The 112456-nt window shown below is 68.1% G+C and carries 92 protein-coding genes (1 of these 92 only partly in view); 38 read left to right on the top strand and 54 right to left on the bottom strand.

Annotated elements, in window-relative coordinates:
* Positions 1–26: 26 nt before the first annotated feature.
* On the bottom strand, positions 27–995 hold the full coding sequence (locus KEG38_RS14995) for a transposase (RefSeq protein ID WP_272420121.1): 969 nt from the start codon (positions 993–995) through the stop codon (positions 27–29).
* Positions 996–1204: 209 nt separating this feature from the next.
* Between KEG38_RS14995 and KEG38_RS14990 the strand changes: the two genes are divergently transcribed.
* Positions 1205–2017: a hypothetical protein gene (locus KEG38_RS14990; protein ID WP_272420120.1), complete on the top strand. Its 813-nt coding sequence runs from the start codon at positions 1205–1207 to the stop codon at positions 2015–2017.
* A gap of 431 nt (positions 2018–2448) precedes the next feature.
* On the opposite strand, the gene KEG38_RS14985 is transcribed toward KEG38_RS14990, so the two are convergent.
* Together KEG38_RS14985 and KEG38_RS14980 are read right to left on the bottom strand one after the other, a co-directional pair.
* Positions 2449–4023 carry an IS701 family transposase gene (locus KEG38_RS14985; RefSeq protein ID WP_272420119.1) on the bottom strand — a complete coding sequence of 525 codons (1575 nt, stop codon included), beginning with the start codon at positions 4021–4023 and terminating at the stop codon, positions 2449–2451.
* Positions 3993–4298, bottom strand: coding sequence for a transposase (locus KEG38_RS14980; protein WP_272420118.1), 306 nt, complete (start codon positions 4296–4298; stop codon positions 3993–3995). Before KEG38_RS14980 ends, KEG38_RS14985 begins: the two co-directional genes overlap by 31 nt.
* Positions 4299–4450: 152 nt before the next feature.
* Between KEG38_RS14980 and KEG38_RS14975 the strand changes: the two genes are divergently transcribed.
* Both KEG38_RS14975 and KEG38_RS14970 read left to right on the top strand, forming a co-directional pair.
* A complete protein-coding gene (locus tag KEG38_RS14975) occupies positions 4451–4879 on the top strand; it encodes a hypothetical protein (protein ID WP_272420117.1) in 429 nt (142 codons plus the stop codon).
* 64 nt (positions 4880–4943) lie between these two features.
* The gene (locus KEG38_RS14970) at positions 4944–5285 is read left to right on the top strand and encodes a hypothetical protein (RefSeq protein WP_272420116.1); all 342 of its coding nucleotides are present in this window, start codon (positions 4944–4946) and stop codon (positions 5283–5285) included.
* 38 nt (positions 5286–5323) lie between these two features.
* On the opposite strand, the gene glgB is transcribed toward KEG38_RS14970, so the two are convergent.
* Positions 5324–7618, bottom strand: coding sequence for a 1,4-alpha-glucan branching protein GlgB (glgB, locus tag KEG38_RS14965; RefSeq protein ID WP_272420115.1), 2295 nt, complete (start codon positions 7616–7618; stop codon positions 5324–5326).
* An 11-nt stretch (positions 7619–7629) separates the two neighbouring features.
* Positions 7630–11634: a CheR family methyltransferase gene (locus tag KEG38_RS14960; RefSeq protein ID WP_272420114.1), complete on the bottom strand. Its 4005-nt coding sequence runs from the start codon at positions 11632–11634 to the stop codon at positions 7630–7632.
* A gap of 230 nt (positions 11635–11864) precedes the next feature.
* Here KEG38_RS14960 and KEG38_RS14955 point away from each other — a divergent pair, with 230 nt between their 5' ends.
* Positions 11865–13943 (top strand): response regulator, encoded by a 2079-nt coding sequence (locus KEG38_RS14955; RefSeq protein ID WP_272420113.1) that lies wholly within the window; start codon positions 11865–11867, stop codon positions 13941–13943.
* 15 nt (positions 13944–13958) lie between these two features.
* Here the strand turns inward: KEG38_RS14955 and KEG38_RS14950 are convergent, their stop codons facing one another.
* The 3 genes from KEG38_RS14950 to KEG38_RS14940 form a co-directional block, all read right to left on the bottom strand.
* Entirely contained in the window at positions 13959–14828 is an 870-nt protein-coding gene (locus KEG38_RS14950) for a hypothetical protein (RefSeq protein ID WP_272420112.1), read from the bottom strand.
* 197 nt (positions 14829–15025) lie between these two features.
* Positions 15026–15493, bottom strand: coding sequence for a hypothetical protein (locus KEG38_RS14945; protein WP_272420111.1), 468 nt, complete (start codon positions 15491–15493; stop codon positions 15026–15028).
* A 332-nt stretch (positions 15494–15825) separates the two neighbouring features.
* On the bottom strand, positions 15826–16857 hold the full coding sequence (locus KEG38_RS14940; RefSeq protein WP_272420110.1) for a glycoside hydrolase family 18 protein: 1032 nt from the start codon (positions 16855–16857) through the stop codon (positions 15826–15828).
* Between the two features lie 72 nt (positions 16858–16929).
* Here KEG38_RS14940 and KEG38_RS14935 point away from each other — a divergent pair, with 72 nt between their 5' ends.
* Positions 16930–17268: a hypothetical protein gene (locus KEG38_RS14935; protein WP_272420109.1), complete on the top strand. Its 339-nt coding sequence runs from the start codon at positions 16930–16932 to the stop codon at positions 17266–17268.
* An 8-nt stretch (positions 17269–17276) separates the two neighbouring features.
* On the opposite strand, the gene KEG38_RS14930 is transcribed toward KEG38_RS14935, so the two are convergent.
* A complete protein-coding gene (locus tag KEG38_RS14930) occupies positions 17277–18206 on the bottom strand; it encodes a LysR family transcriptional regulator (protein ID WP_272420108.1) in 930 nt (309 codons plus the stop codon).
* Between the two features lie 155 nt (positions 18207–18361).
* Between KEG38_RS14930 and KEG38_RS14925 the strand changes: the two genes are divergently transcribed.
* The 5 genes from KEG38_RS14925 to KEG38_RS14905 are packed head-to-tail and all read left to right on the top strand — an operon-like array spanning position 18362 to position 21441.
* Positions 18362–19207 (top strand): SDR family oxidoreductase, encoded by an 846-nt coding sequence (locus tag KEG38_RS14925; RefSeq protein WP_272420107.1) that lies wholly within the window; start codon positions 18362–18364, stop codon positions 19205–19207.
* 31 nt (positions 19208–19238) lie between these two features.
* Positions 19239–19571 (top strand): hypothetical protein, encoded by a 333-nt coding sequence (locus KEG38_RS14920; RefSeq protein ID WP_272420106.1) that lies wholly within the window; start codon positions 19239–19241, stop codon positions 19569–19571.
* Positions 19568–20245 (top strand): hypothetical protein, encoded by a 678-nt coding sequence (locus KEG38_RS14915; protein WP_272420105.1) that lies wholly within the window; start codon positions 19568–19570, stop codon positions 20243–20245. The genes KEG38_RS14920 and KEG38_RS14915 overlap by 4 nt, the downstream gene beginning before the upstream one ends.
* Positions 20246–20302: 57 nt before the next feature.
* On the top strand, positions 20303–20767 hold the full coding sequence (locus KEG38_RS14910) for a hypothetical protein (protein ID WP_272420104.1): 465 nt from the start codon (positions 20303–20305) through the stop codon (positions 20765–20767).
* 38 nt (positions 20768–20805) lie between these two features.
* The gene (locus tag KEG38_RS14905) at positions 20806–21441 is read left to right on the top strand and encodes a hypothetical protein (protein ID WP_272420103.1); all 636 of its coding nucleotides are present in this window, start codon (positions 20806–20808) and stop codon (positions 21439–21441) included.
* A 398-nt stretch (positions 21442–21839) separates the two neighbouring features.
* Here KEG38_RS14905 and KEG38_RS14900 read toward each other — a convergent pair whose 3' ends face one another.
* Positions 21840–22673 (bottom strand): MBL fold metallo-hydrolase, encoded by an 834-nt coding sequence (locus KEG38_RS14900; RefSeq protein ID WP_272420102.1) that lies wholly within the window; start codon positions 22671–22673, stop codon positions 21840–21842.
* Between the two features lie 133 nt (positions 22674–22806).
* On the opposite strand from KEG38_RS14900, the gene KEG38_RS14895 reads away from it, so the two are divergent.
* Both KEG38_RS14895 and KEG38_RS14890 read left to right on the top strand, forming a co-directional pair.
* Complete coding sequence (locus KEG38_RS14895; protein WP_272420101.1) at positions 22807–23370, top strand: YdcF family protein; 564 nt, start codon at positions 22807–22809, stop codon at positions 23368–23370.
* Positions 23367–25679: a peptidylprolyl isomerase gene (locus tag KEG38_RS14890; protein ID WP_272420100.1), complete on the top strand. Its 2313-nt coding sequence runs from the start codon at positions 23367–23369 to the stop codon at positions 25677–25679. Before KEG38_RS14895 ends, KEG38_RS14890 begins: the two co-directional genes overlap by 4 nt.
* Before the next feature lie 120 nt (positions 25680–25799).
* On the opposite strand, the gene ppk1 is transcribed toward KEG38_RS14890, so the two are convergent.
* Positions 25800–28046 carry a polyphosphate kinase 1 gene (gene ppk1, locus KEG38_RS14885; RefSeq protein WP_272420099.1) on the bottom strand — a complete coding sequence of 749 codons (2247 nt, stop codon included), beginning with the start codon at positions 28044–28046 and terminating at the stop codon, positions 25800–25802.
* A 120-nt stretch (positions 28047–28166) separates the two neighbouring features.
* Here ppk1 and panC point away from each other — a divergent pair, with 120 nt between their 5' ends.
* The 3 genes from panC to KEG38_RS14870 are packed head-to-tail and all read left to right on the top strand — an operon-like array spanning position 28167 to position 31176.
* Positions 28167–29075: a pantoate--beta-alanine ligase gene (gene panC / locus KEG38_RS14880; RefSeq protein ID WP_272420098.1), complete on the top strand. Its 909-nt coding sequence runs from the start codon at positions 28167–28169 to the stop codon at positions 29073–29075.
* Positions 29068–29733, top strand: a complete 666-nt coding sequence (tmk, locus tag KEG38_RS14875; RefSeq protein ID WP_272420097.1) for a dTMP kinase — start codon at positions 29068–29070, stop codon at positions 29731–29733. Before panC ends, tmk begins: the two co-directional genes overlap by 8 nt.
* A gap of 30 nt (positions 29734–29763) precedes the next feature.
* On the top strand, positions 29764–31176 hold the full coding sequence (locus KEG38_RS14870; protein ID WP_272420096.1) for a YecA family protein: 1413 nt from the start codon (positions 29764–29766) through the stop codon (positions 31174–31176).
* A 345-nt stretch (positions 31177–31521) separates the two neighbouring features.
* On the opposite strand, the gene KEG38_RS14865 is transcribed toward KEG38_RS14870, so the two are convergent.
* The 3 genes from KEG38_RS14865 to KEG38_RS14855 all read right to left on the bottom strand — a co-directional run bounded on the left by KEG38_RS14865 (position 31522) and on the right by KEG38_RS14855 (position 34821).
* Complete coding sequence (locus KEG38_RS14865) at positions 31522–32769, bottom strand: hypothetical protein (protein WP_272420095.1); 1248 nt, start codon at positions 32767–32769, stop codon at positions 31522–31524.
* Positions 32770–32781: 12 nt separating this feature from the next.
* Positions 32782–33141 (bottom strand): VOC family protein, encoded by a 360-nt coding sequence (locus KEG38_RS14860; RefSeq protein ID WP_272420094.1) that lies wholly within the window; start codon positions 33139–33141, stop codon positions 32782–32784.
* 78 nt (positions 33142–33219) lie between these two features.
* On the bottom strand, positions 33220–34821 hold the full coding sequence (locus KEG38_RS14855; RefSeq protein WP_272420093.1) for a hypothetical protein: 1602 nt from the start codon (positions 34819–34821) through the stop codon (positions 33220–33222).
* A 415-nt stretch (positions 34822–35236) separates the two neighbouring features.
* Here KEG38_RS14855 and KEG38_RS14850 point away from each other — a divergent pair, with 415 nt between their 5' ends.
* The gene (locus KEG38_RS14850; RefSeq protein ID WP_272420092.1) at positions 35237–36448 is read left to right on the top strand and encodes a vWA domain-containing protein; all 1212 of its coding nucleotides are present in this window, start codon (positions 35237–35239) and stop codon (positions 36446–36448) included.
* A 172-nt stretch (positions 36449–36620) separates the two neighbouring features.
* Here the strand turns inward: KEG38_RS14850 and KEG38_RS14845 are convergent, their stop codons facing one another.
* Entirely contained in the window at positions 36621–37784 is a 1164-nt protein-coding gene (locus tag KEG38_RS14845; RefSeq protein WP_272420091.1) for an outer membrane protein assembly factor BamD, read from the bottom strand.
* Between the two features lie 291 nt (positions 37785–38075).
* Between KEG38_RS14845 and KEG38_RS14840 the strand changes: the two genes are divergently transcribed.
* On the top strand, positions 38076–38282 hold the full coding sequence (locus KEG38_RS14840) for an HP1242/YdcH family protein (protein ID WP_272420090.1): 207 nt from the start codon (positions 38076–38078) through the stop codon (positions 38280–38282).
* Positions 38283–38420: 138 nt separating this feature from the next.
* On the opposite strand, the gene KEG38_RS14835 is transcribed toward KEG38_RS14840, so the two are convergent.
* Together KEG38_RS14835 and KEG38_RS14830 are read right to left on the bottom strand one after the other, a co-directional pair.
* Positions 38421–38966 (bottom strand): outer membrane protein assembly factor BamD, encoded by a 546-nt coding sequence (locus KEG38_RS14835; RefSeq protein WP_272420089.1) that lies wholly within the window; start codon positions 38964–38966, stop codon positions 38421–38423.
* A gap of 32 nt (positions 38967–38998) precedes the next feature.
* Complete coding sequence (locus tag KEG38_RS14830; protein WP_272420088.1) at positions 38999–40357, bottom strand: metallophosphoesterase; 1359 nt, start codon at positions 40355–40357, stop codon at positions 38999–39001.
* A 100-nt stretch (positions 40358–40457) separates the two neighbouring features.
* Between KEG38_RS14830 and KEG38_RS14825 the strand changes: the two genes are divergently transcribed.
* Positions 40458–42494, top strand: a complete 2037-nt coding sequence (locus tag KEG38_RS14825; protein ID WP_272420087.1) for a serine/threonine-protein kinase — start codon at positions 40458–40460, stop codon at positions 42492–42494.
* On the opposite strand, the gene trmB is transcribed toward KEG38_RS14825, so the two are convergent.
* Positions 42495–43133, bottom strand: a complete 639-nt coding sequence (gene trmB / locus KEG38_RS14820) for a tRNA (guanine(46)-N(7))-methyltransferase TrmB (protein WP_272420086.1) — start codon at positions 43131–43133, stop codon at positions 42495–42497.
* Between the two features lie 72 nt (positions 43134–43205).
* Here trmB and KEG38_RS14815 point away from each other — a divergent pair, with 72 nt between their 5' ends.
* Complete coding sequence (locus KEG38_RS14815; RefSeq protein ID WP_272420085.1) at positions 43206–45269, top strand: DUF8728 domain-containing protein; 2064 nt, start codon at positions 43206–43208, stop codon at positions 45267–45269.
* An 18-nt stretch (positions 45270–45287) separates the two neighbouring features.
* Here the strand turns inward: KEG38_RS14815 and KEG38_RS14810 are convergent, their stop codons facing one another.
* Positions 45288–45917: a hypothetical protein gene (locus KEG38_RS14810; protein WP_272420084.1), complete on the bottom strand. Its 630-nt coding sequence runs from the start codon at positions 45915–45917 to the stop codon at positions 45288–45290.
* A gap of 115 nt (positions 45918–46032) precedes the next feature.
* Between KEG38_RS14810 and KEG38_RS14805 the strand changes: the two genes are divergently transcribed.
* The 8 genes from KEG38_RS14805 to KEG38_RS14770 all read left to right on the top strand — a co-directional run bounded on the left by KEG38_RS14805 (position 46033) and on the right by KEG38_RS14770 (position 56666).
* Positions 46033–46974 carry an aldo/keto reductase gene (locus KEG38_RS14805; RefSeq protein ID WP_272420083.1) on the top strand — a complete coding sequence of 314 codons (942 nt, stop codon included), beginning with the start codon at positions 46033–46035 and terminating at the stop codon, positions 46972–46974.
* 21 nt (positions 46975–46995) lie between these two features.
* Positions 46996–47835 carry a 3'(2'),5'-bisphosphate nucleotidase CysQ family protein gene (locus KEG38_RS14800; protein ID WP_272420082.1) on the top strand — a complete coding sequence of 280 codons (840 nt, stop codon included), beginning with the start codon at positions 46996–46998 and terminating at the stop codon, positions 47833–47835.
* Positions 47836–47847: 12 nt separating this feature from the next.
* Positions 47848–48996 carry an NAD(P)/FAD-dependent oxidoreductase gene (locus tag KEG38_RS14795; protein ID WP_272420081.1) on the top strand — a complete coding sequence of 383 codons (1149 nt, stop codon included), beginning with the start codon at positions 47848–47850 and terminating at the stop codon, positions 48994–48996.
* 11 nt (positions 48997–49007) lie between these two features.
* Positions 49008–49850: an SDR family NAD(P)-dependent oxidoreductase gene (locus KEG38_RS14790; RefSeq protein WP_272420080.1), complete on the top strand. Its 843-nt coding sequence runs from the start codon at positions 49008–49010 to the stop codon at positions 49848–49850.
* Positions 49851–50093: 243 nt separating this feature from the next.
* On the top strand, positions 50094–51869 hold the full coding sequence (locus tag KEG38_RS14785; protein ID WP_272420079.1) for a HEAT repeat domain-containing protein: 1776 nt from the start codon (positions 50094–50096) through the stop codon (positions 51867–51869).
* Between the two features lie 137 nt (positions 51870–52006).
* Positions 52007–53947, top strand: coding sequence for a sigma 54-interacting transcriptional regulator (locus KEG38_RS14780; RefSeq protein WP_272420078.1), 1941 nt, complete (start codon positions 52007–52009; stop codon positions 53945–53947).
* Between the two features lie 155 nt (positions 53948–54102).
* On the top strand, positions 54103–54675 hold the full coding sequence (locus tag KEG38_RS14775) for a hypothetical protein (RefSeq protein WP_272420077.1): 573 nt from the start codon (positions 54103–54105) through the stop codon (positions 54673–54675).
* A gap of 17 nt (positions 54676–54692) precedes the next feature.
* Entirely contained in the window at positions 54693–56666 is a 1974-nt protein-coding gene (locus tag KEG38_RS14770; RefSeq protein WP_272420076.1) for a sulfatase, read from the top strand.
* Positions 56667–56678: 12 nt separating this feature from the next.
* On the opposite strand, the gene KEG38_RS14765 is transcribed toward KEG38_RS14770, so the two are convergent.
* Positions 56679–57398 carry a YsnF/AvaK domain-containing protein gene (locus KEG38_RS14765; protein WP_272420075.1) on the bottom strand — a complete coding sequence of 240 codons (720 nt, stop codon included), beginning with the start codon at positions 57396–57398 and terminating at the stop codon, positions 56679–56681.
* 285 nt (positions 57399–57683) lie between these two features.
* Between KEG38_RS14765 and KEG38_RS14760 the strand changes: the two genes are divergently transcribed.
* Positions 57684–59648, top strand: a complete 1965-nt coding sequence (locus KEG38_RS14760; protein WP_272420074.1) for a 3-hydroxyacyl-CoA dehydrogenase/enoyl-CoA hydratase family protein — start codon at positions 57684–57686, stop codon at positions 59646–59648.
* Positions 59649–59662: 14 nt separating this feature from the next.
* Entirely contained in the window at positions 59663–60946 is a 1284-nt protein-coding gene (locus KEG38_RS14755; protein WP_272420073.1) for a thiolase family protein, read from the top strand.
* Between the two features lie 327 nt (positions 60947–61273).
* Here the strand turns inward: KEG38_RS14755 and KEG38_RS14750 are convergent, their stop codons facing one another.
* From KEG38_RS14750 to KEG38_RS14740, 3 genes are read right to left on the bottom strand one after another with little or no spacing between them, the layout of a single operon-like run.
* Positions 61274–62101 (bottom strand): hypothetical protein, encoded by an 828-nt coding sequence (locus KEG38_RS14750; protein ID WP_272420072.1) that lies wholly within the window; start codon positions 62099–62101, stop codon positions 61274–61276.
* Positions 62102–62110: 9 nt separating this feature from the next.
* Positions 62111–63067 (bottom strand): hypothetical protein, encoded by a 957-nt coding sequence (locus KEG38_RS14745; RefSeq protein ID WP_272420071.1) that lies wholly within the window; start codon positions 63065–63067, stop codon positions 62111–62113.
* Between the two features lie 35 nt (positions 63068–63102).
* Entirely contained in the window at positions 63103–64494 is a 1392-nt protein-coding gene (locus KEG38_RS14740) for an alpha/beta fold hydrolase (protein WP_272420070.1), read from the bottom strand.
* Positions 64495–64688: 194 nt separating this feature from the next.
* Here KEG38_RS14740 and KEG38_RS14735 point away from each other — a divergent pair, with 194 nt between their 5' ends.
* A complete protein-coding gene (locus KEG38_RS14735) occupies positions 64689–65567 on the top strand; it encodes a CAP domain-containing protein (protein WP_272420069.1) in 879 nt (292 codons plus the stop codon).
* Positions 65568–65577: 10 nt separating this feature from the next.
* On the opposite strand, the gene KEG38_RS14730 is transcribed toward KEG38_RS14735, so the two are convergent.
* Together KEG38_RS14730 and KEG38_RS14725 are read right to left on the bottom strand one after the other, a co-directional pair.
* Entirely contained in the window at positions 65578–67410 is a 1833-nt protein-coding gene (locus tag KEG38_RS14730; RefSeq protein WP_272420068.1) for a B12-binding domain-containing radical SAM protein, read from the bottom strand.
* A 221-nt stretch (positions 67411–67631) separates the two neighbouring features.
* Positions 67632–68888, bottom strand: a complete 1257-nt coding sequence (locus KEG38_RS14725; protein WP_272420067.1) for an SPL family radical SAM protein — start codon at positions 68886–68888, stop codon at positions 67632–67634.
* A gap of 9 nt (positions 68889–68897) precedes the next feature.
* Between KEG38_RS14725 and KEG38_RS14720 the strand changes: the two genes are divergently transcribed.
* Positions 68898–69332 (top strand): TFIIB-type zinc ribbon-containing protein, encoded by a 435-nt coding sequence (locus tag KEG38_RS14720; RefSeq protein WP_272420066.1) that lies wholly within the window; start codon positions 68898–68900, stop codon positions 69330–69332.
* Here the strand turns inward: KEG38_RS14720 and KEG38_RS14715 are convergent.
* Both KEG38_RS14715 and KEG38_RS14710 read right to left on the bottom strand, forming a co-directional pair.
* Positions 69329–69853: a hypothetical protein gene (locus tag KEG38_RS14715; RefSeq protein ID WP_272420065.1), complete on the bottom strand. Its 525-nt coding sequence runs from the start codon at positions 69851–69853 to the stop codon at positions 69329–69331. The two genes, KEG38_RS14720 and KEG38_RS14715, sit on opposite strands and share 4 nt — an antisense overlap.
* A 106-nt stretch (positions 69854–69959) precedes the next feature.
* A complete protein-coding gene (locus tag KEG38_RS14710; protein ID WP_272420064.1) occupies positions 69960–71036 on the bottom strand; it encodes a vWA domain-containing protein in 1077 nt (358 codons plus the stop codon).
* A gap of 338 nt (positions 71037–71374) precedes the next feature.
* On the opposite strand from KEG38_RS14710, the gene KEG38_RS14705 reads away from it, so the two are divergent.
* The 3 genes from KEG38_RS14705 (at position 71375) to KEG38_RS14695 (ending at position 74931) form a co-directional block, all read left to right on the top strand.
* On the top strand, positions 71375–72352 hold the full coding sequence (locus tag KEG38_RS14705) for an ATP-binding cassette domain-containing protein (RefSeq protein WP_272420063.1): 978 nt from the start codon (positions 71375–71377) through the stop codon (positions 72350–72352).
* Positions 72349–73107 carry an ABC transporter permease gene (locus tag KEG38_RS14700; protein ID WP_272420062.1) on the top strand — a complete coding sequence of 253 codons (759 nt, stop codon included), beginning with the start codon at positions 72349–72351 and terminating at the stop codon, positions 73105–73107. The genes KEG38_RS14705 and KEG38_RS14700 overlap by 4 nt, the downstream gene beginning before the upstream one ends.
* Positions 73108–73242: 135 nt before the next feature.
* Positions 73243–74931, top strand: a complete 1689-nt coding sequence (locus tag KEG38_RS14695) for a tetratricopeptide repeat protein (protein WP_272420061.1) — start codon at positions 73243–73245, stop codon at positions 74929–74931.
* Here KEG38_RS14695 and KEG38_RS14690 read toward each other — a convergent pair.
* The 4 genes from KEG38_RS14690 to KEG38_RS14675 all read right to left on the bottom strand — a co-directional run bounded on the left by KEG38_RS14690 (position 74897) and on the right by KEG38_RS14675 (position 78615).
* Entirely contained in the window at positions 74897–76066 is a 1170-nt protein-coding gene (locus KEG38_RS14690) for a 5-(carboxyamino)imidazole ribonucleotide synthase (RefSeq protein ID WP_272420060.1), read from the bottom strand. The two genes, KEG38_RS14695 and KEG38_RS14690, sit on opposite strands and share 35 nt — an antisense overlap.
* A 4-nt stretch (positions 76067–76070) precedes the next feature.
* Positions 76071–76559, bottom strand: coding sequence for a 5-(carboxyamino)imidazole ribonucleotide mutase (gene purE / locus KEG38_RS14685; RefSeq protein ID WP_272420059.1), 489 nt, complete (start codon positions 76557–76559; stop codon positions 76071–76073).
* Positions 76560–76737: 178 nt separating this feature from the next.
* Positions 76738–77442: a hypothetical protein gene (locus KEG38_RS14680; RefSeq protein ID WP_272420058.1), complete on the bottom strand. Its 705-nt coding sequence runs from the start codon at positions 77440–77442 to the stop codon at positions 76738–76740.
* A gap of 366 nt (positions 77443–77808) precedes the next feature.
* Positions 77809–78615: a cupin domain-containing protein gene (locus KEG38_RS14675; RefSeq protein ID WP_272420057.1), complete on the bottom strand. Its 807-nt coding sequence runs from the start codon at positions 78613–78615 to the stop codon at positions 77809–77811.
* Positions 78616–78872: 257 nt separating this feature from the next.
* Here KEG38_RS14675 and KEG38_RS14670 point away from each other — a divergent pair, with 257 nt between their 5' ends.
* Complete coding sequence (locus KEG38_RS14670) at positions 78873–81101, top strand: hypothetical protein (protein WP_272420056.1); 2229 nt, start codon at positions 78873–78875, stop codon at positions 81099–81101.
* Between the two features lie 57 nt (positions 81102–81158).
* Here KEG38_RS14670 and KEG38_RS14665 read toward each other — a convergent pair whose 3' ends face one another.
* Positions 81159–81734: a peroxiredoxin gene (locus tag KEG38_RS14665; protein WP_272420055.1), complete on the bottom strand. Its 576-nt coding sequence runs from the start codon at positions 81732–81734 to the stop codon at positions 81159–81161.
* 58 nt (positions 81735–81792) lie between these two features.
* The gene (locus KEG38_RS14660) at positions 81793–83133 is read right to left on the bottom strand and encodes a hypothetical protein (RefSeq protein ID WP_272420054.1); all 1341 of its coding nucleotides are present in this window, start codon (positions 83131–83133) and stop codon (positions 81793–81795) included.
* A gap of 78 nt (positions 83134–83211) precedes the next feature.
* On the opposite strand from KEG38_RS14660, the gene KEG38_RS14655 reads away from it, so the two are divergent.
* Positions 83212–85467: a bifunctional salicylyl-CoA 5-hydroxylase/oxidoreductase gene (locus tag KEG38_RS14655; protein ID WP_272420053.1), complete on the top strand. Its 2256-nt coding sequence runs from the start codon at positions 83212–83214 to the stop codon at positions 85465–85467.
* A 3-nt stretch (positions 85468–85470) separates the two neighbouring features.
* Here the strand turns inward: KEG38_RS14655 and KEG38_RS14650 are convergent, their stop codons facing one another.
* Both KEG38_RS14650 and KEG38_RS14645 read right to left on the bottom strand, forming a co-directional pair.
* Positions 85471–86259 carry a class I SAM-dependent methyltransferase gene (locus tag KEG38_RS14650; RefSeq protein ID WP_272420052.1) on the bottom strand — a complete coding sequence of 263 codons (789 nt, stop codon included), beginning with the start codon at positions 86257–86259 and terminating at the stop codon, positions 85471–85473.
* A gap of 35 nt (positions 86260–86294) precedes the next feature.
* Entirely contained in the window at positions 86295–87203 is a 909-nt protein-coding gene (locus KEG38_RS14645; RefSeq protein ID WP_272420051.1) for a LysR family transcriptional regulator, read from the bottom strand.
* A 108-nt stretch (positions 87204–87311) separates the two neighbouring features.
* Here KEG38_RS14645 and KEG38_RS14640 point away from each other — a divergent pair, with 108 nt between their 5' ends.
* Complete coding sequence (locus tag KEG38_RS14640; protein ID WP_272420050.1) at positions 87312–87974, top strand: YceI family protein; 663 nt, start codon at positions 87312–87314, stop codon at positions 87972–87974.
* A 277-nt stretch (positions 87975–88251) separates the two neighbouring features.
* Here the strand turns inward: KEG38_RS14640 and KEG38_RS14635 are convergent, their stop codons facing one another.
* The 17 genes from KEG38_RS14635 to KEG38_RS14555 all read right to left on the bottom strand — a co-directional run bounded on the left by KEG38_RS14635 (position 88252) and on the right by KEG38_RS14555 (position 107823).
* Positions 88252–89571, bottom strand: a complete 1320-nt coding sequence (locus KEG38_RS14635; protein WP_272420049.1) for a DUF58 domain-containing protein — start codon at positions 89569–89571, stop codon at positions 88252–88254.
* Between the two features lie 7 nt (positions 89572–89578).
* Positions 89579–90544: an AAA family ATPase gene (locus tag KEG38_RS14630; protein WP_272420048.1), complete on the bottom strand. Its 966-nt coding sequence runs from the start codon at positions 90542–90544 to the stop codon at positions 89579–89581.
* The gene (locus KEG38_RS14625) at positions 90541–92889 is read right to left on the bottom strand and encodes a DUF4350 domain-containing protein (protein ID WP_272420047.1); all 2349 of its coding nucleotides are present in this window, start codon (positions 92887–92889) and stop codon (positions 90541–90543) included. Before KEG38_RS14625 ends, KEG38_RS14630 begins: the two co-directional genes overlap by 4 nt.
* Positions 92886–93686, bottom strand: coding sequence for a hypothetical protein (locus KEG38_RS14620; RefSeq protein WP_272420046.1), 801 nt, complete (start codon positions 93684–93686; stop codon positions 92886–92888). Before KEG38_RS14620 ends, KEG38_RS14625 begins: the two co-directional genes overlap by 4 nt.
* On the bottom strand, positions 93683–94648 hold the full coding sequence (locus tag KEG38_RS55515) for a stage II sporulation protein M (protein WP_272420045.1): 966 nt from the start codon (positions 94646–94648) through the stop codon (positions 93683–93685). Before KEG38_RS55515 ends, KEG38_RS14620 begins: the two co-directional genes overlap by 4 nt.
* Positions 94645–95421 (bottom strand): RDD family protein, encoded by a 777-nt coding sequence (locus KEG38_RS14610; protein ID WP_272420044.1) that lies wholly within the window; start codon positions 95419–95421, stop codon positions 94645–94647. Before KEG38_RS14610 ends, KEG38_RS55515 begins: the two co-directional genes overlap by 4 nt.
* Positions 95422–95459: 38 nt before the next feature.
* Positions 95460–96065 carry a Uma2 family endonuclease gene (locus KEG38_RS14605; RefSeq protein ID WP_272420043.1) on the bottom strand — a complete coding sequence of 202 codons (606 nt, stop codon included), beginning with the start codon at positions 96063–96065 and terminating at the stop codon, positions 95460–95462.
* Positions 96066–96181: 116 nt separating this feature from the next.
* Positions 96182–97213, bottom strand: a complete 1032-nt coding sequence (locus tag KEG38_RS14600) for a serine/threonine-protein kinase (RefSeq protein ID WP_272420042.1) — start codon at positions 97211–97213, stop codon at positions 96182–96184.
* Positions 97214–97223: 10 nt separating this feature from the next.
* Positions 97224–98285, bottom strand: coding sequence for an ABC transporter ATP-binding protein (locus KEG38_RS14595; protein ID WP_272420041.1), 1062 nt, complete (start codon positions 98283–98285; stop codon positions 97224–97226).
* A 14-nt stretch (positions 98286–98299) separates the two neighbouring features.
* Positions 98300–99142 carry an ABC transporter permease gene (locus KEG38_RS14590; RefSeq protein ID WP_272420040.1) on the bottom strand — a complete coding sequence of 281 codons (843 nt, stop codon included), beginning with the start codon at positions 99140–99142 and terminating at the stop codon, positions 98300–98302.
* Positions 99139–100065 carry an ABC transporter permease gene (locus tag KEG38_RS14585; protein ID WP_272420039.1) on the bottom strand — a complete coding sequence of 309 codons (927 nt, stop codon included), beginning with the start codon at positions 100063–100065 and terminating at the stop codon, positions 99139–99141. Before KEG38_RS14585 ends, KEG38_RS14590 begins: the two co-directional genes overlap by 4 nt.
* Positions 100066–100075: 10 nt before the next feature.
* Positions 100076–101233 (bottom strand): ABC transporter substrate-binding protein, encoded by a 1158-nt coding sequence (locus KEG38_RS14580; protein WP_272420038.1) that lies wholly within the window; start codon positions 101231–101233, stop codon positions 100076–100078.
* Positions 101234–101262: 29 nt separating this feature from the next.
* On the bottom strand, positions 101263–102714 hold the full coding sequence (locus KEG38_RS14575) for an aldehyde dehydrogenase family protein (protein WP_272420037.1): 1452 nt from the start codon (positions 102712–102714) through the stop codon (positions 101263–101265).
* A complete protein-coding gene (gene gabT / locus KEG38_RS14570) occupies positions 102711–104039 on the bottom strand; it encodes a 4-aminobutyrate--2-oxoglutarate transaminase (protein WP_272420036.1) in 1329 nt (442 codons plus the stop codon). The genes KEG38_RS14575 and gabT overlap by 4 nt, the downstream gene beginning before the upstream one ends.
* A 25-nt stretch (positions 104040–104064) precedes the next feature.
* Positions 104065–105531 (bottom strand): aldehyde dehydrogenase family protein, encoded by a 1467-nt coding sequence (locus KEG38_RS14565; RefSeq protein ID WP_272420035.1) that lies wholly within the window; start codon positions 105529–105531, stop codon positions 104065–104067.
* Between the two features lie 281 nt (positions 105532–105812).
* Positions 105813–106484: a hypothetical protein gene (locus tag KEG38_RS14560; protein WP_272420034.1), complete on the bottom strand. Its 672-nt coding sequence runs from the start codon at positions 106482–106484 to the stop codon at positions 105813–105815.
* A 367-nt stretch (positions 106485–106851) separates the two neighbouring features.
* Complete coding sequence (locus tag KEG38_RS14555; protein ID WP_272420033.1) at positions 106852–107823, bottom strand: Uma2 family endonuclease; 972 nt, start codon at positions 107821–107823, stop codon at positions 106852–106854.
* Positions 107824–107866: 43 nt separating this feature from the next.
* Here KEG38_RS14555 and KEG38_RS14550 point away from each other — a divergent pair, with 43 nt between their 5' ends.
* A complete protein-coding gene (locus KEG38_RS14550; RefSeq protein WP_272420032.1) occupies positions 107867–108376 on the top strand; it encodes a hypothetical protein in 510 nt (169 codons plus the stop codon).
* Between the two features lie 15 nt (positions 108377–108391).
* On the opposite strand, the gene KEG38_RS14545 is transcribed toward KEG38_RS14550, so the two are convergent.
* Positions 108392–108700, bottom strand: coding sequence for a hypothetical protein (locus KEG38_RS14545; RefSeq protein WP_272420031.1), 309 nt, complete (start codon positions 108698–108700; stop codon positions 108392–108394).
* Positions 108697–112456: the 3' portion of a sigma 54-interacting transcriptional regulator gene (locus KEG38_RS14540; RefSeq protein WP_272420030.1), read on the bottom strand. 776 nt of this gene lie beyond the right edge of the window; the window shows 3760 of its 4536 coding nt (coding positions 777–4536); its start codon lies beyond the right edge, outside the window; its stop codon occupies positions 108697–108699. The genes KEG38_RS14545 and KEG38_RS14540 overlap by 4 nt, the downstream gene beginning before the upstream one ends.

Below are 112456 nucleotides of genomic sequence, written 5' to 3'. Positions count from 1 at the left end.
CGGCTCTCCCCAACCCAAGCGCTCCCCTACCCGTACCCGGGCCCTTGGGCAACCACCGCGCCGTGAACCAATCTCATGGCCCATGTCCCAAAGGGAAACACCACACCCCGGTCACCGCCGCGCCACGCATCCAGCGCCTCTCGATACCTCACTTGAAACTCCGCATATCGTGCAAGGATCGCCTTGAGCAATGTCCGATTCCTCGCTCGCACCTGGGGTATCGGCCCACGTTTCGGTTCGTAGGATTCCGCCCTTTTTTGAAACGACTGCCCGAGCACCACCTGCCGTCCGAGGAACCTTCCACCTGCCGCAATAACGGCCTCCCGCGCCCGCGCGACCGCACGCTTGATTGCCGCGCCCAACCGGCGCGAGATCGCCTCCCGCGACAACTGCCTCCCCATCATCGGAACCACCCGCAGCATTACCTTTTCGGGAAACACGCTACTGTTCGCGAAATATTTTCCAGGTCGCTGAATTTCCAATGTTTTGCCTTCACCTTCTGGCAACAACATCACGCCCGGCCATTCTTCAGGGGATTCGACCAGCCCCGCCTCCGTTGGATTCGAGGCGATGTATGCAATCTTGTCGATCACATCCTCGTCCGAGCCGAGCTCGAGGCTATGGTATTGCTCGGCAGACCAGAGGTTTTCCCACTGCCCCTGCGCGGCGTTGAGCGCCTTCGCGACTGTTCTGTGCAGCTCCCGGGCGAAGTCGGACAGGGCTCCTCGAACATCGGTGAGCACGATGTGACGATGGTTCGACATCACGCATGCCGCATGGATCAAGACGCCGGTCTTGGCCGCCGCCCAGGCGAGGCTATAAAGGAAGATTTGGTTGCTCTCTGCGGAGGGGCGAAGTCGGAACGTGCGCTGATAGCAACGCCTCGTCAGCATGCACGTCACAAGTGGGCGGATCGATCGAGGGATAGCCACGCGCATGGTCAGGAGCAGCCACCGTGCCGAGGGTGATGTAGCGAGTTTCAGGTACTTGCGCATGCCGCAGAGGTGGCGGAGTCCTGCACGCACCTGGCGGGCGCCACCTTGACCCTCTCCCAGGACTGGTCGGTTCTGGTCAACCTGGTTGCGGTTCTCGCAGGTCGGTTCTGGTCAACCTGGTTGCGGTTCTTGTGGCGATCTGGCAGACGGCACGCGGTGTGCGATGAGTATGGTGCAGGGTAAAGATGTGCTGCGGAGGTTTGTTCGGCATGAAGCCTAGACTGCGCAACGAGTGCGGTGACGCGCCGCGCTTGCCGGCTCGCGAAGAAGGCGGTATTCAATTGCATCCACTTGTATCCCGAGCGCAGGTTTTCGGCTGTGCGGCGACCATCGTGGCAGGGCTTACATGCAGCTGCGGAGCCGACGTGACGCAAGCGGGAAGGCCCCTCGCCGATGCCGCCCTCGCCGACGACAAGCGTTGTCGCGAGGGCGCCGGCCATGTGGCGCGCGTACCAGCCGAGTGCGGCCTGCGCTTTGTCGACGTATGCTCCGGGCCAAGCGACGAAGGGCATGTTTCGCTGTGTGGGGATGGGCACTGGCCTGACATCAACGATCGCTTCGTTTTGTTTGGAGCCAGGCGCCCAATCGTCGTGGAGGGCAGTCTCGTCGTGGTCGATTCTGTAACTCCCCAGGCAGGTGGAGTGGAGTTTCGCACGTCGGGAAAGTTGCTCGGAGCGCCTGAGAAAATAGATTATACGCCGATCGGTGCCATCGGCCCGTGGACCAGTGATATGCGGATCGATGGTGGGAAGTTTACCTGGGGAAGTGAGACGGAATATAGTTTTGACTCATGGCAAACGTTTTCCCTGCTTTCGCTACCTGGCATGCGGGCGCTCGAAGTTCAGCACAGACTTGCGACCTGTGAGTTGCTCATGAGGCGAACTGTGTTCGAAGATAGGGGCCTACGCTGTGTAACAGAGACCAATAAAGGTCAACCTGAAGGAGCAATCAAGTTTCCTTCCCGGTGCACCGAACCCGGTCTCGCCGAGACTGATCGCTCTACTGCTGTGAAAGCGCCGTGAAGAGCGAAGTGAAGCCGACGCCCAACGAAGCGGGCCTGTTGGAAAAGGTGGAAGCGCGCATTTCGTGGCTCGAAAAACCCCCGCCAACCCCAACCAGGTTGACCGCGCCGGGGGGGTTTCACGCCCGCCGCGTGAGTTTGTCCCCGCCAACCCCAACCAGGTTAACCGCGCCGGGGGGTTTCACGCCCGCCGCGTGAGTTTGCCTAGGGGCGCATGATGTTCCGACGGATCGCACCACCACGGCGAAAAGGAAGGGCCTGGAGCTACCACCCTCCGGGCCCTCGGTCGTTCGCGGGGCACGCGTCTCGAATGGCATCTTTGCCAGCAATGCCGTTGCTCAACGCTACGACCGCCCTCGCCGTCTGCGGAACCGCTAAGCTCTCTCGAACCCAACATCCCCCAGCGCGGCTCTCCCCAACCCAAGCGCTCCCCTACCCGTACCCGGGCCCTTGGGCAACCACCGCGCCGTGAACCAATCTCATGGCCCATGTCCCAAAGGGAAACACCACACCCCGGTCACCGCCGCGCCACGCATCCAGCGCCTCTCGATACCTCACTTGAAACTCCGCATATCGTGCAAGGATCGCCTTGAGCAATGTCCGATTCCTCGCTCGCACCTGGGGTATCGGCCCACGTTTCGGTTCGTAGGATTCCGCCCTTTTTTGAAACGACTGCCCGAGCACCACCTGCCGTCCGAGGAACCTTCCACCTGCCGCAATAACGGCCTCCCGCGCCCGCGCGACCGCACGCTTGATTGCCGCGCCCAACCGGCGCGAGATCGCCTCCCGCGACAACTGCCTCCCCATCATCGGAACCACCCGCAGCGTTACCTTTTCGGGAAACACGCTGCTGTTCGCGAAATATTTTCCAGGTCGCTGAATCTCCAATGTCTTGCCTTCACCTTCTGGCAACAACATCACGCCCGGCCATTCTTCAGGGGATTCGACCAGCCCCGCCTCCGTTGGATTCGCGGCGATGTATGCAATCTTGTCGATCGCATCCTCGTCCGAGCCGAGCTCGAGGCTATGGTATTGCTCGGAAGACCAGAGGTTTTCCCACTGCCCCTGCGCGGCGTTGAGCGCCTTCGCGACTGTTCTGTGCAGCTCCCGGGCGAAGTCGGGCAGGGCTCCTCGAACATCGGTGAGCACGATGTGATGATGGTTCGACATCACGCATGCCGCATGGATCAAGACGCCGGTCTTGGCCGCCGCCCAGGCGAGGCTATAAAGGAAGATTTGGTTGATCTCTGCGGAGGGGCGAAGTCGGAACGTGCGCTGATAGCAACGCCTCGTCAGCATGGACGTCACAAGTGGGCGGATCGATCGAGGGATAGCCACGCGCATGGTCAGGAGCAGCCACCGTGCCGAGGGTGATGTAGCGAGTTTCAGGTACTTGCGCATGCCGCAGAGGTGGCGGAGTCCCGCACGCACCTGGCGGGCGCCACCTTGACCCTCTCCCAGGACTGGTCGGTTCTGGTCAACCTGGTTGCGGTTTGCGGTTCTGGGCCGCCGATACCTTCCCGTGCTTGGGCGGCCGCCCGCCTGGTCGCGTTCTCTCACGAGCTGGTTCGAGTTTACGCCGACCGCCCACTTGAGCGTCGATTCTGAAAGCTCACGACCAAACGCGGCGCACGCGCCGTAGCCCGCGTCAGCGAGCACATCGCCGAACTCGACGTCGCTGCGCTTGACGCGCTCGACCTCGTCGAGTGCGATCTGCCATTTCGGTCGGAACACCACGTCTTCGGGTACCTTCGCGCGTCGCCGTCGTGCTGGATCGTGCGCCCACTCTTTCGGGAGGTAAAGCCAGAGCGCCACAGGAACGAGCACCTCGTCAGGCACGAGCGTAATGGATACAAGAGCCTGATAATTGGCGTTCTTGCCAAGTTGCCCGCAATACTGATGCGTGACACCAACCGAGTGCGTCCCCTTCTTCGGGATTGCCGTATCGTCGATGATGAGGTGGGCGTTCTTGCCGCCTACGAGCGCCCCCGCCTTCTCGAGGAGCACGCGCTTGTGCCCAGTCGTGTCCCAGCGAAAGGGCGAGAGGTCGAGACGAAGTAGTGAAGCTGCAGCGTCTCACCCGGGCAAACCCGCGCGGCCATCGGCTCGATGCTCTTGCGGTCGCCAGGCCCGAGGAGCCCACGCATGTAGAGCGGCGCCCACTTCCGCTGTGACGGGTAGCCGAACTCGTGCAGGAACGGCGCGAGCCAGCGCTCGAACTCGCGCTCTCCGTGCTCCTTGGCCAGTTCGTCACTCTTGAACGTGGGTTGGACGGCGGTCACGTGGACAAACCAGCGCACATGGAACCGCTGGGCAAATTCTTGGTTACGGCGGTCCGTGAAGGCCTGGAGATCAAGCTCGTCGAGCGTCAGAGCTCGAGTGCGGTCGGTGAGGATGGCAGAGTAGTGCTATGAGGGTAGGAGCAAAGCAACTGATGAGCAACATAGAATCATTTCATTGGAGAAATGTGCGCAACATGTGCCTCAATCCATCGGCGCGCGACTATGACGTGAGCGCGCTCTCTGACGCAGTGACGCAGGTCATCGATGAAGTCGGCGTTGACATGCTTCCGGACAGCATTGCGAATGCAGTTGAGAAGGGATACTTCTCCTTTGACGAAGGGGCCCTGCTTCTCGGCGTGGCATCTTACTCGACCGACGACGAGGGCGCCCGCATACAGCATGTACTGGAGCATTGGCTGGAGGTAGGTGTCGATGAGATTCGCGTGGACCTCGCTCTTTCGCACGATACATTCCCATTCCGCTCGCGTGCTCAGAGGGTGGCAGTTCTGACCGGGATCGCGAAACGCTTCCCCCAGTTTGCAGATAAATGCAGGCACTTGATCGAAACATCACGCGAGTAAGTGAGGCATGACGCCGATCCTGCATGACGACCCGCTCGGCCGCAAGTTATAGGAGGAACCATGTATGTCCACAAAACCGCTGCGGGATGGTCTCATTACGCTACTTGCGGAGCAAAATGTGACGTTCAAGATGATCGCTGCAGCCGCCGAGTTGATTGCTGCGGATGCAACGTTCAACCTGTGGTTTGCTCGCGTTGCAAAGGTTCAGAAGGGCATGTCTCAGGAGTCCGTGCTTACCTTGCTGGATGAGTACGAACGTATCTGCCAAGCCTGTGTCAAAGCGTGTGAGAGAACAACCACTCTGGGAGCGGCGGAGCGGGAGGCGCCCTTGGTACATACGTTCAGGCAAGGGCTGGAGGAACTGCGGGGTCTGATGGGGCACATCGACATCAGTGCAATTCCGTAGAACAAACAGGGCGACCCTGGGTCAGAACGACCGGACCCCTATCCCGCCTCCGCTTCCGCTCCCGCCTCCGCTTCCACCCCCACCTCCACCGGATCCTCCTCCAACTCCGGCACCAAAAACACCCCCGCCAGCGGCGGCACCGTCAACACGATCGACTGCTCGAACCCGTGCGAAGGCACCTCCTCGCAGTCCACGCTCCCCAGATTCCCCACCCCGCTCCCGCCATACACCCGCGCATCCGTGTTCAGCACCTCGATGTACCGGCACCGCCGCGGCACGCCCACGCGATACCCATATCGCGGCAGCGGCGTGAAATTGCCGACGAACACCACGAAGATCCCCTTCTGGATCCGCTTCGGGCACGGCTCCTCCGATCCGTCCGGCTGCCGCGGAAATCGCACGAACGAGGCCACGCTCTGGATCGCGTCGTTCGCGTCGATCCACGTGAACCCCGCCGGGCTCTCGTCGAGCTCCCAGAGCGCCTCGTACTTCCGGTAAATCCCGTTCAGATCCCTCAAAAGCCGCGACAACCCCGCGTGGTCCTCCTCGCCGAGCAGCTCCCAATCGAGCGCCCGATCGTGGTTCCACTCCCTCCATTGCCCGAGCTCGCCGCCCATGAACACGAGCTTCTTCCCCGGGTGCGCCCACATCATCGCGTAGAGCGCGCGCAGGTTCGCGTGTTGCTTCCAGCGATCGCCCGGCATCTTCGAGAGCAGCGCGCGCTTCAAGTGCACGACCTCGTCGTGCGAGAGCGGCAAGAGGAATCGCTCCGAGAACGCATACATCAGGCCGAACGTGATCTTCGTGTGGTGGAACGCGCGGAAGATCGGGTCGAGCGCGAAGTAATCGAGCGTGTCGTGCATCCACCCCATGTTCCACTTGAAATCGAAGCCCAGGCCGCCCACGTACGTCGGCCTCGTGACCCCCGGCCACGTCGTCGATTCCTCCGCGCAGAGCACCGCCCCCGGAAAATCGTGGTGCACCGCGTCCGAGAGCTCGCGCAAAAACCGCACCGCGTCGAGGTTCTCCCGGCCGCCGAACTCGTTCGGCTCCCATTCGTCCGGGTGTTTCGCGCCGTAATCGAGGTACAACATCGAGGCGACCGCGTCGACGCGGAGCCCGTCCACGTGGAACTCGTCGAGCCAGTAGAGCGCGCTCGCGATCAGGAAATTGCGCACCTCCTTTTTGCCGTAATCGAAGACGAACGTCCTCCACTCGCGGTGCTCGCCCCGGCGCGGGTCCGCGTGCTCGTAGAGCGGCTCGCCGTCGAAGCGGCCGAGCGCGAAGGCGTCCTTCGGGAAATGCGCGGGCGGCCAGTCGAGCAAGACACCGAGCCCGCGCGCATGGCAGCGGTCGACGAAATAACGAAGATCATCCGGATGGCCGAAACGCGAGGTCGCCGCGAAATACCCCGTCACCTGGTAGCCCCACGAGCCGTCGAACGGGTGCTCCATCACGGGCAAGAGCTCGACGTGCGTGAAGCCGAGCGAAACCACGTAATCGACGAGCTCGTCCGCAAGCTCGCGATACGAGAGCCACGCCCCCGGCCCGTCCCCCTTCCCGGGCGCGCGCTTGCGCCGCCACGAGCCGAGGTGGACCTCGTAAATGCTCATCGGCCGCACGTGCGGATCCGCAAGGCGACGCGCCGCGAGCCAGTCTTTATCGGTGAACACGAACGACCGCTCTGCGACCTTCGACGCGTGGCTCGGCCGGAGCTCCGCCGAGAACGCCACGGGATCACTCTTCATCAAAACGAGACCGCTCGCCGTCTTGATCTCGTACTTGTACGTCGCCCCCGCGCGCACGTCGGGCACGAAGATCTCCCAGACGCCGTGCTTCGTACGGCGCATGGCGTGGCGCTTTCCATCCCAGCGATTGAAATCGCCGACGACGCTCACCCGGCGCGCCGCGGGCGCCCACACGGCGAACGCGGTCCCGAGGACGCCCTGCACCTCGCCCACGTGCGCCCCGAGCCGCCGTGGCAGCTCGCGCAGAGCCCCCTCCCCCGCCGGATCGAATTCGCCTTCGACAAGCGACGGCGGAAAGGCATACGCGTCCCGCCCGATCGTCGTCCCGCGCGACGAGCGCACCTCGAGCCGGTACGGAAACGGCCCCTCGACGCCCTCGAACGCGACCTGGAAGATGCCGCCCGGATGCACCCGCGCCATCACGCGCGGCTTCAGGTTCGGATCGTCGGGACGCACGACGATCGAGAGCGCCTCCGGCCGGAACGCACGCACGATGAGCCGCCCGTCCTCCCGATGCGGACCGAGCGACCGGTGCGGATCCGTGGACTCCCCTGCCGTGATTCGATCAAAATCGGTAGCGTCCATCGATGTACCGCTCACCGCCGCCCGGACCGCTCCGAGACGAGCCGCCGGATGGCCTTGAGGTTCAGGGGCTTCACCTCGTGCGCGTCGAAGCCCGCCACCTGCGACAATCGTCGATCCTCGTCCTGCCCGTATCCCGTCATCGCCACGATGAGCGTCTCCGACAGCCCTTGTTCGCGCATCACCCGGCAAGCGTCGTACCCGTTTTGCCCCGGCAAGCCAATATCGAGCAGCACCACGGCCGGCCGCTCGCGCAGCGCGATCTCCACCGCCGCCACGCCGTCGTGGGCCGTCAGCACCTCGTGGCCGTCGAACTCGAGCAGCATCGCCATGCTCTCGGCCGCGTCGCGGTTGTCGTCCACCACGAGCACCCGCACGCCCGGCGTCTCGCTCTCGGCCACGGCCGCCCCCACCTCCGGCTGCACCTTCGGCTCGTCCGGCAGGACGGGCAAACGCACCACGAACTCGCTCCCCATCCCGCGCCCCTGGCTGTACGCCCGCACGGTGCCACCGTGCATGTGGACCAGGGTGCGAACCAGGGACAAACCAATGCCGAGCCCGCCCTCCGATCGGTCGAGGTTCCGATCCACCTGGTAAAACAGGTCGAACACGTGCCGGAGCGCCGCCGGATCGATGCCGCGGCCCGTGTCGCGGACCCGGATGATCACGAATTTCGAATCGCCCGGATCCCGCTCCACGACGAGGCGGATCGTGCCCCCCGCGTCCGTGTACTTCGCCGCGTTGTTGAGCAGGTTGCCCACCACCTGGCCGAGCCGCGTCAGGTCACCCTCCACGCGGGTCGTCACGAGGGGCAGGATCACCTTCATGTCGTGCCGCCGCGCTTCGAGGATCGGCCCACTCGTGTCGAGCGCCTGCCGCACCACGTCCGCCACGTCGATCGGCTGCTTCTGCAGCTGCACCTTGCCGAGCGTGATGCGCGAGACGTCGAGCAGATCGTCGACGAGCCGGACCATGTGCAAGACCTGCCGCTCGATCATCTCGCGCGCGGTCTGCAGCGTGGGCTCCTGCGGCCCGAGCCGCTTGAAGATCTCCACCGCGTTCGAGATGGGCGCGAGCGGGTTTCGGAGCTCGTGGGCCAGCGTGGCGAGGAACTCGTCCTTGCGCCGGTCCGCCTCGCGCAAAGCTTCCTCGGCCCGCTTGCGATCGGTGATGTCCACGCCCGAGGGGACGAGGTGCGTCACGCACCCCTCGGCGTCGCGCATCGGCGCGATCATGAAATCGATGTCGAGCCGCCCGTCCCCCGCGACGCGCACGACGGCGTCGTACCGGAGCGTTTCGCCGGCCGCGGCGCGCTTGACCGCGTCCTTGAGCCGCGCGACCTCGGCCTCGTCGTGCGTCCACCACGGGCACGCCCAGAACTTGCGTCCGATGAGCTCCTCCCGCGGAGAGCCGCCCACGTTCACCGCGGCCTGGTTCACCTCCATCAGCGTGCCGTCGAGGTCGAGCACCGCGACGAACCCGAGCATGTTGTCGATGATCCGCCGCAAGCGCTGCTCGCTCTCGCGCACCGCCGCCTCGGCCTTGTTGCGCGCCGTCACGTCCGTGAACGTCACGACCACGCCGTCGGCCCGGCCCGCCTGATTGCGGTACGGCAGGACGCGCCGGAGGAACGTCGAGCCGCTCGCCGCCTCGATCTCGTCCTCGATCGGCCTCTCCGCGCTCCGCACCTCGTCGGCCTCCGGCAAGATCGGCATCAGCTTCATGCGGTGCGTGAAGTGCGCGAGCGGCCGCCCCACGTCGGCCTGCGTCACGTTGTAGATCTCCCCGATCGCGGGGGTGATGCGCTGGACGCACCCGTCGTCGTCGAGGAAGAGCGTGGCGATCCGCGTGCTCGTGAGGAGGTTCTCGAGGTCGGTGTGGGCGCGCGTCAGGGCCTCGTTCGCGTGCTGCACCTCCTCCTTCGAGGTCTCGAGCTCCTCGTTCGCCGACTGGAGCTCCTCGTTCATCGAGAGCAGCTCCTCGTTGCTCGACTTGAGCTCCTCGTTGGCGACCTCGAGCTCCTGGACGGTCTTTTCGAGGTCCGCGCGTGTCGTGGTGAGCTCCTGTTCGAGCTGCTCGAGGAGCACGGCCGCGTCCTCGACCGCCTTCGTCCGCGCCTCCTCGCGCGTGATGGGCAGGCCGACGTCCTGGAAGACCACGAGGAACAGGCCCGATTCCTCGCCCATCTGGGGCATCGGCTGCACCGTGATCATCACGCGCTGCGTGCCGCTCGTGGTCCGCACCGAGAGCCCCTCGTGGACCACCTTGCGCCGCTCCTTGATCGCCGCCGCGAGCGAAGCCCGAAGGCCGACGGAGAGACCCTCGCGCACGAGGCGCACGAGGTTATTGTGGAACGCGCCGGCCGAGATCGTCAGGTACTTTTCGAGGTTGCCCGACGCCGAGACGATCTGCCCCTCTTCGTCGACGACGACCGATTTCGGCGCGAACTCGTCGAGGACGATCCGCTGCATGAGCAGGTAGATGTCGGTCTCGCCGGCGGACGGCACGTTCGGCGGGCGCACCGTGGCCGGCGGCCCGTCGCGCCCCGGCATGAGCCCCGGGACGTGCACGGCGGTCGGCAATCGCTGCGAGATCCGGTGCCGCGCGTCGATCGAACGGAAGAGCTCGCGGTGCGCCGAGAGGCTCTCCGAGGGCCCGAGGAAGAGATACCCGCCGGGCCGGAGCGCGTAATGGAAGAGCGGGATGAGCTTCTTCTGCAGGTGCGGGCCGAGGTAGATGAGCAGGTTGCGGCAGGAGACGAGGTCGAGCTTCGAGAATGGCGGGTCGTTGATGAGGTTGTGGACCGAAAAAAGGACGAACTCCCGGATCTCCTTGGTGATGTGGTAGTGCTGCCCTTTGCGGACGAAAAAACGCCGCAGCCGCTCGGGCGATACCTCGTCCGCGATACCGAGCGGATAAGCGCCGAGCCGCGCGGTCGCGAGGGCCTGCTCGTCGATGTCCGTGGCGAAGATCTGGATCACGGGCGCCGCGCCCACGGTATCGAGCGCCTCGCGCACGAGCATGGCGATCGAGTACGCCTCTTCGCCCGTCGCGCAGCCGGGGACCCAGATACGCAAGGTTTGATCGGACGAACGATCGCGGACGAGCCGGGCGAGGACCTCCTTGGCGAGGACCTCGAACGCCTCCGGATCCCGAAAAAAGGCGGTCACCCCGATCAAGAGGTCCTTGAAGAGCTCGTCGACCTCGAACCGATCGGCCCGGAGCCGCTGCAAATAGCCGTGGGCCGAGTCGATCCGGAGCACCTGTAGCCTGCGCAGGGTGCGTCGGATGAGGGTGCTCGCCTTGTAGTGCTTGAAATTGTGCCCAGTGCCCTGGACGAGGATCTCGCAGATCGCGGGCAAGGCGTCCGCGATGTCCCGCCGGAGCGTGTCCTCGTCGCCCGAGGTCTCCTTGCGGTGCTCGGCGTAGGCTGCGAGCTCGGCGGCGAGCTCGTCGGGCGGGCGCACGCAATCGACGACGCCGGTCATGAGCGCGCTTTGCGGCATGCTGTCGTGGCGCGCGGAGGCCGGGTCCTGCACCATCGTAAAACCCCCGCCCTCCCCCACGGCCCGAAGCCCGAGCGCCCCGTCGCTGCCATCACCCGAGAGGATCACCGCGACCGCGGATTCGCCGTACTCGCGGGCGAGGCCGTGCAGGAGATGATCGATCGGCGCGTGCCGCTCCGCGGGGTTCTGGGCGGGCACGATGTGCAGGACATCGTCGCGGACGGTGAGCAGGCAACGACTCGGCGCGGCGTAGACGTGACCCAGCTCGAGCGACATGCCGTCCTCCGCCTCGAGGACGGGCAGCGTCGTGGCCTTGGCCAAAAGCTCGGCGAGCACGCCGCTCGTGGAGGGTTTGAGGTGAAGGAGGACGATGATCGAGACCCCCGCGCCTTCCGGAATGCCACGCAGGAACTCCTGCACGGCCGAAAGCCCGCCCGCGGAGGCGCCAACGCCGACGACCAGGGGGCAGCCGGGCGAGGACGAATCACGTGGGCCAGGGGAGGAGCGCGTCATGGTGGCTGGTGTTGTTATCCCCTGGATTCGCGGCGCGGAAGCGAAAAACGAAATCCAGTGCACCACGCGCGGGTGATCGGCGCTGGGTAGCCCACGTACGGTCCGGGCCGGACGGACGAAGGGCGGTGGCTCCCTACACGGAAAGCCGGGACGGTCCGAGTTCGCCCGAGGCGGCGGTCGGCCACGATAGCCTGCTTTTTTTTTCAGGCGGTCGGGGGTAAGGAGCGGCGATGGGCGAGGGACGAGGAGGCGCAGCGGGCCGCGGGGCCGAGGAGGACGGCGCGAAGATCCACCTCCCGACGCCGAAGGTGCTGATCGTGGACGACACGCCCGCGAACCTCCTCGCCTTCGAGGCCGCGCTGGAGCCGCTCGGCTACGAGCTCGTGAAAGCGGCGTCCGGCCGCGAGGCCCTGCGATGTCTGCTCGCGATGGAGTTCTCGCTGGTCCTCATGGACGTGCAGATGCCGGTCATGAACGGCATCGAGACCGTCAAGCTCATCAAGCAGAGCCGGCGGCATCGGTATATCCCGATTCTCTTCATCACCGCCGTGCATCGCAGCATGTCCTTCATCCTCGAGGGATACGAAACCGGCGCCGTCGATTACGTCTTGAAGCCTTGCCAGCCGAGCATCCTCCGTTCGAAGGTGATGGTGCTCGTCGAGCTCTTCCGGCAAAAGGAGATCGTCAAGCGGCAGGCCGCGCTCCTGCGCGAGCGCGAGCGCGAGGCGATGGAGCGGATGCACGCCCTGCGCTACCAGGGCGTCATCGAGGCCATGCCCATCTGCGTGTGGACCGCGAACGGCAAGGGTCACTTCGATTATGCCAATGCCGCCTGGTCGCGCTACGCGGGGCTCGGCAGCCGAAAGGACGTGGGGCGAGGGCTGCTCGAAGCGCTGCACCCGGACGATCGGGCGCACGCGATTTCCCTCTGGCGCAAGGCACTCGGGCGGAGGCTCGGCGTCGACGTGCAGGCGCGCCTCAGGCGGTCGGACGGGACGTACCGCTGGCACATCGCGCGCGCGGTGCCGCAGCGGGACGAGGGCCGGGTGACGGGGTGGATCGTCACGGCGACCGATATCGACGAGCAAAAGCGCGCCGAGGAGGCCGAGCACCGGGCGCGCAAGGAGGCGGAGGCGGCAAACTGCGAGATCATGAAAGACGAGTTCCTCGCCACGGTCTCGCACGAGCTCAACACGCCGCTCACGGCGATCGTCGGCTGGTCGAGCCTGCTCCGCGCGGGCGCGCTCGACGGGCCGAGCGCTGAGCGCGGGCTCGCCACGATTGCGCGGAGCGCCGAGGCGGAGCGGCGGGTCGTCGAGGACATCCTCGACGCCTCGCGCATCGCAACGGGCCGTATGCAGGTCCACCTCGCGCCGATCGACCCGACGGCGATCATCGACGAAGCAGTCGACGCCCTGCGCCCGCTCGCGCGCGCGAAGCGGATCACGTTCGAATGCGAGGTGGAATCCCACGGCGCGGTGATGATGGCGGATCCCGATCGCCTGTGGCAGGTGACGTGGAAGCTCGTCTTCAATGCGATCAAATTCACGCCGTCGGGCGGACGCGTCGATGTGCGGTTCGAGCACCTCGGCAAGCGGTTCTTGCTGACGGTGTCGGACACGGGCGAGGGAATCGCGCCCGGCCTGCTTCCGCAGGTGTTCGGGTATTTCAGCCAGGAGGACGGCTCGACGAGGCGCAAGCACGGCGGGCTCGGGCTGGGCCTCGCGATCGTGCGCAAGCTCGTGGAGCTGCACGGCGGGTCGGTGAGCGTGACGAGCGCCGGCAAGGGAGCGGGCGCGACGTTCACGGTCTCGATCCCGTCGCGGGAGGCGCCGGAGGGCGCGGGGCTTCCGGACGTGACGAATTACGAGCGGCGGATCCTGGAGGGGATCCGGGTGCTTTTGGTCCTGCCGGACGCGGAATCGAAGGGGCTCTTCGCGGACGTGCTGCAAAGGCGAGGCGCGGTGGTGCTCTCGGTGTCGTCGGCGGAGGAGGCGTTGGCGTTCGTGGCGGAGTCGGCGCTGGACGTGGTGGTGAGCGATATGGGGCTCTCCGGGGGCGACAGCGTGACATTCGTGGAGCGATTGCGAGCGCGGGACGGAAGGGCGCTGCCGTCGATTGCGGTGCTGGAGGCGGGGGAAGCGGATCAGACGTGGCAGGCGCTGGCCGCGGGGTTTCGCGGGTACGTGGCGAAGCCGATTCACCCGGCCCATCTCGTGGCGGCCATTGCGAGGATCGTGCGGGGGCGGGGCGAGGCGGCGGGAGCGAGAGCGGGCGCGGGAGCGGGAGCGGGAGCCGAAGCGGAATAGGGGTCCGGGTGGCGCCTACCGGCGTCCGCGCCGCGACCGTGTTGCCACAAGCAAGCCCAGCATCACCCCGAAGATCGCGCCTCCGCCCTCGCCGCTTCCCGGACGCGACACACTGCAACCGACGGAATCGCTCGATTCAGGCTGTGAACAACCGTCAGGGATCTTGCCGGCGGGCGACCAACCATAGGGCCATTCCGAGGGTACGAACGAGATGTCGAGGTCTTCCGCCAGCGTCGCTCCGGAAGCGAATACGAGGCCCTCCTTCAGCTGGACGTGAACCGGCTGCGTCACGCTGGGCTGCGAGGCGAGGGGCTTGTAGGTGATCGAGGCCCCGGTGCCGTCGTGCTCTGCGGTGATGACGCCCGCGGGGTCGAACCCATCGATCGTGACGGAGAAGAACGTCGAACCATCGCCCATATCCGCCGGGTTCATCACGGGCTCCGAGAGGTACAGGTTCAGGGCATGCAACTCGGATCCCTCGTTCGCGACCACGATATCGACGACGCTGGGGTTTGCCCCTGTCGAGAACGTCACCCGGTTCGGCGGACGAACACAATGGGGGGCCTCGTCGAAGGCAACAACCGTGTAAGTGCGGTCTGCGGCGAGGGGCGCCTCCGGGGTGAGCGTGAAATCAGACCCGAGGTGCGTGGGCGTCACGGCGAAATTGGCAGGGACCACCGCGCCGGTGTCATCGGTGAAATGGGGCTTCTTCGCCAGACAGTTCGAGAACCCGGTGATCACGACGTCCGCGGGCGTCGCCGTTTGCCCATTCCGAGGGCTCGTGATGAAGGTTTGGCATGTGAGCGGCGCGTCCGAAGCGGGAACGTCCCTGGTGGTCGAGACGACGGCAACGCTGCTCATCAGCGAGATCAGCGCGACGGTCACGGATCTCCGGCGGTGGACTCTCGAGCTCATGTTCACCTCGACAAAGCAAAAGCAAGATCACGCGGAAGCGTGACACATGGCAGTGTGCGCCATCCCTCGTCGAAGTGCTGAAGAAAGCACGAATCTCGCGATCCTGGCGTGGATGCAATCGCCCATCGTCCGAGGCTCCGCCGGGAGCCTCGGACGATGGGACGCAATCAGTTCGTCGTCTTGCAGATCGTGGTGGTGAAGCGCCCGTTGATCGTGTTTTCCTCCGCTTCGGCGAGCAGACCGATCGTGACCTTCTCGGCCGAGACGGACTCGACGTTCAAGATCCCCTCGGAGGCAATCACGTTTTGTCCGGGCCCGGTGACGAAGGTGATCGTCTGGCTACCGTTGAGGTCGGTGATGTCGAGCTTGAGAGGATACTCGCCGGCCGTCTTCGGCGCGCTGAACAGGATATGCGTGTCGGCGGCAGCGAGGCTATCGCACGCGGGGACCTCGATCGGAAACAAGGCGACCGAGAACCGGTCGCCGTCGTCCGTCACGACGGCCGACTTCATCGTCCAGCTCGCCCCGGCGACCGTTCCCTGCGGCGCCTGGTCTTCGATATCGTCAACGCTGACTCCTCCGCACGCGGCGAGGAGGGTGGTTCCCAAAGCAAGGATTCCAAGGCGGATCTTCATGTTCACGTTATGTGTCCTTTCTCAGCAGTCGAACTGCGACGGGCGCCTTAGCACCAGGCATGCCACATCGATTCCGCCGCTATTTCGAGCTCATGAGCGACAGGCCGTGAAACGCGGTGCCCCTTCATGTAACCGTTTGTTGACGGCGCATGTGGACCACATCTTGGCCCCGTCGATTTCTTGCTTTCGGTGAATACCGACGGACCGAGCTTTTGACCGTACATGCCAAACGACGCGTACGACTTCCTGTGACCCAACGTTCACGCGCTGCCCGGGATCGAGGGGAACTCCAATCGACCATCATTCCCCTCTCCTCGCTTCTTCTCGAAGCTTCAGGGCAGCGGCCCCTCGGGCCGGAGGAACCCCGTCCGAAGGGTCCCCCATTCGTCCTCCGTCATCTCCCATTCCGAATAGAGCGCGATGCCCTGGTAGCTCGCCGGTAAAACGGGATACGTCTGCAAAGCCGCGTGGGCCCCGGCGAGCGCATTCGGCACGTTCTCGACGCTCGCGTCGTGGTAGCCAACGCCCGGATCGTCATAGGCCGGCAGTCCGAGCAGAACGGGCGTGGCCCCCGCCCAATCGAGCACCTCGCGCGTCCACTGCGTCATGAGGCTCTTGTAGAGCTTCACGTTCTTGAGCGCCGTGTCGTACAGCATCACCGCGAGCTGATCCACGCGTTGCGCGACCTCGCGGAAATACGCTTCGTCCCAGTGGATTTCCTTGAATGGATGCAAAAGGGTCGGCGGCGGATACGCCGCGACCGACAGCAGCTTTCCCTTCGGCAATCCCGCGCGGAGCTCCTCGAGCAGCGTCAAAAACGGCGTATGGCCGCTCGGGCAGGGCTCAATGTTGACGTGGATCCCTGCGATGCGCGGGTGGGCGTCGAGGAGCGCGCGAATGGAGCGCGTAAATCCATCGCGCCACGCGGGTTCGTCCGGCCGGGCGGATTCGCCGAGCACACCACCCACCCAGGGCATGACGCGAAATCGCTCGAATGCGTCGAGGAATCGCTCGGTCTGGATCGGGTCGTGGGGCGCGATGGCCCCCCCGGGCTCGGCGGGGCAGAGGTGCGGGAAGACGTCGCGGATGCGGTGGCGGCGGAGCCGATCCGCGGCCTCGGCGAGCTTTCGTGGATCCCGGAAGAGCGGCTTCTTCGCCTCCTTGCCATACCGCGTGAACCAGCCGTCGGCGCCGAGCCAGCCGTGCTGCATCCAGATGCCGTTCGTGCCGAGATCGTGGCGGCCGTCGCCGACCGTCGCGCCGGGCGACCACACGACGTACGCGAGGGTCGATGCTCCCACGACGGCGGCGCCGGCGAGCAGTTGCCGGCGGGAGACCTGGCGCTGGGGTCTGGAAGGGGGCATGGGATGAATCCGCCGTACCACACGAGGCCCCGGAAGTTGCCGCGAAGATGGCCCGAAGGTATCCATCGGGCCATGAAACACATCGGCTGGTTGCTCGCGGCGCTGACCCTCCTCTGCGGCTGTGGCTCGGAGATCGGTCCGAATCAAGCGGACGGGAGCGATTGTAACGTCCTCAAGGACGAGACCGCATGCGGCCCGGCGTCGTACTGCGATCCCGGGGACCGCGTGAACGGCAGATACCCGCGAAGACACACCTACGGGCTGACCGGCGACAAGTCCCACGTGGTCGGCACCTGCAAGCCGAAGGGCGGCCCCGGCGCGGCGTGTATGAGCAGCGATGCATGCATCAGCAAAAAGTGCATGCACGCCGCGGTGGAGCCGGTGCCGGAGAGCAAGGGCGTCTGTGACTAGGTCCCGCGCTACGAAGCCCTGTCGAGCTCTTCCCCTAGCTCGATCAAGAGCCCCCGCAGCCAGCTCACCCCCGAATCTCCCTGCCGCCGCTCGTGCCACGCCGCGCGCACGAAAAATCCCGGTAGCTCCACCGGGGGCGGGAACGCGCGCACGGCGAGGCCGGCCGCGTGTGCGCGCGCGAGCCGCGTGGGCGACGTCAGCACCATGTCCGTCTCGGCGACCACGCGCGGCGCGGCCAGATAGTGCTGCACGCGCAGCGCGACCCGCCGCGAGAGCCCCATTCGCTCGAGCGCGCTGTCCACGAAGCTGCCGGGCCGCCCCCGCGGCGCCACGAGCACGTGAAGGAGCCCCGCGAACGTCTCCGGCGAGAGGGTCTCCCGCTCCGTGAGCGCCGGATGCCCTGCCCTCGCCAGGCATACGAAACTCTCGCCAAAGAGCTTTCGCGTGTACACGCCAGGGCGCTCGTAGAACATCACGCCCACCGCCAGATCCACGGCCCCCTCTTCGAGTTGACGCTCGATGTCGTCCCCGCTCGCCGTCACCTCCAGATCGACGCCCGGCGCCACCTGCGCGAGCCTTTGCGCGAGCACCGGCAAGAGCACGAGCTCCACGTAGTCGGTCATCGCCACCGTGAACGTGCGCCGCGCCCGCGCCGGGTCGAACCTCACCTGCCCCTGCACGACCTCCCGCAGCCGCGACAGCACCTCGCGCACCTCCCGGTGCAGCGCTTCGGCTCGCGGCGTCGGCGCGAGCCCCGCCTTCGTGCGCACGAACAGCGGATCCTCGAACGTCTCCCGCAGCCGCGCCAGGCTGTAGCTCACGGCGGACTGGGCGCGCCCCAGCCTGCGCGCCGCAAGCGTCACGCTCCGCTCGGTCATCAAGAGGTCGAAAATGACGAGCAGGTTCAAATCGAGGTGGGCGAGCTCCAGTCCCTCCATGCCCTCTCATCCAATCCGTCGATGGGCCTCGTCAAGAGGCTCGATTGGATCTCGGAGCCGCGCGCGCTTATTTCTTTCCCACGTCGAGCGGGCGACGCGGCGGGGGGAACGCGCGAGCTCGCCACAGTTTCCTCTTCGAGGACAGGAGCGAGAACATGATTTTCGTCAGCGGCGCGAACGGGAACATCGGTCGTCAGGTGGTGCAGAAGCTCGTGGAGAAGGGCGCGCGGGTGCGCGTCGGGGCCACGAAGTCGGAGGCGGCGACGCCTCGGGCCGACGGGGTCGAGGTCGTGGCCTTCGATTACACCCGTCCCGAGACGTTCAAGCCGGCCCTCGAAGGGGTGACGCGGCTTTTTCTGGTATCGCCGATGAACCCGGATCTCATCCGCGGCGAGGCGGCCGTGGTGCGGGCGGCGAAGGAGGCGGGGGTCCGCCACGTCGTGCGGAGCTCGGTGTTCGCGGCGGGCGGCGGCTGCACCATCAACAAGTGGCACGGAGGCGCCGACGAGGTGGTGCGCGGCGCGGGCATCCCGTTCACGCTGCTGCGCCCGAACAGCTTCATGCAAAACATGATCAATTTCTTCGCGGCGACCATCAAGGGGCAGAATGCGTTTTACTACCCGGCGCAGGGCGCGCGCATCAGCCACATCGATACCCGTGACATCGGCCTCGCCGCGGCGACGGTGCTGACGAGCGAGGGGCACGAGGGCAAGGCGTACGATCTCACCGGCACGGAGGCGCTATCCTTTCACGACGCGGCGGCGACGCTGACGCGGGTGCTCGGGCGGACGATCTCGTATGTCGATCCGGGCCCGGAGGCCTTCCGGTCGTCGCTGCTCGGGTACGGGATGCCCGCGTGGGTCGTGGACGCTCTCGTCGATTACGTGCGCTTCTGCATCGAGGGAGGCGCCGCGCCGGTGACGGACGATTTCAAGAAGCTCACCGGGAAGGCGCCCATCTCGTACGAGCAGTTCGTGCGCGACCACGCCGAGCAGTTTTGACGCTCGTCGTGGAAAGCGGTAAGACGCAGGCATGCACCTGCTTACCGATCTTCCCGTGCTGCAAACGTCATTGCGCCTCGATGGTCTCGGGCTCAGTGAGCGCGATCGAAAGATCCTCGAACGGACGCGCGGCAAGCTCGTGCATGCTTCGGTCGATTTCGGCGAAGCCGTGCGTGCGCTCGGTGAGGCGGTCTGTGAAGTCATTCCCGCGGGGCGCACGTACGTGCTCGGCCAGAGCGCGTCGGGTCCGATCGTCAGCTCGCTCCTTTCGGGCGTCGGCATCGTCCCCGGAGACACGGGCATCCTCGTCGTGCGTGTGACGCGGGAGGGCGTTCAGACGACGCTCGGAAGGCTCGTGCCATGAAGACGTCCTTCGGATTCGATCCGGCGGACTACGAGTATGGCCCGGCGACGCCGTACGTACGGCGCGTCTTGAACGAATTCTCGGCCATCGATTGGTTCGTCCCTCCGAGCTGCGCCTCCCATCGAGAGCGCGCCGTGGCGCTGCTCGGCGAGCACAACGAGCTCGCGAGGAGCTACGAGCCGGGGCTGTTTCCGGCGCCGGAGGACATCACGATCCGCGCGGAGATCGCCGACGCGTCGAGGTTCATCGAGCTATGTGAGCTCGCCAAGGCTGTGCCGTCGGAATGGGACTGGAAATACGGCGCGCTCAAGAAGTTATTGGTGCGCCACAGGAACGGCTGGAGTCGCCTGGAACAAGCGCGGGCGCTCCAGCCGCTCACCCCTGGCGAGCCGCGCCCCGGTGATCTCTTCATGAGCATCGGGGAGACCGTGCTCTGGTACTTGCCCTGCAACCTGGACACGAGTGGACTTCCCAAAGACCACGCGGACGCTGCGTCCTGGTATTTCGGATATGCATTCACCGACATGGTGGAATGCCTCGAATGGCAGTTCGCGCAAAAGAACACCACCCTCGAGGCGAACCCGTTTTACTCCCTTCTCCGCTGCTACGGGACCGGCTTCTATCCGTTCCGCCTGAAGCCGACCTCGTTCGTGCTCTGCGCGCTCGGGGCTTGACGAGCCACGTCCGGCTGGGATTTCCTCTCTCCACCGCTCACCGGTATCGAGGCACTCATGAGATCGTTCCTCCTCGGGTGCGTGTTCGCCACCTGCGTACTCGCCTGCAGCAACAACTCTCCCCAGCAATCGGCCCCAGGTCCCGGCGCTCCCAGCGCTCCCAGCGCGGCCACCGAGGCGCGACCGATCGCGGCCGCCAGCACGCAGGCAGACGCTCGAGCCGCAGCAACCGCGACCGATCTACCGCTGGTCCGAACCGCCGATCGCGCGGTCGTGACCTGGTCTTCCGGCGGCACAACCGAGAAGCGCGGGCAGGAGCTTTCAGCGCTCGTGGACGCCCTGCGCGTGACCGAGCAGCAGCCGAGCAGCGGCAAGCAGTTCGCGCAAATCGCATTCTATCGCGGCGAGGCACTGCTGCGCGAAGTGTGGGTCTTCGCCGATGGCGAATGGGGATTCGTGCGTCCCGGGACCGCCTGGACCGTGGGCGCGTCACCGGCCCTGGGAGATCTGGTCAAACGTTAGGCCGCGATCGGCGCCCCCGATCCGTGGTAGAAGGGCGCATGGAATTCGATACCGCCTCCGGCCGCGCCTTCCTCGAGCTTCCAGAGGGCTACGCGCTCCCAGACGTCGACCACCTGATGCACGACGCACGCGCAATCCTGCTCCACACGGTGAACCTCCGGACCGAAACACGCGCAGCCGGCATCCAGATCTCGCCCATATGGGAACCCCACGACGGACAAGCCGCGCTCCGCGCGACAGTCGTGCCGGCCGAGATCGAACAGCGGCACTTCGAAGGCAAAGGCATGAGGGCCCTCGGCAATCCAGAAGCGCTCACCATGATCGCCGACGTCGTCGAGATCCTCGCAGACGAGCCAGCCATCGCCGCGCAAGCCCTCGCGGCAACCGCGTCGCTCTGGATCAGCAAGGAGGCGCCAATCCGTCCCCTCGGCCTGCCATACAAGGGCCACTTCAAGCTCTTGACGCTGGTCATTGCAGATTTCTTGCGCAAGATCGGCGCCAACTTCGACGATCTCGAGTGGCTCACATCGCTCGGGCTCCTGAGCGCCTACCACAACCCAGACGAAGACCCTCCGATCGAGGAAGTTCGCGCCTCCACGCGCGAAAAAACGTTGCAGCTCGTCGCGGAAGAAGAGGCGTGGATGGCGGCGCTCCTGAGCAAAGTGGAGCGCTGAATGCGCGGGGCTTTGCCCCGCACCCCAGCAGGGGGCTGTCCACCCCCTGCACCCCGGACCAGCGCAAGCGCTGGACTCGAGGTGGAAGAACTGCGCGATGCGCAGTTCTTCCAACGGGCCCGTTGGAAGACCAGGGACAACGTTGCCAGTCGAACGGTCAGCGCGGCTGTCTTGGTTGGCAGGGGTCGTTCCTCGGCCTGTTCGATGAACTGCGCGGAGCGCAGTTCATCGACCCCGGGTCCAGCGCTTGCGCTGGTCCAGGTCCAGGGGCGGACAGCCCCTGGTGGGGCCTGGGGCAACGCCCCAGCGCAGCGCCACCCAGATGAGACCCATGCTCAGCAGAGCTGGGGTGAGAGCGATTGTTCGACCTCCAAGGGAAAACCGTCCCCGGCGCTCCCTCAGATCTCGATCACCATTCCTTCTTTCGCCGCGATCGTGTTCGGGAAGAGCTCCCGCGCGCGGAGCTCCTTCTCGCGGACCATCGCGTCGGTCTGGAGCGGATCGTGGTGGTGCAGGATGAGCTGCTTGACGCCCGCGGCAATCGCGAGCTCGCAGCCTGCGACGAACGTCGCGTGACCCCAGCCCGTCTTCGGGCCGCCGCCGACCTCGCCCGCGTACTCCTCGGGCGTGTACATCGCGTCGAAGATCAGGATGTCCGCGCCTTGGGAGAGCTTGCGGAGCTTCGGATCCACGATCGCGTAGTGCTCCGAGTCCGTGATGTACACGATCGACTTGCCCTCGTGGTCGATGCGGTACGCGTAGACGCCGTTCGGGTGGTTGCCGCGCGCGTTCGAGACGCGCACGTCTTGCTTGCGACCGATCGTCACGACCTCGCCCTCGTAGAGGTCGCGGAAGGTCATGTTCGCGCCCATCTCCGAGAGATGGACGGGGAAGCTCGGGTAGTCCATCTGGCCCGCGAGCGTCTCTTCGAGCGTGCGCGAGACGTTGAGGCCGCCGAAAAGGTGGACCGTGTTCTTGCGGACGAAGGCTGGCGTGAAGAACGGGAAGCCCTGGATGTGATCCCAGTGGACGTGGCTGAAGAACATCCACGCCTCGAAAGGCATCTCCCGGAGAAGGCTCTGCCCGAGGAGGCGCAGACCCGTGCCCCCGTCCAGGATGATCAACGTCTCGCCGGCCCGCACTTCGTAGCAGCTCGTGTTGCCGCCGAACTCGACCGTGTCGGGTCCGGGCGTGGGGATGCTTCCGCGGACACCCCACATCTTGAGTCGCATCCTGATCGCCCTTCCGGCCCCCGCCCTTGGTCCGATTCCCCGTGATAAATGCCTTCCGGGCGCAACGTCAAGCGAGAGGTGGCCCTTACGCGACTTTCTGGCGAGCGGCGTCGGTTCGGCTATCGTCGGCCCGATGTCGGATCGCGCAGATGCCATCGTGGTCCTTGGATGCCGCGTGCTGCCGTCGGGTCGGCTCACGACCGCCGCGGCGCGCCGCGCAGCCAAGGCCGCGGAAGCGTATCTGGCGGGTGTCGCGCCCCACATCGTGACCAGTGGCGGGCGTCGCTGGGGCGCACAGATCGAAGCGGAAGCCTTGCGCCGAGCGCTGGTCCGTGCAGGGGTGCCGGAAGAGGCCGTGACGACCGAGCTCTGGTCGCTCACGACGCACGAAAACGCGGTGTTTTCGGCGGAGATCCTGCGTCGGCGAGAAGCGCGGCGGGTGCTCGTGGTGACGTGCGCGTGGCACGTGGAGCGCGCGATCCAGAATTTTCGCCGCGTGGGCGTCGATGCGTGGCCGCTGCCGTCCGAAGGCGTGCGTGCCGGGGCCCTCCGACGCGTGTACCGACGCGGGCACGAGCTCGTTTGCACGTGGCTCGATCGACGCGCCCTCCGCCGCGCGCACGCGCTCGTTCGCGCCGTGCCGAGGCCCGGTCCCCGTGTGTCCGGCGCGAAAAACGCCGAGGAGAACGCTCGATGAAGTGCGAGGGAACGAGGCGAGGCCTCGTGATCGGCGTCGTCGCCGCGCTCGGCGCGTGCAGCCGAGGCGAGCCCACGACGTCGAGCACGGACGCAGGATCGGACGCGGCGGTCGTGGTGGTGGAGGAAGCGAAGCAGCGGCAAGAAGCGCTGCTCGCCGCGGAACATCGGCGCGCGGCCGCGGAGATCACGAGCTCGGATCAGCAGAACCGTGATGTCGCCGTGCGGCGCGCGGCGGCCCGAGCGCTCGCGCGGATCGGCGGCGCGGACGCGCAGCCGGGGCTCTTGCGCGCGCTCGCCGACGAGGATCCGGAGGTCGTCACGTGGGCGGCCTACGGGCTCGGTTCGTCGTGCACGAAGGGCGACAAGGCGACGGTCACGGCGCTCGTGGCGCGGTCGTTGTCGATCGGCGATGTGAAGGAGGACCCGCCTGCGAAAACCGCGCCGGTCGAGGGACGAGAGAGCGAAACGTTCGAGCCGCGCATCGCGATCGCACGTGCCATCGGCCGCTGCGGGGCCGATCAGAGCGAGCCGACGCTGGTCGCGTGGCTCTCGGGCACGGAGGCGCAAGCGTCGGCCGCGGCGTTCGCGCTGGGAGATCTCGCCGCGGTGAAGGAGCGGCTCCGCGAGGAGACGCTCGCGGCGCTGCTCAACCTCGCGGCGGGGAGCGCGTCGTCGCCGCCCGCGCCCGAGGGGCTCTTCCCCATCGGCCGGCTCGAAAACGTGCCGAACACGGTGACGGCGCGCCTGCGTGAGGTCGCGGGCGCGCGCCTCGCGGAGCCCGGCCCGTACCGGATCTTCGCCGTCCGCGCGCTCGGTCGTGCAGGCCCGGAGGCCGCGGCGGATCTCGGACGTGTGCTCGGCGGGGCGACGCTCTTCACGGCGGCCGAACGCGCGGAGGCCGCGCGCGCGCTCCGTCGGCTCGGTACGGCTGGACAAACCATGCTCGCGTCCACGTTGCCCGCGCTCATCCCGCCGGGTGGAGCCGTCGCGCTCACCGCGCTCGGCGAGGACATCGGCGTGCTTCTCGCCACGCTCGACGCGCTCGAACCGACGACCAAGGCGAAAAAGTGGCTCAAGGATCTGGCCACGATGGAGCCCCCTCCCTCGGCGCCGGTCACGGTGCTGCGGCGGTTGTCCTGGATCCGGTGCAGCGCCGCGACGGCGCTCGCGGGCGCCGACGTGCGGGATCCGCTGCTCACGCGGTGCGACGTGACGGCCGCGCTCGCGACGGGCGACGCCGCGGACGCAGGCGCGAAGGCTCCGGGACAGCCGGGATCGATCGGCGCGCGGGCGATGGTGAAGGTGCTGGATCGCGCGCCGATCGAGGGCTCACGACGCGCGGTGTTCCTCACGCACGCGAAGGGCGGCGATCTGCGCGCGCGCGAAGCCGCGATCGAGCTTCTCCCGACGCACGAAGAGCTCGCGGAGGAGGCAGGGCCGCTGCTCGAAGCCGCGCTCGCAGCGCCGGAGCCGGGCCTCGTGTCGACGGCGGCCGGCGTGATCGCGCGGAAGCCGAACCTCGCGGCCGAGCCCGAGAAACGAAAGAAGAAGGGCAAGAAGAAGAAGGGCGACGAGGAACAGGCCGCGGAGGAAACGGTCACGCGCGCGCCTTCGCCCGCGATCGTAAAAGCCATCGTGGCGGCGCTCGGTCGCGCCGACGTGGAGAACGATCCCGAGCACGTGAACTCGATGATCGAGGCCGCAGGCGCGCTCGGCTTGAAGGAGACGCAGCCGCGGCTCGAAGAGCTCTGCCGATCCTCGTGGCCCGAGCTCCGCAAGCGCGCGGAGAAGGCGATCGAGCTCGTCTCGGGCAAACCGGTGACGTCCTGCAAGGCGCCGCCGGGCGGCGGGCCGAAGCCGCCGGAGCTCGATGCGCGCGCGATGGGCACGGTGACGCTCACCCTGGAGACGGACGTCGGCGAGGCTTCGCTCGTGCTCGACGCCAACGTGGCGCCGGTGGCCGTCACGCGCGTCGTGGATCTCGCGCGCGCCGGTTACTACGACGGGATGGTCGTGCACCGCGTGGTGCCGGGCTTCGTGACGCAGCTCGGCGCGCCCTTCGGCGACGGCTACGGCGGACCGACGGGCAAGGCACCGCTGCGCTGCGAGACCTCGCCGATCGCGTTCGATCCGCTCACCGTGGGCGTCGCGCTCGCGGGCCGCGACACCGGGTCGAGTCAGATCTTCGTGATGCACGCGAGGCACCCGCACCTCGACGGTCAGTACGCGTGGATCGGCCGCGCGACGGGGGCGTGGAGCTCGTTCGTCGACGGAGACCTCGTGCACAAGGTCTCCGTCAAACCCTGAAAAACCCTCGTAGAGCGCCGAACAGGCGCTCTGCTCGATCGCGCAGCGAGCGAGCCTCGGGGGGTGAATCGGCCGGGCTATGCCTGGCCGAGAGGGGGACGCGAGGCGTCCCCCTCGGGACTAAGACGGAGGATGGTGCTTCTTCTTCTTGCCGTTCTTGCGGCGTAGCTCGTCGCCGCCCTCGCCGTGGCCCACCTGGAAGATGTGGAACCGGCCGCCCCGCGAGAGCACGTCAGCCGGCTTCGGCCGCTCGCGCGCGAGCTCCATGAACCGCTGCTGCGAGCGCACCGGGGTCGCGCCCGCGGGCGTCGCGACACGCGTGTAGCTGCCGTCCGCGTTGAGCGTCCACGTCTTCGCCGTGTCGGCCTCGAGCGTCGCGAGCATGTCCTCGGCGCGGGTGCGCGCGGCCGGATCGAGCAGCGGCACGAGCACCTCCACGCGGCGGTGGAAGTTCCGCGGCATCCAGTCCGCGCTCGAGAAGTAAAACTCTTCGCTCCCGCCGTTCGCGAAACGGAAGACGCGCTTGTGCTCGAGGAATCGGTCGATGAGCGCGCGCACCTGGATCCGCTCCGACAGCCCCGGGATCCCGGGACGCAAGCAGCAGATGCCGCGGACGAAGAGCCGGATGTCGACGCCGTGCTGGCTCGCCGAATACAGCGCGTCGATCACGTCCACGTCCACGAGCGCGTTCATCTGCGCCACGATCTCGGCCTTGCGACCGGCGCGCGCGTGCTCGGTCTCGCGCGCGATGAGCCCGAGGATCGCCTCGTGCAGCCCGAGCGGCGCCACCACGAGCCGGTTCCACTTCGGCGGCGCGCTGTAGCCCGTGAGCAGGTTGAAAAGCGAGGTCACGTCCTCGCCGAGCTCGCGGTTCGCCGTGAAGAGCCCGAAGTCCGTGTAGAGACGCGCCGTGTGCGGGTTGTAGTTGCCTGTCGAGAGGTGCACGTAGCGCCGGAGTTTGTCCTTCTCCCGCCGCACCACGAGCAGCGCCTTCACGTGCGTCTTCAGCCCGAGCAGGCCGTAGATCACCTGCGCGCCGCTCTGCTCGAGCGTACGCGCCCACTGGATGTTCGAGGCCTCGTCGAAGCGCGCCTTGAGCTCGACGATCGCCGTCACCTGCTTGCCGTTCTCCGCGGCCCGCGCGAGCGCCTTCACGATCGGCGAGTCGCCGCCGGTGCGGTAGAGCGTCTGCTTGATCGCGAGCACGTTCGGATCGTCGGCCGCGCGTGAGATGAACTCGACCACCGGCTCGAACGAGTCGTACGGGTGGTGCAACAAGACGTCCCGCTCGCGGATCACGGCGAACGGATCCTCGACGTCGCGCAGCGCGACCGGCACCTGCGGCGTGAAGACCTCGTCGCGCAGATCCCGCCGATCCTCCTCGCCCACCACGGAGACGAGATCCGCGATGCTGAGCGGGCCCGAGATACGGTAGACGTCGAGGTTCGGATCGATGCCGAGCGCGCGGCAGAGGCGCTGCACGCTCGCGCCCACGCCGCCGCCGACGCCGATCTCCACGCGCACGGCGTTGCCGCGATCGCGGCGCCGGAGCTCGGCCTGGATCGTCTCGAGGAGGTCCTCGCCTTCTTCCTCGTCGATCTCGAGGTCCCAGTTGCGCGTGACGCGGAACGGGTACGTCCCGCGGAGGCGCGAGACCGGGAAGAACTCTTTTACGTGACGCGCGATCACGTCCTCGAGCAGCACGAACGCCCGGCCGCAGCCGTCGACGCGCACGCGCATGAGGCGGCTCAGCATCGGCGGCACCTGGATCACGCCGAAGCCGGGCTCCTCGCCCTCGTGCTCGCGGCTGAACATGATGCCGAGGTTGATGCTCTTGTTGCGTAGGTGCGGGAACGGATGGCCGGGATCGATCGCCAGCGGCGTGAGGATCGGGAAGATGTCCGTGCGGAACCGCTCGTCGAGCGCCGCGAGCTCGGCCGCGTCGAGCTCCTCGGGTCGCACGATCCGCACGCCGACGCGATGGAGCGCCGGCAGCATCTCCGTGTTCCAGAGCCGGTAGGCGCTGTCGACGAGCGCGTGCGCCCGCGCGCTGATGGCGAGGAGCTGCTCCTGCGGCTTCATGCCGTCCGGCGGGACCTCGGTGATCGTGCGGTGCGTCTGGGCCTGCAGGCCCGCCACGCGCACCATGAAGAACTCGTCGAGGTTCGAGAAGAAGATGCCGAGGAACTTGAGGCGTTCGAAGAGCGGCACCTCCATCGAGCCGGCCTCGGAGAGGACACGGGCGTTGAACTCGAGCCACGAGAGCTCGCGATTGAGGTACTGCAGGGGATCCGAGTCGCCCGCGGCCGGGACCAGGGACGAGTGGCGAGCTGCGACATCGGGCGTGGAAGGTGTCTCGAACGTCACGATGAACTCAGTCTAGCCTACCCGATCGCTTGGGTCAGTCGATCGACCCCGAGAGAAGCGAGCGCCGTGGAGGTCGGTCGGTTCCTTGTGGCGTGCCCTTTCTGCTAGCGTGGGCGCGCCATGGAGATCTGGCGCGCACCTCTCGACTTCCGGCGTGCGTGTGACGAGGCCCGGCAGCGCGGCGCGCGCGTCGGCCTCGTTCCCACGATGGGCGCCTTGCACCGCGGGCATCAGACGCTCATCGAGGAGGCCCGAAAGCACGCCGATTTCATCGTCGTCTCGATCTTCGTGAACCCCACGCAGTTCGGGCCGAACGAAGACTTCGCCCGCTACCCGCGGGACCTCGAAGGCGACGCGAAGAAGTGCGCGGAGGCGGGCGCGCACGGCATCTTCGCGCCGGCCCCCGCCGACATGTACCCGCCCGGCGACGAGACCCGCGTGCACGTCGGCGCCACGGCCGCGGGCCTCTGCGGCGTGCACCGGCCCGGCCACTTCGAAGGCGTGGCCACGGTCGTCACGAAATTGTTTGCGCTCGTAGGACCTTCCATCGCGCTCTTCGGCCGCAAGGACTACCAGCAGCTCAAGGTCATCGAGCGCTTCACGCGGGATCTCTTCCTGCCCGTCGAGGTCGTCGGCGTGCGGACCGTGCGCGAGCCGGACGGGCTCGCGATGTCGTCGCGCAACGCGTATCTCTCGGCAGAAGCGCGCGCGCAGGCGCTCGCCATCCCGCGAGGTCTCTCGGCCGCGGCGCGCGCGTTCGCCGCGGGGGAGCGCCGTGCCGGCATGCTCACGGCGCTCGCGCGTGGACACGTCGCGCCCGTCGCGAGCTCGATCGACTACGTGGACGTGGCCGACGCGGACACGCTCGCCGTGCTCGGCCCCGAGGAACACACGCCGGATCGCGTGCTGCTCGCGCTCGCCATCCGCATCGGCGGCGCGCGTCTCATCGACAACCTGGTGCTCGGCGAGGACCCGATCCCGCTCGACACGACCACTCCGAAGGAAGGAGACGAGGAACGCCATGCGTGAAGGCGAGGACGGAAACGACGGCCTGTTCGTCGTCTTCGAGGGCATCGACGGCGCGGGGACCACGACGCAGGCCGCGCGGTACGGCTCGTTCTTGCGAGGACGCCGGAGGCTCGCGCACGTCACGCGCGAGCCGAGCGGCGGGCCGATGGGCTCGCTGCTCCGGCTCGTGCTCACCCAGCGCGTGAACCTGCCTTCGAGGCACCGCGATACCACGATGGCGCTGCTCTTCGCGGCGGACAGGCTCGATCACATCGAGGCCGAGGTCGCTCCGCACCTGCGCGACGGCTACGTGGTCATCTCGGATCGGTACGAGCTCTCGAGCATCATCTACCAGTCGATCGGCATCGAAGACGAGGCCGCGCGCGCCGACATGATCGCCTGGATTCGCCACTGCAACCGCCACGCGCTCAAGCCCGACGTCACGGTCGTCGTGGACGTCGATCCGGACGTCGCCGCGCAACGCAGGCGTGCTCGTGGCGGCGCGAGCGAGCTCTTCGAGGAGCCGGAGCTCCAGGCCCGCCTCGCCCGCGCTTACCTCGAAGCCGACGCGATCATCGGCGGCGAACGGCTCGTGCACGTCGACGGCAACGGCGACGTCGATTCCGTGACCGCGGCGATCGTTCGCGCGCTCGAACCCTACGTCGGCGAGGGCCCCTGATCGAATCACGAGCTTGACCGCGAGCTTCGCATGACTCTCAGCGGACACGCGCATCACTTCCTTTTGCGGCTCGACCGGCTCTCGGTGCCGCACCTCGACGTCGCCCTCTCGCTCTACCGCGACGATCCTCTCCTGCGGCACATCCTGAACACCGCGCGTGTCCCGGAGGGCATGGAGCGCGTGGCCATCTCGCTCGCGGATCCCGAGAAGGGCCCGTTCCTCATCGTCACGCGCGGCGGCAAGTTCGTCACGTGCCTCGGCGCGGGCATGGGCGTCAGGAACCTCCACGTCATCCCGCGGGAGCGGCTCGACGCGATCACGGAGAACGTCATCACGTGGCGCGAGCGCACGGACCGCTTCCTCAACTCGACGGGCAACGCGACGGAGCTCATGCGCGCGCTCTACGAGCGAGGGCAGTGGCTCACGCGCGAACAATTCGAGGGCATCGCCGTGTGGCAACCGTTCCTCGCCCTCGAGCTCTTGAAGTGGATGATCGAGGAGGCCAAGGCGGTCGACCACATGCGCGAGCTCCTGCTCCGCGAGGTGCCGAAGAACGGCAAGCTGCATCGGCGCTGGGACGAGACGCTGCACGGGCTCTGGTGCCGGATGTGGACGCTCGGGCACCTGTCGCTCCTCGCCGCGATGGACGGCAAGGCGCCCTATCAGGAGCTGCCGGCGCCCGCGCGCAAGGCCATGTCCGAGTGCGCGTACGCGCGCCCCGCCGTCTCGCAGGGATTGGTCGGCAACGCGTTCCGCGGCCTCTGGGGTGCGGCGCGCCTCGGCGAGGAGCTGTTCCCGCACTACAAGAAGGCACATGGGGAGGCCGACAACGTCGTCGAAGTCGCCGACAGCATGTTCACGTTCGCGGCGATCGGCCTCCGCTACCCGGCGCTGCGTGCGGAGGTGAAAGAAGCGCTCTCACCGAGCGCGCCCTTGCCGGAGGGCAGGAGCCATCTCGCGTCCGTGCGCAGGGCGCTCACGAACATCTTCCTTTCCGATGACGAGGACCCGACGGATCTCCCCGATCGGCTCGCGAAGGTCGGAGCCGACCTCGCGGTCACCGTCGGAAAGCGCGCCCCTTCCTCGTCGCCCTACCATTTCAAGGACGCCGCGGACGTGCCGCGGGACCTCGCGCGCGCCGCCCTGCTCCTCATCGATGGGTGCTACGTGGCAGAGCAAGAGCTCCTGCCCGTGATGGTCATGGCGCTCCCGTGGCTCGCGCGCGCGAAGCCCGAGGAGCTCTACCTGCCCGCCGACTACATCGCCGCCGTCCGCGTCCCCTACGAGCCGGACTACGCGCTCACGCTCCTGCGCCAAGACCGCCGCAGGCTGAAAGACTTCCGCACGGCGGAGGCGAAGGAGCAGCAGACGGGCCCCGCGCGAAGCGCGCCGTGCCCCTGCGGGAGCGGGAAGAAATACAAACGCTGCTGCGGCGACCGCTGAGAGAAGGCCGACCGCGTCGTCACCGATCGCCCCCCCTCGCCGGATCTTGCCCGACACGCCCGGACGCTCCTCCGAGCGCGCCCGCCACATGGACGGAGACGCCGAAGGCGCCTTCGGCACGCCCCGCCATGTGGCAGGACTGCGCAGAACCCCCGCGAGCGCGTCCCGCCACATGGACGGAGACGCCGAAGGCGCCTTCGGCACGCCCCGCCATGTGGCAGGACTGCGCAGAACCCCGTTGAGCGCGTCCCGCCACATGGACGGAGACGCCAAAGCCTCCTTCGTCACGCGCCGCCTTCGGGCAGACCCGCGCGAAGGCGCCTCGCGCGGCGCCCGCCATGGGGATCAGCGCGAGCCTCCGCCCACATCCGCTTGCCGCCATCGGTCCGGCTTGCGTACCTCCCAGGCCCCCTCGTCGTCGAGCGACAGTGGTGCGATGCGGTACCTGCCCCGTCCGTCGTCCTCACACACGATGAGCGTATGATCGTCGAGCCACACGCTCGCCGCAGACACGGACGAGCGATGGTCGCGACCTCGGCGAACGATGCCGGTTCGCGTATCCACGACGGTCGTCCTTCCTTTCGAATACGTATAGGAGATCGCGGCGAGGCCGGTGTCGTTGACGGCCAGGCCGAGGTGGGCATCCAGCGCGATGCCGTCGACGTACCCATCCGCCAGGATCTGCGCGCTTCGCTGGTCGACCAGCGAGAACTCGAGCAAACCGCTGCTCTTGGTGAAGAGACCACAGATCCCGCGGTCACAGAGGACCGACGGGGTGTGGATCCCGTTGGAACAAGTCAGCTTGCGGCGCGCAGCGGGCGGCGCCTCCCAGAAAAAGCAAACGTCTCCTGTCCCTTCCGACAAATGGGCTGTCCGGTGATCGTCGTATTTGTAGGAGACGACCGGTAAACGCTCGACTACGCGCCGTGGATCCTGGAGGTCCCGCGGACGGGGAACGAAGTCCGGAGACCCGGGCATGCGGACCCAGCTCCAGTCCTTGTGTCCCGTCTCGATCTCCGCGCCGCCATCCTCGTCGAACCGGACATACCAGGTGGTGGCGCTCTCCCCGTCCTTTGCGCCGAACGCGAGATAGGGCAGCCACGCGCCCACGCGGTGGAACCGCTTCGCCAGCCCCTCCAGCCGGGCCAGGATCGCCCGAGATTCGGGCGTATGCAGAGCGCTCGGGTCCGCCGTCCCGCGCGGGTATCCTCGCGACGTGAGGACGAGCTGGCGTTCGGCTCGACCATCCAGGTGGGCGGCGATGTACGCGTGGTAGTACGGCTCCTGAAAGGACTCGTTTCGAAAGAAGAGGATCGTCCGCTCGTCGCGGTTGCCCGCGATCATTTCCCAGGGCTTGCAATCGAAGGCGTCGTCGCTCCACGCGTCGGGTACGTCGGTGGAGCCGGAAGCGGCGCTTCCGAGCGGCGCTGACGCGGATGCGTCGCCAGCGTCGCTCGGGTCGTTCGGCCCATCCTGCGCGGCGCCGCCAGGCCAGAACGAGATCACGCCGAGGGAAACGATGAGCACAGTCGAGACGGCGCCGGCGATGGCGAGCCACCTACGACGATGGTGCCGGGCGCTCGCATCGCTCATGCGCCCGTCCCGTCACGGCGTGTGACAGACCGCCTCGATGTTGTGCCCATCCGGATCCAGGACGAACGCGCCGTAATAATTCGGGTGGTACTGCGGCCGAAGCCCCGGCGCACCGTTGTCCTTGCCTCCGGCGCGGATCGCGGCCTCGTAGAACGCGTCGACCGTCTTGCGATCCGCGGCGACGAACGCGACGTGCTGGCGCAAGCCCACCTCCCCCGCGCCGAGCCAGAAATCGGGTTTGCCCTTTTCCCCGAGCCCGAGCACGCCGGGGAACTCCATCATCACCGCATAACCGAGGGGCGCGAGGGCAGCCGCGTAAAACGCCTTGCTCTTCTCCAGATCACGAACGCCGATCGAGATGTGGTCAATCATGGGCGGCATCCTACCCGAGCGAAGGAACCATGTCGCCACGAATTCCTTCGCCCGAGAAGCCCCCCCGACAAACGCCCGTCAGTGCGTGGCCGAGGAGGGCCCAGGCTCCGGCGCGGGCGGGTCCGCCACCACCTCGCAAACGGCATTCGCGATCGTCACGTCGTCGAGGTTCCACGCCGACACCGTGAACACGCCGCCGTTGCCCACCTCGAAGCCGAAACGCACACGCAGCGCCGGGTTTCGGTATGCCGTGAGGTCGTATGTCATGAGCGTCCACGCCGCGTCCTTGATCGCCGGCGGCCCGCCCGAGTTCCACACGTTGACCCACGCGCTCCCGTCGAAGACGTCGACGGTGTTCGTCATGTACGGACCGTAATCGCTGTTGAGCCAGCGGTAGAAGGAGAGCCACAAAGAGCCCGTGCCGCTCGTGTCGATCGGAGGGCTCACGAGGTACGCCGGCGGGTGAACGGCCTCAGCCGCATACCCTCCGATGCTCACGCCCGCGATGCCGTTGTCGGCCGTCGAGGTGCGGTCCGTGGCCGGGTCCTCGGCGCCGTGGGAGGCGTTGCCCGGTGAAGCCTTCGCGGGGCCGATCTGCCACTCGCCTTCGAGCGTCCAGCCCGCGGAGTTGTCCGCGAACGTCTCGTGCAGGTAGACGACGTACCCCTCGGCCTTGCCGCCCGTACACGACCCCGCCGAGCACGTCTCGCCCAGCGTGCACGCGTTGCCATCCTCGCAGGCTCCGCCCTCGTTGACCGGCACGGCCACGCAGGCGCCCAACGCGTCGCAGACGCCGTCGTTGCAGTCGTTCTTGGCGGACGCGCAGGCCACGCCCGGCGTGGGCACCCTCTGACAAACACCCGACGCGTCGCACATCCCCGTATTGCACTCGTCGACGACTTCGCTGCACGAAAGGCCCGCGCCGCGCGGCACGCCCACGCACGCCCCCGTGGCCGCGTCGCAGACGCCCGTGTTGCAGTCGTCCGCGGCGCTCGCGCAGTCCTTCGGGCCTCCGCCCTGGCAAACGCCGGCGGCGCAGGTCTTGCCCGTCAAGCACGGGTCGCCGCCTTGCTCGCAACCGAGGCCCTCGTTGCCGGGGACGGGTTCACAGGCGCCCGTCTGCGGATTGCAGACCGCGACGTGACAATCGTCGGGCACGGGCGCGAAGTGACAGCTTTTCGGCGACCCGACGCAGGCGCCGCCCTTGCAGGTCGTGGAGACCGTGCACGCGTCGCTCGACACGCAAGGCGCTCCGTCGAGCGCGGGCCCCTCGTCGCAGGAGGCCGTGTCCTCGTGGCAGGTCACGACCGAGCAGGTCGCGGCTTTGATGCCGCAGTCGTTTTGCCCGCCCCCGACGCAAACGCCGTCCTGGCAGCTATCGCCCACGGTGCAGAAGAGCCCATCCTCGCAGGAGGTCCCGGCGGGGCGCGGGACGATGGCGCAGCGCTTCTTCTCCGCGTCGCAGACGGACGCGAGGCAGGGCGGCGTGTCGATGAGCGAGCAATCCAAGGGGCAGTCCGTGGCCCCGAGGGAGGCGCCGCCTTGGCCGCCTTGGCCCCCCGCGCCGCCTTCGCCGTTTTCGCCGCGACCGCCCTCTCCACGCGCGGCATCAGACGCCTTTTGTGCGCAGCCCGCGGCGACGACGCTCACGGACAAGGCGAGAATGCGCCCCCAATTCATCCATTCCCTCATCGTCGACCTACCTCTCTGCCGCAGCGAGGCGCGAATCCTCGCCCGTGCGGCGCGACGGCGCACCCTTGTCCGGAACGGCGTGTATAGCCGCGACGCACCAGTTTTTCCAAATTGCACGTTCGAGATCGCAATCAGACGTCCCCCGATTGCGATCCAGCCTCCGTAAGGCCATCATTTCGACGAATGCCGCTGCTTCGATGCCCTCGTCGAAACCCATCTTCCATTCGTGGGTGCTTGCCGCGCACGTCCGTGCCGTATACATCGTTCTTGCTCCGTCGTCGCCCCCCGAGCGCCTCGAATGATTCGAGATCACGGCCTTCCGGCGACGCAAAGCTCCCCGATCGGTGATGGATACGAGGCACCGAGCGGATGGTCGTCTTTCTCCAGATTCCCAGGAGTAAACATGTTTTTCCGCGCATCCCGCATTACGAGCACAACGCAGGTCGGACCTCTGGGGCGCTTCCTCGCATTCGGCGGCCAGAGCCCCAAGACTTTCTGCGCCCTCGCGGCGCTCTGCGTCTCCTCGCTCGGCCTCGCGTGCAGCGCCTCCGGGGGCCATGAGGGCCATGCCACGAACGGCGTGGAGGAGACGACCGGCACAGGTGGCGGCGGAGGCTCGGATCAGGGCAGCGCCGCCGGCACGGGCGGCGACATGTTCGATTTCGACGGCGGCATGATGGGCGCCGGCGGAGGCGGGGAGGAGGCCTGCGCCCAGACCGGTGGAAAAGCCGAGCCCGTCGAGCTCGATCTCGTCATCCTGCTCGACCGCTCCGGCAGCATGTACGGCCAGAACTGGAACGGCGCGACGGCCGCCGTCAAGCAATTCGTGGAGGATCCGGCCTCGGCAGGGATCAACGTTGGTATCCTGTATTTCCCCGTGGATACCCCGCCCGACGGGCTCGTTTGCAACTACCACCATTACGACGACCTGTCCGTCCCGATCGGGCCCCTGCCCGGGAACACGCCGGCCCTCGTCCAGTCGATCAACGGCGAGAGCCCGAACGGCGGCTCGACGCCGATGTACGGCGCGCTCGAAGGCGCGCTCTTCAATGCGACGGCCTACAAGGACGCGCACCCGAGCCACAAGGTCATCCTGGTCTTCGCGAGCGACGGCGATCCCAATAGCTGCCCCGGCAACCAGAACGACATCCCGAGCATCTCGAGTCTGGCGAAGGCCGCCCTCGATTACAACGGCGTCGAGACGTACGTCGTCGCCATCAACGGCGCGAGCGTCTTGAACCTCGACCAGATCGCCGCCGCCGGCGGGACCACGAAATCGTACGACGTCACCGCGAACGTGTCGCAGTTCGCGCAAAAGATGACGGAGATCCGCTCGAAGGCCGTCGCCTGCGAGTACATCGTCCCCGAGCCGTCCGGGGGCACGCCGCTCGAGCTCGACAAGGCCACGGTCAAGCACACGAACGGCGGGGGCATCGAAAAAGAGATCCCCCAGGCCAAGGGCGTGGCCGACTGCGGCGTGGGCCCCGGCTGGTATTACGACGATCCGAAGAAACCGCAGAAGATCATGCTTTGCCCCGCCTCATGCCAGATCGTCCAGGCCGATCCGGACGGCAAGCTCGATATCTTCTTCGGCTGCAAGCCCGACATTCATTGAAGGCTCGCCGGGCTGCTAGAACATCGATCGGTTTACAACCGCTCGATGTTCTAGCTCTTTTGTCCCGAGGGGGACGCCTCGCGTCCCCCTCTCGTCCGGGCAAAGCCCGGACGATTCACCCCCTGAGGGAAGATCGCTTCGCGATCTTCCGAGCATCGAACCGGTCGATGCTCTAGGGCTTCTTCTTCAACGCCTCGAGCGCCTCCCGGAGCTCGTCCTCGGTGAACGGGAGCCGCTCGAGCGCCGCCTTCTCGTCCGCTAGCGTTCGCTCGAGCGCCCGCTCGGCTTCCCGCGCCCGCCCAATCCAAGCCGACGCCTCCCCCGTGCGATCCCCGAGCCGCACCGTCCCCTCCATCATCTTGAGCCCCTTCTCCAGGAGCACGCGGTAGCGCAGCCGCATCGCCCCCTCGAAGAGCTGCCGCTTGCGCACCGTGTCCGCCGCCGCGGGCGGAGGCACCCGCATCACGTCGCGGTGGAGCTCCTGGTAGAGCTGACCCACGCGGTAGCCCGCCATCGCCGACCAGTGCGCGTCGAGGCTCCGCATCGCCTCGGTGTACGCCCCCTGCGCATCGAGCAGCCCCTGGCAGCGCTTCTCGAGCGTCTCGGCGAAGTTCGGGGGCACAGGCTCGAACTTGATCGCCTCGCTCCGCTTCCGCCGCACCTCGCCCACCGCGAACCAGAGCTGCGCGAGCTCGATCGGAGGCTTGCCCGCCTCGCCCAGACGCTCGCGCTCCACGAGGTCCCGCGCGACCGAGACCTCACGCGCCGCCTCCTCCACGAGGTCCTGCTCCACGAGCCCCAGCGCCCGCGCCCCACGCGCCTCGATCACCTCCAGCACCGCGAGGTCCTGCCGCGCGAGGAGCTTCTCCGACACGGCGACGAGCTCGGCCCAGCGCTCCAGGTACGCGAGCGCTCGACCCAGACGAAAGAGCGCGCTGCGCTCGAGGGCGTGGCCCGGAAAGCGCCGCAAAAACTCCCGCAGCCGCGCGGCCGACGCCTCACGCTCCCCGAGCGCCTCGTACCCGACGGCCGCGTTGTAGAGGCTCGCCGCCCCGACCTCGCCGTCGGGCGCATACCGCGTGAGCTTGTCGAAGACCTCGGCGGCTTCGCGAAACTTCCCGCCGAGGAGCAGCGCCTTCGCCCGCTCGAACTCCTGCACGAGCTCGGCCTCGGCGTACGGCGAGACCACGACGGGCGAGACCTCGATCGTGGGTCCGCCCTCAGCCTTCGGCGCGGGCGTTCGAACCTCGGGCCGAGGTCCGGACGAACCACACCCCGCGAGCAAGCCAGCGAGAGCGAGAGCGAGGCACGTACGCGCCTCCGTGAAAAAAAACATTCCTACCCCAACCGTTCGAGCCCTGGTTTCTCGTGTCTCCATCGCGAGAGACCACCTCTCCGACGCGTCGCGTTTGGCGGCCGGAGGCGACAAGGACGAACCCGACCCGAGTGGAAAACGTCGAATGAAGAAGCACATGAGCCACGCGGAAAGGGGATCCGGGCCCGCTCGTCCTAAGGTACCTTGAAACCATCGCGCGCGGCTCCCCGTCCTCGGGGGCCGGCTCGATGATGGACCAGCGAACGGGGCTCATCGCAGCAGTGCAACGGGAGCCCTCACCAGGAGGTGGGCATGATGAAGCGGGTGACCGAGACCGATTCCGATGCCGAGCGGCTGAACCATGCGGAGATGCGCCATCGTGAGCTCGACGAGCGCCTCGCCGAGCTCGGGCGACACGCGTACCTGACGCCCTCCGAGCAGCTCGAGATGGCCGAGCTGAAGAAGCAAAAACTCAAGGCGAAGGACGAGATTCACGCCCTCCGCCAGAGAACGTCCTGACCTGAGGGCGACCGGACACGAGAGAAACGTCCGGAACGAGCCTCGGCCCCCATCACGAGAGAGGGCCCTTCGAACGAACGAGAGCGCCGATCGGCGAGGCCGATGCGGCGCTCTCTGCGTTTCGGGCCTCGGCGAGCTCTACTTCGGCGCCGGCGTCGGGGCCGGGGCCGCGGGAGCTGCGCTGGGATCTTCCTTCTTCTCGGCCGCGTCTTCGGGCTTCTTCGTGCCTTCGGCCTTGTCGTCGACGCTCTCGACGCCGCCGTACACGTCCTTGTTGAGATCGGACATCGCGTCTTCGAGCCGCTTCTTTTCGTCGCCGGTGAGTCCGCCTGGCGTGTTCTTCTCGATGGCGGCGGCGACGGCGAGCCAGTGGCGCGCGTTGTCGCGGTAGCCGCGTTTCGGATCGGCCACGCCGCCCGGCACGTTCGCGGCGAGCGAGAGCCCCGCGAGCCGGTAGTCGGTCATGCCGCGGAGGTATGCGTACTTCGCCTGCTCGGCGTCGGAGAGCGAGTCGATGTCGGGCTCGAGCACGCGGAAGAGCGCGAGCGCCTTCTCGTACTGGTTCTCCTCGTAGTGCTTCTGCGCCCGCTCCAGATCCTGACGGTACGTGGCGCAGCCGAGCAGCACGCTGCCGAGGAGAGCCAACGCGGACGCGGTCGAGACGAGCGAGGAAAACCTACGCATGGCGGGACGATATCCCCGGGCTCGGCCGGTGATCAAGTATCTCCCGCGGACGAAACGCGGCGCCTGGCCCCGAGGGCCCCGAGCGCGGCGAGGGCGACGAGCGCCGCGGCCCCGCCCGCATTCCCGGTCGTGCTCCCCGGGACGGCGCAGGCGCAAGCGGTGCTCGCTTGGGTCGTCGCGGGCGTGGCGGCGGTGGCGGGCTTCTTCTCGTCGGACTTGCAGGACCAGCTCTCCGTCCCCCGGTAGCTGCACTGCTCGATCACGCTCCCGCTCGCGCGGCGGGCGAGGACTTGGACCTCGGGGCCGTCGACCGCGAATTCGAGGAAGTGATGCACCGACTCGAAGTACTGCATCCCCGGCGCGCGACTGCGTTGCTGGTAGAGCGGCGCGCCCGCGCCGCCCGACACGATGTACTTGAGCCCCTGCCCTTCGCCGCGCTCGTAGACGTGGTCGTGCCCCGCGATCACGAGCTCGACCTTGTTGTCCCGCAGCATCGGGATGATCCCTTGCGACGCGAGGCGCGCGTTGCCGCCGTGGTAGCCGCTCGAGAACGGCCCGTGGTGCAGCACCGCGATCCGATGCACGAGCCCCGGCTCGTCGAGCGCGCTCGCGAGCTCCGCGCGCAGCCACTCCTTCTCGTCGCCGGTCCACGTATCCATCGCGTTCAGCAGGAAGAACCGCGTGTTCGACCAGCGGAACGAGCCGTAGAGGTGCGGGCGCTCCCGGCCGTCCGTCTCGGTCGCCGCGAAGTACCGGAGGAAGTTCACCTGCCCCGTGGGATCGGGCGCCGTGAGCTCGTGGTTGCCGACGGCGACGAAGATGCACCGGTTCGCGAGCAGCTTGCCCTCGATGCCGAAGAACTCCTGCCACTGCGCCTCGTTGTTGCCGTCCTGGACCATGTCGCCCGTGTGCACGAAGAAGTCGCCGGGCGCGGCTTCGATGGCCCGTGCGACGGCCGCGTGCGCTGCGGCGTCCGAACGACTGTCGCCGTAGGCGACGAACTTGAAGGGGCGGTCATCCGCGGGCGCCGTGGTGAAATCCACGGGCTTGCTCTCCACGTCGCCGATCTTCACGCGATACGCGTATGTCGTCGCGGGCGAGAGCCCCTCGACCCGGATCGCGTGGAAGCGCTTCTCCGACGCCGACGCCTTCGACGTGGTGAACCCTGCCGGCCCGGTCACGAGGACCGTCGCCGGCTCCGGCGTCGAGAGTTCCAGCTTGATCGTGACGGCCGCCTGGCCGAGCGCTTGCAGGTACGGACCCTTCCGGATCGAGGCCGCATCGGCGGAGGTCGAGGCCCCGAGCAGCGCCGCCGTGATGGAAAGCGCGAGGGTGATGCGAGGCAGAGCGCGCAGGGGTGAATGCGGCGGGGTCACGATGCTGCCTAGCATGGATCTTGCGCTCATTTCTAGCCGGAGGGCGTGCCGCCGGGACGGAGGGCGCGACGGCGCGCGGGTGGAAGAATCCGTCGACACCACGAGCTACCATGTCATGATGCTGCGCCGTAACCTTACGGACAGACGGGATTACGGGATGGTGCAGCGCGCGGGCGGAGAGCCACAGGACGACGCGGGGATCAACCTGGCCTCGCTCCCTGAAGAGAACCTGCCGCGCCAGTTCGGCAAGTACACGCTTCTGCGTCGGCTGGCGGCCGGCGGGATGGCGGAGATCTTCCTCGCCTTGCACCGCTCGGTGGCGGGCTTCGAGAAGCTCATCGTCATCAAGCGGATCTTGCCCTCGATGAACAACGATCAGGCGTTCATCGAGATGCTCCTGCACGAGGCGCGCGTCGCCGCGACGATGTCGCACCCGAACATCGTGCAGACCTTCGACGTCGGGCAGGTCGACGGGACGTACTTCATCGCCATGGAGCACATCCACGGCGAGGACATCCGCTCCATCGTCCGCGCGATGCGCAAGAAGGGCCTCACCGAGTTCCCGCTCGAGCACGCCGTCGCGATCGGCCTCGGCACCTGCGCGGGCCTCGCCTACGCGCACGAGAAGCGCGACCTCGAGGGCAACCTCCTGCACATCGTGCATCGCGACATCTCGCCGCAGAACATCGTCTGCACGTTCTCGGGCGACGTGAAGATCGTCGACTTCGGCGTGGCCAAGTCGAGCTCGCAGGTCGGCGAGGACACGAAGGACGGCCAGCTCAAGGGCAAAGTCCCGTACATGTCGCCCGAGCAGGCGTCTGGCAGCGACGTCGATTGGCGCAGCGACATCTTCGCGGTCGGCGTGCTGCTCTTCGAGCTCACCACGGGCAAACGGCTCTTCAAGGGATCGAGCGAGTTCGAGACGCTGAAGCTCATCTGCGAGAAGGAGTATCCGCGCCCGAGCCAGGTCAAACCCGGCTACCCGCCCGCGCTCGAGCGCATCGTGATGAAGTCGCTCGAGAAGAAGCGCGAGGATCGCTACCAGAGCGCGCGCGAGATGCAGAGCGACCTCGAAGCGTTCGTCCGCGAGGAGCGCATCCCGGTCTCGCAGATCAGCCTCACGCAGTGGATGCAGTCCCTGTTCCAGGACAAACTGGAGCAGCAGAAGGAGGCGCTGCAGGACGTCAAGCAGCTCGCCGACATCATCGCCCTGCAGCACAGCCCCTCGATGTACGAGGGCATCGTGACGGCGGGCGGGGGCATGTCGGCGACGGGCGCGACGCCGCTGCCGAAGCGATCGAGCGTGGGTCTCTGGATCGCGCTCGCCGCCGTGGTGGCCGCCGGCGTGAGCGGCTTCTTCTACATGCGCAAGCAGGCCGCGGAACGCGAAGCGCAGATGCGCGCCGACGCCGAGAAGGCGCAGGCGGTGCGCGCAAAGGAGACGAAGGGCGCGCTCGACGTCAAGTGCGGCGCGGACGAGGGTTGCTCGATCTGGATCAACGGCGAGCTGCAGAAGCAGGTGACGCCCGCGAAGATCGAGGGGCTGCCGCTCGACAGCGAGATCAAGATCAAGCTGACGAAGGAAGGCTTCGAGGCGCACCGCGAGTCGATCACGTTGACGGAGCAGGCGCCCCTGCGCGCCATCCAGGCCGTGATGAAGACCGGATCGGTCACGGTGGTGCTGAAAATCGATCCCCCCGCGACGGTCTGGCTCGACAACAAGCAACTGAAGGGCGTGGTCGAGAAGCTCGAAGGGCTCTCCGCGGGCGAGGAGCACAAGCTCGTGCTCCAGCTCTCGGGCTACGTGCCGAAGACGATCACGTTCACCGCCGAGCAGGGCGAGACGAAGGTCATCCAGGAGCGGCTCGTGAAGGCCGATTCAAACAGCACCGCGGTCGCGAGCACGGGCAGCCCGAGCACTGCGGGCGGCGGAGGCGGCGGCGGCAGCGGCAAGGTGCGTGTCACGTCGAAAGGCGGCTTCTGCAACGTGACGATCAACGGCGTCGGCTACGGGTCCACGCCCGTCGAGGCCGTGGTCAACGCAGGCACCGCGCGCATCACGTGCAAGCCCGAAGGCGGCGGCGCCTCGCAGTCGCAGGCCGTGCCGGTGAAGGCCGGCGAGGTCGCGCGGGCGGCCTTCAAGCTGAATTAGTCAACGCGGACGACGGCGGTACCGCAAACGCGTCACGGGCAGCCCATCCGCGATGGCGTGGTGCTCGCGCGGGCTCCGCGCGTTGTACGGGTTCTCGGCCATCCGCGCCGAACCCGGCTCGTCTCCGCTCGGCTCGAACGCCTCGTGCGCGCCGATCTGCGCTTCGTACATCTCGGCCCGCTCCGCGACGTCCGTCTGCACGTAAAACTCGCCGCCGTCGCGCAAGAGCCGCGCGATCGAGTCGAGCAGACCGGGCCCCATGACGAGGCGTTTCGCGTGCTTCTTCTTCCACCAGGGATCGGGGAAATGCATGAAAAACGTGTCGATCGAGGCATCCGGGCCGAGCCGGGAGAGCGCCTCGCGCGCATCCGCGTTGAGCACACGCGCACGCGCGCCGAGGCCCTGCTTCTTGAGCCGTTCGTCCACGACCGACGACCATTTCAGCCGGATCTCGAGCCCGAGCAGCCGGCGATCCGGCGCGGCCGCCGCGCGTTCGAAGACGAAACCCCCGCGGCCCGGGCCGATCTCGATCTCGATGGGGCCTTCGCCCGGCAGGATCGAGCCGATGTCGACCGGGCCCTCGTCCGGAAAGCGAGCGGCGTGAGCGTACGGATGGTTGGGGCGCGGCCGGAATACCATGGCGGGCGCAAACAAGCACAACGTCGGCCGGATGGGTAGCGGGCCTTTGACGGGGTCGGTATGGTCGCGCCCGTGACGCCTCGGGACGTGGGCAAACGCCTGGCCCCTTACGCCTTTCCCCTCGTGGTGAGCTTCGCCCTCGGCGCCCTCGCCATCCGCGGGATCCTCAACCGCGCAGGACGCCCCGCGCTCCCGCTCGACGACGCCTTCATCCACCTGCAATACGCGCGTCGCCTCGCCGAGGGTCACTTCTTCTCGTACGTGCCCGGTGAGGGCTACACGACGGGCGCGACGAGCCTGCTCTGGCCGATCGCCCTCGCGCCGCTCTACCTCCTCGGCCTGCGCGGGCTCTCGTTCGTCTGGGCCACGTGGCTGCTCGGCACGCTCGCGCACGCCGCGCTCGCCGTCGAGACCGGCCGCCTCGCGCATCGCCTCGCCGGCCGCGCCGCGGGCGCCGGTGCGATGATCATGTGCCTCGGCTTCGGCGCGTTCGCCTGGTTCGCCTGGAGCGGCATGGAGACCATCCCCTTCGCGTGGATGCTCATGCGCACGGCGCGCGTCGCGGCCGCGTACTGCGAGCCTGATCCCGCGTCCCCCGCGCCGGGCCGTCGCCAGGCGATCGAGGTCGCCGCGCTCGGCTTGCTCACGCCCCTCGTTCGTCCCGAAGGCGCCGTCGCCTCGGCGCTCGCCGTCGCGGCGCTCGCCTTGCGCCCGAGCGGCGAGGGCAAACCACGGCGCCTCGTCGCGCTCGTCCCCGCGCTCGGCCCGCTGCTCGTTCCGCTGCTCCATCTCGTGATCGCGGGGCACGCGGCCTCGTCGACGACGATGGTCAAGTGGCTCCCGGCGAACCCCGCTTACGACCGCGCCGGCATGATCGCGTTCCTCCAATCGAACCTGCGTGTCCTCTGGCAGAGCGTGCTCGACGGCGGCGAGTGGTCCGCGGTCTTCGTCCCCGAGAACTTCCTCGTCCCGACGATCCTCGGCGTCTTCGCGCTCGTCACCCGCGCGCACCGTGCGGCGCTCCCGATCCACGGCACGTTCGTCCTCGCGATCGTCCTCGCGACGGCGCTGCCGTGCACGTACCTGAGCTTTCTCTGGAACCGCGTCCGCTACGTCTGGCCCTTCTACGCCGCGCACTTCGTCCTCCTCGCTTGCCTCGCTCGCGAGATCGGCGACGTCGCGCGTCGCTTCGTCCGCGCGCGCGCGCCCGTCACGCCGCTCGTCCTCGGCCTCTTCACCGGCGCGCTCGTCACGAAGCTCCCCTGGACGCTCTCCGACCTCGCCACGAGCGCGCGCGCGATCGATCACCAGCAGGTCACGCTCGGCTTCTGGGCGCGCGAGAAGCTGCCCGCGGACGCGCGCATCGGCGTGAACGACACGGGCGCGATCGCCTACGTCTCCGACCGGCGCACCTTCGACGTCGTCGGCCTGACGACCGAAGGCGAGTCGCGCTACTGGACGTTCGGCGCCGGCTCACGCTTCGAGCACTACGAAAAACTCCCCGCCGAGCGCCGGCCCTCGCACTTCATCGTGTACCCGCAGTGGATGGCCTGCCCGCCCGTGCTCGGCGAGGAGCTGCACCGCGAGACCGTGGTCGATCAATCGATCCTTGGAGGACCCACGATGATCGCCCACGAGGCTCGCTGGGATCTCCTCGGCACGGGGGCGCTGCCGCGCGTGGTGGCGCCGAAGGGCGCGCTCGCCGACGAGATCGACGTCTCCGACCTCGAGTCCGAGGACACGCACGGCTACGCGCGGCTCGGCGCGTCGGACCAGGACAACGTGGCGGTGATGGCCGAGTCGCCGCGGCGGGAAGATGCAGGCTCGGACGAGGACACGCCGGCCGCGGAGATTGCTGACGGCGGCCGCATGCGCCGGGCGGTCGATCGCTTCACCACGAACCTCGCCCAGGGCCGCGCTGCGTCGCTCGTCCTGCGCGCCTCGGCCGACACCGACGTCGAGCTCGTCGTACGCGCGGGCGGCATCGAGATCGGCTCGGCGCGGCTCCCCGCCGGCCCGTGGGTCGAGCGTGTCGTGGAAATCCCGCCCGATCGCGTCTGGGCCCGGACCGAGATCGAGATCACGCCGCGCGAGGCGGGCGCGTTCCATTCGTTTCACTACTGGCTTTACCAGTGACGCGCCTGCCTCCGCGTATCACGGGTGGGGGAAATCTTGCGTCGTGTTCACGCTCGCCACGCTCTCCGTCACCGTCGCGATCGCCCGCCGGATCGCGCCGTTCGCGAGCCGCTCGGGCCGCGCGGGCGCGATCGCCGCGCAGAGCGCGAGCGCCGTCACGTAGAGCGCGCCCATCACGGTGAGCAGGCGGCGCGTCTCGTTCGGGATCCGCATCCGCTCCTTGCCCGACGCCTCGATCGCCACGAGCCGCGCGCGGATCTGCACCGGCCCGAGCACGATCACCGCCCGATCGCCCTCCTCCACTTCGAGCGACACGGGCCCCATCACGAGACGGCCGAGCCCATCTTTTCCATGCGTTCGTCCCCTCGCGCGCGGAGGCACGTGGAGCATGAACTGCCCCTCCTTGACCTCGGCCACGATGGCCGGTTGGCCTCCGTATTCGACCATCGGGATCCGCGCGATCGACTCCGGGGCCTGCCCGATCCAGCACGCCCCGCCGTCGAGCACGTGGCGCACGCCGAGCACCTCGGTGCCACGCAGCGCGACGAGCTCGAGCGCTTTGTGTGCGCCCTCTGCCGCCTCCACATCCCGACCTCCGGAGGTCTTCTCGCCCTCCGTCCTCGACGCGAAAAACGGCTCCTTCGCCATGGTTCCCTCGTAAACCTCCCTGGTTCCGGGGCGGCTCGATCGGGAGCCCGGCGCAGGCGAGCCCTCGCGCCATGCACGATGGACGGACACCGCCGTACGTTGTAAATGCAGGCCCGTGCGAAAGCGGCCTCTCGGCAAAACCTCCCTCGAAGTCTCCGAGCTCGGGCTCGGCACGTGGGGGCTCTCCGGCGACGGCTACGGGCCCGTCGTCTTGCCCGAGGTCGATCGTGTCCTCGATCGTGCCGTCGCCTCCGGCGTGAACCTCTTCGACACCGCCGACGTCTACGGCCGCGGCGCCATGGAGAAGAAGCTCGGCGCGCGCTTGCCGAAGGACAAGACCTACGTCGTCACGAAGATCGGCACCGACCTCGAAGCCTCACCCGCGCAGAAGCGCTTCGACCCGAGCTACCTGCGCGTCGCCTTCGAGCGCTCGCGCGAGCGGCTCGATCGCAGCCCGCTCGACATCGTGCTCCTCCACAACCCGACCGAGCACGCGCTCGCACGCACGGAAACCGTCGCGTTCATGAAGGAGCTCGAAGAGCGTGGCCTCGTGCGCGCCTGGGGCGTGAGCGCAGGATCGATCGAGGTCGGGCGCGCCGCGATCCGCGCCGGCGCCAAGGTCCTCGAGCTCGCGTACAACGTTTTCATCGCCAAGGATCTCCACGCGCTCTCCGCGGACGTGAAGGAGCACGGCGTCGGCGTCCTCGCGCGGAGCGTCCTCGCCCACGGCCTGCTCACCGGCCACTGGAGCCCCGAGCGCGAGTTTTACTCGGGCGACCACCGCGCCGATCGTTGGAGCCAGAAGGAACTCGCCAAACGCATCCAGCAGCTCGACGCGCTCCGCCCCTTCTCCAAGGCCGAAGACGTCGGCACGCTCCGCTCCGTCGCGCTCCGGTTCGTCCTGGCGAACCAGCTCGTCTCCTCGGCGATCCTCGGCCCTCGCTCGGTCGCGCAGTTCGACCAGCTCGAGCGCGAGGCGGGCGAACCGCCGTACCTCAAGGACACGGTCATGGTCGAGCTCGCTGCGCGGCTCACGGCCGTGGGCGTCGAGATCTGACGGAGCTCGCGCGGAGGCACCATGGAAAACGCCAGCATGGACACGGAGCTTTTGACCGTCCTCGGCATCGCCCGCGAGGCGGCGGAGATCGTCCGCGCGGTCTACCGGACGACCTTCGCCGTCGAGATGAAGGGCCCGAACGATCCGGTCACACGCGCCGATCGCGAGGCGAACACGCTCATCTGCGCGCGCCTCGCCGAGACGTTCCCCGGCGTCCCGATCATCGCCGAGGAGACCCCGCCGGAGACCGCGGCCGAGGCGCGGAAGATGGTCCAGAACGACCGCGTCTTCTTCGTCGATCCCCTCGACGGCACGCGCGAGTTCGCCGATCGGAACCCCGAGTTCGCCGTGATGATCGGCCTCGCCGTGGGCGGCCGCGCGACGCTCGGGGTGGTCGTCATGCCCGAGTCGGGCGAGGCGCTCTGCGGCCGCGTCGGCGCCTCCTCCGTCGCCTTCGTCGAAGGCCCGGACGGCGTGCGCCGCCCGCTCCGCGTCTCGGATCAGCGTGATCCCTCGAAGGCCACGATGATGGTCTCGCGCTCGCACCGCCCGCGCCTGGTCGAGCCACTCGCCACGCGGCTCGGCGTTCGCCGTGTCGTCCCGTGCGGATCGGTCGGGGTGAAGGTCGCGCGTGTCAGCACTGGAGAAGCTGAGATTTACGTACACGGCGGCACGGGCGCGAAGCTCTGGGACACGTGCGGCCCCGAAGCGATCCTCGTCGCCGCGGGCGGCCGCTTCTCGGATCTCGACGGCGCGCCGATCGACTACGCCTACGGCGGGCTGAAGCTCGAAAACGGCCTCGTCGCGACGAACGCGGCGCTCTACGACACCGTGATCGAAGCCATCTCGGCTTTGAGCTAAGCTCCGCGTACCATGCGCGACCGAGCCAGCGTGGTGATCGTGGGGGGCGGGATCATGGGCCTGTCCGTCGCCTGGCACCTCGCGAAAAACCACGGCATCACGGACACGGTCGTCGTCGAGAAGGGCTACCTCTGCGGCGGCGCGAGCGGCCGCAACGGCGGCGGCGTGCGGGCCCAGTTCGGCAGCGAAGAGAACATCCGGCTCATGCAGGAGAGCATCCGCATGTGCCGCGACTTCGCGGCCGAGATGAAGATCAACGTCTGGTTCCGCCAGGGCGGCTACCTCTTCCTCGTCCGCAACGAGCGCGCGCAGAAGAACCTCGAAAAGAGCGTGCGCGTGCAGAACGAGTGTGGCCTCACGACACGCCTGCTCGAACCCAAAGAGGCCAAGCGCATCGTGCCCGAGCTCGACGTCGAGGGCGTCCTGCTCGCGAGCTACAACCCCGATGACGCCGTCGTCTTCCCGTGGCCGTTCGTCTGGGGCTACGCCGAGTGCGCGCAGAAGCTCGGCGTCGAGATCGAGACCTTCACCGAGGTCACGGGCTTCGAGACACGCGGCTCGCGCATCGAGGGCGTCGTCACGAACAAGGGCGTCATCCGGACGAACCGCGTCGTCAACGCCTGCGGCGCGTGGAGCCCGATCCTCGCGGCGATGCTCGACGTGAAGCTTCCGAACCGCCCGCACCGCCACGAGATCTGCTCGACCGAACCGCTCAAGCCCTGGCTCAAGCCGCTCGTCGCGGACCTCTCGAACGGCCTGTACTTCTCGCAGTCGATGCGCGGCGAGATCGTCGGAGGCATCTCCAACGAGGACGTCCCCGAGGGCCTCGACATGGGCTCGTCACACCGCTTCCTCGCGCTCTACGCGCGTGCCCTCACGGCGACGGTGCCTCTCCTCGGCCGGGTCAAGGTCCTGCGCCAGTGGGCAGGCTGTTACGACCTCACGCCCGACGCGAACCCCATCGTGGGCGAGGTCGATGCGATCGAAAACTTCTACCAGGCCTCGGGCTTCATGGGCCACGGCTTCATGATGGCGCCCGTGATGGGCAAGCTCCTCGCGCAGCACATCGCCGAAGGCACGAAGCTGCCGCTCTTCGACCGCTGGAACCTGCGCAGGTTCGCCGAGGGCAAGTTGCTCTCCGAATCGATGATCATCGGCTAGACTGCCGGGCCGTGAGCAAGCTTGTCCTGATCACGGGGACGTCGAGCGGCATTGGTTTGTCCGCGGCCATCGAGTGCGCGGCAGCGGGGCACAAGGTCGTGGCGACGATGCGCGATCTCGACCGGCGTGAGGCCCTCGAGAAGGCCGCCAAGGATCGCGGCGTCTCGGTCGACGTCGAGCAGCTCGACGTGATCTCGCCCGGCGCGGGCGACAAGATCCGCGAGCTCGTCCTGAAGTACGGGCCCTTCTTCGCGCTCGTCAACAACGCGGGGATCGCGATCGGCGGTCCCTTCGAGGAGCAATCCGAAGACGACGTGCGCCTCCAGCTCGAGACCAACGTGCTCGGGCTCATGGCGACCACGCGCGCGATCCTCCCCTCGATGCGCAGCGCCGGCCGCGGCCGCATCGTCAACGTGTCGAGCACCTCGGGCCGCGTGGCCATGCCGTGTCTCTCGATCTACGCGGCCACGAAGCACGCCGTGGAAGGCTTCAGCGAGGCGCTGCGCTGGGAGCTCGAGCCCTTCGGCATCGACGTGCTCGTCGTCGCGCCAGGCACCTTCCGCACGCCGATCTTCTTCGAGAACCTCAAGCGCGGCGCGCACGTCGCCGACGAGGGCCCTTACGGAGCGCTCATCCGCAGGATCGAGGATCTCGCCATCGGCGGCGCCCGGCGCGCACCGCCGCCCGACGAGGTGGGTCGCACCATCATGCGCCTCGTCGGCGAGCCCTTTCCCCCGTTCCGGACGATCGTGGGTCGTGATGGTTTCGCGATGACGACCCTACGCGGTGTGATGCCTGACCGTTTGTTCGCGCTGGGGCTGCGCCGAGCGCTCGCGCTTTCGCGGGTTCGTTGACACGTCGAGCGACCACGAATAGCGTGCGGCCCCGAGATCGCAGGCAAGCTGGGTCGCTTTCTTCAGTCATCCGGGGGACTTGGCCTTCCGGGGAACGCGGCCCGCTGGTCTTCGGCATCGCGCTGTCATTCGTTTCCGCTCGCTAGTGGCACCGTGGTCGTCGTGATGCGGGGGGCATCTGGGACCCATCCAGCGCACGCCCGCCGTGCCAAGGCCGCTTCTGAGGGAACGCCGGAGGAAGACATGTTCCGCAATGCACGCCGAATTTACCCCACCCTTCGCTCGCTCCTCTTGGGGGCCGTCGTCGCCTCGGGGGTGACCGTCGCCACGAGCGCCATCGTTGGCTGTGGGGGGGACGAGAACGACCCCCTGACGCACGTCAAGAAGCTGTCGGATCCGGCCACGCGCGTGCCTGCCGTGAGCCGCCTCGTCCAGTTCTTCGAAGATGCGATGACGAAGGACAGCAAGGACAGGAACGGTCCGAACGTCAAGCCGCTGCTCGACAAGATCGTCGAGCCGATGTCGCAGATCTGCGCGAACGGCGATCTCGACGAGAAGACGCAGTCGAAGGTCGTCAAGTTCCTCTCCGACGCGCGTGATCTCCGCGGCGCGCCGTGCCTCATCAAGACGCTCAAGGACTACAAGCCCGACAGCACGGAAGAAGACGTGCGCGCCGCGGCGCGTGGCGTCGGCCCGATGAAGGCGAAGGAGGCGGCGGGCCCGCTCTTCGAGGCGTTCTCGAAGCTGCGCCACTCGAAGCCCAAGGCCTCGCTCATCACGCGCGACGTGCACGACGCGCTGCTCGAGCTCGCCGAGCCCTCGTGGGAAGGCGACTGCGTCAAGAAGATCGAGGTCCCGATCGCCGACCGCAAGGACATCAACGTCCTCAAGGACCAGTTCTACTGGCAGATCACCTGCGCCGAAATCCTCGGCCAGCTGAAGAGCGCGAAGGCGGTGCAGCCGCTCGTCAAGATCGTCCTCTCGCCGACGAAGGCGGACGCGCAGGCCACGGCGATCTACGCGCTCATCAAGATCGGCAAGCCCTCGATCGAGCCGACGGTGAAGCTCCTCCAGGGCGGCGACGCGGACCTCGTGAAGTACGCGAAGGAAGAGTACCTCCTCGCGAACAAGGGCGAGGACGGCAAGGTGCCCGAGGCCGCGACGAAGCAGGCCGACACGGCGTACGTCGCGCCCGCCGCGCTCATCCTCGGCAGCATCGGCCGCGAGGAGGCCGTGCAGCCGATGATCGATGCGATCGCCAAGGCCGACGACACGGGCAAGGTCGTCATCGCCCGCGAGCTGCTCAAGCTGCCGACCTCGGAGCCGGCGCTCAAGGCGGTGCAGGGCGTCTACGAGAAGACCTCGATCACGATGACGATCCCGCCCGGCGTCGGCGCGCGTGATCAGCTCCTCGAGACGATGGGTTACCTCTTCGACGCGAACCTCGTGCCCTGGATGGTGAAGAACGCGCTCGACGCGAAGGGCGAGGACGCCGACCTCGAGCCGATGCGCGCCGCAACGCTGCTCACGGCGATGAAGCTCATGAAGGCCGACCAGATCCCCGAGGTCGACAAGCTCTTCAACTCGAAGATCAACGGCCCCGATGGCAAGCCTTCCACGCTCGGCAAGGGCTACGAGAAGGAATACAAGATGGCCACGGAGTTGCTGAAGGAGTGCGGCGACAAGCTCGACTGCTACTACGGCAAGCTCGCGGATCCGAACTCGCACGTCGGTGACAAGCAGTTCATCGGCATGAAGAGCGCGTACATGGTCGGCGTGCTTGGCGGCGACGCCGCGCGGCCGAAGCTCGTCGAGCTCCTGCCGAAGATCACGAACGCGGCCGGGAAGTTCATCTCGGTGCAGGTGATCGATCGCCGCTCGGCGAAGGGCGACGCGGCCATCGCGGGCCAGCTCCAGAAGATGGTCGACGAGGCCGAGGCGACGAAGGACAGCAACAAGATCGCCGCGGTCAACCCCTTCAAGACGGTCATCTACCGCTTGAACGCGCGCGGTCAGTAGGCCGAGCGCCCACACCCCCGAGCCCCCCTCTCCCGCCGGGAGAGGGGGGCTTTGTTTTTCGAAGCCCGTGGGGCTTTGTTTTTCGAAGGGTTTTGTTCTTGGGCCAGGCGAATCCAGGCGTAGTATCCGGCCGCTTTATGCTCGTGCTGGAGGTAACGCAGGGGATTGCTGCGGGTCGAACGTTCGAGGTCGGCGAGGAGGTCGTTCGCATCGGGCGCGCTCCGTCGAACGACGTCGTGCTCGAAGACCAGCACGTCTCCGGGGAGCACGCGCGCATCGTCGTCGGCGCCGATCGCGCCGCCCTGCACGACCTGCGCTCGACGAACGGCACGACCCTCGTGCGTCGCGAAGAACGCAAGCGCGTGACGCCCGAGAGCGGGCCCGTCGAGCTCGAGTCCGGCGACATCGTCGAGCTCGGCTCCGGCGACAACGTGGCCGCGCTGCGCGTCACTCTCTCCGACGACGGCGACAAAGCTCGCGTCGTGCAGCTCAAGCCCATCGAGGAGATCGTCCCCGCCGCGGCGGCGATCGAGCGCGACCCGGGCCTGCTCTCGAAGCTCTACGCCGCGCAGAAGCGCATCGGCGCGGGCAGCGATCTCGATCAGGTCCTCATCGAGGTCGCCGACGCCTCGCTCTTCCTCGTCCCGAGCGCGACGCATGCCACCGTCATCCTGCGCGACGACGAGGATGGCCGTGATCCCGGCGCCGCCGCCTACGTACCCGTCATGACCCGCGTGCGCCTCGCGAACGGCGCGGCTGGCCCGCCGCGTGGCCCCGTGCCCGTCGCGCGCAGCGTCTACCGCAAGGTCGTCAAGGAGCGCGCCGCTGTCCTCGCGGCTGACGCGCCCACCGACGTCGGCCGCACCGAGTCGATCATGGGCGCCTCCATCCGCAGCACCATCGGCGTCCCCCTCTTCCGCGGCGAGGACATCATCGGCGTCCTCCAGATCGACAACCGCAGCGCGCCCGGCATGCTCCACGCGCACGACGTCGAACTCCTCGGCGTCCTCGCGTACAACGCCTCGCTCGCCGTCGCCAACGCGCGCCTCATCAAGCGCCTCGTCTCCGCCGAGGAGCGCCTGCAGAAGGAAAACACCTTCCTGAAGGGCCGCGAGGAGAAGCGCCGCGGCGGCAAGGACGTCGTCATCATCGGCCAAAGCGAGCCGATGCAGCGCGTCCTCACGCAGATTCAGAAGGTCGTGAACACGCGCGTCACCGTCTTGCTCGAAGGCGAGACCGGCACGGGCAAGGAGGTCATGGCGGCGCGCATCCATTACGGCTCGAACCGCCGCGACAAGCTCTTCGTCGCGCAGAACTGCGCCGCGCTCGCCGAGACGCTCCTCGAGAGCGAGCTCTTCGGCCACAAGAAGGGCTCGTTCACGGGCGCGACCGAGGACAAGAAGGGCCTCTTCGAGATCGCCGACGGCGGCACCCTCTTCCTCGACGAGATCACCGAGACCCCGCTCTCCTTGCAATCGAAGCTCCTGCGCGCGTTGCAGGAAGGCGAGATCCGCCCCGTCGGCGCCACGAGCCCGAAGCACGTCAACGTGCGAATCGTGACCGCGACGAACAGGAACCTCGAAGAAGAGGTCAAGAAGGGCCGGTTCCGCGAGGATCTCTACTATCGCCTGAGCCAGTTCCCGCTCCGCCTGCCGCCGCTCCGCGAGCGCCGCGAGGACATCCCGCTGCTCGCCTCGCATTTCCTCCAGCGCTACGCCGAGGAGCTCGGCAAACACGTGGGCGGCTTCAGCCAGCAGGCGATGGAGCTCATGGTGGCCTATGACTGGCCAGGCAACGTGCGCGAGCTCCAGAACGAGGTCCAGCGCATCGTGATCCAGCTCGATCCCGGCGCCTTTGCCACGCCCGACCTCCTCTCGCCGCGAATCCGCCAGGTCGAGGGCCTCGTCAACCGCGCCGGCGTCGCGCGCGGCACGCTCAAGGACATGATGGACGTCGTGGAGAAATATCTCCTCCTCGAAGCCCTTCGCGAGCACAACAACAACAAGACGAACGCCGCCAAGACCCTCGGCATCACCCGCGAGGGCCTGCACAAGAAGCTGCGTCAATACGGCATCTGATCCAGCGTATTGCCCGGACAACCTCAAATCGCCCCGCGGGGATCCGTCCTGGGCCGAGCCTCGCGTCGCCCCGTCGCGCCGTTCGTCGGGGCCCGTCACGCGGCGCACGCCGGCCTTGAGGGGAAAGCGCAACTCGGTTACGCTACGTTGGAACGATGTACAGCATCGAGAGCCACGTCGGCAGGCTGATCGAGGTCCGGTTCTGGTCGCCGGTCGGTGATGGCGAGGCCAGTGGCTGGCGGCGTGACCACGACGCGATGCTCCAGTCGGTGGTGGGCAACTACATCGTCTTCGTCGATATGAGCGACGCGAACGTCTTCCCGCCCGACATGGTCGAGGCGTACGTCGCGACGATGCGTAACGAGCCACGCCTGCTCCGCGCGGCCCTCGTCCTCAGCGCAAGCCCCACGCTTTCGCTCCAGATCCAGCGAATCCTCCGCGACGCCTTCCACCCCCAGCGCCGCGCGTTCCGCGAGGTGCGCGAGGCCGAGAACTTTCTCGGTGACGTCGTGACCCTGCCCGAGCGGGCGCGCCTGCGCGAGGTCATCGAGCGTCGCGCCGAGCAGGCCGCCCCGATCAGCGCGCAACCGGTGAGCGTCGGGATCCCGCAGAGCGCGGGTACGCCGCCCAGCCTGCGAGGTCCGGTCAGCGCGCGCCAGCCGACGCCGGCCACGGTGCGCATCCCGATCACCCCGCGTTCGCCCTCGGGCGGGCACAGCGAGGGGTGACTTCGCCGCGCGCTCCCTTGCGGACGCTCCTCGCAGCGCTCTCCGCGGGGGCCTTCGCGGGGCTTGGCGCCACGCTCGCCGACGCGGCCTTGCTCGTCCTCCGCTCCCGCACGCCGCCCGCGCCATGGCGCGAGGTCGCGGGCGCCATCGCTGCCGCGGGCGCCGTCTATCTCGGTGCGGGCCTCGTCGGGGGCGTCACGTTCGCCCTCGCGGCCGTCGTCCAGCAAAAACTCGCGCCCGCGGGGCTCGATTCCGATTCCCCCGAATCGCATGGCCGCCGCGTCGATCGGCTCACTGCGCTCCTCCTCGTCGGCGGTTTGTCCCTCACGGTCATAACCCTGACGAACCACGCCACCACGCTGCCGGCCACGCTCAAGCGGCACGCATTCGTCGCGGCGGGGGTCCTTGCCGCCGCCGTGGCCTTTCTCCTCGCGTTTGGCCTCGCGCGGCGCGGCGTGGCCTTCGCCCTCGCCTTCCTCGCGCCCCGGCGCTGGGCCCTCCCCGCGCTCTGCGCCGTGGGTGAGCTCGCCGCGATCCTCGCCTTTTTGCGTTCACCCCACGCTCCGCAAACGTACGTCGCGCTCGTCGTTGCCTCGTTCGCGTCCGCCGGCCTCGCCTGCCTCTCGCACCTCCGCCGCATTCCGCGCCGCGTGCAGGCGACCTTTTCCATGGCCGCAATCGCCTGGGTCGCCACGATTTCCATCACCGGCACCTCGGCGCGCGCCTACCACCTGCTCCGCATGGGCCGCACCTTGCCCTCGGCCCTCCTGCGCGAGCTCCCGAGCCTACGCCCCGAGCCTTTCGCCGACGATATCGCGCACGCGGTCACGCTCGCCATGACCCCGCCGCCCACGACCGCGGCGTCCATGACAACCCCGACGCCTCCGTCGAGCCCGTCCGCGCCCCTCCGCGACGATATCGTCCTCGTCACCATCGACACCCTCCGCGCCGATCGCCTGGTTGGCCCGGCCGGGGTCATCGATACCCACATGCCCGCCTTGGCCGCGCTCGCGGCCGAAAGCGTCGTCTTCCGCCACGCCTACGCCTCTGCTCCGGCCACGATTGGCGCCGTCGCGCAGATCATGACGGGCAAACCCGAGCGCGACCTCGTCCACCTCGCCGTCCGCAGCAGCGTCGCCGCGCCGCTCTCCCCCGATACGAACACGATCGCGCGCCGCCTCGGCGCCCTCGGGTACGAGACCGTCGCTGTCGTCGGCGGCCGCCTCATCTCGTATTACCCCTCCCTCGCCCTCGGTTTTTCCCACGTCTACGAGGAGAACGCCCGCGCCCCGCTCCGTGCCCCGGACCTCGTCGACACGTTCACCCGCATTGCCTCACGCCCCAACCGCCGCGCGCCTCTCTTTGCTTGGATCCATTTCATGGAGCCGCACGATCACGCGCTGCTCCCGCGACCGATCCCCGCTGGATACGCCGAAACCGTCCGCCTCGTCGACACCGAGCTCGGCCGCCTCATCTCCGTTCTGCGCGCCTCACCGCGCTGGAATTCGACCACGGTCCTCGTGCTCGCGGATCACGGCGAAGGGCTCGGCGAGCGTGGCCTCGTCCACCACGGCCTCGCGCATCCCCTTCACATCCGCATTCCTTTCGTCGCGCGTCTCCCCGGAATCGAGCCAAAGGTCGAGGCGTCCGCCGTCGGTCACCTCGACGTGGCGCCCACGATCCTCGCCGCCGCGGGCGTCCTCGATACCGATCTCCCGGGTCGTGCCTTGCAGACCTCTCCCGGCGGCTCCGAGGCCGTATCTCGCCCGATACTTTTCGAGAACGTGGGATATGCCGAGACGGCGATTCCCATGGAAGTCGGCCTCGTCAGCTACCCGTGGTTTTATTCGTTCGACGTTCGCGCGCGGCGGAGCGTGCTCGTGGATCTCGAAGCCGATCCCGAGGGTTTCTTCAATCTCGCGGACGAGCGCGGCCCGGAGGCGGCGCGCCTCGCCGAGAGCCTCGCCGGATGGCTCCGCCCGCGCGAATGACGCCGCCTGCCTTCACGTCCCCGTCTTGCGCAGCGGCACCTCGGTCGCCTCCAGATCCCCTTCCGACACGACCTCGGCCACCTCGCGCCGCACCGTCGTGCTCACCGGCGCCTCCGTCTGCTCGGTCGCCCGCGTGACGACGATTTCCTCCGTCACCACGGGCCTCTTCTGGATATCGACCACCTCCTCGCGGATCGGTATGACGATGGATTCTTCCTGAAATGCCTTCCCCTGCGCGACGTCCCTGCGCGCGCCTTGCGCGGCGACGGGCACGCGCTCGACCGTCACCACCTCGCGCTTCACGGGCACCGTGATCTGCTGCTCCTCCGTCACCACGTCCTTGCGAATGCGCACCTCGCCCACCTGTTCGATGTGCGTCGTCGCCTGCACCTGTTCCTCGTGCAAGGACAAACGGGCCGCCTCCTCCGCCCGCTCGGCTTCTTCCAGCCGCAGCGCGGCCTGCAGCGGCGGCTCGTGATGCGTCAAGCCGAGCGATTCCAGGACGCCGCCGCCCTCGATGCCGAGCTCCTCCCGGCGCATCGAGAGCACGATCGAGCCTTCGCGGACGTCCTCGATGGCTTCGCAGGAAATCGTGTAATCTTTGGGGAAGAAGAACCCTTTCTCCACCACGAAGCTGTCCACCTGGACCGCCACCACCTTGCCGAGCTTGTGCCCGTCCACGGTGCGGACCTCCATGCCTTCCCGGACCAGATCGCCGAACGGGTTCGCCATGATGCGCGCCTCCTGCCGCAAAAGGTTGCGACCGCTCGGTCGCGCGCGAAGACCGTGGTCCGCGGCGACCGTTCCCGTTGGAAATTGCAATGCACGTGCCGCATTTCGACGCGGATGAGCACGTGTGGCGGCGGGGGCGCTCACGTCGACGAGGCGAGCGATCGCGCGGGCACGAGCGGCGCGCTCGGGACCCTTGGCGCCGCGGCCCTCCGGTGATAGAGGCCCGCCCTGCTTCGGAGGCACCCGGCCGCGGGCCGCCCCGACGCGCCGGAGGTGGTCTCACACATGATCGTTGGCGTGATCGGCTCGGGATCGATCGGCCCGGATCTGGCATACGGCTTCGTATCCGCCATCGCCAGAGAAGGTGGCCGCGTCTATTTGCACGACATCAAGCAAGAGGCGCTCGACGCGGGCATGGCTCGCATCGAGACCTACGTGACGAAGGCCCTCGCCCGCGGAAAGCTCTCCGAGAGCGCCGCGCGCGCCGTGAAAGAGGCCCTCGTCCCCACCCTCTCCCTCTCGGACCTCGCCGCGTGCGATTACGTGCTCGAAGCCGCGACCGAAGATCTGCCCATCAAGCGCAAGATCATCGCGGCGCTCGAAGCCACGGTCCGGCCCGACTGCCTGATCGGCTTCGCCACGAGCGGCATCCCGCGTGCCGAGATCGCGAAGGACGCGAAGCACCCCGCGCGTTGCTTCGTGAACCACCCCTTCTATCCCGCGTGGCGTAGCCTCCCGGTCGAGGTCGTCCTCTCGGGCGACGATGCGCTCGGCGAGCGCATGATCCGCACGCTGGAGAAGCTCGGCAAGGTCCCCATCACCACGGCCGACGTCGCGTGTTTCGCGGCCGACGACATTTTCTGCAATTACGTCTCCGAGGCCGCGCGTATCGTGGCCGAGGGCGTGGCCACGCCGGCGCAGGTCGACGCGATCGTGAACGACGCGATCGGCGGCGGCGGCCCGCTCAACGTGATGGACTTGACCCGGGGCAACCTGCTCACGGTCCATTGCCAGGAGCTCATGCGTGATGCGCCCACGGGCAGCCCCTGGTTCGAGCCGCCGGCCATTCTGCGCGAAGTGGGCAATCGCCCCTGGCACGACCCGAAGAACCGCGGCGACGGCCGGTACGACGAGGCGCTCGGCAAGAAGGTGCTCGATCGGATCCTCGCCGTGCTCTTCGCGCGCACCTATTTCGTGGCCGACGAGAACATCTGCGCCCCCTCGGACCTCGACTGGCTCACGCGCATGTCGCTCGGCTTCCGCAAGGGCCTGCTCTCGCTCGCCGAGGAGTACGGCATCGAGCGCGTGCACGCCGTGTGCACCGCCTACGCAGCCGAGCACCCGGGATTCCACGTCCCGAAGAGCATCACCGGGAAAAACCTCCCGCGCTTCCGCAAGAACGTCGTGGTCACGCGGGAAGGCGAGCTCGCGATCGTCGCGGTGCGCAGGCCCGAGGTGCGCAATGCGTTGAACCGCGAGACGCTCACCGAGATCGAGGCGTCGATGAAGGAGCTTTCCGGTGACGACGCGGTCAAGGGCGTGATTTTCACGAGCCAGGACGGCGCGCTCGCGGGCGCGGACATCGGCGAGCTCGCCTCGCTGAAGAGCCCGGCCGATTGCGAAAACATCTGCCATTTCGGCCACGCGGTGCTGGACACCATCGCCTCGATGAAGAAGCCCGTCGTGGCGGCCTTGAATGGCCCCGTCCTCGGCGGCGGCGCCGAGATCTCGATGGCTTGCCATGGCCGCGTCGTCGGCCCGGAGCTCGTGCTCGGCCAGCCCGAGGTGAACCTCGGCATCATCCCCGGGTATGGCGGCACGCAGCGATTGCCACGGCTCATCGGCTTCGAGCGCGCCATCGACCTCCTCCGCACGGGCCGCTCGGTCGGCGCGAAGGAAGCGCACGCCTGGGGCTGGGCGACCGTCGCGCCCGCGAAGGATTTCCTCGGCGAGGCCAAGGCCCTCGTGAAGAAGCACCTCGCCGGTGAGATCAAGCTCGCCCCCGTCGATCCGGCGCCGATCGCGGTCCCCGACAAACTCCCCGCCACGGATCTCGGCCATCATTCGCGTGCCATCGACGCGATCCTGGTCTCCGTCGTCCGCCGCGGCAATGCATTGCCGCTCGCCGAGGGCCTCGCGCTCGAGGCGAAGGGCTTCGGGCAGTGCAAGGAGACGGTCGACCTCGACATCGGCATGAAGAACTTCATCCAGAACGGCCCGCGTGTACCGGCGGCGTTCCTCCACGAATGAGATCGGAGCGTTCGATGAGCAAGGAGACCAGCATCGTCATCCTCGACGGCGGGCGTCGCACCCCGCGCGCCGATATCCTCGTGGACAACAAGGCCCCGGGCCTCTTTTCGCGTTTCTCCACGACCCAGCTCGGCGGCATGGCCATCAAGGCGACGCTCGGGCACACGAAGCTCGATCCCGGCCTCGTTGGCCACGTGGTGATGGGCATGGCCCAGCACAGCCACCGGGATTCGATTTACGGCGCGCAAGGCATGCGATGGCGCGGCGGCCTCGGCAAGGACGTCCCGGCCCTCACCGTGGCGCGCATCTGCGGCAGCGGCGCCGAGGCGATCTGTGTCGGCGCGGAGATCCTCCTCGCGGGGCTGCGCAATGACGAGGAGCGCCCGTTCACCGTGGTCGGCGGCGCCGAGAGCATGCAATACCCCTTCTGCCTCTACGATTACCGCGGCAAGAAGGTCGGCGCGGCGACGCAGAAATACGGCCCCATCGAGGCGAAGACGCTGCCCGCGGGCACGCACCTGCAGGACATGCTCCTCATGAGCCTCTACGACCCGAGCGCAAAGATGGCCATGGCGAACACGGCCGAGGAGCTCGGCCGTCGGTATGGCATCAAGCGCGAGGAGGCCGACGTCTTCGCCTACCGTTCGCACAAGAACGCGAAAGCCGCCCGTGACGCGGGCCATTTCGACGAGGAGATCGAGCCGGTCGCGCTCCCCGCAGACGACGGCGGCGCGCCCACGGTCCTCAAATACGACACGCACATCCTCGAAGACCCGAGCCCCGCAAAAATGGCGCGCCTCGCGCCCGCGTTCGAGCCCGGCGGCATCATCACGGCGGGCAATGCGAGCGCCGTCGTCGACGGCGCAGCAGCCATGCTCATCGGCAAGGAGTCGGACGCCGAGCGCCACGACGCGCGCCCACTCGCGCGCATCGCGGGCATGGGCGTGGCCGCCTGTGACCCGCAAATCATGGGCTGGGGCCCCGTCCCCGCCGTGAAAAAAGCGCTCGCGAAGGCCGGCATCACGGGCAAGGACGTCGACATCGTCGAGATCAACGAGGCCTTCGCACCCCAAGCGCTCGCCTGCGTCCGCGATTTCGAGAAAATGGGCATCGACCCGGAGCGCGTGAACCCGATGGGCAACGCAATCGCGCTCGGCCACCCGCTCGGCGCGACAGGCGCGATCCTGACGCTCACCTGCGCGTACGCGCTGCGCCGAACGAAGAAGCGTTACGGCATCGTCACGATGTGCATCGGCGGCGGGCAGGGCATCGCGCTCGTGCTCGAGTCGATGGGCTGACCCGCCGCGCCGGGGCGCTGCCCCGGACCCCGCGGGGGCTGTTCGCCCCTCGACCCGAACCAGGCACGGCCTGGACCGAGGGTGGAAGAACTGCGCTCCGCGCAGTTCTTCCAACGGGCCGGTGGCAAGACCAGGGACAACGTTGCCGGTCGAAATGGCAGCGCGGCTGTCTCGATTGGCGGGGGTCGTTCCTCGGCCTGTTCGATGAACTGCGCATCGCGCAGTTCATCGACGATCAGTCCAGCGCTTGCGCTGGTCCGGGTCGAGGGGCGGACAGCCCCCGCGGGGCCTGGGGCAGAGCCCCAGCGAGGCGGTGACCGCGCGAGCTCAGAACTCGTCTTTCCCGCCTGTCAGCATCGCTTCCAGCCGATCCGCCTGCTCGGCGATGGCCATCGCGATTGCCACGAATCGCGCCCGATCCAGCACGCGCAGCGGATACCGTGCCACGATCGTGTAATGCTCGGCCCGCTCGCAGAGCGCGCCCACGTCGAGCGAGCGGCTCCGGCGTAGCGCCTCCTCCGGCGTCAGACGATTCTTCGGACAAACGGGGCTCTCCAGCGTCACCCACGTCGCCTCGCCCCCGTTCTCTTCCTCGAAACGCGGCGTGTGCGCGTGCGCCAGCAGACCCTGCGTCCGGCCCACCGGCTTTTGCCAGGCGATCGTCACGCCAAACGCTGTCTCCCCGCGCCCGTCCAGCGAGAACAGGTGCCGCGCCCGCCGCGCGAGGTCGTCGAATGACGCTGGCTTGCTCCACGGATCGACGTCCACCTCGACGTCTTCCTCTTCCTCGGCGTCCTGACCTGCGGCGACTGCGGCGAGATCTCGCACGCTTGCAAGCATCGTCTCGGCGATCGTGAAGATCGCGGGCAACGCCGCGCTCGAATCGCGCGGGTCGATGACGAGCGACACCATCTGCCCGTCGAAGCGCACCGACAACGTCCCGGTGAGCGTCGCCTCGCCGGCGGATTCGGGCAGGAGCGAGGGACCGAGCTCGATATCGACATCGAGCCCTTGCGGGCTCTCCTGCTCCATGTCGACGACGGCTCGCGCGATGCGCGCGTCCGGAAAAACGGCCATGGCTTCCTCCAGGCTCGCGAGCGCGTGGGCTGGGGAGAACCGAGCGTAGGGCAGCGTGAAGCAAAACGGACGGGGCATGGTTTTCTCTCAGGAACGGGCGAGCTTGCCTTCTTCGATGGCCAGACCGAGGATGTCCGCCTGCTCGGCGAGCGCGAGCGTGATCTCCAGGAAGAGCGACGCGTCGAGCGCGCGCACGGGATAACTCGTCGTGAGGAGGTACGTCTCGCCGTCGAGCGACATCTGGAAATCGGCCGCCGTGTTGATCCCGACCGCCTCGGCCGGCGGGAGCGCGGACAGCGGGCAAACCTCGCATTCGAGCGCGACCCATGACGCGCCCTCGCCCTCGCCTGCGGCGAACGCGGGCTCGAAGGCGCGCACGCGGACGCCCTTCTTGCGCGGCGGCTCCTCCCAGGAGACCGTGAGCGAAAACGATGTTTCGTCTCCTTCGATGGCCCCGAACGTACGCGCGGCGACGACACGGAGCGCTTCGAAGGCCTCTCCGACCTCGTCCTCGGTTTCCTCTTCGTCCGCCTCGTCCTCGTCGACGTCCTCCTCGTCCTCGTCCTCGTCCTCGTCCTCGTCGACGTCTTCCTCGTCTTCGTCTTCGAGATCCTCGTCCTCGTCTTCGTCGAATTCCTCGTCCTCGTCTTCCTCGTCTTCGCTTTCGTCCTCGTCGATCACCTCGAGCCGACGAAGGACATCCTCGACGATCTTGACGAGCACCGGCATGACGTAGGCGTTTCGCTCGAGATCTACGGCGAGCGTCGTCTCTTCGCCTTCGGCGGAGAGCGTGATCTCGGCGCTGGGGGTGTCCTCGCCTTCCGGCAATTCGGGATCTTCGGGTGCGCGGTGTTGCTCGACGAGCGCGCGCGACAGCGAGATCTCGATGCCGCAGAGGGGTTCGTCGGGGTCGTCGGCTGCGTCGAGCTCGACGAACGTGATGCGGGCGCCGGGGAACGCGGCGAGCGACTGCTCCAGCGTCAGGAGGAATCGCGGCAGTTCCAGGCCCTCGAAGGGCAGGGTGAAGGTCGACCAGTTCGACATGAGCGGCGCGGAGGATACACCTTCGCGGCCCGACGTCACGCGCGAACGGCCCGCGCCGCGCGGCGAAGCGCGCCCGCGATGGTGAGGCGCGCATCCGAATCCCGAACCAGGTGGAGGAGCAAACCGACCTGGCCCCCGGGCCGCAATGTTATGTTCCCCTCGGGAACGTGCCACGCTCGCAAGAGCTCGCGCCCGAGCGTGGCCGGGAGAAACGGGTCCGAAAGGCCGAGCACGGCGTGAATGCGCTCCGGCGGAATGCCGGGCTCGCTCGGAGGATCGAACACGTCCCGCAGGCAGGCGAGGGCTTCGCGGGTCCAGCCGGCTTCCAGGATCGCCCGAGACAGACCCATTCGCTCGGCGAGCGGTGCGTCGAGGATCGCCTCGTCGAGCCGGAGGGCCGCGCCGGCGAGGAAGACGGCGTCCGGACGCATCCCCCGCGGAAAACTCCGCGCGCGCCCGCAGACCGCCTGCGCCACGAGCGCCCCGGTGCTCGTGCCCCCGATGCCCACCACGCACGAACCGAGCTCGCGGGCCCACGCAATGAGCACCGCCATTTCCTGCGCGCCGGCTGCGCAGAGACGAAAAAGCCCCTCCGGCCCTGCCGAGAGAATCGCCTCGCCGCTCGCCTTTCCGGCGGGCGCGCGCCTCCCGTGCCACGGCGGCGCGAGCAGGATCACGCGATGCCCCCGCGCGGCGAGCCCTCGCCCCATCGCCTCCTCTTCGGGCCAGTACACGACATCGTCGCAAACCGTGAAGAGGCCGCCGGCGTAAATGAACGTCGCCGCGACCTCCTCGCGTCGCTCGGGCTCGAAGACCCGGGCGTGGACGACGTCGCCGATGCGCGAGGGGGAACGAAATCGAATCAGGTATTCGGGGCCGACGGGCCCCGGGAGCGAGCGGGAGCACTCGATCGCGGGCAGCTCCGCGGGCAAACCGTACAGCAGCTCCGGGCGCGCGATCTCCCGCGCCCACCGCGCCGCGACCTCGCCGGGCGACGGGACGTGGAAGGCGATCGGATCAAAAGGGACCTCGGCCGCGAAAAACCCGAGCGTCCGCTGGGGGATGAGGCACCGCCGCGTGCGCACGCGCCGCTCGATTTCCAGCCGGATGAGCTCCTCGCGCCCGGGCGGCGGCCAGGGTTCGCCCCAGAATGCGCGCTCCCAGCGGCGCGTGATTTCCTCGCGCGCCGCGTGCGCCCGCGCGAAGTGCACGAGCCCTCGGGCGAGGCGGCGCCGCATCTTCATCGACACCTCGTTTTTCACGCCGAGGCGCGCGATCAATTCGTCTGCGTCGGACGAGCCGAGGGCCGAGGCCATCGCGCCGAGGCGCAGGAGACGCAGCTCGAACGGCATACGTTCGAGCTTGAATCGTTCGTACGTGGGCGTATCGAGCAGGGCCCCGAGCGGGGAGCTGATCAGCCGGTGCACGGTCGGAGTCGGGAGCCGCGCTCGCATGAGACAGGTCTCCCCACCATGCACGCGGCTTGCCGCCGCATGTTCCCCCGGAGAGCGCTCCGCTACCGGAAAAATGCGCCGCCGGCAAACCGATACCGCCCGCGAAGCACGCAATCGTTCCTTTTCTCGATGGAGGCGCGCGCCGTACCCGACGTAGAATCGGCGCCATGCAAAGTCGCTCCGTTTTCGTCACGGCTTCCCTCGCGCTCGTTTCGATTCTCGCGGTTGGCGCCTGCACCGGCGTCATCGGCGGAGCAGGCGGCCGTGGCGAAGGGCCTGCCGAAGGTGACGGCGGTTCGGCGGGCGTGGGAAACGGCCCTGCGAGCAGCGGCGAAGGCGGGACGGGCGGCGCGGGCGTGGGCGGCGCGGGCGGCGGAGCAGGCGCAGGCGGCGCGGGGCAAGGCGCCGGGGGCGGAGGGGCCTCGTCCACGGCAAGCTCGGGCGGCGGCGCCGGCTGCGGGGACAAGGTTTGCGACGGCGGCGAGAGCTGCGAGACGTGCCCGATGGATTGCGGCGCGTGTTGTGGCAATGGCGTTTGCAGCGGCGGCGAGACGTGTATGACCTGCGCCACCGATTGCGGCGCCTGCGAGGCGTGCCTGGGCGCCGGCCCGGCCACGACCGCCCTCGACGCCGAGGAGCAGGGCTTTCTGGGCATCCTGAACGATTACCGCGCGCAGAATGGCCTCCCGCCGCTCGCGGCGTGCACCTCGCTGAACCGCGCCGCGCAGGGGCACAGCGAGGACATGCGCGACCAGAATTACTTCTCGCACGACGGAAAGAATGGTTCGAGTTTCAGCGACCGCGCGTGCGACGCCTGCTACGACCACGCGTGTCCCTTGCAGACCGCGATGGCCGAAAACATCGCCGCCGGCAACGGCACCGCGGACGCGACGTTCACGCAATGGAAAAACTCGGCCGGGCACAACGCGAACATGCTCGGCAGCTCGTACAAGGTGATCGGCATCGGCCGCGCGACCGACGGCGGCGATTACGGCGTGTACTGGACGACGGTCTTCGGCGGCGACACGGAGGCGAGCTGCAACTGAACCGCGGCGCTCAGGTGACCACGCGGAGCCGATTCCGCGGCTGGAACGAGGCGTGGCTGCCCGTCTGCGGGGCGCGCATCTCGGGATTCTGGGCGCGCGGCGCGGGCGCGCTCCAGACCCCGTAATCGGCCGAAAGCGGCCCCGGGAGCATCGGCTGCACGGTCCGTTCGAGGAGCTGAAAATCGTTGTTCGCTTCGAGCTCGAGCGGCGTGCCCCGGAGCGGCCCCGCCTGATCGAGCCACGCCTTCACCTTCTGCACGTTGCGCACGAGCACCCAGTGCTGCGGATCCTTGCGCCAGGCCTCCGTGAAGAGGTCTTGCATGTTCTTCCACGCGGAGCGCCGGGCCGCGATCACCGCGAGCATGTTCAGGCAAAGCCCGGGCAAGGGATGCCCGAGCTCGAGCGCCCGCGACGCGTGCCGCTCGGCCGCATCCAGGTTGTTTTCCCGGTAATGGGCGCTCGCGCAGTCGAGATGCGCCGGCGCGTGATCGCGGAGCCGCCCGAGGATCGCCTCGCATTCGGCCGCGTTCTCCCGGTAATGCTCGCGCAGGCCGCTGTTGTCGCGGAACCAGTCGCTCATGAGCTTCGTGTCCTCCTCGGAGGCATCGAACGGCACCTTGAGCTCCTGGAAATCGCCGCTGAAATAGACCTCGGGATCGAGCCAGCCGGAGGCCGTCGCCTCCTCGTAATCGCGCGTGCCCGGGTAAATCGAGAGGCACGAAAAAATGTACTGATGGGGCCGCGCGCGGTCGAGGAACGCGAGGGTCTCGCGGAACGTCTCGGCCGTCTCGCCGCGGTTGCCGAGCATCATGTAATAGCGGACCTTGATGCCGTACTTCTTCGCGAGCTCGGTCGAATCGATGATCTTCTGGACCGTGATCTTCTTGTCGACCGCCTTCAAGATCCGCGGCGAGCCACTCTCCACGCCGAGCGAGAGCCGCTCGCAACCCGCGAGGCGCATCTCGTAGAGCAGCTCCTCGCCGAGCACGTCGACGCGCGTGTCGCAGCTCCACAGGAATCGAATGTTCCGCTCCCGGATGCCGCGGCAGAGGTCGAGGACGCGTTTTCGGTTCGTGGTGAAGGTGTCGTCCTTGACGAGGATCATCTTCACGGGCAAACGCGCCACCGTCTTTTCGAGCACGTCGAGCACGTACGGCACCGATTGCCCACGAAACCCGCGCCCCCAGGTGTTCTCCGCCCCGCAGAACGTGCACGCCCACGGGCAGCCGCGCGACGTCATCAGGATGTGCGTGTCGAAAAACGAATGCGGCGAGGCGAGCGTGTCGAGATCCTCGACCGAGGCGCGGCTCGGGCCCATCTCGACGCGGCCTTCGAATCGATACGCCGCGCCCGGAAGTCCCCGCAGGCTGCGGCCCGCCGAAAGGCGATCCACGACCTCGAGGAACGTGACTTCACTCTCGCCGACCGTGGCGACGTCGACCTCGGGCCAATGTTCGAGGATCTCCTTCGCGAACGGGCTCGCGTGCGGGCCGCCGACGACGATCGGCGCCTTCGGCCGGCGCGCGCGGATCGCCTTCGCGACGAGCGCGACGCCGCGGCGGTTCGCGGTCCAGCACGACATCGCGTAGAGATCGGCGTCGAGCGTGGCGAGCACCTCCTCGACCTTCGCCCACGTCATCGCCGAGAGGTTCAGGACCTTGACCTGATGACCGGCGCGAATGGCCTGCGCCGCGATCGAGAGCAGGCCGTACGGGATCTGGTAGAAATCCGCGTCGAGATCCCCCTCGCGGTACTCGGCGGGCGGCCCGTCGCCGCGCGCGTCGTACGGCTCGCCGCGAGCCGGGATCTTCCAGGGCGGGGGATACAGGAGCGCAATACGCATCGGTGCCTCTCGACGGACCGATTGTAACGGGTCCAAAGCGCCCGGCGCGTCAAAAATCGCCCGTCACCGCTCGGAACGCCCGGTGAGATCGCCCCCTGGAAGGCGCAAAAAAAACGCGCCACGCGGACCTCGGGGGGGACAGGTCGACGCGCGGCGCGCGAGGACGTTGATAGCAGCGGGGTCCGGGGCGTGCAAGGCGCAGAAACCGGATCTCCGCGATTTCATTCGATCTTCATGCCCGGCGGCAACTCCCCGCTCCATACGGGGATCCCGCGCGCCGAAAGCTCACGTGCGAGCTCCTCGGCGCGCGCCGCTTGCCACGCCGGATCGCGTGTCCGGGCAAACCGCGGATCGGAGAACTCCGCTTCTGCCCCGAACGCGCCGCGCAGCACGTCGATGCTGACCGAACGAACGACGGGCGCGAGCGCGTCCGCGAGCGCGGGGATCGATCCTTCGAGGATCGGCTGGACGACGGCGAACGTGCGCACGCCATGCCGGGAGAAGGTGGAGAGGATGTCGAGCCGCTCCATGATGCTCGCCCCGCGCGGCTCGAAGAATCGGCGGACCTCTTCGTCGACCGTGGGAATCGAGACCCCGAGCCACGCCTCGGGGAGCGCGGCGAACACCGCGAGATCCTGCTCGACGAGGCGGCAGCGCGTGAGCACGAGGACGGGGCGCGCCGAGCGAGCGGCCCCGATCGTCTGGAGGCACGCGCGCGTGAGGCCATAACGGCGCTCGATCGGATGGTACGGATCACTCACGATCGGGCAGAACTTGATCGGCCACGGCGGGAGCCGTTCGAGCTCGTCCGCGAGCACCTCGGGTGCATTGATGCGCACGTCCACGTACGAGCCCCACGGCACCTCGGGCAAACGAGCGAGGCGGCGCGACTCGACGACACGCGTCTGCGCATAACAAAAGCGGCACCCGACGAGGCAGCCGACGTACGGGCTCAGGGTATGGTGCCGCTCGCCCGGCGCGCCGGCCGCGGTGAGCAAGCTGCTGACGCGTACTTCGCGCACGCGCGCACCCGCCTCTTCGAGCTCGCGCGCTTCGAACGCCTCGCGTTCGATCGCGGCGAGCACGTCCCGCTCGCTCGCGGATGCGCGCGCGGCGAGGGCCTTGCAAAGCGCGAGGCCGAGCGCGGGATCGACGTCGCCGCGGCCCGCGCCGTCGCGGTAGCGGAAGAGCAGGCGCTCGGTCCGCGCGGCGAAACGGCCTCCGTCTTCGACGCGGGCGATCTCGAGGTGCACGTCGCGCCCGCCGATGTCGACGGTCACGCGTAGCCCGAGCTCGGTCGAGAGCGCGGTGATCCGCGCGCCGTTCGTGAGCTCGTCCCCGGGCGCGAGGGGCGCGAGCAGGGCGCGGAGGTGGCGATCGAGATCCATGCGCGGCGGCGAACGATAACGTACCGGCGAGGCGAACGAAATAAGCTTGCCGACCGCCGCTTCCGGAAGCGGCGCGTGTTCTGGTAACATCGGGAACCGATGGAATGCCCTCGTTGCAAGATCGAGATGACGAACGACCCCTACCGCGGCGCCGAACAGCGCCATCACCGGCGTGAGCGGCTCGAAGCCGTCGCCCACGAGGCCGGCGTGGAGATCGATCGCTGCAGCGGATGCGGCGGCGTGTTCCTCGACCACGGCGAGCTCGCCAAGATTCAAACGGCCGCGGCCCACGGCGACACGAAGCCGACCCACGCCCCGACGACGGCCGTTCAGCGCGTCTACGCGCGCGCCCGCGAGCGCAGCGCCGCAGGGGAGGCCGAAGCCGCCGCGCTCGATTGTCCGGCCTGCGGCGGCGAGATGGCCGCGCGCAACTGGGGTTTTGGTTCCGAGGTGATGGTCGACACGTGTATCGAGTGCCGCGGCGTGTGGCTCGATTCCGGCGAGCTCGAGGCGCTCGAAGACCTGTTCCGTTAAAACCCGAGCCCGGCGTGCAGGCCGAGCTCGACCCATTCGAGGGGCGTGTAGACCGAATAGATCCCGCGATCGGTCGTGCTCTGCACGGCCACGTACCCTGCGTGCACGCCGACCCGGACGATCGACGCGCTGAAATCGACCGCTCCGCCCAGGTCGTACGTGGGTCCGCGGACATCCTGCTGCACGAGCGCGAGCCCGTAATGGGCGAAGATCGAGGGTTGCACCACGCCGCGCAAGGAAAGGCGCGCCCCCGCGACGCCGCGCATCGGGGTCTCGACGGCATTCAAGCGCAGGTAGGATCCCCCGAGCTCCGGGGTGATCGCGAACGGCCCGAGGTTCGCACGATATCCGATCCGACCGCCGATACCGCTGCCGACATCGCCGAGGGGGCCTCCGCCGCTCGTCACGACGCCCACGTTCATGTCGGCGTTCACCGAAAGGCCAGCCCGGGCCGTGGAAGGGATGAACCCCACCACGCCAAAACCAGTGATCACGGAAATCAGGAAAAGGTTTCGGCGCATGTTTGCCTCCTGGGACGGTCTTCGGCAAACGTAAGCACGTCCGGCGCCGACCCAGGAGGCATACAGCCCGAGCTTTGAAATGCGTCCCCGGCGGCGGATCCGCGTTTCAGGCGGCCTCGGCCTTGGCCCAGTCCTCGACCTCGTAAAGGAAGCGCGTGCCGCCGATGAGCTTGCGGTTGTACGAGGTGCTCTGCACGAACACGACGTATTTCTCCAGGCTCGCGGGCTTGATGCGCACGGTCGCGCCGGGCGGCAATCCGAGCATCTCGCGGGCGCGCTCGCCGCTGTAGAGATCGCCGGTCTTGCGGTCCATGAGCACCACCTCCTTGTGCCCCTGGATCGTCTCGGTCTTCATGAACTCGTAGAAGCCGCGGCCCGCCTTGAAGGTGAGGCCGTTTTCCAGGACGAACTGCTTGATGGGCATGTCGCGGTCCACCTCGAGCGCCTGGAACCGGCCGGGCGGCACGGCGCGCAGGTCGGTGTCGCCGTATTCGGCGGACGCCTCGCGCTTCATCATCGTGCCGAACATCTTGTCGAGGCCGCGGTTCATGCGGCCCTGCTTCTTCACCTCGCGCTCGTAATCCTGGAGCCTCTCGTCGGACGATTGCTTGTAGCAAACCGCGAGGATCATGTCGGTCACGTAGGCGAACTGGTCGAGGCCGATGTGGAAGCCGCCGCTCTTTCGCGCGAGCTCGGCGTAAAACGGCGTCGCGTGACGGCGGCCCAGGCATTGCACGCCGTAGACCGGAATCCCGGCCGCGCCGAGCGCGTCGACCTCGCTGCGCCAATCGAGCTTCTTCGGGTTCTGGTTCGGGCCGTGTGGCACGTCGTCGCCGATGAGGACGAAGACCTTCGTGTAATCCTTGGTCCACGACATCGACCGCGCCTCGTGCAGGACGAGCTCGTAACACTCGGGCGCGTCGCCGCCGCCCGTGGGGCCGACCTTCTCCACGAAACGCACGATCGCGTCGCCGTCGTCGGTCAAATCGAGGGCCTTCGTCACGTACGTCGAACCGGCGTCGCAATAATCGCCGTGGGCGATGATGCCGATCCGGATCCCCGGGATCTCCTTCATCAATCGCCGCACCGTCTCGCCGACCTTGCGGCGAACCTGCGTCAAGCAGGGGTACATGCTGCCGGTGGTGTCGAAAGAAAAGACGACCTCGATCCTGTTGTCGATCATGCCCAAGCCCTCCGATTCGTCGCGACCGCGTCGCGATTGGTTCGTCCAATGTGCGGCCATTCGACGCGATTGTCCATTGACGATTCAGGTGGGTCGGACATTGTTCGACACAGCGTTCCGCAATGGCGAACCGTGTTCCGCGATTGCCGCGAAAATGCGACAGAATCACGATAGGACATTGTTCGTCATAGACAGGGGACGACCACGGCGCGCCTCCGCTTTACGAGCGGACGCCCCTCCGGTAGCGTCGCGCGCCCCGGGCGTTCCGCGCGCCTGCCCTTGCGGCCCTCGGCTTGCAGGGCGTATGAAGACGGCCCCCTCCGGCCTATCCGCGCACGATGAGCCTCTCCCCCGCGATCGAGGTCCGCGACCTCTCGAAGCGCTTCGGCGACGTCGAGGCCGTCCGCGGCGTGAGCTTCACCGTGCAGGAAGGCGAGATATTCGGGTTTCTCGGGCCGAACGGCGCCGGCAAGACCACGACGATCAAGATGCTCTGCACGCTGCTCGCGCCGACGAGCGGCGCCCTCCGCCTCGCCGGCTTCGACGTCACGAAACGCCCCGAGGACGTGCGGCGATCGATCGGCGTGATCTTTCAAGATCCGTCCCTCGACGATCGCCTCACCGCAGAGGAGAACCTCGAGCTGCACGCCGTCGTGTACGGCGTGCCCCGCGCCGAGCGTCGCGCGCGCCTCGACGAGGCCCTCGCGTTCGTGGAGCTCTCCGATCGAAGAAAAGATCTGGTGCGCACGTTCTCGGGCGGCATGAAGCGCAGGCTCGAGATCGCCCGCGGCCTCGTGCATCGCCCGCGCGTGCTCTTCCTCGATGAGCCGACGACCGGACTCGATCCGCAGACGCGGAAAGCCACCTGGGAGGTGCTGCGGGACTTGCGCGACCGGAACGGGATGACGCTGTTCCTGACGACCCATTACATGGACGAGGCCGAGAACTGCGATCGAATCGCGGTGATCGATCACGGGCGGATCGTGGCCGAGGACAGCCCCGAGGCGCTGAAGCGCGCCGTCGGAAAGGACGTGGTGTTCGTACGGACGAACGAGCCGGCGGCGCTCTGCGCGGTGCTCGCCGAGCGCTACGGCCTCACGCCGGATCGGACGGAGGAAGGGCTCTGCTTCCGCGTGGAGGACGGCGAGGCGTTCGTGGTGCGTCTCGTGTCCGAGGTGCGCGTCGCCGTCACGGGCATCGCCGTGCGCCGCCCGACGCTCGACGACGTGTTCCTCGCGCTCACGGGCCGTCAGATCCGGAACGGAAACGGCGAAGCCGGACGCGACACGATGCGCGCCATGGCGCGGCGGAGATGAGCATGCGCGCGGAGGTCGTCTACCACCTCGCCCGCCGCGACGTCGTGAAGTTCCTGCGCGACCGGCAGAACCTCGTCGCGACGCTCGTGCGGCCGCTGCTCTGGATCCTCGCCGTCGGCTTCGGGCTTCGGCGAGCGTTCGACACCGGCGCGATCGGCGTCGACTTCGTCTCCTTCCTCGTGCCCGGCGTGGCCACGATGGCCGTGCTGTTCTCCAGCATGTTCTCCGCGATCTCGATCGTGTGGGATCGCGAGTTCGGGTTCCTGAAGGAGCTGCTCGTCGCGCCCGTCCCACGCGCCACGCTGGTCTTCGCGAAGATGATCTCCGCGAGCGTGACCGCGCTCATCGAGGTCTCGGTGGTGCTCCTCGTCTCGCCGCTCTTTGGCGCGCGGATCGATCCGCTCGGCGCGCTCCTCGCGATCCCCGTGCTCGTCGCCTTCGGCATGTCCGTGAGCGCGCTCGGGATCACCGTGGCCTCGCGCATGAAGACGTTCGAGGGCTTCGGCGGGATCGTGAACTTCCTGATCCAGCCGGTGTTCTTCTTCTCCGGCGCGCTTTACCCACTCGAAGGCTTGCCGCCCGCGCTCGCGGCCGTGGTGCGGCTGAACCCGATGTCGTATGCGGTTGACGCGACGCGGGGCCTCTGCGTCGGGGTGCACCATTTCCCGATCCCGCTCGACGCGGGCGTCGTGCTCGGGACGCTCGCCCTGCTCGGTACCCTCGCGGTACGCTCGTTCTCACGGATGCAGGCGTGAATCCCCGCGCCCGCCGCGGCGCCGCCGCAAGTTCTTGACGCCCGCGCGCACGAATTCCATACGTCGAGGAGCGTCGTTCCGATCGAAATGCGAAGGCTCCACCGCCGCCCTGCCCTCCCTGCCTTGCTCCTCGCCGTGTCCCTCGCGCTCTCCGCGGCGGGCTGCGGACGCGCTTACAAGCGCGCGATGGAGCGCGGCGACACCTTCGCCCGCGCCGGCGACTGGGACGCGGCGGCAGCGGAGTACGAGCGCGCGACACGCATCGATCCGGACGAGGCCGAGGCGCAGCGCAGGCTCGCGAGCGCGCGGCGCAAGCAGTCGGAGGCGCGCACGGTCGAGAGCCGCGAGGCGCTCTCGCGCGGAGAGCTCGAAAAGGCGCTGTTCCTCGCGCGCGACGCGGCCCTGTTCGATCCGGTGAACCAGGAGGCGCGCCGCGCCTACGTCGAGGCGCGCGCCGCCGTCTTCAAGCGCGCCGAGGAGCTGCTCGCGAGCGGCCACGACGACGCGGCCCTCGCCCTCGCGCGCGCGGCGCGGAAATGCGACCCGAACGATCAGGCCGCCGCCGTCCTCGAAGGTCGCATCCTCGATCGGATGGCGACACGCGCCTACGACCGCGCCCTCAAGTATGCCGCCGAGGGCAAACGTGGCAACGCCGTGCTCGCGTTCCGTGACGTCGAGGCCGCCCGCCCAGGCTTCCGCGACGCGAAGCAACGCGCCGAGGAGATTCGCCGCGCGCTCGAAGACGAGCTCCGCTTCTACCTCGTGATCGAAAAACCCGCGGACACGAAGGCGAGCGGCGTCTCCGCGCTCGTCGCGTCCGAGCTCCTCCGGTGGAAGGGCGACTCGCGCGCGCGGCTCGTCGTCGCGACCGCTCAAGAGCCGCCGCCGAACGCCGCCGGCGTACGCATCCAGGCCGCCTTCGACACCATCAACCGCGGCCACGACGTCGCCACGCAAGCTCGCACCTGCGATTACGTGTGCGGCACCGATCGCCTCCCGAACCCCGCCTACGACGCCGCCTCGCGCGAGGTCGACGAAGCCGAACGGCGCGCGCGCACCGCGGAGAGCAACGCCCGCCGCGCGAAGAAGATCGTCGAGGACGCGCGCCGCGCCCTCTCGTTCGCGACGAACGCACACGACCGCGCCAAGGCCGACGAGAAGCGCCTCGACCGCGAGCTCGATCAGTGCCGCGCGACGCAAAAGCCGCCCGCCGACTGCAAGGTCGAGTCGGATCGGTACGACGAGGCGCGACGCGCGCGGAGAGACGCGGAGACCCGCGAGGACGAGGCGAAACGAGAGCTCGACCGCCGGGAGCAGGAGTTCACGGACGCGCAGCAGAAGGTCTCGAACGAGCGCGACACCTGGGACCGCGCCGTCGCAGAGCTCCGCAGGACGCCCACGACGGTCCTCGTCGATCGCATCTGCACGCACAACTACGGCGTCGAGCTGCACACGTGGAGCGCGGCCACTTCACTCGCGCTCCGCGCCCACGTCCTCGGCGACGCGAACGCCGTGACCTTGCCGCCGGATCCGATCACGACGCGCGCGACGGACGAGACCTTCCGCGCCGAGTCGGGTCGCTGCCGGGAGGTCGCCGCGGGGGACCCTCTGCGCGTCCCGTCCGACGCGGACATCGAGGCCGCGCTCGCCACGCGCGCGGTCGAGAAGATCCGCGGGCAGGTGTTCGTCTGGTACGCGGGGTACGTCCAGAGCTACGCGGACGATCACGCGCGGGAGAAAGCGGCGGGGCGAACCGAGGAGGCCAACGAGGCCTGGGTCCGCCACCTGCTCACGGGCCCGGGCCTTCCCCCGATCGGCCGCTGACGAGCGCGCTGCGCGCCGCGAGCACCCGCGCTGCGGCCTTCTCCGCGGTCTCTGCCATCGCCACGAGGTGCCCCATCTTCCGACCCGGGCGCGCCTCGGTTTTTCCGTACAGATGAATCTTCACGTCCGGGAACGCCGCGACCCGCTCCCATTGCGGCTCGCCGTGCGCCCAGAGGTCCCCGAGCAGATTCGCCATGGCCGCGGGCCGGAGCAGCGTGGGCTCGCCGAGGGGCAAACCGCAGACGGCCCGCAATTGTTGCTCGAACTGGCTCGTCACGCAGGCGTCGAACGTGTAATGCCCCGAGTTGTGCGGCCGCGGGGCGAGCTCGTTCACCACGATGTCGCCGTTTGGCAGGTAAAACATCTCCACGCCGAGCACACCCACGAGGTCGATCGCCTTCGCGATGTCCGAGGCGAGCTCCGTCGCGCGCGCCCGCGCCATCGCGGGCACGCCCGCGGGCGCGAGCGAGACATCCAGGATGTGCCGCGCATGCCGATTCTCGGCGACCTCGAAGGGGACGATGTCTCCCTCGCGCGAACGCGCGACGACCACGGAGAGCTCACACGCGAACGGGACGAACGCTTCGAGCACGCCGAGCTTTCCGGCGAGCGCCTCGAACGCGCGGCCCGCGGCCTCGGGCGTGTCGATCCGGACCTGGCCTTTGCCGTCGTATCCGAACTCCGCCGTCTTCAGGATCGCCGGTGTGCCGAGACGAACGAGTGCTTCGCGCAGATCGTCCTCCGTCCGGATCTCGGCGAAGCCCGCCACGGGAAAACCGCCTTTCGCGAGAAAACGCTTTTCGTGCAGCCGGTGGCGGCACGTATCGAGCACGGCCGGCGAAGGGTGCACGGGCCGGAGCTCGGCGACGGCGGCGAGCGTCTCGGAGGGGACGTTTTCGAACTCGAACGTCACGACGTCGACCGCCTCGGCGAAGCGCCGCGCCGCGTCCACGTCCTCGTACGGCGCGACGACCTCGACGTCCGCGACCTGGCCTGCGGGCCCGTCCTGCGAGGGGTCGAGCGCGTGCACGCGGTAGCCCATGCGCCGCGCCGCGATCGCGAACATGCGGCCGAGCTGTCCGCCGCCCAGAATGCCCACGGTGCGTCCGGGGAGAATGGGGCCGCCGGAGGTCACGTCGTCAAACCTCGCTTTCGAGCGCGGCCCGGGTCTGCTCCGCGCGGAAGGCCTTGATGCGCTCGCGCAGCGGGGCGTCGGTGAGCGCGAGGATGGAAGCGGCGAGGAGCGCGGCGTTCTTCGCGCCCGCGTCCCCGATCGCCAGGGTCCCGACCGGGATGCCGCCCGGCATCTGCACGATGGAAAGCAGCGAGTCGAGCCCGTGCAGGGCGTGCGAGAGGATCGGCACCCCGAGCACGGGCAGGACGGTCTTCGCGGCCACCATCCCGGGCAAGTGCGCGGCGCCGCCCGCGCCGGCGATGATCACCTGCAGGCCGCGCGCCTCGGCCTCCTCCGCGTAACGGAAGAGGAGGTCCGGCGTGCGGTGCGCGCTGACCACGCGCATCTCGTACGGCACCTCCAGGCGATCGAGCATCTCGGCCGCTTTTCGCAGGGTCGGCGCGTCGCTCGTGCTGCCCATGATGATCCCCACGCGGGGGGCGCGCTGCGTCATGGCGCGTGTTCTAGTCGGTTTCGGGGCGCACGTCACCGAACTCGGACGTCGAGTCCGACCGCCCGGTGAAACGAGCGGACGGACCCGGGCCCGTGCGCCTTCCCAGGGGTCCCCGAGCCCAGCACGAGCTCGGGGACCACGGGGGTCTTCGGGTTTGCCGAAGGCGAGGCGCCTTCGATCAGTCCCAGCCGGCGCCGCAGGGCCCGATGTCGTTGAACGCGAACTCGCGACCGGCGATGTAGAGCCTCATGCGGCGGAAATCGAGGCCGCCCGCGTAGGCGCCGGCGCCGTCGCAGAAATCGCCGTAGTAGTCATTGAGATCGAGCGCGCCCTGCCAGATGTTGCCCTGGAGCGGCGTGGCGTAGTAGCCGCCGACTTGGACGTCACTGAAGTACGCGTCTTTGTTGTACCACCCGCCGCCGGCGCCGCCGCAGGTCGCGCCGCCCGTGAGGAACGCGTACATCTCGATCTCGTCCTCCAGGCACTCGTCGACCGCGAAACGGCAGAAAATCTGCTGGCCGTCGAAGCAGACGTCGACGTCACCGAACACGAGATCGTCGACGGGGCCGGGGAGGCCGCAGTCGACGCCGGGGGCGCAGCCGCCGCCGTAAGGCCCATAGCCGCCGTAGCCGTAGCCGCCGCCCCAGTCGTAGATCCGGCCCTTGCCGCCGTAGTACCCGCCGCGGGGGCCGTACCCGCGGTATCCATATCCATACCCGCCGCGATAGCCAGGTCCGCCGTATCCATATCCGCCGTAATATCCAGGACCGAACCCGTCATCATCGACGCCCCAAGCACCCGTACCCGCAAGCGCCTGCCCGGAAGCGGCGAGGAGCATGGCAGAAGCGAATGCGGCGGAAAGGATCCCGAGCGACTTCTTCATGAAAACCCCCTTTTCGGTTCTCTGCCTCCTCTCGCGTCAAACATCGACGCGAGAAGGGCCGGCGTCTCATTACATCAAGCAGCGGCTCGCCGGCGGGCCGCGCGACCCGAAGCATTGCAAGGTCGCGGCCGCGCGGATGACGCGCCGTGGTCGTTCGGAAGCGTGCGATATGGGGTCGCACGCCGGCTACGCACCACGGCCGCGAACGTATTTCGGTCCGCGGACATACGCACGCCGTGCAATGAGAAACCATACCGCCCCGCCTGCGCCGCGCGCCCGGATCGAGGACGGAGCCGCGCGCCCCGCGCGAACGGGTGAAGGCGGCCCGGACGCCGCGGCGGCGTGGGGATCGTCGGGAACGTCCCCTCAGCCGAATCGCTCGAGCGCCTCTCCCACGGTGGAAAGGCGCCGCGCGCGGAGCAGGCCTCCTTCGAGGAGCTCGGCGCGGACCGGATCGACGAGGTGCGTGTCCGTCGGCCGGCCTTCGAGATCGGCGCAAAGCACGTCGAGCAGGACGCCGTCGGTCTCGGCGACGTGCCAGTGCACGTTGTCGCGCTCGTCGGAGATGCTCGTCGCCTCGCCCGGGCCGAGGACCCGATCGATCGTGGGCCGGAGGACGATACCGCCGGGCTCGTCGCGCACGCGATCGTAATGGCGGACGCGGAATCGACCCCGGAGCACGTAATGCATCGAGACCATGTTGTCGTGCGCGTGCGGCGGGTTCGCCCGGCCGGCGCGCAGGACGAAGAGCTTCGTCACGAGCCGCGGACCGTCGTCTCCGGGCAGCGTGGTCGAGAACGGTACGACCGCGGCGCCGCGACTCGCCGCGGGCGCGCGCGCGAGGAGCGATTCGATGTCGATGGCGCGGGCGATTTCTTCCGGCGTGACGCCGCGGAAGGCCTGCTCCACGAGCTCCTGCCACGTCGCGGACGAAAATCGCCCCTCGGCGAGGGCACGGGAGGCCTCACGGGCGGCAAGAAAGACATTCTCTGCGGCACGACGCTCGGCGGATGCGGCCGCGCCCGAGAAGAGGGTGTACCGGGCCAGGGCGCCGAGGGCCGCGGTGAGGCACGCGCCCATTGCGACGCGTCGCCCGATGCGACGATCGGCGCGCAGAGCCCCCATGGCCGAGGGCCTACCCGGGAGCACGAACGTGCGCGTTTCGCTGGGCATGGATATGCCCGCATTACGAGACGCAGGGCCGAAAGTCAAGAAAACAGCGCGATCGAGGCGCCGCGTTCGTATCCATTCCCCGCGTTCGCCCTTCGCCGCCGCTCATTCCGGGAAATATCCAGCCTGGAGATACCCCACGTGTGTCGCGTACGGATCTCGCGTAGATGACGTCGCCAAGCCGATGACGGTGAATCGGCCCACGTTTCGAGCGTCATGACATTGCCGGTGCCGAAAAACCGTGGCAAGAGCGTCTCTACGTGGCAAGAGCGCCCTTCATTTTCAGCGATTATCGTGGCCTCGTTCAGCTCAAGCTGGAGACGGCCGAGGACCTCGCGCAGATCCACGCGCTCCCGGCGGCCCGTTGGTCCTCGACGAGCGTCCCCATCGACCAGCTCCTCTGCGACGAGGCGCTGCTCCGGTACGTCGACATCGACGGGAACGGGCGCATTCGCGTGCAGGAGCTGCTCGCCGCGCACGATTGGCTGCGCGCCCGCCTCCGGAACACGAGCCGCATCGCCGAGCGGACCGATACCGTTCACCTCGACGACCTCGACCCCTCGCAGCCCGACGCGGCGCGCCTCCGCGCCCTCGCGAAAAAACGCATCAAGGCGAGCGGCCAGGCCGCCCGGCCCGGGGCGACGCTCTCGCTCGCCGACATTCGCGCGTTTCGCGACGGATATGCGCGAAAATCCCCGAACGGGGATGGTATCGTGGCGCCCACGCAAATCGAGGACGCGGCCCTCGCGCGCCTCGCGGCGCTGATCATCGAGGCGACGGGCGGCGTGATGGATCTCTCGGGCGAGGTGGGCGTGAGCGTGGCGAAGCTCGACGCGTTCCTCGCGCTCGGCCACGCGGCGCTTGCGTGGGAGGCGGCGGGCGCGCTCCGCACGGGCGCGGAGACGAGCCTCGTCTTGCCATTCGGCGAAGCCACCGCGGCGGCGTTCGAGGTCGTGGACGGGCTCGCGGGCAAGCTCGACCAATTCTTCGCGCAATGTGATCTGCTGGGACAAGGCCCGGTCGCGGAGGATCGGCTCGCCGTCAAGCCGGAGCGGCTCGCGGCGCTCGACGTGAACGATCCCGCGGCCATCCGGGGCTATTTGCGCGAGGCCGCGCTCGGGCCGCCGGACCGCTCGGGCGTGCTCGACCTCGAATCCGGGGTGAATTCGCTCTTCGCGGACGAGGCGCGGCGGCTCTCGGTCGAGGTCTTGCCGCGCGCGCTCGGCGAGCCGGGGCCCGTGCAGAAGCTCGATCGCAAGGGCTGGGAGCGGGTCCGCGCGCTCTTCGAGCCGTATCGAGCGTGGCAGTCGAAAAAACCCGCGTCCTTGCCGGGCGGACTCGCGGGCGCGGAGCTCCGCGCCTTGCTCGAAGGGCCCTTGCCCGCGGCGCTGCGCGCGCTCGTGAACGAGGACGAGAAGGCCTCGGCCGAGCTCGTGGGGCTCTCCGATCTGGAAAAGCTCGCGCTTCTGCAGCGGTGGATCCTGGATCTCGCGAACAACATGGTGAGCTTTCCGGCGCTCTTTTCGGCAGGGGGGCGGTGCCTGTTCGAGGTCGGCACGCTCGTGCTCGATGGCCGCGAGATCAACCTCTGCGTGCGCGTCCTCGACAAGGCCGAGCACCGGCCGATCGCGGAGACGAGCAACATCTTCGTCGCGTACGTCGAGCTTTCGCGCAAAGAGGGCGACGAACGGAAGACGATGCACGTCGCCGCCGGCGTGACCTCGGGCTCGCGCCGCGGCATCGCCGTGGGCAAGCGCGGTGTGTTTTACGATCGCGACGGCAAGGAATGGGACGCGAAGGTCACGGACGTGATCGTCAAGCCCATTTCCATTCAAGAAGCCGCGCTCGCGCCCTTCGTGAAGCTGCGCGACTTCGTCGGCGACAAGATGACGAAGCTCTTCGGCACGAAGCTCGAGGCCATGGAGAAAAGCGTCTCCGATCGGGTCGACGCGCAGCTCACGCCGCCGAAGAGCCCGCCCGCCGCGCCGCCCCCGCCGCCGGTCGCGCCCGTCGCGCCGCCCCTCGTGGCACCGGGGGCGCAAGGATCGATCGTGGGCGGCGGCATCGCATTCGCGGCCGTCGGCTCGGCCGCGGCGTTCGCGTTGCAGACGCTTTCGAATACGAACCCGCTGAATGCCCTGCTCGCCGTGGCGGGCGTCGCGCTCGGGGTGATGACGGTCTCGGGTTTTCTCGGCTGGCTCAAGCTCCGCAAACGTGACGTCTCGGCGCTGCTCGAAGCATCGGGCTGGGCGTTCAACGTCCGCATTTACCTCCGGCGTAATCTGAGCCTCCGTTTCACGCGCGTGCCGCCATTGCCGCGGGGCAGCGTACGCGAGCTCCGCGTCCTGCCCGTCTTCGTCTCCGGCGAGGACCGGCCGCCCGTGGGCCGCATCGTGCTCGTGCTTGCCGCCGTCGCGCTCGGCGTATCGCTCGCGTGGCATTACCACGGGATGATCGTGGCATGGCTCCGCCATTTCTTCCCGATCTGACTTCTTCGTCTTCGCGGCCCTGCCCGGGCTCGGCATGCGCCGAGCCCCTTTTTCATATCAGCTCTTCGCGGCGGCGATCACAGTCGAGGCGTGCTCTTTCGGATCCACCTCGAGCCACACGTGCTTGATCTTCCCATCTTTCCCGATCAAGAACGATTGCCGTGCGGCGAACGAGAGCCGCGTCGGCACGCGGAACGCCTTGGTCACGGCGCCGTCCGTGTCCACGACGAGCGGGAACGGCAGCTTGTATTTCTCGATGAACGCCTTGTGGCTCTCGGCGTCCTGCGTCGAGACGCCATACACCTCGAGCCCGGCCGCCTGGATATCGGCCCAGCCGTCGCGCAGGCCCTGCGCCTCGATGGTGCACCCCGGCGTGTCGTCCTTCGGATAGAAATACACGAGGACCTGCTTGCCCTGAAGGCTCGACAGCTTGACCTCTTTGCCGTCCGTGAGCTTCAGCGTGATGTCGGGCGCGGCATCCCCCACCTCGAGGGGCTTGGACTCGTCGGCGGCGTGAGGGTTCGCCGCGGCGGCCGGATCGGCCTTCGTTGACGCGGGCTTGTCGTCCTTGCAAGCCGCGAGGCCGAGCGCGGCGATCACGAGAAACGGGAGGAGGCGGGGCGATCCGTTCATGGGCGGCAGGATGGCAAAGTCGTGAAGGCGCCGCAAGGGCGCCGTTCCGGCCGTCGGATCAAGGCTTCTTGCCGGGCTTCGGCTTCGGGGGCGGCAGCGTCGTGAGCGGGCGCGTCGTCGGCATGTAGCCGCCGAACTGCTTGTCGAAGCGCCACAGGATCTCGATCGCCCGTGGCGTCTCCTCGTCCGCATACTCGCGGGGCACGCCTCGCATGCCGAACCAATCGAATTTGTCCGAATGAATCTCGTAGACCTTCTCCCAGCGACCGACCCCCGTCTCCGCGTTGAACGGATACGAAATCGAGCCGTCCTCGGCCACGGCGACGACCGACCATCCTGCCTGAAAGCCCGCGGCGTCGAGCTCGTTCGTCTGCGAATAGCTGAAGACGTGAATCTGCTTGTTTCGTTCGACGATGCCCATCGGCTCCTCCCCGATGTCCGCGACGTCGATGACATCCACGAACGCGCCCCCCTTGAAGACGGCGACGGAGGGCAAAACGGCGGACGTATATCCGATCTCGACATCGCCGAGCGTCCGCTGGGGCACGTAAAGAGGGGACTCCGAGGTCACGACGGAGGAGGTGTCCTTGCCTGGATGACGGACCGTCTCGATATGGCCCGGGTCCGCGGGGGAATACGACAAGCCGAGCGGCTTTCTCTCGGCGAGATTCTGCCGGTAGACAGCGGCCCGTAGCTCGGCGTGCGGCTCGAACGCCACGGGTTCGGGCGCGGTGACGTCGATCCATTTTGCTCCGTCGATCTTCGGGGGCGTGGAGGTCGTCGCGGCGATCACCTGGACCCGCGCCCCGGGGATCGGCGCCGCCGACGCGCGGGGATACGCCGCGACGGGGATCCGTGCCTCGATGGTCATTGCGCGCGGCGTGAATGCCATGGTCGTGACGGAGTGCGGGACCGGGACGAGCGCGCCGCTCTCGCTCACCTGAAAAAGGCCACTCTTGTCGAGCCGGAACATCCGCACGAATCGCGCCTCGTGCGCCTCGACGCCGGACGAAGAAGCGGGCGTCGAGGGAGGAAACCCAAAGGCGAGCCAGATCCCGTCTTTCGAGAGCTCGGCGAGCTCCGCCGCGACGAATGCGCCGTCCTTCGTGAGCGCGAACGCGAGGTGCGAGGGTGCGCCGGCCGGAGGCTGATTCCCCTCGGGCGGCGGCAGGAGCGAACCCCACTCGGCGAGGTTGCCGTCGATCAAAACGTTCGCGGGGAGTTTGTCCGGGGCCCTCACGCTGACGAGTGGCGAGGGCTCGCGGGGCGCGGGTGCGGACGCGACCGCGGACGGCTCGGGCGACGGCACGGGTTTGCCGTTGTTCTGTGCGGTCGGCGCAGAGGCGCACGACGCCGACAGCGCGGCAAGCGAGGTGGCGAGCACAACGCACCGGGTCATGGCTCCAGCGTCTACCATACCCCTTGACGTCTTCGCCATCGTGGTCTCCCCTCCGCGGCAGGAACCGGAGGATCGACGGTGAAGATCACGTGCATCGGCGGCGGACCCAGCGGCCTCTACCTCGCCATCCTGGCCAAGAAGCGCGACCCTTCGCGCGAGGTCGTGGTCCTCGAACGCAACCGGCCGGACGACACGTTCGGCTTTGGCGTGGTCTTCTCCGACGCGACGCTCGACAACCTGGAGGGCGTCGACAGGCCCGTCTACGACGCGATCCGGAGGAGCCTCGCGCACTGGGACGACATCCACACGTTCTACCGCGGCGAGCGGCTCGTCTCGACCGGGCACGGCTTCAGCGGTCTGTCACGCCAGCGCCTGCTCGCCATCCTGCAGGCTCGCGCCGAGGAGCTCGGCGTCGTGCTCCGGTTCGAGCACGAGGCCACGGACTTCGAGGCGATCCGGCGCGCGAGTGATCTCGTGGTCGCGGCGGACGGCGTGAACAGCGCGGTGCGGAGCCTGTACAAGCCGCAGTTCGGCACGCGCATCGACGGGCGGCCGAACCGCTTCGTCTGGCTCGGCACGACGTTCCCGTTCGACGCGTTCACGTTCTACTTCGACGAAAACGAGCACGGCCTCTTCCGGGTGCACGCCTATCGTTACGAGCCCGAACGATCGACGTTCATCGTGGAGTGCCGCGAGGAGACGTGGCGCCGCGCCGGGCTCGATCGGGCGACCGAGGACGAGACGCTCGCATACTGCGAGAAGCTCTTCGCGCCGCGCCTCAAGGGGCACCGGCTGCTCAAGAACAAGAGCGTCTGGCGGAGTTTTCCCACGATCTACAACGAGCGGTTTTCCTGGGAAAACGTGGTCCTCGTGGGGGACGCCGTGCATACGGCGCATTTCTCCATCGGTTCCGGGACGAAGCTCGCGCTGGAGGATGCGATAAGCCTCGCGGACGCGCTCGATACGCACGCGCGCCTTCCCGACGCGCTCGCCGCGTACGAGGCGGATCGGCGGCCGAAGGTGGAGACGCTCCAGCGCGCGGCGCAGGTGAGCCTGGAGTGGTTCGAGAACACCGAGCGATACATGGATCTCGAGCCGCTGCAGTTCAATTTCAGCATGCTGACGCGTAGCCTGCGCGTGACGCACGAGAACCTGAAGGTGCGGGATCCGGCGCTCGTGCGCGAAGTCGACGCGTGGGTCGCGGCGAAGGCGGAAGCGCAATCGGGCGTGCGGATCGAGAGCAAGGAGCCGCCGCCGCCGATGTTCACGCCGTATCGACTGGGCAAGCTGCTCCTCGACAATCGCGTGGTCGTCTCGCCGATGTGCCAGTATTCGGCGGAGGACGGCGCGCCGAACGATTGGCATCTCGTGCACCTCGGCAGCCGCGCGGTCGGCGGCGCGGGGCTCGTGATCGCCGAGATGACCGACGTCAGCGCCGAAGGCCGGATCACGCCCGGATGCACGGGCCTCTACCGCCCGGGCCACGTGCCCGCGTGGCGGCGTGTCACCGATTTCGTGCATCAGTTCTCCACGGGGAAAATCGGCGTGCAGATCGCCCACGCGGGCCGCAAAGGATCGACGAAGCGGATGTGGGAGGGCATGGATCAGCCGCTCGAATCGGGCGGATGGCCGCTCCTCGCCGCGTCCGCGATTCCGTATCTGCCGCATAGCCCCGTGCCACGCGCGATGGATCGCGAGGACATGGACCGCGTGAAGGCCGATTTCGTGACGGCGACGAAACTGGCCGACGAGGCGGGCTTCGACCTCGTCGAGGTGCACATGGCCCACGGGTATCTGCTCGCGAGCTTCCTGTCGCCGATCACGAACCGGAGGACCGACGCATACGGCGGCTCGATCGAGAATCGCCTGCGGTTCCCGCTGGAGGTCTTCGACGCGGTGCGAGCGGCCTGGCCGAAGGACAAACCGACGAGCGTGCGTATCTCGGCGACGGACTGGGCGCCGGGCGGAATCACGCCGGAGGACGTGATCAAGCTCGCCGTGGCGCTGAAGGAGCACGGGGTCGACATCGTGGATGTATCGGCGGGGCAAACCGATCCGTCGGCGCGGCCGGTGTACGGGCGGCTCTTCCAGACGCCGTTCAGCGAGCTCGTGCGGCTCGAGGCGAAGGTGCCGACGATGACCGTCGGCAACATCCAGAGTTATGCCGACGTGAACAGCATCATTGCCGCGGGACGGGCCGATCTCTGCGTGCTGGCGCGAGCGCACCTGTTCGATCCCTACTGGACGCGGCACGCGGCGGCGGAGCAGGGATACGTGATGCGGTGGCCGAACCAGTACGGATCGGTGGAGCGGTACGTGCCTCGAATGAAGTAGGCGTCATCCCCGGCGGCGCACGAGCGCGAAATAACTCGGAAGCGCCTCGATTTCATCGGGCGTTCGCAGCGGTAGCGTGTACATGACCGTGGGGCCGCTCTCCAGGATTTCCCATGCGGCGCCGGGGAAGTATTGGCGCACCTCGGCGTCGCCGAAGCGCGACGGCGGCCTTACGCCGGCGGCGACGACCCTGCGCACCGGCTCGGGCATGTACGTCGGGGTCGCGCCCTGCAGCACCATGTGATCGAGCGGATCGCCGTCGATGCTGCTCTCCGATAGATAAAGCACGCCCCGCGCGCCGAGCACGTCGCGCATGTTTTCGATCGCGACGGCGCGGCGCTTCGGATCGAGGACGTGGAGGACGCCGCGCATGAAGGCATTGGCCTCTCCGAGCTCGTCCACGAGCCATCGGAGCGCGTACGGGACGCTGACGTCGGCGACGTGGAAAGAGAGATTCTCGATCCCGGCAGACTCCTCGCGCGCCATCTCGATAGCGTGGCTCGATACGTCGAGGCCGACGACCTTGGGATACTGCGCGGCGAGGAGCCGCGAAAACCTGCCATTGCCGCAGCCGATGTCGATGACGGGGAGGTCGACCGCGAAATGCGTGGTGACTCTTTTCAGGATCTCCTCGATTTCACGAGGATCCTCCGTGTCCCAAAGCACCTCCCCGTGGTTCCCCGTGCGCCGGATGCCGCTCCAGAAGCGGTCCCACGCCTTCGCCGGATCGCGGGGCGCGCGTGCGGCGTACGAGAGGAGCTGCGGGAGGAGAAGGTACTTTTTCCAGGGCATGGCGAGAAAACGATAGGGCGAGCGGGAAGCGTAGACTATTCGTCGCTCGCGCTACGGAACCGCTGGACCACGTAATCCACGAACGCGCGCACCTTCGTCGGCATGTGCCTCTGGTACGGGTGCACCACGAAGACGTTCGTCTCGCCAAGCGCGTGCTCCGGCAAGACACGGCGCAGCCTGCCCGCCTCGATGTCGGCCGCGACATACGACAAGGGCAGCCGCGCGACGCCGATGCCGTCGAGCGCCGCCTGGCGCAAAACGGCGATGTTGTCGGTGATGAGGGTCCCAGTGACGGGCACGACTTGCGTGCGGCGGCCGGGGCATCGAAAGGACCACTCGCGCCGGACCGGCGAGAGGCGCAGGCAATTGTGGTGCACGAGATCCCGCGGGGAGACCGGCCTCCCGCGACGATCGAGGTAATCGGGCGACGCGCAAACGATCATCCGCACGGAGCCGATGCGGCGCGCCACGAGCGCCGAGTCTTCGAGGGTGTCGGCGACACGAATGGCCACATCGTACCCCTCCGCGACGATGTCCACACGGTGCTCCGAGAGCGAGAGCTCGATCACGAGGCGCGGATATCGCTCGTGCAGCTCGCGCAGGATGCTCGGAAACTGCAGGATTCCCGTACCCACCGGTACGGTGACGCGCACGAGGCCCTCGGGCTCCGCCGACGCGCTCTCCAGCACGCCCTGCGCCTCGTCCGCCGCGGAGACGAGCCGCGCGCAGGTCTCGTAGAGCCGCGCGCCCTCCTCCGTGAGCGAGAGGCGCCGCGTGGTGCGATGCAAAAGCCTGACGCCGAGACGCTCTTCGAGCCCCGAGATCCGCGCGCTCACGACCGACTTGGAGAGGCCGAGGAGCGCCGCCGCGCCCGTGAACGAGCGCGCCTCCACGACCCGCGCGAAGACCGCCATGGAGACCACATCGTCGAGCGCCGCCGTCATCGATTGTTCGCCCTGGCGAACAGTGTTACCCGAGCCGCCCCCCTAATCAAGCGTCCGTTCGGGGCGCATGGTACAGCCTCGATACAACCCCGAAGGGACGATCCGACCATGCGCACGATTCGATTTGTCGTTCTCGCCGCCGCCGTGCCCGCTCTGCTCTCGCTCGCGGCTTGCGAGGACCCGGCCAAGGACAAGCCCAAGGCAACCGTCGCTCCGGCCTCGTCGGCGCAGGCGGAGGCGAAGCCCGCGAACGCCGCGGCGGTCCAGGAGACGCTCGACGTCGACGCCACGGCCTCGTCGGTCGGGTTCATCGGCTCGAAGGTGACGGGCAAGCACGAGGGCAAGTTCGAGAAGCTCGCCGGCAAGATCACGCTCGCGGACGGCAAGGCCGAGGGCGGCAAGATCTCGTTCGAGGTGGAGACGGCGTCGGTCAAGACGGACGCGGCCGACCTCGACAAGCACCTGAAGAACGCCGATTTCTTCGATGTCGAGAAGTTCCCCAAGTCGACGTTCACGTCGACGGAGATCAAGGCCGGCGGCACGAACGGCGCGACGCACACGGTCACGGGCGATCTCGATCTGCACGGCGTGAAGAAGTCGATCACGTTCCCCGTGACGATCACGATCGCGCCGGACGCCGCCACGGGCACCGCGGAGTTCTCCATCAACCGCAAGGACTTCAACATCACGATTGCGGGCAAGCCGGACGACCTCATCCGCGACGACGTGCTGCTCAAGCTCACGCTGAAGGCGCCGCGCAAGAAGGGCTGAAAGGCCCGCTTCCCCTCACCCGCCCGACAATCGCTGATTTCCGCGGTGTTTTGCCGTTGTTCCGCGGGAGCTCCCCCCTGCCGCACCGTTGTTCTGGCCGGCGTCGACGGCGTGAATCGTTGTTCGACGGGTCGACGTCGGCTGACGTCGTTGAAAGCCTCCATCAAGCCCCCGAGGCGTCGTGAAGGAGCGGGATGGCGTACGCGGCGCGCGCGTACGCTGCGAGGGGGTCCGGGAGGCGTGGGACGACGATGCCGGGCGGGGCCCGCGGCCGGCATTACAGCAGGTGCCGGGCCTTGATCTCGAGGTAACGATTGATGAGCGCGGGCGTGAGGTCGCCGGGCGCGACGTCGAGGACGAGGGCGCCGTGTTGTTTCAAGCGGCGCACGAGTTTATCGCGAAACGAGAGGATCTCGGCGGCCGCGCCGCGCAGGTAGGGGCCGACGCCGGAGAGCGCCGCTGCCTCGCCCGCATGGCCGAGCGCGAGGGCGTCGACATCGACGTCGCGCAGGAGCACGAGGAGCGGCAAATGGCGGGGCATGAGCCCACGCATGAGCTTTTCGAGCTCGGCGGCGGCAACCTCGTCGACGACCTGCGTGAAAAGGACGACGAGCGTCCGTTTTTTCACGCGAACCGCGAGCGCCTCGAAAGCGGCCCGGTAATTCGTGGGGGCGAGGTCGGGCTCGATGTCGTAGCCGGCTTGCATGATCTTGCGCGTCGCGCGGGCGCCGCCCGTGAGCGGGGCATACGCGAGGATCTCTTCGGCGAAGGCCATCATGGAGACCTTGTCGCCGCCGCGGGAGGCGACGTGCGAGAGCATGAGCGTCGCGTTCAGGGCGTGATCAAAAAGCGAGAGATTCGCGAACTCGGCCGTCATGAGGCGGCCGGCGTCGATCAGGAAGACGACGTTCTGGTCGCTCTCGAGCTGGTATTCGCGGGCAATGAGCTTTTTGCGGCGCGCCGTGGCCCGCCAGTCGATGCTGCGATACTCGTCCTCGCGGCGATACTCGCGGAGGCGCGCGAACTCGCTCTCGCCGCCGAGGCGGCGTGAGGCACGCACGCCGGCAGGATCGCGGTCCTGCCGCGCGAGGAGCTCGTATCCGCGGACGGCTTCGAGGTCGGGGTACACCTTGACGGGCGAGCGCGCGGAAATGGGGTACTGGCGAATCCAGAGGCCGAGGGGCGAAGGATAACGGACGTAATGGTCGCCGAGGACGTGGGCGCCGCGGCGGGAGGGCGTGACGCGGTACTTGAGGGTCGTGTGTCCACGCGGCGGGAGGTCTGCTTCGAGGGGGAGCTCGTCGCTCTCGGACGAAGGAAAAAGCTCCTCCTGCACGTGGACGTGGAGCTTGCGCCGGGCGAGGGAGCGGACGTCGAGGGAAATGACGTTTGGCCGGCCAATTGAGAGCACGGCCGGGGCGCGGCGGACGACGGAGACCAAACGGCGCCGCGCGAGCAAGGCGTCGAGCAGCGCGAGCAGGACGATCGCTCCGTCTGTGAGGAGCATGGGGAGGATCAATCCCCGGTCGAGGAGCGTGAAAAAAGAGAGGACGAGCGGCCCCGCGAACAGGAGGACGAGCGCGCGCGAGGGGACCATGTCGAAATCAGGCCGCCGTGCGCGGGACCTTCGCCTCGCGCAGGATGTCTTCGACGCAATCGTCGGCGCTCGTGCCTTCGATCTCGGCGTCGGGGTGGAGGATCAAGCGGTGGCGAAGGACGGCCGGGGCGAGCGCCTTGACGTCGTCCGGGGTGACGAAATCGCGTCCCTCGCTGGCGGCACGCGCGCGCGCCGAGCCAAGGAGGCCAATCGATCCGCGCGGGGAGGAGCCGAGGTAGACGGCGCGGTGGGCGCGGGTGCGGGCGACGATGTCGGTGATGTATTCGAGGATGCCGTCGTCGACGCGCACGGCGCCGAGGGCCGCGCGCATGGCGAGGATCTCGTCGGCGGAGGCGATGCGCTCGATACCCGCGCGATCGAGCTTGGCGGCGGAGAAGCCGTCGACGTGATGGCGGAGGATCTGCTTTTCGACGGCGGGTCCGGGGTAACGGACGTGCAATTTGACGAGGAACCGATCGAGCTGGGCCTCGGGCAAGGGATAGGTGCCCTGCGATTCGACGGGGTTTTGCGTGGCGATGACGAGAAAAGGCTCGGGCAGAGGGCGCGTGACGCCGTCGGTGGTGACGGCGAGGTCCTGCATGGCTTCGAGCAAGGCGCTTTGCGTCTTCGCGGGGGCGCGGTTGATTTCGTCGGCGAGCAGGAGCTGTGTGAAGACCGGGCCCTCGTGGAAGACGAAGCGGTCCTCTTTCTGGTCGAAGACGTTACCGCCGGTGACGTCGCTCGGCATGAGGTCGGGCGTGAATTGAATGCGGCGGAAGCTCGCGCCGAAGACATGGGCGAGGGTGCGGACGAGCAGCGTTTTCCCGAGGCCGGGGACGCCCTCGATGAGGACGTGGCCGCCGGCCAGGATCGCGAGGAGCGTGGTGTCGATGATCTCGTCCTGGCCGAGGAGGACCTTGCCCGCCTCGCGGCGGATGCGATCGAAGGTGTCGCGGAAGAGGGACAGGTTCATGCTTTTCGGGTCTTCTTGCGGGAGCGCTCGCGGGAGGTCTGGGCGAGGAAATGGTCGAGGTGGCGCATGACGGCGAAATCGGACGCGGCCTGGGCGCGGTCCTTGCCCCGCGAGCGGCCGCGGGGCGATACGTCGCCGGAGCGGAGGGACGCGGGGGCCGCCTCTTTTTGTGCCTCGGTGGCCTCGACGAGGACGTGCATGACTTCGCCCGTGGATTTGCCGACGCGGACGCCGATGGCCTCGGCGAGCCCGGATAGCCCCTGCCGGCCCTCGCGCGGGACACGCTCGCGGAGGCGCTCGACGGCCCACGCGGCATAAAGGCCGAGGGCGTGGCGCGAGACGCCGGCGCGGGCATACGCGAGGCCGAGGGCGCGGACGTGATCGGCGAAGGCGCGGCGACGATTCGCGGGCGGGTCGCGCAGGACGCCGAAGGCGCGGCCCTGCCAGAGGAAAAAGAGGCCGAGGAGCAAAAGAAGCTGGAGGAGAATGGGCAGGAGGCGCGCACGGCTCAGGGTTTCGAGCGGCGTGTCGGCGCCGAGGGAGGTCCAGGCGTCGCAGAGCTCGACTTCGCGGTGGAGCGGGCGGAAGAGGGAGATCAAAAAAGCCGCGTTGTCGCCGGCCGTCAAGGCGACGTTCGTGAAGAGTTTGTCGTCGGCGAGGACAATGACGCGGCCGTCGCCGAGCTGCTTGAAGGACGCATAGGCGCCAACGCCACGGCCTACCATGCGATCGGCATCCGTGAGCGTGAGCGCTGGCCCGCGGGGAACGGCGAGGAAGATTTCGCCGAATTGGGATTCGTAGGTCGAGGCGGGAACGACCGCGCTGTCGACGAGTTGATCCGGTTCGAGGGACGCGCCGGTCCAGCCGGGGAGGCCTTGCACGCCCGCGAGGACGAGATCACCACCCGCCTCGACCCACGCTTGCAAGCGGCGGAAATCGGAGGCCGAGATGTCGAGGTCGGGCAGAAGGACGAGCGTCGCTTCGTCCTCGTCGGGCAGTTTGTCGAGAGGATCGCGGCGATGGCGGAACTCGATGCCATAGGCCGAGAGCATGGCGCCGATCGCGTGCGTGCCCGAGGGCGAGGTGTCGCCGCGGAAGACGCCGTCGGATTCGTCGAGCGCGGCGACGCGGCCGCAAGAGACGGTCGCGGAGAGGCCGAGGATCACCACGAGAATGCCGAGGGCGCGCGAAACGATGGGGACGACGCGGTCGTGAATGCGGGCAAAGGCCTCGGCCGAAGGCGCGCGGGAGCCGAACTGGACGCTCTCGACGTCGGCGACGATGTTCCGTACGTCCGCGGCGATCTCGGGCCGCTCGCGGCGCAGGGTGCGCACGTAATCGCCGTTCGTGCGGGAGGCGTGGATCTCGATGATGCCGTCGCCGTCGAGGCGCCGGAGGAGCGCGGCATAGACGTCATCGATCGCAGGGCCAAACGCGCCGCGCTGGGCCGCCGCGCGGGCGCGGGCGAGGAGACGGGCGACGTCGGTCTCGACGGGGCCGCGGGGCACCTGTCGTCGCTCGCCCGGGGCATTCTCGGGGCGGTCCTCGGGCGGAGGCTCGTCCTCGGGCGCGTCGCGCTCGGAGAGGACGTTTTTCAGGACCATCCACGCGATGAAGGCGAGGAAGCCGCCGAGCAGGACGAAAAAGAGGAGGCGCGCGAAGCCGCTGGCGGCACTGCTGACGGCCGGATCCATGGGCTCGGGCGGCGGCGGGGGATTCGCGGGTCTTGGTTCAGCCTGCCCCTTCCCTTCCCCGCCGCCGGGATTCTGGCCGGGCGCGTCGCCGGGTTTGCCCGGGCCGGCCTCTCCGCCGGGTTTGCCGGAGCCGTCCTTTCCGCCGGGATTGCCCGGACCGGACGCATCCCCACTGCCATGTTTGCCTTGTTCGCCGCCGGGCTTGTCTTGACCCGCTGGGCCCGAGCTTGCGCCATCTCCGCCGCCGCCGGGCCCGCCGGGTTTGCCCGGCTCGCCCGCGCCTTCCCTCCCGTCGCCGGAGGCGCTGCCGGAGGATCCCTCGAATCGGCGGACAGCCGTGCGATCGTCGCGGCCCGAGGAGCGTCCGGCCAAACAGCGGGAGCCCGCCTTGCAGCTCGGGGAGATGCCGGCCGGAGGGCCGCCTTTTTCGATCGGCGCGGGCGGCTTGCGGCAGGCCGCGGGCAAAGAGGGGCAAGCCTCGCTGGTCTCGCCGACGAGGGGGCAGAAGGCGCGCTCGCCCTCGCCGAGGGGATAATCGTCCTCGTGGCAAAACCGGTACCGCTCCGATTCGAGGACCTCGCGGACCCGATCGTCGGCGTTGTATACCGGGCTCGCGCCGAGCGCCGAGAGGAGGAGGACGAACTTGATCACGCGGCCCTCCTGCGCTCCTGTTCGGCCCGAGCGCGGATCGCCGTGAAACGAAGCTGGATGTCCCAGCCGTCCTCCCGCGTGCGGGTGTCGATGTAATAAAGGAACCGCGCCGTGGCGACGAACGGTACGGCCAAGAAAAACCCGGCGAGGGCGGCCGGCGAGCCGCCGTCGTCGAAGAGCCAGCCGAATGGACGGCCGAACTGGAGGAGGTCGTTCACGAGCCCGTCGAAAAGGAGCTCTGCCGTGAGGACACCGCCGAATCGCGCGCCGAGGAGCATGAGGAGGACGAGGAACGCGTCGCCGGTGCGCATCGAGACGAGCCGCTGGGCGCGCTCATGCGCGCGCGAGCCGGAGAGGCCTTCGAGGAGGCAGGCCTCGTCGAGGAGCAGGAGGCGAATGCCGACGAACGGCAGGAGGAGAAAGAGCGCGAGGGAGCCGATCAAGAGGCCCAGGATACGAATGAAGAACGAGCCGAGCAGCGCGCCGAATCGCTTGCGAAAAAGAGCGAAGACGGCGCGCGGGGTGATGGTGGGCGAAAAGATGATCTGGCTGACGGCGACCGTGAAGAGGGCCTCGACGAAAGGCACGGTGAGGAAGGCCGCGAGCCAGACGAGACTCCAGGGGGCGTCGAGCGCATACCGCAGCGCGAGGCATCCGGCGAGGAGCGGGACGATGGCGAAAAGGGTGAGGCGCGCGTACAGGGAAAATGCGAGGGAAAAGCAGAGGCGAAACGCGAGGTCCATGACCTCGGTGAGGTTGCGGGGGCGCAGGACGATCGCGGAGTCGCCGAGGTTCAACGGGCCCTCCCGCGTTCATGGCCGGCGAAGAGGAAATAAGCCGTGACGAGCAAAGAAAAGAGGGCGGCGACGGCCCATTTGACGGGCGGCGGCGCGCCCGAGGGGGACCAGAATCCCTCGATGCCCGCGGCGATGAGCAACATGACGGCCGCGCCCACGACGAGGCGGACGATGTCGGGCGCGCTCTCGCGGAGCGAGCCGAGGCGCGTGCGGCCGCGGGTGATGACGAGGGAATACCCCATGCGGAGCCCCGCCGCGCCCGCGACGACGATGGCCGTGAGCTCGAAGGGCCCGTGGCCGCACATGAACGTGCCGATGTTCCGGCCAAACCCGGCTGCGGTGACCCAGCCGGTCACCATGCCGATGTTGAGGCCGTTGTAGATGAGGTAAAAAACGCTGCCGAGGCCGAAGAAGATGCCGGTCGCGAAACAACGGAACGCAATGCCGACGTTGTTGCGGACGTAAAACCCGGCCATCGCGGAGTCGGCCCCTTCGCTGCGGCCCTCGTCGAAGCCCTTCGAATACATGTCGGCCATGCCGTCGAGCATGCTGCGCGGGAGGATCTGCGAGGCGGCGTCGGGGACGAAGAGGGCGAGGATGATGCCAATGGCGCAGGGGATCAAAAAAAGCGCGGAGGAGAGGGCGAAAAACGAGGCGTTCTTGCGGAGCGTGCGCGGGAAGTCGCGGGTGAGGAGGGACCAGAAGGCCGGGATGCGGAAAGGCTCGGCGCCATAAAGAGCGCTGTGCGCGCGGCCGGCGAGGTTGTCGAGGTACGCGACGAGGTCGGGCGTGCAGCGGGCGCGGCAAAGGACGAGGTCACCCGAGAGGGCCCGATACAGCGCGGCGGCGCGGGAAATGGAGGGGCCGTCGAGGTGGTGGAGGGCCTCGGCGCGCGAGACGAGGCTTTCGAGCTCGCGCCAATCGGCATGACGTGCCGCGACGATCTCGTCCTGGCTCCTCACAGAGGCCTCCTGCGCTCGCTGGCGCGCGCGTGAAGCAAAGCGAGGAGGCGCGCGGAGTCCTTGTTCCGGATCCCCATGCGGTTCGCGAAGATGGGCGCGACCATGGCCGCGAGCTCTTCCTCACGCGCAGGGCCGAGGCCTGCTTTGCGGCGGAGAAAGAGCTCGATGGCCTCGAGCTCGTCGCCGGAGAGCGGGAGGCGTTGCGGGAGGCTCGAAAGCTCCTTCGGGGTGGGCGGAGGGTCGATGCGGAGCGTGGTGGCAACGGCGCGGCGCTCCTCGACGATGACCATGGTGCCCGCGACCATGTCGCCGAGGCGCCGAAAACGGCTGTCGCGGGCCATCGCGACGAGGCCGATGGCATAACCGAAGGGGAGGAAATCGGCGGCGCGGAGGAGGTTGCGGAGGAAGCTGTCGCCAATACGCAAGGGATGGCCGTGGACGGAGACGACCCGCAGATCGAGCGCACGTTTGCCCGGGGTGCGGCCATTCCAGGCGATCTCCCAGAGCGTGTAATACGTCCACTCGAGGAGAAAATAGATGACGAGGAGGAGCCCGACGGAGAGGCCTGCGACGGCATCACCGACAGCAAGGCCGCCCAGGAGCGCGAAGATGGCGAAGACGACGAGGACGGCGCCACGAATGAGCCAGTCGAGCGCCCAGGCGACGACGCGGCGAGCAGGGCCGGCGACGGGGTAATGGAACCGCACGTGCTCGGGCGTCTCGATCTCCGCGGTGGTGTCGATCGGCTGGAGGCGTCGGGCAGGCTCCGCCATGGGGCGGATGACATCACATCACGAGAGAGGCGTGGGGGTCAAACGACGTCGTCGTCGCCTTCGGTTGCGGCTTCGCGCGCCGCTTGTTCCTCGGGTTCTTCGCCGACGATCCACGCGACCTCGGCCCACAAGGCATCGAGGTCGAGCTCGAGTCCTTCACATCCAGGGAGCCTCAGCTTTCCCTCGGAGACGGAGGCATCGAGGACGTAACGACCATCCGCGCCGAGCTCGTAGAGCTCGAGCACTCGCGCTTCCGGGTCGACGAGCAGGTAGAGCTTGACACCGAAGCGGGCGTACTCCGAGCGCTTGTCCAGTCGATCACGCCGGACGTCGCGGGGGCGCGGGGAGAGGACCTCGACGACGAGCAAAGGCGCGGTGCGGGAGAGAGAGCCGCGTCCGAGACGCGTCCCGGGGGCATACATGGACACGTCGGGCTTGCGGCCGCGTGTCTTCGAAACGCCGAGCTTGTGCTCGGAGCCAAGAACGGGCGCGCGACGCTCGGCTCCCCAGAGGCCGAGGATGCGGATGAGCCAGGCCACGACGGCCTCGTGCGGGTTGCTGGGCACTTCTTCCTCTTCCAGATGGCCATCGACGAGCTCGCCCGGCTCGTCCTCGTCCATGTCGGCCCATTCCTCGAGGGTCATGGGTTCCGGAGGGAGGATCTCAGCGGTCGCGAGAGAGCGCATGAGTGCAGTGTACCACGCAGAGAAAGCAGGGCACCACCGCCCTCCCGAAAAAAGGGCGGTCTGGATGTTCCCGGTCAAACCCCCGCAGCGTGGAGCGCAAGCACGATCGCCACGACGAGCAGCAACGCGCCAACGACATACAGCAGAATGGTCCGCGACCTCGCCGGCGCCACGCTCGGAAGGGCCATCGCCGCGGCCGTCGGCGCGGCGGCGGGCGCGGCCACGGGCGCCGCGCGTGTGTGCGGCGGGAGGGGAATGCCGCGCTTCTTGAGCCAGTCGCCGAGCGCTTCGTACATCTCGGCGGCGGTCTGGAAACGGGCGTCGGGATCACGCGACATGGCGCGGCGAATGATCGCCGAGAGCTCGGGATCGAGCGAAGGCAGGTGCGTCTCGGGCGGCGGCGGATCCTGCGAGACGACGCGGAACGCGAGCTCGACCGCGTTTTTCACGTCAAACGGGACCTTGCCCGTGACGCTTTCGTAGAGGATGACGCCCGCGGCATAGACGTCGCTACGCGGGTCGACCTTGTCGGAGCTGCGGATCTGCTCCGGCGACATGTACATCGGCGTGCCGACCATGGCCCCGGTACGCGTCAACGCCTGTCCCGCATTCGTGAGCTTCGAGGCGCCGAAATCGAGGATCTTGAGGAATCCGCGGCCCTCGGGGCCCGGCACGAGGAAGAGGTTCGCCGGCTTCAAGTCGCGGTGCACGATGCCGAGCTCGTGCGCCTTCGAGAGGCCGGCGAGGAGCTGGAGGACGAGGGAGACGGCCTCCTCCGACGGGAGCGGGCGGCGCTTGCGCAAAAGGTCGGCGAGCGTGCCGCCGTCGAGGTATTCGAGAACGATGAATCGTCCCTCGGGCGTAGCGCCCGCGCCATACACGTGGACGATGTGATCGGAGCCGATGCGGCTCGCGGCCTCGGCCTCGCGCTCGAATCGCTGGACGATCTCGGCGTTCTGGGAGAGCTCGCGATGCAGGATCTTCACCGCGACGCGATGGCCACGCACGTCGTCGATGGCCTCGTACACGGCGCTGACCGCGCCCTCGCCGAGGAATCGCACGACACGAAAGCGCCCCGCGACGAGATGACCAGGCTCGAGCTCCATGATGATCCCGTCAGGTCTCCAGGACGACGGCGCTCTTGGGATTCCAACCCACGACGACCGAGGTGCCATGCTCGATATGGCCGTGCGTGGCCGGCGGCTCGGTCGCGACGACACGCTCGCCGCCCGCGAGACGCACGACGGTCTTCCAGACGGAACCGACGAAAACGGTCTCCTCGACGGTCCCGGGGAGCGCGACGCCCTGAATTTCGCCGTCGTCCGCTTTGCGTACGGAGACCATTTCGGGGCGTACGCTCAAAGAGATGCGGTGGCCGGCTTCGAGGACGGCGTCGGGCTCGATCGGGATGCGCGCGCCGCCGAGGGAAAACGCGTGCGCGGAGCCATCACGGAAGACCTCGCCCGCGAGGAGGTTCGTCTCGCCGATGAAATCGGCGACGAAGCGGGTCTTCGGGCGGTTGTAAATGGCGACGGGCGCGTCGATCTGCTCGATCCGGCCGCCGTTCATGACCGCGACGCGGTCGCTCATGGTGAGCGCCTCCTCCTGGTCGTGCGTGACGTAAACGAACGTCATGCCGAGCTTGCGCTGGAGGCTCTTCAGCTCGAATTGCATCTCCTTGCGGAGCTTCAAGTCGAGGGCGCCGAGGGGCTCGTCGAGCAGGAGCACGGAGGGGCCATTGACGATCGCGCGCGCGACCGCAACGCGCTGCTGCTGGCCGCCGGAGAGCTCGCGCGGCTTGCGCGCGGCGAACGCGTCCATGCGCACCATGGCGAGGACCTCGGCCACTTTGCGCTCGATCTCGGCCTTGGGGAGGCGCTTCTGTTCGAGGCCATAAGCGACGTTCTGGCGCACGCTCATGTGCGGGAAGAGGGCGTAGCTCTGGAAGACCGTGTTGACGTCGCGCTTGTAAGGCGGGAGCGCGGAGACCTCGCGGCCGTCGAGGTAGATTTCGCCCGAAGTGGCCATCTCGAAGCCGCCGATCATGCGGAGTGTCGTGGTCTTGCCGCAGCCGCTCGGGCCGAGGAAGGTGAGGAATTCGCCCTTCTCGATGGATAGATCGAGCGATTTGACGACCTCGACGTCGCCGAAGCGCTTGACGACCTTGCGTAGCTCCACGATGCCCAAAACGATTACTCCTTGTCGCGGCCGCCGAGCGCGGTGCCGAGCAGGATGAGGCCGATCGATCCGGCGAAGACGAGGGTCGAGATCGCGTTGACCTCGGGAGAAATGCCCCGGCGCATCATGGCCCAGATCTGAATGGGGAGGGTGTTGTCGCCCGCGATGAGGAAAAACGTGACCGGAATCTCGTCGAGCGAGAGCGTGAACGAGAGGAGCGCCGAGCCGATGATGGCCGTCTTGATGTTCGGCAGGATGACCCGGAAGAACGTGGTGAGCGGCGGCGCGCCGAGATCCGCCGAGGCCTCTTCGAGCGATGGATCGAGGCGCCGGAGGCGGGCATAGACCTGCGTGAGCGTGATCGCGATGAGGAACGTGCCGTGGCCGATGAGGACGGCGAGGAGCGAGACAGGGACGCCAATGAGCGGAAAGAAGCTCAACATGGCGACGCCCGTGACGATGCCCGGCAAGGTGAGCGGCAAAAGGACGATCCGTTCGAGGAGCCGTTTGCCCGGGAACTCGTGGCGCGCGAGCGCAATGGCCCCGGGGACCCCGAGGAGGAGGCCGATCGAGGTGCCGCCGAGCGCGACGAGGAGGCTGATGCGGAGCGCCGACACGAGCTGCTCGTCCTCGAGCAGCATGCGATACCAGCGGAGGGAGAAGCCGCGCATCGGGAAGACGTTCACCGCGTCGGGGTTGAACGAATACACGACGACGACGACCATCGGCAGGTAGATGAACGCGAGGACGAACGCCGCCGCAGCGCCCACGAGGAGCGTCGGCAGATCGATGCGGGGGTTTGGGGGCAGAGCTCGGCTTGTCCGAGCGGAGCCCCCATGCGTAGACTGACGCGTCATCGCGCGCCTCCGAGGCGGCCGCGGCCCGATTCGAGGCTGGCGAACGATTTTTCGACGCGGGACGTCGTCTCCAGGAGCAGCACGACGACGACGAGCAGGACGATTCCGACGACGGAGCCGAGGGGACGATCGTTCGAGGTGCCGAAGAGGTTCTGCACGACGTTCGAGATCATGAGGTTGTCGGTGCCGCCGAGCAGGACGGGCGCGAGGAAATCGCCGAGCGTCAGGACGAACGCGAACGTGCCGCCCGCGATGACGCCGGGCAGCGAGAGCGGGAAGACGACGCGGAAGAACGTGGTCAGGCGACCGGCGCCGAGGTCCTTCGACGCCTCGACGAGCGAGCGGGGGATCTGCTCGAACGCCGTGTACACCGGCATGAGGACGAACGGCGTGTAGATGTGGACGAGGCCGATGATGATCGCCCATTCACTGTAGAGAAAGGCCTCGACGGGCGCATCCGTGATCTTCGCCCATTGCAGGAAGGAATTCAGGATTCCTTCGCGGCCGAGGATGATCTTCCACGCATACGCGCGGACGATGTAGCTCACCCAGAGCGGGACGATGATGAGGCTGTAGAGCAGCTCCTTCCCGCGGCGCACCTTGAACGCGATGAAGTACGCAAGCGGCACGCTGAAGAGCACGGAGAGGCTCGTGACGGTCAGCGCGATCTTGAAGGTGTAGAGCAGCGTGCTCCGGTAGAGGGTCTTCGTGAAAAAGGCCTTCCACGGGTCGAGCGTGGGCTCGAGGACGACGTTTCCGAGATCGTCGGATCCGAGGAAGCTCTGGAAAAACAGACCCAGGTACGGCAGGACGAGGAAGCAGAGCAGCCAGAGCGCAGGGGGCAGGACGAGGAACAGGAGCGCCCGCCTCTTCGGCGGGGTTTGCGTGTGTACCGTGGCCTTCGCGGCGGGCGCCGTATCCATGCTCGTTCGCCTACTTCGCGCTCTTCACCTCGTTCCAGAGCTCGTTGTACTTCTTGCGCTCCTTCACGTATTGCCAGAAGTTGAGGCGCTTGAAGTACGTCTCGCCCTCGGTGACACACGGGCTCTTCTTGAGGTCCTCGGACATGTGCTCCTTGGCCTTGGCATTCGCCACGCAATACCCGCCCGTCGCCTCGAAGACGAGCGCCTGGGCCTTCGGCGTCGTGACGTAATCGAGGTACGCGAGCGCGAGCTCCTTGTTCTTCGACGACGAGGTGATCATGAGCCGATCGATCCAGCCCGTCGCGCCCTCCTCCGGAATCACGCCCTTGAGGTTCAAGCCCTCCTTGTTGAGCGTGCCGACCGTGAGCGGCCAGCCGACGGCCAGGACGACCTCCTTGTTCTTGAAGAGATCGTTGAGCTCACCCGCGGTCGCCCAGTACTTGCGCACCTGGGGCTTGAGCTCGACGAGCTTCTTCTTCGCCTCGGCAAGCTGCTCGTCCGTCATGTTGTAGAGCGCCGCCGGGTTCGACTTGTCGAGCCCCATGATCTGGCCGACGAGATAGATGTTCGAGATGTCGTCCCAGAGGGTGACCTTGCCCTTGTATTGCGCGTCGTAGAAGACCTTCCAGCTCTTCGGCTCCTCCTTCACGACATTCGCGTCGTAAATGAGGTAATCAGGGCCCCAGGTGAACGGGACGCCGTAGAGCTTGCCGTCCTTCTTGACGTCGTCGAGGTTCTTCAGCGCGTCCGCGAGGTCGCCCCAGCTCGAGATCTTCGAGGTGTCGATGGGATCGACGAGGCCGCCCTGCATGAGCGTGTACGCGACGTCCGAGGACGGCGAGACGATATCGTAGACGCCGGGGCTCGACTTGAGCTTCGCCACGAGCTCGTCGCTCGAACCGAAATACGTGCCCTTGACGGTGACGCCGTATTTCTCCTCGAACCCCTTCGTGAACTTGGCATCGGCATACCCCTCCCACGCGAGGATGTTCAAGGTCTGACCCTTGAACTTCTGGGCAGGGTCGGCCGGCTTCTGCGCCGCGGGCGCCGCGCTGCCCGTCGGCGCCGCGCCCTCCGGCTTCTGTTCACCCGGGCGGCCACAGCCGAGCGCCGCGATCCCGAGCACGGCGAGGCCCGCCGCCGATACCCACGAAGACAAACGAATCATCGCGAATCCTCCAATCCCCACGGACGGGTCTATCCCCGGTACGAAATGACGGTCTTGCGCTCGCTGTACTCTTCCATCGCGTAACGGACGCCCTCGCGGCCGAGGCCAGACTCCTTCACGCCGCCATAAGGCATGTGATCGGCGCGATAGGTGGGGACCTCGTTGATCATGACGCCGCCGACCTCGAGATCCTCGGCCGCACGACGCGCGACACGCAAGCTGTCGGTGAAAACGCCCGCCTGGAGGCCGTACTTGGAACGATTGACCGCCTCGATGGCCTCGCCGACGTCGCGATAGGTGAGCAGGTTGAGCACCGGGCCGAAGACCTCCTCGCGCACGATCGCGAGCGCCTCGCCCGGACGATCGATGACCGTCGGCTGGACGAGGTTGCCCTCGCGTTTGCCGCCGCAAAGGACGTTCGCGCCCGACTTCTGCGCTTCGTCGATCCACGTCGTGATGCGCTCGGCCGCCTTGCCGTCGATGACCGGGCCGACGAGCACGCCCTCGGCGCGCGGATCGCCGGTCTTGATGCGAGCGACCTCCTCGATCAAGAAGCCGCGGAACGCCTCCTCGACGCTCTCCTCGACCCAGACGTTTTGCACGGAAATGCAGACCTGGCCGGCATACGCGAATGCGCCGTACGCGACGCGGGAAGCGGCGCGGACGAGGTCGGCCCCGCTGTGGACGATGACCGCAGCATTGCCGCCGAGCTCGAGCACGGTGCGCTTGCCGCGCGCCATGCTCTGGATGCTCCAGCCGACGGAGGCGCTGCCCGTGAAGCTGACGACGCCGACACGCGGGTCACGAATCGCGCGCCCCGTGACCTCGTTCGGCGCGGTGATCGTCTGGAGCGCGGCGAGCGGGATGGTCTCGCGGCTCTCGGAGACCTCGTTCGCCGCCGCCTCGAAGACCTCGGCGAGGAGGCGGACCGCGCCCGGGGTCTGCGGCGCCGGCTTGACGAGCACGGGCGCGCCGATCGCGAGCGCAGGTACGACCTTGTGCGCGACGAGGTTCAGCGGGAAGTTGAACGGCGTGATCGCGAGGACGGGCCCACGCGGGACGAAGAGGCTCGTGCCCGGCTCGTACGCGCGGCCCGCCGCGTCGATGTCGACGGGGAAGACCTCGCCGCCGTAACGCTTGGCCTCCTCGGCGCCGACGATGAAGGTGGTGATCGCGCGGGACACCTCGGCGTCCGCGAGCGCCGCGGGTTTGCCAGCCTCGTCGACGATCGACGCGACGAACTTCGCCCGCTCCTCGTCGATCCGTCGCGCCATCGCGGCGAGGAGGCGGCTGCGCAGGTACCGGCTCGTCTTGCGGAAACGTGTCTGCGCGGCCTTCGCAGCGCAAAGCGCGCGCTCCATGAGCGCGTCATCCGCCTCCTCCGCGACCGCGACGATGCGGCCGCTGTAGGGGGACTTGATGGTGTGCGTGCGGGACGACTCCCGCCACGCGCCGTCAATGAAGAGCAAGTGCCGGCTCATGCGCTCCTCCCGAGTTCTGCGAGCCCCGCTTCAAGGACCACGAGCCCTTCGTCGAGCTCAGTGTCTTCGAGGGTGAGCGGCGGGGCGAGGCGAATGACGTTGCCGTACGTGCCAGCGCCGAGGACGACGACGCCGTGCTGATAACAGTACTTCGCGAGCGCTTGCGCCGAGGCCTTGTCCGGCTCCCGCGTGTGGGGATCTTTCACCAGCTCGATGGCCCGCATGGGGCCGATGCCGCGGACGTCGCCGATGATCGGGAAACGCTCTTTCCACGCGAGGAGGCGCGCGCCGATGGTCTCGCCGACGGCGTGGATGCGCTTCAAGAGCGCGCCGCCGTCGGCCTCGAAGCGATCGATCACGGCGAGCGCGGCCGCGCAGGCGACGGGGTTTCCGCCGAACGTGCCGCCAATCGCGCCCTCGATGGGCGCATCCATGATCTCGGCGCGGCCGACGACCGCGGAGATCGGCAGGCCCGAGCCGAGGCCCTTCGCGAGCGTGACGAGGTCGGGCTCGATGCCGTAGTGCTCGCACGCGAAGAGCTTGCCGGTGCGGCCGAACCCGGTCTGGATCTCGTCGACGATGAGGACGATGCCGTGCTGCTTGCAGAAGCTCGCGAGCTCTTTGACGAAAGCCACGGGCGCGTCGATGAAGCCGCCCTCGCCGAGGACGAGCTCGATGACGACCGCGGCGACGTTGTTCGCGCCGACGTGGTGCAGGACGAGCTCGGAGAGCTCGCGCATGGCCCACGCGGAGGCGTCGGGCTCGGGCGAGCGGTAGGCGTAGGGGAACGGCGTACGGTAGACCTCGGGGACGAACGGCGCGAAGCCCTGCCGATAACCGACCTTGCTGGTCATCGTCATCGCGAGGAACGTGCGGCCGTGGAAGGCGTGGTCGAAGACGACGACGCCCTGCCGCTTCGTGTGGGCGCGGGCGATCTTGACGGCGTTCTCCACGGCCTCGGCGCCGCTGTTCGCGAGGAAGGCTTTCTTCGCGAAGGCGCCGGGCGTGATGCGGTTCAGGCGCTCGCAGAGCGCGACGTAGCCCTCGTACGGGACGACGTTGAAGCTCGTGTGCAAGAACCGTTCAGCCTGCGTCTGCACGGCCCGCACGACGTCCTCCGGCGTGTGGCCGAGGTTCGCCACGGCGATACCGGAGGCGAAATCGAGCAGTCGATTGCCGTCGACGTCCTCGATCACCGCGCCGTGCGCCTTCGCCACGAAGATGGGCGTCCCATGGAACGGCCCCCGGGCGACCGCCGCGCGGCGCTGTTCCATGAGCGCCCGGCTCCGAGGCCCCGGGATCTCGGTCTTCAATTCGATCCGCATGCGGTCTCTCCCAAAAAAACGTCGGCTAGTACCAGCCGAGCGGGGCCTCGTCCAGATTGATGTTGACCTGCTTGGTCTCGAGATACGCCTCGATGCCGTAGAGCCCGAGCTCACGCCCGGTGCCGCTCTGCTTGTAGCCGCCCCAGGGCATCTCGTTGAACGTCGGATGATACGTGTTCACCCACGTGATGCCGGCGCGAAGCTCGCGGATCACGCGGTGCGCGCGCGTGAGGTTCTTCGTCCAGACCGCCGCCGCGAGGCCGTACTCGGTGTCGTTCGCGAGCGCGATGGCCTCCTCCTCGGTGTCGAAGGGAAGCACGGCGAGAACCGGCCCGAAGATCTCCTCGCGCGCGATGCGCATCGAGGGCTTGACGTCGACGAAGATGGTGGGCTCGAGGAAGTGCCCGCTCGCGAGCGCAGGATCCGACGGACGCTTGCCGCCGCAGACGAGCCGCGCGCCCTCCTCGAGGCCGATGCGAACGTACGACTCGACCTTGTCGCGATGCGCGCCCGAGACGAGAGGTCCCATCTTCGTCGCGGGATCGAGGCCATGTCCGACCTTCACGCGCGGGATCTTCTCGACCATCGCGGCGACGAGGCGATCATGGATCGAGCGCTCGACGAGGAGGCGTGATCCCGCGGAGCAAACCTCGCCCTGGTTCGCGAAGGCGCCGAAGAGCGCGCCGTCGACGGCGGCCTCGAAATCGGCGTCGGCGAAGACGATGTTCGGGTTCTTGCCGCCGAGCTCGAGCGTGACCTTCTTCAAGTTGGTCGCGGAAGCCTGGAGGATCTTGCGGCCCGTGACGGTGCCGCCGGTGAAAGCGACCTTGTCGACGCGCGGGCTCTCGGCGAGCTCTTCGCCCGCGCCGGCGCCGGGGCCCGTGAGGATGTTGACGACGCCGGGCGGGAAACCGACCTCGGTGACGATGCGGCCGAGCTCCAGGGCCGTGAGGGGCGTGAGCTCCGACGGTTTGAGCACACAGGTGTTGCCGGCCGCGAGGGCGGGCGCGAGCTTCCAGGCCGCCATGAGGAGCGGGTAGTTCCAGGGGATGATCTGGCCGCAGACGCCGACGGGCTCGCGGACGACGAAGCTCACGCTGTTCGCCGGGACGTTCATGGTCTCGCCGGCGATCTTGGTGGCGAGGCCGCCGTAGAACTCGAAGCAGTTGGCGGCGTCGGCGACGTCGAACTGGGCCTCGGCGAGGGGCTTGCCACAGCTCTGGACCTCGAGGCGCGCGAGGGCGTCGGCCTCCTTGGTGATGGCCTCGGCGAGCTTGAAGAGGAGCTTCGCGCGGTCGAGCGCGGAGGTTTTGCGCCAGGGGCCGTTGTCGAATGCCGCACGCGCCGCGTCGATGGCGGCCCGCGCGTCCTCCCGGGAGGCTTCGGGGACCGTGGCGACGATCTCGCCATTGGCCGGGTCGCGAAGCTCGCGCGTCTGACCGGAGACGCTGTCCACCCAATTCCCACCGATGAGCATCTGATAGCGTTTCATTGCGCGGCCCTCTCCTCCCCTCGGAAGGCGGGCAGTCTACCCGGGATGAGGACCACGGCGGGAGAAAAAAGGGCGCGAGGGCGGACGAGGAACCGACGCGGACGGACCCGGCAGGCGTGAGCGCGGGGGCAGGCGCGGGGGCGGGGGCAAACGAGGGGGCGGGGTGCGCTCGCGAGGGCCTGCACGGCTGGCCGCGAGGAGCAAGCGCGCAGCCGGATTGGCGGGGCTCGTTCGAGCGTCGCAATGGTACGCTCGCCATTTCAATCATACGTCGGATCGATTCATCCCGCCGCCGTCTCGTCCCCCTCCTCGCTCGCCGCCCCCGCCCGGCTCACCTTCCGGAAAAACTGACCCGCCCAGTCGCGCGGCAAACCTCGCTCCCGCGCGCGGGCCGACAATGCCTCGTGCAATCCGTCCCGCTCGCGCGTGAGCCCCTCGGCGAGCTCTTCCCGGCCGATGCGCGCCTCGCCGCGCACCGTGGCGACCGCCGTGGTCCTCTTGAGCGCCGCGTCTGCCGCCTTCGCCCAGGGTTCGAGTCCCGCGCGGTGCTTATCGAGGATCGGATCCTTCGAATCGAGCCATCCGATCACGCGCGCGACTTGCTTGGGTAACGCCTGGCGGATGAATTTGCTGACGGGGACCGAGAAAAACTGCGACCACCGCGCCGCCCCGCGTTCCTTGCCCACGGCGAGGAAAAGCTCGTCCCCGAATCGCTGGCAAGCACGATCGAGCCGCGTATTGGCGATGGTACGCGCGGCGTCCGCGTCCGCCTGCGCCTCGCGAGCCGAGCGCTCCTTTGTACGAACGACCTCGATCATCGCGAGCCAGCCGTCCGTGAGGAAAAGGAGATCGTGCGCATCGGGGTCGGCCTTCAGTCCGGAGCGCGTGAAAAAGACCTCGGCCTCGGCTTCGTCGAGCAGCAGCGTGGGCGGGATCTTGCGGGGATGGGACATGGGAACCTCCAGAAAGGGGTCACGTGTGAAACGTCGTGAGGCAGACGCTCCGGCCGAGGCGACGATGCAAGGGGAGCACACTATCGACGGAAAACTCCCCGGTGAGCGTCACGAGACCCGCGTGCAGCCGTTGCAAGGCGCAGTGTGCGCGTACGAATGCCGCTTGCACGCGTTGCAAGCGGCATTCGGACACTCCGAGAGGCGTTTGCAACGCTTGCAAGCGGCGTTCGGACACTCCGAGAGGCGTTTGCAACGCTTGCAGACGGGTCTCGGAGCGGTGCAAATGCCGTTTGCAACCGTTGCACGCGGCATTCGGACGTCACCGACGGCGTTTGCAACCCTTGCAAGCGGCGTTCGGACGTGACGGTTACGCGTTTTCCGCGAGAACCTCGGCCATCGAGCCGACCGTAGCCGCCCGGACGAGCCAGCGCTGGAGCGTTTCGAGCTCGACGCAGGACCGGACGCGCTCGCGGTCGTCGTCCGAGCACGGGATCCCCCGGGCCGCGACGATGGCGAGTAGGCTGTTTTGCAGGCTCGTGAGGGCTTGCTCTGCCTTCGCCTGGGCTTGCTCCGCTTGCGCCTCGGCCTGCTCTGCCTTCGCCTGGGCTTGCTCCACTTGCGCCTCGGCCTGCTCGGCCTTCGCCTCCAAGCTCTGCATCATGCCCTGGAGGCGCCCGATGAGGTCCTCCGTCCCGAAAATCGCGGCCATTCCGTAGAAAAACTCGAGCTTGCCCTTCTCGATGGCCAGGTCGAGGCCCAGCACGCCCGAGGCGTATCGCCCCGCCTGCGGCACGATGCGCTGATATCGACGCGCCTCCGGGGCCGGGAGGCGGAAGCCGTGGAGTTGCTGCTTCTTGCGGTCGTAGACGAAATATTCGGGGATCCCGAGGCGCGCGTACCGCTCCACGTTGTCGACGAGGTCCTTCTTGCGGCGACCTTCGTAGAGGACCTCGATGACCAGGTCGAGCCCTCGCCCCTCGTCGGCCACGACCCACGCCATCCGCTCGTCGTCCTCGGGCTCGGGGACGTCGACGACGGCGAGGATGTCCGGGCAGAACGCGCGCTCGCCGGGGTAGAGGACGCTGAGTTCTCCCTCGGTGAGATAGATGCGTCGGCCAATCGCGTCGAAGTGCCTGCGGAGGCGGTCGGTCGCGCGGCGCTTGGCGAGATTATGGGGCTGACCGTTCCCGTCGTTCCATCGCGGATCCGAGAACGCTACGACGACCTCGTCAATGAACCGCTCGCGAGCCTGGGGTGTCATGGCGCGCCAAGCCCCCGCCGATGGGGTCACGGGCGGTTCAGGCAGGGCGTCCTCGCTCGTCTCGACCGGAGGTGCCATGACGAACGTATACCACGTCCCCCGATCCACGTACTCTCCCCCAATGTCCACCATCCCGCACCCCCTCCCCCTCTCCCTCGAAGCCGCGCAGGCGCTCTTCACCGGGGACGCGTCCTTTGCGGACGTGCGTGGAGTGCTTCTCTGCTTCGTGATGATTCCGGTCGAGGAGCGCATCGGTGAGTGGCGCTTCGCCGGCGTGGCAAGCCGAGCGGTGGAGATCGTGCAGGTCCTCGACCACTTCATCCACGCGATGTCGATGAGCCCGGGGATCAAGGATCCGGCGCTCGATATGCTGAGCTCGTCCGCGATGATGATCTGGGACGGAGTGGTCGATACGTGGTCGTACGGGCACCTACCGCTCGAAGAGATCGGCAAGCACGAGGTGGTCCTTCTGGCGGAAGGAGGCGCGCCCTACGACGACTTCGGCCTGTGTATCGTGGAGATCCCGTCGCTCGAAGGGTCTCCCTTCGAAAACCGCGCCCCTGAGACCACGCGGCCCGAGGCGTGGGAAGCGGCGATGCAGGCCATGGAGGACGAAGACGACGAGGAATGACCTCGCCGAACGAATTCAGCGTCTTCCGCCGCCGCCTCGACGACCCCCGCCACCCATGCGACCACGTCCGCCCCCCTTCCCCGCCGGCTTCTTTTGCGGCGGCGGCGCGGGCGGCGGCTCCTTCGTATACGCGATCAGCACGGCCCGCCCGCCCCTGAATTCGGGCGTGATCTGCGTGTATCCGTTGATCTTTCCGAACCCCTCCATGTCACCCTTGTGCTCGCCCATCCATTCGCTGAAGCGCTTCCAGAGGTCGCGCGCCGCCTCTTCAGGCAGCGCGACGCCGTCCACGAATGCGGCGAGGTTACCGGGCTCAGTCGTCATTGGATTCCGTACTCCTTGAGGCGCCTGTAAAACGTGCGGCGGGGCAAACCCACGAGGCGCGCGGCCTTCACGCGGTTCCAGTTCGAGGCCTGGAGCGCCGAGAGGATACGCTCGCGCTCGTCGGCCTTGTGGGCTTCGAGCGAGGAGAGCTTGCGCGAGGGCTCGGGCGAAACGCTGCGCGGGCCTTCACGGAGGCTCTCCGGCGGAGGGGGCGGGCGCGGGGCGAGGCGGGCCTCCGGGAGCTCGAAATCCTCGGGCTCGAGCTCCGCTTGATCGGAGAGGACCCACGCATTCAAGAGGACGTTCTCGAGCTGGCGCACATTGCCCGGCCAGCTATGCCCCATCAGCCGGCGAAGCGCAGCCCGCGAGACGCTCCGGCGCTCACGACCATAACGAGCCGCAAAGATGCCGAGGAAATGGTCGATCAAGATCGGGATGTCCTCGATGCGCTCGCGCAAAGGCGGGACGCGGACCTCGACGACGTGCAGGCGGTAAAGGAGGTCCTCGCGGAACGTGCCGGCCGCGGTCATCGCCACGAGATCCCGGTGCGTCGCGGCGACGACGCGCGTGTTGACCGGCTCCTCGCGCGCGCCGCCGACCGGGCGGACGACCTTTTCTTGCAAGACGCGGAGGAGGCCGGCCTGCATCTTCGGCGGCATTTCGCCGATCTCGTCGAGCAGGATCGTGCCGCCCTCGGCCTCGCGGAAGAGGCCGCGGCGATCCCGGTCGGCGCCGGTGAAGGCGCCTCGCATGTGGCCGAAGAGCTCGCTCTCGAGGAGGTGCTCGGGAATGGCGCCGACGTTGATGCCCACGAAAGGCTTCTTGGCGCGCGGGCCAGCATTGTGGATGGCCCGCGCGACGACTTCCTTGCCCGTGCCGCTTTCGCCGATGACGAGGACCGGGATGTCCGTGTCCTTCACGCGGTCGATGAGCGCGTAGACGCGGCGCATGGCCTCGCTGCGGCCGACGAGGCCCTCGTAGCCGAAATGCCCCTTGATGACCGCGCGCGCCGAGCGGAGGTCACGCTTCGTGGCCTTGAGCTCCTCGGTGCGCAGGCCGAGCAGCTCTTCGAGCTCGGCACGGGCAGCCTCGAGGTCGCGGTTCGCCCGTTCGAGCTCCTCGCTCTTCTTTTCGAGCTCGCGCGCGCGCCGCGCGTTCTCGCCGACGAGGCGCGCCGTCTCGATGGTGATCGCTACCTGATCGGCGAGCGCGACGAGCGTGGGGAGCTCGTCCGTGAAGCCCATCGCAGGGCGGAGGCGCGTCTCCAGGTAGAGCGCGCCGATCACCTCGCCACCCCGCGCGCGGATGGGCACGCACGCGATCGACTGGAGCATGAGCTGGTGGACCGAGACATACCCAGCCATGCGGTCATCCTCGCGCGCGCTCACCGTGACGATGGGCTCGCCGACATGGACGACACGCTCGGCGATCGACTGCGAGAACCGCGCGTGCGCGTCGTCGCCCTCACGGCCGCGGAAGGCATGGACCGAGAGCGCGAAGGGCAGCGGCGCCGAAGGATCGGCCTCGTCGCGCGGCTGCGTGCTCTTCAGGATGACGAAGCCACGCTCCGCGCCGAGCAGGGCGATCGCGTGATCGGTGACCTTCTCGAGCAGGCGCGCGAGATCGACCTCGCCCGCGATGGCGCGGTTGATCTCCAGGATGCGCGCGAGGCGCTCCTCCGTGGGAGCCTTGCGGATCGCCGCGAGCGTGCTCGAAGGCGAGGCGTTCGGCGACGCGGCCGTCGTGGCCTGCTGCGGCGTGTGCACGGAGGGCATGCAGAGCGCGCGCAGGGCGCGGCGGCGCGGGTCGTCCCAGAAGACCTCGCGCAGGTCGCGCGGCAAGACCGAGGCGATCTCCTCGAGGACGGCGAGCGCGGCCTCCCGATCACGGCGCGCGAGCATGGGCTTGCCGCCGTCCTCGTGCAGGGCCGCGCGCGCTTCGAGGGCGCGGGCGATGAAGTCCTTCTGGCCCGAGGCGCGCGCCGCTTCGAGCGCCTCCTCGCAATGCGCCGCGGCCTGTCGTTCGTCACCGCGAAGCGTGGCCACGCGGCCGCGCGCGAGCGAGAGGAGCGGGCGATGCGCCGAGCCGCCCCCGAGCGCCGCGGATGCACGCTCGATCTCGGCTTCGAGATCGTGCACGTCATCGCTGGGGGTCACAGGCGCGATAAGGACACGTTCGAGCCGCGCTTCGGCCGCGTCGACGCCCCGGCCGAGGCTCTCCCAGCTCTCGGCACACGCGCGGCAGAGGCGCTCGGCCGCGGCGGGATCTCCGGAGCGCGCGGCATGTTCGGCTTCGAGCGAGAGGAGCTGCGCGCGTTGGCTCAGGCCGAGCTCGCTGCGCTGGAGCGCGAGCTGGTCGATGGAGACGCGCGCCCGCGCGAGTCGGCCAAGGTAGAGCTCCAGGTTCGCGAGGTTGAGGAGCGCCTGGCGAAGCGTGGGGACACGGCCCGAGCGGTGGCCCATGTCGACCGCCGCTTCGAGGTGCATGAGCGCGGCCGCGAGGTCGCCCTGCCCCTTGGCGATGCCCGCGAGGTTCAAGCGTGTCGTGGCCACGCTGCCCGCGTCACCGGCTTGCTCCGCCGCGGTGAGGGCTTCTTCGTAAGCGGCCTTGGCGGGGTCGAGCTGATCGTCACGCTGGAGCGCGAAGGCGAGTGAGCCAAGCGCGACGGAGAGGATCCGCGGCTCGCCGACGGCGCGCGCGAGGCGGACGGCGCGCGCGAGCGTGCGCTTGGCGTCCTCGTGCCGCGCGGAAAAGCTCTGCGCGAGGCCCGAGACGGCGAGCGCGTCCGCGGCGATCGCAAGCATGGCGAGCGCGCGGCGGCCTTCCGCGCGTGGCAGCGGGGCGGCGTCGTCCGCGGCCGCCGAGAGGCCCGTGCGTTCGGACGCGGCGCCGGCCTGGGTCTCGGCGCCCGCGTAGTCGCCGGCGCGGAGGAGCGCGCGCGACGCGTGGAGGCAATACGAGGCTGCGATCTCGGCGTCGGCCGCGAGGGCTTCGTCGTGCACGCGTTCAAGCTCGGCGATCGCGCGCATGGCATCGCCGCGGCTCGTGAACAGGCGCGCGCGGGCGATCGCCACGGCCGGCGAGGGGTCGTCTTCGAGACGCGCGAGCACCTCGGCGGCCTCGTCGACGTGGCCCCGATCGAGCAGCTTCATCGCGCGCTCGCGATCGGTGCCGCGCTCGTCCTCCTCGGCGAGGAGACGATCGACGTCAGCAGGGCTCGCGACGGGGGCGCGCGCGATCGCCTCGACGATCGCGCGGATCTTCCCGGGCAAATGGCCCGCGCGCCGCGCCACGTGATCCGCGACGACGTCGCCGAGCGAAGGGATCGCCGAGCGCACGAGGTCACGCGCGCGCGACTCGTCGAGCGGCGGGACGGCGAAGAGCTCGAGCGTCGGGCCCGGCAGATTCGGCAGGCGCTCGGGGTCGAAGGTCACGACGACGCGGGCGCCGGCCTCGCGCAGCGACGCGAGGCGCGTCAGGTCGGATTTGGCGAGGCGATCGGCGTCATCCACGAGGACGATCGCACCTTGCGGCTCTCCCGCCCCCACGAGCTCGAGATCCATCGCGTGCCCCGGATCGGGCGCGACCGCGGCCTCGACCCAGGCCACGCCGCGTCCCTTCACGCCGAGCCACCACGCGACGCGTCGAAGAAGCGTGCTCTTGCCCGCGCCCGGCAGACCCGTGACCACGATGCCGCCGCCCGAGCGCAACGCCTCGATCTGCGCGTCGAGCGCGGCGGCATGCTCGTCGAGACCG

Origin of the sequence: Polyangium jinanense, assembly GCF_028435265.1 — a bacterium.
Classification (GTDB): Bacteria; Myxococcota_A; Polyangia; order Polyangiales; family Polyangiaceae; genus Polyangium; species Polyangium jinanense.
Note: the sequence above shows the minus strand (reverse complement) of the source record. Positions and strands in the feature narration are given on the sequence as shown.

What these genes read in the sequence shown, in the direction of transcription:
- KEG38_RS14995 (WP_272420121.1), bottom strand. Translation starts at nt 995, where the DNA reads ATGCGCAAGTACCTGAAACTCGCTACATCACCCTCGGCACGGTGGCTG.
- KEG38_RS14990 (WP_272420120.1), top strand. Translation starts at nt 1,205, where the DNA reads ATGAAGCCTAGACTGCGCAACGAGTGCGGTGACGCGCCGCGCTTGCCG.
- KEG38_RS14975 (WP_272420117.1), top strand. Translation starts at nt 4,451, where the DNA reads ATGAGCAACATAGAATCATTTCATTGGAGAAATGTGCGCAACATGTGC.
- KEG38_RS14970 (WP_272420116.1), top strand. Translation starts at nt 4,944, where the DNA reads ATGTCCACAAAACCGCTGCGGGATGGTCTCATTACGCTACTTGCGGAG.
- glgB (WP_272420115.1), bottom strand. Translation starts at nt 7,618, where the DNA reads ATGGACGCTACCGATTTTGATCGAATCACGGCAGGGGAGTCCACGGAT.
- KEG38_RS14960 (WP_272420114.1), bottom strand. Translation starts at nt 11,634, where the DNA reads ATGACGCGCTCCTCCCCTGGCCCACGTGATTCGTCCTCGCCCGGCTGC.
- KEG38_RS14955 (WP_272420113.1), top strand. Translation starts at nt 11,865, where the DNA reads ATGGGCGAGGGACGAGGAGGCGCAGCGGGCCGCGGGGCCGAGGAGGAC.
- KEG38_RS14945 (WP_272420111.1), bottom strand. Translation starts at nt 15,493, where the DNA reads ATGAAGATCCGCCTTGGAATCCTTGCTTTGGGAACCACCCTCCTCGCC.
- KEG38_RS14940 (WP_272420110.1), bottom strand. Translation starts at nt 16,857, where the DNA reads ATGCCCCCTTCCAGACCCCAGCGCCAGGTCTCCCGCCGGCAACTGCTC.
- KEG38_RS14935 (WP_272420109.1), top strand. Translation starts at nt 16,930, where the DNA reads ATGAAACACATCGGCTGGTTGCTCGCGGCGCTGACCCTCCTCTGCGGC.
- KEG38_RS14930 (WP_272420108.1), bottom strand. Translation starts at nt 18,206, where the DNA reads ATGGAGGGACTGGAGCTCGCCCACCTCGATTTGAACCTGCTCGTCATT.
- KEG38_RS14925 (WP_272420107.1), top strand. Translation starts at nt 18,362, where the DNA reads ATGATTTTCGTCAGCGGCGCGAACGGGAACATCGGTCGTCAGGTGGTG.
- KEG38_RS14920 (WP_272420106.1), top strand. Translation starts at nt 19,239, where the DNA reads ATGCACCTGCTTACCGATCTTCCCGTGCTGCAAACGTCATTGCGCCTC.
- KEG38_RS14915 (WP_272420105.1), top strand. Translation starts at nt 19,568, where the DNA reads ATGAAGACGTCCTTCGGATTCGATCCGGCGGACTACGAGTATGGCCCG.
- KEG38_RS14910 (WP_272420104.1), top strand. Translation starts at nt 20,303, where the DNA reads ATGAGATCGTTCCTCCTCGGGTGCGTGTTCGCCACCTGCGTACTCGCC.
- KEG38_RS14905 (WP_272420103.1), top strand. Translation starts at nt 20,806, where the DNA reads ATGGAATTCGATACCGCCTCCGGCCGCGCCTTCCTCGAGCTTCCAGAG.
- KEG38_RS14900 (WP_272420102.1), bottom strand. Translation starts at nt 22,673, where the DNA reads ATGCGACTCAAGATGTGGGGTGTCCGCGGAAGCATCCCCACGCCCGGA.
- KEG38_RS14895 (WP_272420101.1), top strand. Translation starts at nt 22,807, where the DNA reads ATGTCGGATCGCGCAGATGCCATCGTGGTCCTTGGATGCCGCGTGCTG.
- KEG38_RS14890 (WP_272420100.1), top strand. Translation starts at nt 23,367, where the DNA reads ATGAAGTGCGAGGGAACGAGGCGAGGCCTCGTGATCGGCGTCGTCGCC.
- panC (WP_272420098.1), top strand. Translation starts at nt 28,167, where the DNA reads ATGGAGATCTGGCGCGCACCTCTCGACTTCCGGCGTGCGTGTGACGAG.
- tmk (WP_272420097.1), top strand. Translation starts at nt 29,068, where the DNA reads ATGCGTGAAGGCGAGGACGGAAACGACGGCCTGTTCGTCGTCTTCGAG.
- KEG38_RS14870 (WP_272420096.1), top strand. Translation starts at nt 29,764, where the DNA reads ATGACTCTCAGCGGACACGCGCATCACTTCCTTTTGCGGCTCGACCGG.
- KEG38_RS14865 (WP_272420095.1), bottom strand. Translation starts at nt 32,769, where the DNA reads ATGAGCGATGCGAGCGCCCGGCACCATCGTCGTAGGTGGCTCGCCATC.
- KEG38_RS14860 (WP_272420094.1), bottom strand. Translation starts at nt 33,141, where the DNA reads ATGATTGACCACATCTCGATCGGCGTTCGTGATCTGGAGAAGAGCAAG.
- KEG38_RS14855 (WP_272420093.1), bottom strand. Translation starts at nt 34,821, where the DNA reads ATGAATTGGGGGCGCATTCTCGCCTTGTCCGTGAGCGTCGTCGCCGCG.
- KEG38_RS14850 (WP_272420092.1), top strand. Translation starts at nt 35,237, where the DNA reads ATGTTTTTCCGCGCATCCCGCATTACGAGCACAACGCAGGTCGGACCT.
- KEG38_RS14845 (WP_272420091.1), bottom strand. Translation starts at nt 37,784, where the DNA reads ATGTTTTTTTTCACGGAGGCGCGTACGTGCCTCGCTCTCGCTCTCGCT.
- KEG38_RS14840 (WP_272420090.1), top strand. Translation starts at nt 38,076, where the DNA reads ATGATGAAGCGGGTGACCGAGACCGATTCCGATGCCGAGCGGCTGAAC.
- KEG38_RS14835 (WP_272420089.1), bottom strand. Translation starts at nt 38,966, where the DNA reads ATGCGTAGGTTTTCCTCGCTCGTCTCGACCGCGTCCGCGTTGGCTCTC.
- KEG38_RS14830 (WP_272420088.1), bottom strand. Translation starts at nt 40,357, where the DNA reads ATGCTAGGCAGCATCGTGACCCCGCCGCATTCACCCCTGCGCGCTCTG.
- KEG38_RS14825 (WP_272420087.1), top strand. Translation starts at nt 40,458, where the DNA reads ATGATGCTGCGCCGTAACCTTACGGACAGACGGGATTACGGGATGGTG.
- trmB (WP_272420086.1), bottom strand. Translation starts at nt 43,133, where the DNA reads ATGGTATTCCGGCCGCGCCCCAACCATCCGTACGCTCACGCCGCTCGC.
- KEG38_RS14810 (WP_272420084.1), bottom strand. Translation starts at nt 45,917, where the DNA reads ATGGCGAAGGAGCCGTTTTTCGCGTCGAGGACGGAGGGCGAGAAGACC.
- KEG38_RS14800 (WP_272420082.1), top strand. Translation starts at nt 46,996, where the DNA reads ATGGAAAACGCCAGCATGGACACGGAGCTTTTGACCGTCCTCGGCATC.
- KEG38_RS14795 (WP_272420081.1), top strand. Translation starts at nt 47,848, where the DNA reads ATGCGCGACCGAGCCAGCGTGGTGATCGTGGGGGGCGGGATCATGGGC.
- KEG38_RS14785 (WP_272420079.1), top strand. Translation starts at nt 50,094, where the DNA reads ATGTTCCGCAATGCACGCCGAATTTACCCCACCCTTCGCTCGCTCCTC.
- KEG38_RS14780 (WP_272420078.1), top strand. Translation starts at nt 52,007, where the DNA reads ATGCTCGTGCTGGAGGTAACGCAGGGGATTGCTGCGGGTCGAACGTTC.
- KEG38_RS14775 (WP_272420077.1), top strand. Translation starts at nt 54,103, where the DNA reads ATGTACAGCATCGAGAGCCACGTCGGCAGGCTGATCGAGGTCCGGTTC.
- KEG38_RS14765 (WP_272420075.1), bottom strand. Translation starts at nt 57,398, where the DNA reads ATGGCGAACCCGTTCGGCGATCTGGTCCGGGAAGGCATGGAGGTCCGC.
- KEG38_RS14760 (WP_272420074.1), top strand. Translation starts at nt 57,684, where the DNA reads ATGATCGTTGGCGTGATCGGCTCGGGATCGATCGGCCCGGATCTGGCA.
- KEG38_RS14755 (WP_272420073.1), top strand. Translation starts at nt 59,663, where the DNA reads ATGAGCAAGGAGACCAGCATCGTCATCCTCGACGGCGGGCGTCGCACC.
- KEG38_RS14750 (WP_272420072.1), bottom strand. Translation starts at nt 62,101, where the DNA reads ATGCCCCGTCCGTTTTGCTTCACGCTGCCCTACGCTCGGTTCTCCCCA.
- KEG38_RS14745 (WP_272420071.1), bottom strand. Translation starts at nt 63,067, where the DNA reads ATGTCGAACTGGTCGACCTTCACCCTGCCCTTCGAGGGCCTGGAACTG.
- KEG38_RS14735 (WP_272420069.1), top strand. Translation starts at nt 64,689, where the DNA reads ATGCAAAGTCGCTCCGTTTTCGTCACGGCTTCCCTCGCGCTCGTTTCG.
- KEG38_RS14730 (WP_272420068.1), bottom strand. Translation starts at nt 67,410, where the DNA reads ATGCGTATTGCGCTCCTGTATCCCCCGCCCTGGAAGATCCCGGCTCGC.
- KEG38_RS14725 (WP_272420067.1), bottom strand. Translation starts at nt 68,888, where the DNA reads ATGTTACCAGAACACGCGCCGCTTCCGGAAGCGGCGGTCGGCAAGCTT.
- KEG38_RS14720 (WP_272420066.1), top strand. Translation starts at nt 68,898, where the DNA reads ATGGAATGCCCTCGTTGCAAGATCGAGATGACGAACGACCCCTACCGC.
- KEG38_RS14715 (WP_272420065.1), bottom strand. Translation starts at nt 69,853, where the DNA reads ATGCGCCGAAACCTTTTCCTGATTTCCGTGATCACTGGTTTTGGCGTG.
- KEG38_RS14710 (WP_272420064.1), bottom strand. Translation starts at nt 71,036, where the DNA reads ATGATCGACAACAGGATCGAGGTCGTCTTTTCTTTCGACACCACCGGC.
- KEG38_RS14705 (WP_272420063.1), top strand. Translation starts at nt 71,375, where the DNA reads ATGAGCCTCTCCCCCGCGATCGAGGTCCGCGACCTCTCGAAGCGCTTC.
- KEG38_RS14700 (WP_272420062.1), top strand. Translation starts at nt 72,349, where the DNA reads ATGAGCATGCGCGCGGAGGTCGTCTACCACCTCGCCCGCCGCGACGTC.
- purE (WP_272420059.1), bottom strand. Translation starts at nt 76,559, where the DNA reads ATGACGCAGCGCGCCCCCCGCGTGGGGATCATCATGGGCAGCACGAGC.
- KEG38_RS14680 (WP_272420058.1), bottom strand. Translation starts at nt 77,442, where the DNA reads ATGAAGAAGTCGCTCGGGATCCTTTCCGCCGCATTCGCTTCTGCCATG.
- KEG38_RS14675 (WP_272420057.1), bottom strand. Translation starts at nt 78,615, where the DNA reads ATGCCCAGCGAAACGCGCACGTTCGTGCTCCCGGGTAGGCCCTCGGCC.
- KEG38_RS14665 (WP_272420055.1), bottom strand. Translation starts at nt 81,734, where the DNA reads ATGAACGGATCGCCCCGCCTCCTCCCGTTTCTCGTGATCGCCGCGCTC.
- KEG38_RS14660 (WP_272420054.1), bottom strand. Translation starts at nt 83,133, where the DNA reads ATGACCCGGTGCGTTGTGCTCGCCACCTCGCTTGCCGCGCTGTCGGCG.
- KEG38_RS14650 (WP_272420052.1), bottom strand. Translation starts at nt 86,259, where the DNA reads ATGCCCTGGAAAAAGTACCTTCTCCTCCCGCAGCTCCTCTCGTACGCC.
- KEG38_RS14645 (WP_272420051.1), bottom strand. Translation starts at nt 87,203, where the DNA reads ATGACGGCGGCGCTCGACGATGTGGTCTCCATGGCGGTCTTCGCGCGG.
- KEG38_RS14640 (WP_272420050.1), top strand. Translation starts at nt 87,312, where the DNA reads ATGCGCACGATTCGATTTGTCGTTCTCGCCGCCGCCGTGCCCGCTCTG.
- KEG38_RS14635 (WP_272420049.1), bottom strand. Translation starts at nt 89,571, where the DNA reads ATGGTCCCCTCGCGCGCGCTCGTCCTCCTGTTCGCGGGGCCGCTCGTC.
- KEG38_RS14630 (WP_272420048.1), bottom strand. Translation starts at nt 90,544, where the DNA reads ATGAACCTGTCCCTCTTCCGCGACACCTTCGATCGCATCCGCCGCGAG.
- KEG38_RS14610 (WP_272420044.1), bottom strand. Translation starts at nt 95,421, where the DNA reads ATGGCGGAGCCTGCCCGACGCCTCCAGCCGATCGACACCACCGCGGAG.
- KEG38_RS14605 (WP_272420043.1), bottom strand. Translation starts at nt 96,065, where the DNA reads ATGACCCTCGAGGAATGGGCCGACATGGACGAGGACGAGCCGGGCGAG.
- KEG38_RS14600 (WP_272420042.1), bottom strand. Translation starts at nt 97,213, where the DNA reads ATGGAGCTCGAGCCTGGTCATCTCGTCGCGGGGCGCTTTCGTGTCGTG.
- KEG38_RS14590 (WP_272420040.1), bottom strand. Translation starts at nt 99,142, where the DNA reads ATGACGCGTCAGTCTACGCATGGGGGCTCCGCTCGGACAAGCCGAGCT.
- KEG38_RS14585 (WP_272420039.1), bottom strand. Translation starts at nt 100,065, where the DNA reads ATGGATACGGCGCCCGCCGCGAAGGCCACGGTACACACGCAAACCCCG.
- KEG38_RS14580 (WP_272420038.1), bottom strand. Translation starts at nt 101,233, where the DNA reads ATGATTCGTTTGTCTTCGTGGGTATCGGCGGCGGGCCTCGCCGTGCTC.
- KEG38_RS14575 (WP_272420037.1), bottom strand. Translation starts at nt 102,714, where the DNA reads ATGAGCCGGCACTTGCTCTTCATTGACGGCGCGTGGCGGGAGTCGTCC.
- gabT (WP_272420036.1), bottom strand. Translation starts at nt 104,039, where the DNA reads ATGCGGATCGAATTGAAGACCGAGATCCCGGGGCCTCGGAGCCGGGCG.
- KEG38_RS14565 (WP_272420035.1), bottom strand. Translation starts at nt 105,531, where the DNA reads ATGAAACGCTATCAGATGCTCATCGGTGGGAATTGGGTGGACAGCGTC.
- KEG38_RS14560 (WP_272420034.1), bottom strand. Translation starts at nt 106,484, where the DNA reads ATGTCCCATCCCCGCAAGATCCCGCCCACGCTGCTGCTCGACGAAGCC.
- KEG38_RS14555 (WP_272420033.1), bottom strand. Translation starts at nt 107,823, where the DNA reads ATGGCACCTCCGGTCGAGACGAGCGAGGACGCCCTGCCTGAACCGCCC.
- KEG38_RS14550 (WP_272420032.1), top strand. Translation starts at nt 107,867, where the DNA reads ATGTCCACCATCCCGCACCCCCTCCCCCTCTCCCTCGAAGCCGCGCAG.
- KEG38_RS14545 (WP_272420031.1), bottom strand. Translation starts at nt 108,700, where the DNA reads ATGACGACTGAGCCCGGTAACCTCGCCGCATTCGTGGACGGCGTCGCG.